Source organism: Mesonia mobilis DSM 19841 (assembly GCF_000423405.1).
GTDB classification, from domain to species: Bacteria; Bacteroidota; Bacteroidia; order Flavobacteriales; family Flavobacteriaceae; genus Mesonia; species Mesonia mobilis.
In genome coordinates this window covers 57672-173014 of record NZ_AUHX01000001.1, presented here as the reverse complement: position 1 = coordinate 173014, position 115343 = coordinate 57672, and the positions used below count along the sequence as shown (strand labels likewise).

Sequence of the window (115343 nt, the reverse complement as noted above, 5' to 3'; positions counted from 1 at the left end):
TTATGTGATCAAATTATTTTGGTGAATCAAGGAAAGATCTTTCAAAAAACTCCGGAAGAATTAATTAAAAGCAATCTGCTCCAAGAACTTTTCCCGAAAGATTTAGTTGAATTTGACGCTGCCAGTAAAAGTTTTAGGGTTTTGTAGGAAATTAAATTTTGAATTATTCCAAAATGTCACACTGAGCTTGTCGAAGTGTTGATTAACTTCGTTGAATCTTCGATTTCAGCATTACATCATCTTTTTCGTACTTTAATATAATGTGAAATTGCTTGTCAAGCACGGAATGACGGAGCAAGCTATAAGTTCGTTAGAATAAATCTCACCTTTGCTGAAGTAATTTTATGTACATTTGAAAAAAGGCTTTTATGACAGAATATATCATTTTTGGAATCATTGCAGTAGTGATGCTTTTCATAGGGATTTTTATTGGAAAAAGTCTCGGAAAATTAAAGCAACAATCACTACAAAAAAGCTTAGAAAGTGAAGTTTCGAGTTACCAACTTCAGTGGGAAACTTCAGAAAAAAACCTACAAGAAGTTAAAACAGAACGCGATTCGCTTCGGAATGAAAAAGACTTTTTTAAAGACGAACTCACGCGGAAAAATGTAGAATTCGACAACCTTCAGCAACGCAACCAAGAGCAAAAACAAGAAGTTGAACAGTTGCAAGAAAAATTTCAGAAAGAGTTTGAGAATTTAGCCCATAAAATTTTCGATCAGAATTCAGAAAAATTCTCGAATCAGAATAAAGAGAATATTCAGCATATTTTGAATCCGCTTCAGGAAAAAATTAAAGTTTTTGAAGAAAAAGTAGAAAAAAACAGCTTGAATTCGGTGAAGATCAATGCTGAATTAAGTAAACAGCTACAATTTTTAAATGAGCAAAATCTAAAAATCAGCGAAGAAGCGACCAACCTCACTAAAGCTTTAAAAGGTGATACCAAAATGCAGGGAAATTGGGGTGAAATGGTCTTAGAACGCGTGTTAGAACGAAGCGGTTTACAGAAAAACAGTGAGTATTTTGTTCAGCAAAATTTTAGAACAGAAGAAGGAAAACGTGTGATGCCCGATGTAATTATTGAACTTCCGGGCGATAAAAAAATGATTATCGACTCAAAAGTTTCACTTAATGCTTACGAACGTTATGTAAACGAAACTGAAGAAACGCAGAAACCACTTCATCTTAAAAATCATCTTATCGCGGTTAAAAATCGTGTAGAAGAGTTGAGTAAGAAAAATTACCATCAGTTATACGATATGGAAAGTCCCGATTTTGTGTTGTTATTTATTCCGATTGAAGCGGCATTTGCAGTGGCTTCTAACGAATATCCGCAACTTTACGGCGATGCTTTCGATAAAAATATTATTTTGGTAACGCCAACTACTTTATTGGCGGTTTTAAAAACCATCGATAGTATGTGGCAAAATGAAAAGCAGAAACAAAATGCTATTGAAATTGCTACCCAAGCCGGAGCTTTATACGATTCGTTTGTGAATTTAACAGAAGAATTTAAAAAAGTGGGCAATCAAATTGGCACCGTTCAAAACAGTTACGATAAAGCGATGAAAAAGCTTACCGGAAAAGGAAATCTGGTAAGACGCGTAGAAAAATTAAAACAACTTGGCGCCAAAGCCAGTAAACAAATAGACCCGAAATTAATCGACCAATCTATTAACGAAATTGATTCATGAAAAAAATATTAGCTTACGTTTTATTAGGTATTGCAGCGCTTGCCATCGCCTATTATGCATTTATATATTTTGTGCCTTATAGTCAAGGTACTCGCGCAGGAGAATTGATAAAATTTAGTAATCGTGGTGTGATGGTAAAAACCTGGGAAGGACAGATAAGCCAAGGAATTAGCGGTGCTCAGATTTTTAGTTTTTCGGTGTTAGATCAAGATGATGAAGTGATCGAAAAATTAAAAGAATATCAAGGTGAATACGTAAAACTTACCTACATCGAACGTTTTGGAACTTTTATTTTTTGGGGAGATACCAAGTATTTTGTGACCGATGTTGAACTTTCGCAATCTCCACATTTTAGGAGGTAGTGAGTCGATTGTAGATTTTAGGTCGTAGGTTGTAGGTTGTAGGTTGTAGAATATAGAAAAATTGGAGTCTTTTTTAATGGAAAACTAATTTTATAGATTTTGTTCGTAATGCTAAGTTTTCACTTCGATAAGCTCAGTGCGACCAATAAAATCTTGATCATACGATTTTAATTTTCTATCTATATTTTTCTTATTTCAGCTTTCAAACTTCTATTTTTACCTTGCGCAAGGGATTGCAGCAGCATCCTTTTTTTGCTTTCGTAAATGGCAAAAAAAGATATAGCGAAAAGCCCGACCCGCTAGGGTTGCGCCCAAAAACCAACTAAAACTAATTATGAGTAAAGAATTTAAACACGTTTCTGAATCTGAAGTGGTCATTTCTGAATTGATGCTTCCCTCCCATTCTAATTTCAACGGAAAAATTCACGGAGGTTATATTTTATCGTTATTAGATCAAATCGCGTTTGCTTGTGCTTCGAAACATAGCGGACAATATTGCGTAACAGCCAGCGTCGATACCGTCGATTTTTTAAGACCTATCGAAATTGGTGAGTTGGTGACGATGAAGGCTTCGGTAAATTATGTGGGAACCAGCTCGATGGTGATCGGGATTCGTGTGGAAGCAGAAAATATACAAACCGGCGAAAGTAAACACTGTAACTCGTCTTACATTACGATGGTTGCCAAAGATAAAAACGGAAATAGTATGAAGGTTCCCGGCTTAATTTTATCACGTCGTAAAAGTGTACTTCGCTTTTTAAAAAGTATGAAACGTACGCAACTAAAGCGTAAACGTGATGAAGAATTTCATCATATCGATTTCTCGTCTGCAGAATTTCAAAACGATCTTCAGCAATATCGCGTACAGGTAGAATTGAACGATTAAAAGTTAAATCTCTGCAAAATCAAGGGTTTACAAGCAATTAAAGTTGTTTTTTTGTCTAAAAATAAATTTAATTATGAAAAGCAAACTTTTACTTTTAGTCACCTTTATTTCTTTAGCGAGTTGTTCGCCAAATATCGTAAACACCTGGAATATTGATAAATATGAAGTGATAAACGATAAGGGTCAAAATACAACTTCGCAAAATATCGGGACCATCACTTTTAAGAAAAACGGAAAAGGAACTAAGGATATTAACTACAATGTTTTTCAGAATGATTATTCCGATAAGTCTGAATTTAATTACGAATTACACGAAGATTATATCGTAATTAAAAGCGCTAAGAAGAATGATAAATCTGCGTTAAACAAAACCTGGATCATCGTGAGCGACAAATCTAAAACTCAGGTTTGGAAATCGACCGATGGGAACGAAAGCGTTCAGGTACTTGAATTGAGTAGATAAGTTTAAAGATTTTATATAAAAAAAGCTCCGATTAGTAATTTAGTCGGAGCTTTTTTTATGGCGTAACCTTACAGGTCGGGCTCTTCATTATATCTTTTTTTGCCATTTATCAAAGCAAAAAAAGGATGCCATTTCGATCCCTTACGCACCCAAATAAAATCCGTAATCTAAGAAAACGACTAACATCAAGATCCAACCGATGATGAGTGAAAGTCCGCCGAGTGGAGTTATCGGACCTAAAATTTTAATTTTCTTGCCTCTGCTGGAAGAAATACATAAACCGTAAATACTAAACGAAAAGAGAATTACTCCGGCGATCACAAAAAATACCATAAAATGTTCGATCGTATTTACCAAGGGAAAATTTAAACCGATCACCAACAGGAGAATGGCGTGATACATTTGGTATTTTACGCCGGTTTCAAAACTTGATAATTGCTCTTCAGTAAAAGTTTTTTTTAAAGCATGGGCGCCAAAAGCACCTAAAACAATGGCTAAAATCCCGAAAACAGCTCCGGAAATTAGGGTAATTTCTTTGATCATTATTTAAATAATTTGATAAGTTGAAAAGACTTCATTAAGTGATAAAGTCCCGGTAAAATAATAGCGCCACCAATAAGTAATGCAATCCCTAACACTTGAATTACACTATCTGGAGCAACACCATCTAAAATACTAATTTCTTGTGTTGAAGTAATTATAACATCAGGAAAATGTGCTAACATCGCCGCAGAAACAATTAATAAAACTTGTACTCCGGCTAAAATTCTTGCCCAAGCTTTTCGCTTTAATTTAATCATCTTCCAAAGTGGAATTAATACAATCCCGGAAATGGCAACGGCAACGATCGAATATTTGTTTTCTATAAAATCGATCACAAAATCAATCTCATTAAAATAACCATAAGCTAAAATCACTAAACCTATGAAAACTAAAATAATGGTAGAGTAACTTGCTTTTTTTCGGTATAAGTTTAATTCATCTTCATCATCTGCCTCGCCAATTAAAAAATTAGAAGCGATAAACGCACAAAGCGCGATATAAAAAACACCGATCAATACCGAAAAAACATTGAACCAACCGTCGATATAAATTTCTTTAAAACTAAGGTTAGGATTTTCAGAAAATAAATTAATGTTCCCTCCTACTAAACCACCAAAGATCACTCCCAAAAACAGCGGACTCAAGATACTTCCTAATTTAAATAACGCATTATAAGAACCTTGCGAACGCCCTTTTACGGCATCGTAATGTCTAAAAATAAAGGCTAGACCACGAATTGTAATTCCCAATAACATCAAGGTAATCGGGATATGTAAATACACTACAAAAATGTTGAAATACTGCGGAAATCCTATCCATAAGATCACGATTAAAATAATGATCCAAATGTGATTGGCTTCCCAAATGGGTCCCATCACACGATAAATGGTTTGCTTGGTTTTCTCTTGATTTTTAGGAGAAGAAAATAATTCGATAATTCCGCCGCCAAAATCTGCTCCTGCTAGTAATACATAGAGAAACAACGAGAAAAATAGAAAGAATAAAACTACGGTTAACATACTAAGCTTCGTTTTGGTTCAATACTTTAATTTGTCTTGCCAATAGCCAACTCACTACGCAGGTAAGTACAATATACATCCCGGTATAGGTAATTAAACTATAGAAAATTCCCGGCATTGGCGTGACCGCATCTTTGGTTTTCATTACTTGATAAATGATCCAAGGTTGGCGGCCAACTTCTGTAACGATCCAACCGGCTTCTAAAGCAATATAACCCAAAGGCGCCATTAAGGTAAATAGCAACCAGAATTTACGATGATTTTGCCACTTTTTCCACTTTAAACTTAAAAGATAAAACAAGCCAACGATCGCTAACAATGTACCGATGCCCACCATAATTTGAAAAGCGTAATGAACGATCGCTACCGGAGGTTGTTCATCTTCGGGAAAGTCATTCAAACCTTTTACTTCCGCATCAAAATCGCCAAAAGCCAAAAACGAAAGTGCTTTTGGGATTTCAATTTTATGAGTTACTTCTTGCTTTTCTTCATCTACAATTCCGCCGATATAAAGCGGAGCGCCTTTTTCTGTTTCGTAGTGTGCTTCTAAAGCAGCAAGTTTTGCTGGTTGTCGTTCTGCTACATCTTTTGCTGAAATATCTCCGCTAATGGGTTGTAACAATGCTGCAACTGCGGCAAAAATAATGGCTATGCGGAATGCTTTTTTGTGTAATTCTACATTTCTTCCTTTATAAACTTGATAGGCATGAATTCCCGCAACGGCAAAACCGGTCGCTACAAAAGCTGCCAGCGTCATATGTAAAGCTTGCGTAAACCAAGCGCCATTCAACATCGCTTCTATTGGGTTGATATCTGAAAATACTCCGTTTTCATAGGTAAAACCTGAAGGTGAATTCATCCAACCATTAGCGGCAACGACCAAAATACCCGACATCACTCCCGAAATACCGATAATAACTCCGGTAAACCAGTGGAATTTTTCGGGTAACTTTTTCCAACCGTATAAATAAAAACCAAGTGCGATCGCTTCTACAAAAAAGGCGGCTCCTTCTAACGAGAACGGCATCCCGATAATAGGTCCGGCGTGTTTCATAAATTCCGGCCAGAGTAAACCTAATTCAAATGAAAGTGCAGTCCCGGAAACCGCTCCGGTAACAAAGAAAATTGCTACGCCACGTTGCCAAGCTTTGGTAAGTTTTAAGTAAATTTCTTTTCGAGTTTTTAACCATTTATAGTGCGAGATCACCATAAAAAAAGGCATCACCATCCCAATACAGGCAAATACAATGTGGAAAATGAGTGTGATTGCCATTTGAAGTCTTGCGGCCTCTAGATTTTCCATAGAAAAAGCGAAGTTTAGTTCTCCTACAAATTTACTTCATCCTAATTTAAATAGCGTGACTTTGGTTACCTAGTTTTAAGGTTTAACACTTTTTAATTTCAGATAAAAATTATGAAAATTCACTGGTTAAATTATCGCTTTCTTAGACGATATTTGAATTTATCATCTTTATAAACGATAAGTTATATTATCGTCTTTAAAAACGATATTTGTATTTATCGTGTTTTTAAACGATATTTGAAATATGACAAGTGTAATTACAGGAGATATTATTAATTCGCAATCGGTTAATTTACCGGAAGCTTACTTAGAACAGATGCGTGCGACGCTTCAGGTTTTGGGTAAAGAGCAAAAAGATTGGGAAATTTTTAGAGGCGATAGCTTTCAAGTAGAAATAAAATCGCCGCTAGAAGTTTTTTGGCAATGTGTGTACATCAAAGCCGCTTTAAAAACAATGAAAGAACTCGATGCCAGAATGGCGATCGGTTTGGGTGAAAAAAGCTATGACGCAGCAACAATTTCTGAAGCTAACGGAAGTGCTTTTATTAGATCGGGCGAAGTGTTTGAAAAATTGAAACGCGAAAAAACCAATCTACTCATCAATACCGGAAACTTAAAACTCGACGAAGAACTGAATGTATATTTTCAGTTAGCGCTTTTAACGATGGATCATTGGACGCCAAATTCAGCTGAAATTGTTAAATTGAGTTTAGAAAATCCGGGAATGAATCAGCAACAATTGGGAGAATTAATCGGCATCAAACAAAACACGGTAAGTGAACGCCAAAAACGTGCAGGATTAAGTCAGTTAACCGATTTCAACAAAATTTTTCAACAGAAAATAAAGTCGATATTATGATGCTATTACTCCAACTTATTTTAGCGCATTTGGTGGGCGATTTTCTGTTGCAACCTTATTCTTGGGTAAAAGAAAAAGAAAGTAAAAAATTAGCTTCGAATAAACTCTACTTTCACGTCGGGATTCATTTACTGCTGAATTTTCTTTTCCTATGGAATCTAAAACTTTGGTACGTTCCATTAACTATTGCCGTGACTCATTTGACCATCGACGCTTGGAAGCTTAGTTTTCAAAATGAAAAAAATCGACGTTTGCTTTTTTTTCTCGATCAGCTATTTCATTTCAGTATAATTTTCGGATTGTATTTTTTAATCGAGCGGGAGAATATTCATTTTAACCTCTCGCCTATTTTGCTGTGTTACCTTACCGGAGCCTTCTTTTTGACCATGCCGGCATCGATTATGATAAAAACCTTAATTTCTATTTACAAGCCCAATACCGAGATCGAAAAAGACGAATCGCTCGAAAACGCCGGAAAATACATCGGGATCTTAGAACGTTTACTCGTATTTGTTTTTATTGCGTCGCAGCATTGGGAGGGCGTTGGTTTTCTAATTGCCGCCAAGTCAATTTTCAGGTTTAGCGACCTCACCGAATCTAAAGACCGTAAGCTCACTGAGTACATTCTCATTGGTACGTTACTCAGTTTTGGGCTCGCCATTGTCGTGGCACTTTTGTGTAATTATAGTTTATCATATCTTTAAAATTTAGGGCGTTCCCCTATCGGGTCGGGTTTTCGGCAGTCGCTTTTTCAAATTCCTGCGTAGGCAGGAATTTCAAAAGAGCTCCAACAAAGCCTCAACCCCTAACGCAAAACCTCAACTAACAAATGAAAACAGAAAAAGAAAAAATGCTGGCAGGAGAATATTTTAATCCGCTAGATAAAGAATTAAGTAAAGAACGTTTAGCTGCCAGAAAATTATTGCACGAGCTCAATCATAACCCGCCGGAAAATCTTCAGCAGCAAAAAGAAATTACCCGAAAATTATTACCTAATGCTCATAAAGCAACTTTTATTCAACCTCCGTTTTATTGTGATTATGGTTATAATATTAGAACAGGTAAAGGCGTATTTTTCAATTTTAATTGTACACTTTTAGATCTAGCCGTGATAGAAATTGGCGAACAAACCATGTTTGGCCCGAATGTGCAAATTTATACCGCCGTGCATCCTACCAATGCAGAAAAGCGAGCCACACATATTGAAAAAGGTAAACCTATACATATTGGTAAAAACGTTTGGATTGGTGGCAATGTAACCATTTGCCCCGGTGTAAAAATTGGAGATAAAAGTGTTATCGGTGCCGGCAGTGTGGTGACAAAAAATATTCCCGCCAATGTGATGGCCGCCGGAAACCCGTGTAAAGTGATTAAAGAATTAGGGTAATTAAAACTCTTTGATCATTTCTTTTCGGTGGTTTATTCCCCAATCGGCAATAACATCGGTAAGTTGTTTTAATGATCTTCCGTAGTCAGAAATTTCATAACTCACGCTTACCGGTTTCGTGTCTAACACTTTACGGTGAATGAGGTTATTGATCTCTAGATCTTTTAATTCACGACTTAGCATTTTACCCGATATTCCTTCAACTTCTCTTAAAATTTCAGAATAACGCATGGATTGGTAGCATAAACAAGCAATAATAGAAACCTTCCATTTACCGCTCAACACATCCATCGTGTCGTGTATGGCTCTAATTTTTTCTGAACAAGTGATTAATGCCGATTTTTTTTCTACTACCTCCATAAATATTGTGGTTACCCGAATGTCACTATTACTTTTTGTCACAAAGTTACTCAACTAAAGCAGTACTCCTTAACTTTGTCAAAAAATTTTTTGAAATATGAGTTTACTTAATGATTTACAGTGGCGTTACGCTACCAAAAAAATGAACGGCAAAAAAGTGCCGCAAGATAAATTAGATTACATTTTAGAAGCGGCTCGTTTAGCTCCTTCTTCATCGGGTTTACAGCCTTATAAAATTATCGTGATTTCTGATGAAGCTCTATTAACTAAGATCAAAGATCTAGCGTGGAACCAAAACCAGATTATCGATTGTTCGCATTTATTAGTTTTTGCCGCTTGGGATAAATATACCGAAGAGCGCATCACCGAAGTATTTAATTATACGATGGATGAGCGTGATTTGCCTCACAGCACCATGGATGATTATAAAAATAATCTTTGGGGAATGTATTCTCAATTAAGTGAAGAGTGGCACGCGCATCACGCCTCTAAACAAAGTTATATTTCATTTTCGATGGCAATTGCTGCTGCTGCAGAGCAAAAAGTTGATGCTACTCCGATGGAAGGTTTTCTACCTGAAAAATTAGATGAGCTTTTAAAATTAAAAGGTTCTGGTTATAAAAGTACGTTGTTATTGCCTTTAGGTTATCGTGAAAATGAAAACGATTGGCTGGTAAATATGAAAAAAATACGTACTCCTAAAGAAGAGTTTATTACAGAAATGACCATCGATGATGCCGCAAATCTGGAAACCGAACCAATGGATAAAACAATTAGCGATCCTAAAAAATAATTGCTGATTTCATTTTTCAATTTAATAATAGAATAAAAAAAGCCTTATCGAAATGATAAGGCTTTTTTACGCATTGTATTATATAAAAATGTTTTATTATTGATTTCACTTAGAAGAATGTATACATTTGAAGAATAAGCGAATTATATGAAAAAAGAATTATATAACCAATTATTAGAGTTATCACCCCAACTAAAAAAAGAGTTCTTACCAAGTATCTCTATAGATTGCGTAGTTTTTGGATTTCACGACGCAAGTCTAAAAGTTTTATTACTTAAACTAAATGGTAGTAAAGAATGGGGTTTACCCGGTGGTTACCTTCATAAAGATGAAGATTTAAATGAAGCTGCTAATCGAATATTAAAAGATAGAACAGGAGCACAAGATATTTACCTAAATCAATTTAAAACTTTCGGTAAAAGAAATAGATCTGAAGCTTTTTTCAAAGATTTTCCGGACGATCTTTGGCATAAACAACGTTATGTTTCTATTGCTCATTATGCGCTAATAGATTATTCAACCGTTAATCCTGTTGTCGATACTTTTTCTGAAGCTTGCGAATGGAAAGATATAAATGATCTACCAGAATTTATGATGGATCACGAAGATATTTTTAATGCGGCGCTACTTCAACTTCGAAGAGATTTAAATTATAAACCGGTGGGTTATAATCTTCTTCCTGAAAAATTTACCATGCCCGAGTTACAGAAACTCTATGAAATTATTTTAGATAAAAAATTAAACCGTGGTAACTTTTACCGAAAAATGACGCGTTACGCAATTCTAGAAAAATTGAATGAAACTCGTAAAGGTGGCGCTCATAAAGCACCGGACTTATATAAGTTTGATGAAGAAAAATATAAAGCTGCTCTTGCAAACGGATTGCAAGAAAGCTGGTAATAATTAAGAGGTTGTTACCTCAACCTCTTCTCTCTTATTTAGATTTATTTACTATTTAAAATGAAATATCCCATTGTACTCGAAAACGCCATTCGTTTTCGACATTGGCTTGCGGAGTTTCATAATCGAAGTTTGAAACTTCCATCGAGAGTTTATTCTTGTGTTGTTTAAAAAACCAATTAAATGCCAGCGAAACTTCATCTAAATTATAATCTGACACTTCACTTGGGTCGTAATGAGCGAATCTTGCTGCCATCTCTAAAGGTTCTGGCCACCAATTAATCGATTGGTGCGCTAAATAACCGGCTTGTAAATAATACCCCGTTAAATTACTTTTTTGGTTGTTATTAAAATGATCTACTATTTCTTTGGTATGAAATTCTGATTGCCAACTTAAGCCTTTATACATCAACGCTGTTTCTAAGTTTACTTGGTTCATACGGTATTGACCTGGTTGTTGCTCTTCAAAACCGGCAAGAACACCACCTCCGGCGCTCGAAAAACGCGTAAAAGCACTCCTATTGGTAACTCCGGCAACCGCAATAATCGCAGCCGGTTTTTGGTGTATTTCAAAATCTACACTTTTAAAGCCTAAGGCTTCACCTAGAAAATTCCATTGTAATCTTCCAAAGTACATTAAATTTTTATCGTCGTTATCACGAGCTCCGCGTCCGGTTCCTGTAAAAACTCCAGCCCAATAACTAAAATCTAAAGCGCCTTTATCTCTTAATCGACCATATAACTCAACTCCTTGTTGACGATCTACTGTAAAGTTTCTATTTAAAATTGAACGATCTACTAGTTGTTGACCGCCACTACTTATTCTTCTTTCTCTTGAAAATTCTACTTTCCATTGACCTAATTTTAGGTTTAACCATTCCCATTTTTCGATCATCACACGAAAATCGAGTAAATTAGATCGACCTAATTCATACTCCCAATAATATTTTAACCAAGGTTTGTAAGCATGACCTCCTACTTTTAGTCGAGATCTATTAATTTTGAATACGCTATTTTGTTGGCCATTAAAATCGTTAAAGGTAACTGGATCATTATCACTCGGTGTAGCAAATCTAAATTGAAGTCTACTCTGTATTTGCAAAAGGTATTTGTTGTCTGGCGCTCGAAGCTCAATACCCTTAGAACCGTAATCGATTTTCCAATTTTCTTCTACTATTACAGAATCTTTTTCTTGCTGTGCTCTACTTTTTTGAGAAAATAAAAGCAAAACACATGCTAATAAAAATAGTACCGAAAATTGCCCTTTCATAAATTTTGATGATTTATTTTAGGCTTACAAAAATAAAAATATAATCTAATTAAGTTACCTTTTATTAACTATTTACCAACGTTTACTTAACTTTAAATTTTTCATCTTCCATAAAAAAACCACACTGCATTACACAGCGTGGCTTCTCTCAATTAACCCAACAAATTAAACTCAATGTTACTGCCAACCGCCGCCAAGCGCTTGGTAGATATTCACTAAAGCATTCATCTGTTTCTTTTTAGTTTCTATTAATTCGAATTTAGATTCTAAAGCATCACGTTGTGTGAGCAAAACCTCCATATAATCTGCACGTGCATTTCTAAATAAACCATTAGAAATATCGATAGACTTGGTTAAAGCTTCTACTTGATGCGCAACAAGATCATAACTTTTTTCGAGATTATTAATTCTAGAAACCTTATTAGCAACTTCGATATATGCATTTAAAACGGTACGTTCATAATTATATACAGCTTGAACTTGCATTGCATTCGCACTATTGTAATCTGCTTTTATGGCATTTCTGTTGATTAAAGGCGCCGTAATATCTCCTGCTAAACTGTAGAGTAATGATTGCGGAGTTTTTAAGAGGTATTTCGCATTAAAAGCCTGATAACCTAAGCTTGCTGAAATGCCTAAAGATGGATAAAATCTCGCTTTCGCTACTTTTATATCTAACTCGGCAGCTTTTAAGTCTAATTCAGCCTGTTTTATATCTGGACGATTATCTAACATTGCTGAAGGAATACCGGTTTGAATATGCTTAGGAACCAAGTCTGTAAAAGCCGCAGAATTTCTCTCTATAGGTTGCGGGTAACGCCCTACCAAAAAGTTAATTCTATTTTCTGTTTCTACAATTTGCTGTTGAATATCAAATTGCAAGCTTTTTGTTTTCGCAACTTCAGCCTCAAAACGTTGTACAGCTAATTCTGTAGCTCTCGCGGCTTGTTTCTGCAATTTCACGATGCGAAGCGCATTGCTCTGAATATTGATATTTTGATGAATAATTTCTAATTGGTTATCTAGTGCTAATAATTCATAATAAGAATTGGCTATTTCTGCAATTAGATGGGTCACCATAAAATTTTTCCCTTCTACAGAAGATAAATATCGAAATACACTGGCTTTTTTCGCATTATGAAGTTTATTCCAAACATCGACTTCCCAAGTGGCGTAAGCACCTATTTGGTAATCGGGTAACGGATCTGGAAATGCTTCATTTTCTCTAATAATCAAGTTTTCTTCAACAGCACCATCACGTGTATATTTAGCAGCTTTTTCGATTCCGCCGCCGGCTTGTAAACCTATATATGGTAAATATTCTCCTTTTCTGGCGCGTACCTCATTCTGAGAAATTTGTATTTCCTGTAAAGTAATGTTTAGCTCTTGATTGTTTTCTAGTCCGACTTCAATCAAATTATTTAAATACGGATCGGTAAAAAACTCTTTCCAATTAATTTGCGCACTACTCATCGTGTCTTTTTGAGTACCCGCAAAAGCAGGAAGTGTATCCTGCGAATTATGAAAATTCGCAGGCACTTCTTTATTTGCTGTTTTCTTTACTAATGAAGGAACACAAGCTGTAAACATAAGTAGTACTAAACTTATGCTGAAGCTGTTTATTATTCTTTGTTTTCTATATCTATTCATCATACTCAAAATCTTCAGTTAATGGAGTTTCCTCTTCGAATTTAATTAGCGATTTTCCTTCGGCGAGACTGCCAAAAATGTAGTACAAACCGGGAACAATAATTACCCCGAAAACAGTACCGAAAAGCATTCCGCCTAAAGCTGAAGCTCCTAAAGTTCTATTTCCAACAGCTCCGGCTCCGGTAGCAACAATCAATGGAATTAAACCTGCGATAAAAGCAAAAGACGTCATTAAAATTGGTCGAAAACGTACTTTTGCACCTTCGATAGCTGCTTGTAAAATGCTTAAGCCTTCTTTGTGTTTCAGCACTGCAAACTCGACGATTAATACCGCATTTTTACCCAATAAACCGACTAACATAATCAAGCCTATTTGAGCATAAATATCGTTTTGTAAGCCCATTAATTTGAGTAGCATAAACGAGCCGAATACTCCGACCGGTAAAGAAAAAATAACGGTTAACGGAATAATGAAACTTTCGTATTGTGCGGCTAAAACAAAATAAACAAATACCAAGACGATCAAGAAAATATAGATCGATTCGTTACCACGTTGCGCTTCATCGTAAGAAAGACCTTCCCAAGCGATATCGTAGTTTTTAGGTAAAGTTTCTTCCGCTACTTCTCGAATAGCCTGTATCGCATCTGCCGTGGTATAACCTTCAGCAGGTAAACCGCGAATAGAGGCTGAATTATACATATTGAAACGCGTGATCTCGTTAGGACCTTGCATTTTTTTCAGTTTCATAAATGCTGAATAAGGAACCATTTCACCGTGTTCATTTTTTACATACATATTCAGTACATCTGAAGGTAATCGTCTAAATTTAGGGTCTGATTGTACATAAACTTTAAAGAAACGGTTGAATTTAATAAAACCTTGTTCGTACGTACTCCCGATTAGAATATTCAGATTTTCCATCGCATCGCCGATTGAAACTCCTTTCTGCATCGCTAACTCGTTATTAAATTCGAGTTCGTATTGCGGATAATTAGCAGCAAAGAAGGTAAATAAACCTTTAAGCTCGGGACGCTTTCTAAGATCTTCCATAAATTCTTGATTGATCTTATCGAAATCCTGATAATCGGTTTCGGTATTTTCATCTAACAAACGCATTGAAAAACCTCCTGAAGAACCAAACCCAGGAATTGCCGGCGGCTCGAAAAACTCGATAATGGCTCCTAAATCTTTCGATTTTTCTTCGAGCTCTTCCATAATTTCGGTTACCGTGTGTTCTCGATCTGACCATTTTTTAAGGTTTATTAAACACGTACCGGCATTAGAACCACGACCTTCGGTCATAATCTCGTAACCTGCCAAAGAAGAAACCGACTCGATACCTTCAACCTCTTCACAGATGGCTTGTAGTTTTTTAGAAACTTCGTTGGTACGTTCTAAAGTTGCTCCCGGTGGCGTTTGAATAATCGCATAAATAGTTCCTTGATCTTCACTGGGTACGAAACCTGAAGGCAAGACTTGACTTTCTAAATAAATACCGGCGCAGAAGGCAATTAAAATTCCGAAAGTAAGCCATCTTCTACTCACAATTCGCTTCAACACATTTACGTATTTACCGGTAAGTTTATCGAAACCACTATTAAACTTATCTAGGCCTTTGGTCAAGAGGTTTTGTTTTTTCTCTTTTCCGTGATTATTCTTCAGCAACATTGCACACAGTACCGGTGTAAGGGTTAAAGCAATTATGGCTGAAATTACTATTGAACTTGCCATTGTGATCGAGAACTGTCTATAAAACGTTCCTACCGGTCCAGACATAAATGAAATTGGCAAAAACACCGAAACCATGACCATGGTAATTGCGATAATGGCTCCACCAATTTCACCTAGCACTTGTTTTACTGCTAAATATGGGGAAATGTCTGGATGCTCTTCGAATTTTGCGTGAACCGCTTCTACCACCACAATCGCATCATCGACCACAATACCAATGGCTAACACTAAAGCAAATAGTGTGACCAAGTTAATTGAAATACCAAAAAACTGAATCACAAAAAACGCTCCGATCAAAGAAACCGGAACCGCCAAAATAGGAATTAAGGTGGATCGCCAATCGCCTAAGAAAATAAATACTACAATTGCCACTAAAAAGAATGCATCTCGAAGCGTATGCACCACTTGTTCGATGGAAGCGTCTAAAAACTGAGAAACGTCGTAGCTAAGTTTATAATCCATCCCGGGTGGGAAGTCTTCTCGCATATCTTCTAACTTGGCTTTTACTTCATCGATCACATCGCTTGCATTACTACCGTAACTTTGTTTTAAAACGATAGCTGCGGAAGGATGACCATCTAAATTGGAGTAAATATCGAAAAATTCGCTTCCCAACTCTACTCGACCAATATCTTTTAAATGTAAACTCTCGCCATCGGCATTTGCTCGAATAATAATGTTCTCGTATTGCTCCGGTTCGTTATACCTTCCTTTGTAAGTTAAAACATATTCTAAAGATTGTGCTTCGATACCCGAACTACGACCTAAACGTCCCGGGCGTCCTACAATACTTTGCTTTTGCATAGCTTCCATCACTTCATCTACAGAAACCTCGTAAGCTCTCATTCTATCGGGGTTTAACCAAACACGCATCGCATATTTACGACTCCCTAAAATATTTGATTTAGCAATACCTTTAATCCGGTTAATTTCAGGGATCATTTTTACATTGGCATAATTGTATAGATACTTTTCATCCATACTTTTACTTTTTGAATAGAGGTTAACGTACATTAACATACTCGGTTGGATTGGCGTAATGGTAACTCCTTCTCGTTGAACTAACTCGGGGAGCAATGGCATTACTTTATCGACCCTGGTTTTCACTCGGACGACCGCATCGTTAGGATCTGTTCCCGGTTCAAAAATTACTCGTAACGTAGCTTCACCGGCACTGGTAGCATCGGTAGCAATATACCGCATTCCTTGTACTCCGTTAATGGAGTTCTCTAAGGTAATTAGGGTTGATTTTACTAAAACATCGGCACTTGCTCCCGGATATGCCACGAAAATATTTACCGTGGTTGGAGCAATCTGCGGAAATTGTGATATTGGCAATTGTTTGATTGCCAGCGACCCCATAAAAACTATTATTATTGGAATAACGATAGCAAATACAGGTCTGTGTATAAATCGTTTAAACATGATTTTTAAATTTTAAGTTGAATTATTCTGCGTATAATTCTAAATGTGCGATCACCTCTTCAGGCTCTTCAAAATCAAACTTTATGTGATCGCCATCTCTTACTTTTCTAATTCCTTCGAGTAGAATTTTATCATCTACGGTTAAACCGTCACTAATTAGATAAACATGTGGTAATTCAGCTTGTACACTAATTTCTCTAGCTTCTATTTTACCTTCTTCATTTACCACATAAGCATAATGCTTGCTCAATACCTCGAAGGTTGCTTTCTGCGGAATGAGTAATGCGTTTTTATAAGGAATTTTAGTAAGAATACTTCCGGTTTCTCCGTGTCTCAACAGTCCGTCCGGATTAGGGAAGTTTGCTCTAAAAGCGATGTTACCGGTTTCGTTATTAAATTCACCTTCAATAGTTTCTACAACTCCTTTTTGGTTATAGATTTTATTGTTTGCCATTAATAATTCTACCTCTTTCTTTTCTTCTGAATTTTTATTCGACTTGTAATCTAAGTATTCAGCTTCAGGAACATTGTAATACACCCACATTTCACTATTATCTGAAAGTGTAGTTAGCAAATCTCCTTCATCTACTAAGCTTCCCAACTTTAGGTGTAAACGGTCTACAATACCATCAAACGGTGCACGAATGGTAGTAAATTCTAAATGAACATTTGCCAGGGCTAATTCTGCATTTGCTTTATCGTAATGTGCTTTTGCCATCGCTAATTCGTTTTTGGCCACTACATTACTATCGGCTAATACTTTTGTATTTTCATATTCTATTCTAGCAAAATCTGCTTCAGCTTTTGCTTTTTGCTGCTCTGCTTCGTAAAGTTTAGGCATGATTCTAAACATTAACTGCCCTTTCTTTACAAAATCACCTTCATCTACATAAATATCTTGCAAATAACCGCGCTCTTGTGCTCGAATTTCTATATTTCTTATCGAACGCACCTGCGCCACATATTCGTTACTAATTAAGGTGTCTTTTCTAATCGGGCTACTCACTAAGTATTTCGATTCTAACTCTTCGTGGTGTTTTTTAGATTCACAGCTTGTTAAAACAATGGTACACAAGCTCATGAACATGAGAATTCTCCTCATCATGATTTACTTTAATTTAAAATGTTATTGGAAATTGAGAATAAGAATGAAGATCATCACGAAAGAAAACTGCGATCTTTAAACAATCGAGTTTTGTTCGTTAATTACTTCAGTCTAAAAGTTGAGAAAAGGTAAACCCAAATAAGCTGAAAAAGCCGGGTTTACTTAAAGTAAAAAATCATAACCTATATACGCAAAGTCTTATGTATAACGGGGTATGACTTGTTAGATTGGAAAATTGCTCGTGACTAGAAAAGCAATCGTGGTTTTGTTCTGAAAAATGATAATCAAGCAGAAAAGCATACAATAAAGAAGCTAATTTATGCTGTACTTGATCTGTAATTTTTTTTGAGGAAGAAATATCTTCTTCAAATTCTTCTTCGGTAACACGCTCTTCATATTCTTTGCGATGTTTTTCTGAGTCTGAAGAGCTTGAAGTAATAAACGCTAGATGATCATCGTCTGTTTGCGTTTTTGCTTCTTGCGTTAATTCATTTAAAGTAGTATCAAATAAATTAACAGAAAGTGCTGAAGTATTTGCATAGAGGTTAGCTACTCCTAATAAAAGAATAGTTAAAGACAATATATATTTTGAAAATGTCTTTCTCATTACGAATGCAAAATTAGAGCAGCGGTTTTATATAACCAAACTTTTTGTGCTATAAAAAAAGGCCTGAAAATTAAATATTTCAGGCCATTCATAAGTATTATCTAGTTAAGTACATTTTACGTCTTGCGTAAAGCTCGTAAAAATCGTCGTCTTTTAAATCTTTGATAAATAAGATACTTTCTCCTGTACTCTTCATCTCTGGTCCTAATTGTTTATTTACTTTCGGGAATTTGTTAAAAGAGAATACCGGTTGTTTGATCGCATAACCCTCTAATTGCGGATTAAATTCGAAATCTTTGATCTTTTTATCGCCTAACATCACCTTAGTTGCATAATTTACATAAGGCTCACCATAAGCTTTTGCAATAAACGGAACAGTTCTCGATGCTCTTGGATTGGCTTCGATAATGTAAACTTTGTCGTCTTTAATTGCAAACTGAATGTTGATTAAACCAACCGTATCTAATGCTAACGCAATTTTACGCGTATGATCTTTTATTTGCTGAAGTACTAAATCTCCTAAATTAAACGGAGGAAGCAACGCATTTGAATCTCCCGAGTGAATACCACAAGGTTCAATATGCTCCATAATACCAATAATATAAACATCTTCTCCATCGCAGATCGCATCTGCTTCAGCTTCGATTGCGCCATCTAAATAATGGTCTAACAGTAATTTATTGTTTGGTATTTTTCTTAATAAATCTACGACGTGCGCTTCTAATTCTTTTTTATTGATCACGATCTTCATTCCTTGACCTCCTAATACGTAAGAAGGACGCACTAAAATTGGGAAATCTAACTCATCTGCTAAAGCTAAGGCTTCATCTGCAGTTTCTGCCGTACCAAAATCTGGGTAAGGAATGTTATTGTCTTGTAATAATTTAGAGAAACTACCACGATCTTCAGCTAAATCTAAAGCTTGGTAGCTGGTTCCCATAATTTTAATTCCGTAGCGGTCTAATTTTTCAGCTAATTTAAGGGCAGTTTGCCCACCTAACTGAACGATCACACCTTCCGGATTTTCGTGTTTAATGATATCGTAAATATGCTCCCAGAAAACCGGCTCGAAATAAAGTTTATCTGCTACATCAAAATCGGTAGACACCGTTTCTGGATTACAGTTGATCATAATGGTTTCGTAACCCGCTTCAGAAGCTGCTAAAACTCCGTGAACACAACAGTAATCAAACTCGATCCCTTGACCAATTCGGTTAGGACCAGAACCTAAAACTACGATCTTTTTACGGTCTGAAACTTCACTTTCGTTTTCTACATATTTTGTACCATCGGCAGTTTCAACTTCACTTTCAAAAGTTGAATAATAATAAGGTGTTTGAGCTTCAAACTCTGCCGCACACGTATCTACTAATTTATAAACGCGATTAATATTTAATTCTTCACGTTTTTTATGAACTTCACTCTCTAAGCACTTCAGCATAAAAGCGATCTGGCGATCACCATAACCTTTTTGTTTTGCTTCGAGTAAAATTTCTTTATTAATGGTATCGATCGTATATTTAGAAGAAATTTCTTTCTCTAAGTGGTAAAGCTCTTCATATTGTTTTAAGAACCACATATCGATCTTCGTGATCTCGTGAATTCTACTTAACGGAATACCTAATTGTATTGCATCATAAATCACAAATACGCGATCCCAGCTAGCGTGAGTTAATTTATCGATAATGGTATCGTAATCGGTGTAACCTTTACCATCTGCGCCTAAACCATTACGCTTAATCTCTAAAGATTGTGTAGCTTTATGAAGCGCTTCTTGGAAAGAACGGCCAATACCCATTACTTCTCCTACCGCTTTCATCTGTAAACCTAAGGTTCTGTCTGATCCTTCAAATTTATCGAAGTTCCAACGTGGTATTTTTACAATTACGTAATCTAATGTTGGTTCGAATAATGCTGAAGTAGTTTTGGTAATCTGGTTATCTAATTCATCTAAGGTATAACCTAATGCTAATTTTGAAGCGATTTTTGCGATAGGATATCCTGTTGCTTTTGATGCTAATGCTGAAGAACGAGATACACGCGGATTAATTTCGATAGCGATAATGTCTTCTTTATCGTCTGGGCTTACCGCAAATTGCACGTTACAACCTCCTGAGAAATCACCGATACTACGCATCATTTTAATGGCCATATCACGCATTTTCTGGAAAGTGGTATCACTAAGCGTCATTGCCGGCGCTACAGTGATCGAATCTCCTGTATGAATACCCATTGGGTCCATATTCTCAATGGTACAAATAATAACCACATTATCATTTTTATCGCGAAGAAGTTCTAGCTCATATTCTTTCCAACCCATCATCGCCTTATCGATCATCACTTCGTGAATTGGCGAAACTTCTAGACCTCTAGTTAACATCTCGTCGAAGTCTTCTTCTTTGTAAACAATTCCGGCTCCTGCGCCTCCCAGGGTGTAAGAAGCTCTAATTACTAGCGGAAAACCAAATTCTTGTGCAATCTCTTTTCCTCTTAAAAAAGAAGTTGCTGTTGCTTGTGGAGCCATTGGAACATCTATTTTGCCCATTAACTCTCTAAATTGTTCTCTATCTTCAGTAATATTAATTGCATTAATATCTACCCCGATAAGCTTCACATTAAAATCTTCCCAAATACCTTTTTCATCTGCCTCGATACAAAGATTTAATGCGGTTTGCCCACCCATCGTTGGTAAAACAGCATCGATTTGCGGATGCTCTTTTAAAATTTCGATAATCGATTTGGTGGTGAGGGGTTTTAAATAGACATGATCTGCCATCGACGGATCTGTCATAATTGTTGCGGGGTTAGAATTAATAAGAATAGTTTCTATCCCGTCTTCTCGCAGAGAACGTAGGGCTTGTGTACCAGAATAATCAAATTCACAAGCTTGACCAATAATAATTGGTCCCGATCCAATAATTAAAATACTTTTGAGGTCTTTGTTTTTAGGCATCTGAAAAAATATATTAGTTTGGGTTACAAAGTTAAGATACGAATAGGTATAAAAAAAGGCGTTACGATAAGTAACACCTTAATATTTTAAATCACTAATAAATCATATTAGTGTTTGTGTCTGTTTTCTGAAGATACAGAAAGTTTCTTTCTTCCTTTTGCTCTTCTACGTGCAAGCACTTTTCTTCCGTTAACGCTACTCATGCGCTCTCTAAATCCGTGCTTATTTTTTCTTTTTCTCTTTGAGGGTTGAAACGTTCTTTTCATTTTAAAATATCTTTAAATCTTCTTAAGTATCTTCGTTGTTTTGTATAAGAGAATCTCTTTTTTAAAACTGCGGGCAAATATACAATATCTTTTAACTCTTCCAAACGGATTTTTAAATAATTTTCTAATTGTTTTTTTTACCTTTGCGGCTCCAAAAAAATTACACACATGTTCAACAAAAATATAAAATTAGTTTTAGCTGCAGCAACCATAGGTTATGCTATTTATCAATTTATTGAAAACAATATAGGTAATGGTATTTTACTTATTTTATTAGCGGCAGTTTTTATCTTTTTATACTTTAAGAATGAATTAATTTTATTGGCCTTCCTTAGATTGAGAAAACAAGATTTTCCCGGAGCTAAAAAATGGTTAGATAAAATTTCTAATCCGGAGTCTGCCTTGGTACAAAAACAACAAGGTTACTACTACTACCTTCATGGACTTATGGTTTCTCAAACCAATATCACTCAAGCTGAAAAATACTTTAAGAAAGCAATTAAACTTGGTTTATCGATGAGTCAAGATTTAGCCATGGCAAAGCTTAATTTGGCAGGTATTGCGATGACTAAACGACGTAAACGTGAAGCGCAATTATTACTTAAAGAAGCTAAAACGCTTGATAAACACGGTATGCTCAACGAACAAATTAGAATGATGAAACAGCAGATGAAGAAAATCTAACGCTGTTAAGAAATCTTCAATTTAAGCTGAAGAAATTTATTCTTTTGCCAATTTTTCAAAATAATAGATAAATTTTAATATCTTTATATTAGTATTTTTGATTTTTTGGCGTATGAATAAATTAATACCCATAATCTTTTTTTGTTTCTCTCTGTTTTCTGTTAACGCTCAAGACGATAAAACTTATTTTTCTGAAGCCGTTGGTTTACACATCAAAGGCTATAAGAAAAAAATAAGTAAAGCGTATCGTTATGAGGATGTGAACCGAGCAAACTTCCTATTTGACTCCCTAGTTAACCACTGTTTAAAAGGTTCCTATATCGATAACTTCAGTATTAATTGTTTGGGCAAAAATAAAAATTGCTTTAACGATTATGAGAAACCGATATTTTTATTAACCTATGCTTCGTGGTGTGTTCCCGGTAAAGGAGAAATACCGGCCTTAAACGAGCTTTCCAGAAAATACGAAGATCAAATAGATTTTATTGTTTTGTTTTGGAATAAAAAAAGTGAAGTAAGAAAAGTAGCTCGTGAATATGATAATTCTATCGATATTGTTTATGTAGATGAATTAGAAAATCGCGATGCCTATATTGTAAAAACCATGAAACATTCGCTAGGTTTCCCAACTACATTTTTTATAGGTTCTGATAAGCAAATCGTAGATATTAGTAGAACCGTGATTTTACCATACAATTCTTCATACGAAAAATCGTACACGCTTAATTATCAAAATGTTTCTGAAGGAGTTTCGCAAATTTTAGAACACGAAGAAGAAATTCTAAATAAAATAGAATTCAACATTAAGTAATGTTATAATAATGGCGCCCAAAGCCTGCTAAACGATTCTTTTACTTTCTCCCAAAAGGCGCGATCTTCCCAGTCTTCTATATCTACCTTATCACAATGTTCAACGTCTTCTTCAAAAATTTCTTTCATTTTTTTGCTAATTCCTTCATCGTAGAAAATTGCCGTAATCTCGAAGTTAATTTCAAAACTACGATAATCCATATTTGAAGTTCCTATGGTTGAAAGTAAACCATCGACCACCATTGTTTTGGCGTGAACCATACCTTTACAATAATGGTAAACTTTTATGCCCGACTCTAATAATTCTTGTATGTAAGAATTTGTAGCGTATTTTGCAGCCCAAGAATCTCCTTCTTTCGGAATTAAAATTTCTATATCGACTCCTCTCCTACTTGCGGTTTTCAGCGCTGTAAGCATTTGATCGTTTGGTATAAAATAAGGTGTGGTAATTCTTATGTAATCTTCGGCTCCGTTGATGGCTGTAAAAATAGCTTCCATAATGTGCGGATAGTCTGAATCTGGACCACTCGCAGCAATTTGCACAGGAATATCTCCACATTTTTCTTCAACTTTCGGGAAAAAATCGTCGGTAATTTCGATTTCTTGTTCAGAAACAAAATTCCAATTCAATAAAAAATGAGATTGAATCGATTTTACAACATTTCCTTTTAACCTAGAATGTGTATCTCGCCAATAGCCGGTGTCGTTAGGATTTACATATTCATCTGAAACATTTACTCCGCCAACGTAACCAATAATCCCATCGATCACTACGATCTTTCGATGATTTCTATAATTGAGTTTTCGGGTTAAATTAGGAAACCAAACCGGCATAAACGGGAAAATCTCTATCCCGGCTTCTTTCATTCGTTTGATGGATTTATTGGTAATACCACTCGCTACATAATCATAGTTTACCCGAACATCAATACCGTCTTTTGCTCTTTTAATAAGTGCTTCGATAAATTTAGAACCAATTTTATCGTCGTTAAACATGTAATATTCAACGTGAATATGGTTTTTAGCTTCTTCTAGATCTTTAAAAAGAGATTCAAATTTCTTTTCACCATTAATAAGGATTTTTACATCGTTACCGAAGATGAGTGGTTTTTTTTGATTATTCTGAAGCAGTTTCACAACGTTAACCTTATTATGAAGAAAATCTGATTGATAATTCTCTAACCGATAATCATTCAGCATTAATTTCTTTTCCCATTTTTTAACTGTTTCATTATAAAACACCTTTTTACGTTTAAACATTTTATCTTTTCGGTATTCTTGACCAAAAAAGTAGTAAATCAAAAGGCCTAAAAACGGCAAAACGACCAGTGCCAAAATATAAGACACGGTCGTTATGGGATTTCTATTATTCAGTATGATAAATATTGCCGTACCAATGGCAATTACATAGTTGATAATAATTAAGGTTAAAAAAATATTATTCTGTATAAATTCTAACATTATGGTTGGTAAGTGTAAACTCCTTTTTCCGGAATTTTAATTTCGTACAACTTACGAGATTTATTGTTAAGATGTGCTTCTCTTAACCAAGGATTATGAATTTTTAATATTTTATAATTAATACCGAAGTCTTTAGCAAAACGCGCAAAGTCTGTAACGGCGGTATCTACTTCAACATTTTGAGTAGAAATTGGTTGGTATAGGTGTTTTTCTTCAAAATTGAAACCGTACTTCTCTGGATTGCTTAAAATTTCTTTTAAAGCCAAAATTCTAAACACATACCTACCGGTTTCTTCTCCTAAAAGTAAGTCGTAATAATCGTTTACATCTTGACGTTCTTGTTGTTTGCTAATCCCATAATTTCCTGCGTTGTAAGCTGCTGCTGCGAGTGTCCACGAACCAAAACGTTCTTTAGATTCCTGTAAATATTCGCAAGCTGCTTGGGTTGCTTTTTCAATATGGTAACGTTCGTCTACATTATCGTTAACTTCTAAACCGTGTTCTTCTGCAGTCGCTTCCATTAACTGCCAAAAACCCGTTGCGCCGGCCGGTGAAACGATTTGTGTTAGTCCGCTTTCTGCAATTGCCAAATATTTAAAATCGTCCGGGATTCCGTTTTTCTTTAAAATTGGCTCGATGATCGGGAAGTATTTATGCGCTCTTTTAATGAGCAATAATCCGTTAGATTGCCAATAGGTATTTACCAACAATTCACGATCCATACGTTCGTGAATATCGGGATTTTCAACAGGAACTGCTTCTCCTGCAAAATTTATATTTTCAGGTAGCGATAAGGCATAAACGTTATAATCTTTAGTTGCTTTATCGTTTTCTTCTTTTGTCGTACTTATGGCGTTAGAACCTTCAGTTTGTATTGAGCTTACCGCCTGAATACCTAAACCTGCAATCGCCACTACACCAATAATCATTAATCCGTTCTTTATTTTCTTCATCTTCACAATTTTCAATAATTAATTTTCTACTAATTCTCCTTTTTCAATTAAAGAAGGTAAATGTTTATTAAACCATCTAAAACGGTTAATAATCATAATATGTGTACCACCTTCAATAACTATGCAATTTTTAATGTTTTTTATAGGAAATACCAAATCTGCACCGCCATGAATATGAATAGTACCTTCTAAAGGTTCTTCTTGATCCCAGCAAACCATTTTTTGTATTGCCCAATCTAAATACTGTTTATCGCTCACCGAAAGGTATTGCTTGTATAAATGTGCGCGCTTTCGGGTAAATTCTCCTACCGGTAACTTTTCTAGATCGCCTATTCTACCGGCTAAACTGGTCGGTAAAATTTTATATAAACCGGTTGTACGGGCTAACTTCATTCTTGCCGGTAACTCGTGTTTCGATTTTACGGTAGAAACTAAAATTAATCGCTTTACCGAAATTAGTTTAGCCATTTCTTGCACGATCACTCCACCAAAAGAAACGCCAATAAGTACAGGATCGGTATGCACAACATCTTCTAACATTCTAGTAATGTAAGAATGCATACTTTCATTATGGTAAGGTATTTTCCATTTTAACCAATGTATCACATATTTTTCGGGCAGGTTAATGTATTCAAAAATACTAGGATTAGCCGCCATTCCCGGCATAAAGTAAACATGTGTTTTGGGTTCTAGATCATCCATTTTAACAGCGATATAACAGTAAAACTGGTATTAAAAAACTAACTTTACTTCAAAAATAACAGTTCTTTCTGTATTTGATCTTATAAAATTTTTAAAATGAAAAAAGTTTTTCATCCTGCTTCAACAAGAGGATCTTCAGACTTCGGATGGTTAAAAGCCAATTACTCGTTTAGTTTCGCAAATTACTTCAACCCAAATCGCTTACAATTTGGCGCTTTGCGGGTTTTAAATGATGATTTTATTGACGGCGGAATGGGTTTTGGAACGCATCCTCATCAAAATATGGAAATTATCACTATTCCGTTAGCGGGAGCGCTTCAGCATAAAGATTCTATGGGCAACGAAGGTATTATTCACGAAGGTGAAGTACAAGTAATGAGTGCCGGAAGCGGAGTACAACACAGCGAATTTAATGGTAGCAAAACCGAAATGGCAAATACCTTACAAATTTGGGTGTTTACAGAAACTGAAAATGTAGAACCTCGTTACGACCAGAAAAAATACACGCCTGAAGATCGCCATAATAAATTGCTTACCGTTGTTTCACCTAAAGATGATAATGATGGCAATGCGCTTTGGGTTCATCAACAAACCTATTTTAATTTAGGAAACATCGATGCCGGTAAAAAAGTGAATTACCAAGTACATCGGGAAAACCACGGAATGTATATTTTCTTGATCTCCGGTAAAGTGAAAATTGATGATCAAACGCTTGAAAAAAGAGATGCGCTAGGTATTTGGGAAGCAAATGGTACAGAAATTGAAGTATTAGAAGATGCACGCATACTTTTAATTGAAGTGCCGATGGAATAATTAAAAACGAATGCTATGGAAGATTTTGAAATTAAAAACAACGACTTTTTAAGACAGTTTGAAGCTGAAATTGATGGCGATCTCATCAAGTTAGAATATTCTGAACAGGAACGTAAAATTTTTCTTTCGAAATTAGAAATATCAGAAAAACTTCAAGAGCAAGGTTATCAAGAAAAATTTCTAACCAAGATCTTTGATTATATTGAAGAAAAAGGAAGAATTAGAATTGTGCCCACGAGTAAAGAAGTAAAAAAATTCTTTCGGGCTAACAAATCGAAATATTCGGATTTATTACCGGTTGGGATGAATATTTAAAATGAAAGTCTTTCTAAACGATATTTTTGAATACCATCATTTTTATAATCAAAAGTTGATTGCTGAATTTGGAACTCACCAAGAAAAAATTCCGCAGTCAACTTTTAATTTGTTTTGTCATTGCCTCAATGCTCATCAAATTTGGAATGCTCGAATTTTAGCGGAAGAAAAATTGGAGGTTCATCAACTTCACCATTTAAAAGATTTGCCTCAATTAATTGAGGCAACTCACGCTAAAACGCTTCAGATCATTAATGAGTTTGATTTAGCTCAACTAATCACCTATCAAAATTCAAAAGGAAAAGACTTCAGCAATTCGGTAAGAGATATTCTTTTTCATATTGCCAATCATTACACGCATCACAAAGGGCAAATTATTGCCGACTTCCGAAGAAATAAAATAGAACCTTTAGTTACCGATTATATTTTTTATAAACGTAATGATTAAGCGTCATCATTCCGCTCACCACATGGAATCTTATTTAAAATAACAGGTAGAAACTCGTATGATGAGACCCTGATTCAATTTAAGTTGATGTTAATTGAAACTATAAATAACTAAACCGCCACGTTCGAATTCGATTCTACTAAATCAAAACGAACTAAGCCGTCTTCATCAATCTCAGTTAAAGTTACTTCGTGTAAAGTATTTACAAATTCCGGATTCCATGGCATTTTCACTTTCACGTAATTCTGTGTAAATCCGTGAATATAGCCTTCTTTATTTTCACCTTCAAAAAGTACGGTAAGTGTATTCCCTAGCTGACTTTCATAAAATGCTCTTCGCTTCTTAGCTGAAAGACCACGTAACATTTTACTACGCTTTTTTCTCACCTTTAACGGTACGACATCTTCCATTTCTGCCGCAAGTGTATTATCTCTTTCAGAATATGTAAAGACGTGTAAATAAGAAATATCAAGATCGTTCAAGAAATTATAAGTTTCTAAAAACAACTCGTCGGTTTCACCGGGAAAACCAACAATTACATCAACACCAATACAAGCGTTCGGCATTGTTTCTTTAATTTGCTCCACACGATCTACATATAATTCTCTACGGTAACGACGACGCATTAAGCCTAACAATTTGTTGCTTCCGCTCTGTAAAGGAATATGAAAATGCGGCACAAACGTATTGCTTTGCGCAACAAAATCGATGGTTTCGTTTTTTAATAAATTCGGTTCAATGGAAGAAATTCGTAAACGCTCGATCCCTTCTACTTCATCTAAAGCTTTTACCAATTCCAAAAAAGTATGCTCGTGCTTTTTATTGCCAAACTCCCCTTTTCCATAATCGCCAATATTTACACCGGTCAATACAATTTCTTTAATGTCTTGATCAGAAATTTCTTTGGCGTTCTTCAGCACATTTTCTAAGGTATCGCTTCGAGAGATTCCACGTGCTAAAGGAATGGTACAATACGTACATTTATAATCACAACCATCTTGCACTTTTAAAAATGCGCGCGTTCGATCACCAATCGAATAAGAACCAACATAAAAATCGGCTTCGTCAATCTCACACGAATGGATTTGAGCTGTGCGAGTTTCAGCTGGCTGACTCAGTAATTCATTTAAATAACTGGTAATGTTGAATTTTTCGGTAGCTCCTAATACCAAATCAACCCCTTCAACATCGGCCAACTCTTCCGGTTTTAATTGCGCATAACAACCAATGGCGATCACAAAGGCGTTTTCATTAAGTTTCTGGGCTTGCTTCACGATAGTTTTAAAACGCTTATCGGCATTTTCGGTAACACTACACGTATTGATCACATAAATTTCTGCTTTTTCGGTAAACTCTACACGATTAAAACCTTCATTTTCGAATGAACGGGCAATCGTTGAAGTTTCAGAAAAATTAAGCTTACAACCCAGCGTGTAAAATGCTACATTTTTATTTGTATCTATCATAACAGCTCCTTTCCTAATCTTTTAGTATTATTGTGATGAATAACTTAGGCGATAAGCCTTGTTACTCCTTACAAAAACGCGTGCAAATATAGTAATGAATTATGAGTTTTGCAGCAGGATTTCTATTTTTTGAAAGTTTGTGTTGTTTCGAAACTTAAATTATAATATAGTGAATTACAGTTTTTTAAAAAAGCGTCATTCTGAGCTTGACTCAGAATCACATCCGTTTAATACGTAATCAATATGATGAGACCCTGAAATAAATTCAGGGTGACGATAATTTTCAAATAATAAAACTTAATAAATTAAAACTTCGTGCTTCTAACTTCCCGCTTCCATACCAATAAAATATTCGTTTTAGTATTTACTTTATTTCTAATTTCCTGCCAAAACACAAGTAATTACGATCGAGATCATTTGGTTTTTCGCTACAATGAACACGCAAATATCACCTCTTTAGATCCTGCTTTTGCTAAAGACCAACGAAATATTTGGCCGTGCCATCAGCTATACAACAGCTTGGTTCAATTAGATGACAGCTTAAATATTCAACCTGATTTAGCTGAAAGCTGGACGATTTCTGAAGACGCTAAAACCTATATATTTTCTCTGCGGAAGAAAGTCTATTTTCACAAACACGAAATTTTCGGGAAAGACTCGACCAGAATTGTAACCGCAAAAGATGTGGTTTATAGCTTGAAGCGTTTAACAGACGTAAATTTGGCTTCTCCGGGAAGTTGGGTGATGCAAAATGTGAAAACCATTTCTGCTGAAAATGATTCTACCGTGAAAATTCAGCTTCAACAACCGTTTCCTGCCTTTTTAGGCTTGCTATCGATGAAGTTTTGCTCAGTCATTCCCACTGAAATGGAAAGGCTTGATTTTAGAAAAGATCCAATCGGTACCGGTCCGTTTAAATTTAAACGTTGGGAAGCTAATGAAAAACTGGTTTTTAGAAAGAATAATCTTTATTTTGAAAAAGATGAAAACGGTGAACAACTCCCCTATTTGGAAGCTGTCGCCACCACTTTTTTACCCGACAAGCAAAGTGAATTTTTACAATTTGCGCAAGGAAATATCGATTTTCTAAGCGGTTTAGATCCTTCTTATAAAGATGAATTACTTTCTTCGGTTGGACAACTGAAAGAAAAATACGCTAATCGAGTTGAAATGCTTTCAGCACCTTATTTAAATACCGAATATTTAGGAATTTACTTGGATAGCGAAACACCAGAAATTAACGCTCGCCAATTACGCCAAGCCATCAATTATGGTTTTAATCGCGAAACGATGATTACCTATTTACGAAACGGAATTGGAACGCCGGCAGAAAACGGATTTATCCCAAAAGGTTTACCCGGTTTTGCTAAAGAAAAATATTATGAATACAATCCGCAAAAAGCGAAAGAACTTTTAGCCGCTTACCAAAAAGAAACCGGCGATACTTCTCCGGAAGTGACTATAAGCACTAACTCTTCCTATTTAGATCTAGTAGAATATATTCAGCGAGAATTGCAGAAAATCGGGATACAAGTAAATATTGATGTGATGCCACCTTCTACCCTTCGGCAGCAACGCTCGGCGGGAAAATTAGACATTTTTAGAGCGAGTTGGATCGCCGATTACCCCGATGCTGAAAATTATTTATCGCTATTTTATTCGGAAAACTTCTCGCCCAACGGACCTAATTACACGCATTTTAAATCGGCTACTTTTGATAGTTTATACGAAAAAGCCATCAATACTTCTGAAGCAAAAAATAGAATCTCTCTCTACCAACAAATGGATTCGATCGTAATGAAAGAAGCTGCTGTTGTGCCTTTATATTACGATCAGGTAGTTCGCTTTACACAGAAAAACGTAAAAGATTTAGGCATTAACCCTATCAATTTATTGGATTTAAAACGAGTGAAGAAGGTTAAAGATTAATCTTTATTATTTACTTTTAAATATTGACTTATATTTAAAAGCTGTAATTTCATCACATATGTCAAATAGTAATAAAATAGCTGTTTTCAAACCTTCTAATCATAATAATGAGTTTGAGGTTATTTTAGACCAAAACAATGACACTATTTGGGCTACAGAACAACAAATTGCAGAAATATTTGATAGAGATAGAACTGTTATTGGTAGACATATTAAAAATATATTTAAAGAAGAAGAATTAAATAAAGAATCAGTTCGTGCAAAAATTGCACATACTGCAAAAGATGGAAAAAGTTACCAAGTTAATCATTATAATTTAGACGTAATCATCTCGATTGGATATCGAGTTAAATCAAATATTGCTACAGAGTTTAGGAAATGGGCAACACAAAAATTAAAAGAATATTTACTTAATGGATATGTTCTAAATAAAAAACTATTAACCCAAAAAACTAAACAAATATCGCTTTTAGAAAATCAAATTAATACTTTAAACGACGTAATACTCCAAAAAGAAACAAATCTAACTGATGGTTTTTTAAATATTGTCAGTCTTTACTCAAAATCTTTTGAATTACTGAATAAATATGATTCTGAAAATCTAAAAACAGATTATTTAAATAAAGAAATTATTTATGTAATAAACTATCAAGATGTTAAAGATGCTATTCTAGTTTTAAAAAAAGAGCTTATAAAAAAAGGAGAGGCTACTGAATTATTTGGAAATGAAAAAGACAAATCTTTTAAAGGGATTTTAGGAAGTATTTCTCAAACAGTTTTTGGCGAATTGGCTTACCCTACGGTTGAAGAACAAGCCGCGCAACTTCTATATTCAATTATAAAAGGTCATGCATTTAGTGATGGTAATAAAAGAATTGGTTCTTTCATTTTTGTATGGTTTTTAGAGCAAAATAATTTTAGCTTAAAGTTCAATAAAGAACGAAAAATTAATGATAATACTTTAGTAGCATTGGCTTTAGCTGTAGCACAGAGTGTTCCAGATCAAAGAGAATTAATTATAAAACTAATTATCAATCTTATAAAGAAATATTAGTTTACAAGCTTCTCATTTTGCGTTAGGGATTGCAACGGAAATACTTTTTACGAGAAACGAGTAAAAAGATTGTAGTGTAAAGCCCGACCCGTTAGGGTAACGCCCAGAAACAATCCTATCGATTAATTCCCATTTTATTGATCCAGCGTACGTAAGCTTGTCGGTTATTATTGTGTTGGCGTAAGGTTTTCGCAAATTTATGATAACCTGGTTTTTCGGGATTTGCCACGAAATAATAATAGTCGTGATCTTCGTAATTTAACACCGCATCGATCGCAGAAATATCTGGCATGGCAATTGGTCCCGGCGGCAACCCTGCATATTTATAAGTATTGTAAGGAGAATCGGTTTCTAGATCTTTGTATAATACGCGTTTGATCACGGTATCAAAATCGTTATTTTTCTTCTTAACAGCATAAATTACGGTAGGGTCGGCGTCAAGTTTAATTCCGCGGTTATAACGATTCATATAAACACCAGCCACACGTCTACGCTCATCAACTTTGGCCGTTTCTTTTTGGACGATGGCAGCTAACGTATAAACTTCGTTGGGCGTTAGATCGATCTTTTCTGCTTTTGCCTTTCGTTTTTCGTTCCAGAAACGTTGGTATTCTTTAAGCATTCGGTTTCTAAAAATTTCTGCGGAAGTATTCCAATACAATTGATATTGATTGGGAATGTACATCGCCAAAGCAGTCTCGGGCTTAAAATTATTTTCGGCTAAAAAAGTTGAATCTTTCATCGTTTCTATTAACGAAAGACTATCGGCTTCGATCTGCATAGCAATTCTGCCGGCAAGATCTTCTAAACGTTCTTGATTGTTAAAAACCAAAGAAACTGGTTGATTTTGGCTTCGTAACGTATTGATCATTTCGTTGTTATTCATCCCTTTTTTCAGAATGAATCTTCCCGGTTTTAGATTGTTGGCGTAACCTTTTTTTCTGGCGATCGCATCAAAACTTTCGATATCTTTTACTAGCGGACGCAGTTGTTGAATAACATCTCGATATTCTTCATCGGTTTCAACAAAAACTTCTTCTGTTGCTGAAGTAAACTTGGTATTGGGAGAAAAAATTGAGTCATAAATAAAATAACTAAATATCCCCAAAGCCACCACTCCTAAAAGTGAAATGATTAATATTATTTTTTTAATATACATTATTCAATAATTGATATAAAAATTCGTCTTTATAAGTTCCGTTTACGAGATTCCAGTCTTTTTTTACACCAATTTTTTCAAAACCTCGCTGTGTAAAAAGTTTCTGACTTTTTAAATTATCTGCCGCCACATTTGCAAAAACCTGATGTAGTTTTAGACGCTCGAAAGCATAATCGCAAAGTAATTGCAAAGCTTCTGCACCAAAACCTTTGCCCCTATTTTCTTGATCTACAATTAAAATACCGATCGCCGCTCTGCGATGTTGTGGGTCAAAATCGAAAATATCGATCAAGCCTAAACTCTCACCTTCTTTACTTTCGATCACTAAGCGCAATTGCTTTACTTCATAAATATCGCGATGCGCATTCTCTAAATATTGCTGAATTAAAAACCGCGAATAAGGCATTTGCGTTGAGCTTAACTCCCACAGATCTTCGTTATTTTCGATATCGTAAATAAAATCGAGATCTTCCGGTTCTAGCGGACGTAAGTTAATATGTTTTCCCGATAATGTTAGCATTCGATTACACCTTCAAAAACCTGTTCTGCCGGTCCGCTTAACCAAACATCGGTAAATTGATTTCCGTTTTGTTTGAAACTGATCTCTAAATTTCCGCCGGGTGTTTGTATTTTTACCGGTAAACTATTGTATTTTTTAGCGTAAGTTGAAGCGATAGCCACAGCTGTAACTCCGGTTCCGCAAGAAAGCGTTTCATCTTCCACGCCACGTTCGTAGGTTCTTACCTGAAGAATTTCATCTTGTGGTTCTACAAAATTCACATTGGTTCCTTCAGCTTTATAAACTTCATTATAACGAATGGCAGCACCTTCTTTTTTCACGTCTAGCTGCTGAATTTCAGGCGTAAAAACGATATGGTGTGGCGAGCCGGTATCTAAAAAATATTCGGTTCCTAATTCTTTTACTTCAGCAACATCTTGCATTTGTAAATGAATTTTATCGGCTTCAATTTTAGCGTGATGTTTACCATCGATCGCTGTAAAAATCGCGGTTTTTTCAACAATATTTAAAAACTCCGCAAAACGAACTAAGCATCTTCCGCCGTTACCACACATCGTACTTTGGTTTCCGTCGCTGTTAAAATAGACCATTTTAAAATCGTCTTCAGGATCTTCAGAATTTTCTAAAAGTATAAGTCCGTCAGCTCCTATGCCAAATTTTCGGTCACATAAACGCTGAATTACTTTGGTATCATTTTTGAAAATTCCTTCTCGGTTATCGATCATCACAAAATCGTTACCCGTTCCTTGATATTTATAAAATTTTACGGTCATTTTTTCGTTTTAAAAGTGCGCAAATATACAATATTCACTTTGAAATTGTGGTGCCGTTAAAAAACAGTTAAGCCAATAATATGAAGAAACAAAAGTTTATAATTTTAGAATTAAAACCAACAACCCTATGAAAAAGTTATCCAGTTTATTACTTGTTTCGATCTTGGGTGGAGCAATAACCCTAGGAAGCTACAAGCTTTTTATTGAAGATGAAAGTCTTAACCCAATTTTAGAAACACAAGAAGAGAACCAAAAAGAAGCCGCAACCTTTATTTCTAATAAATATAGTAAAGTTAATGCAGTAGAAACCGATTTTACCGAAGCTGCCGATAAAACCGTACACGCAGTGGTTCACGTTAAAAATGTAGCGATTGGCAGACAACCTAGAACTCTTCGTGAATATATGAGCGGTATGCGCGGTGGTAGAGCCATACAAGGTGCCGGTTCTGGTGTAATTATTACTCCTGATGGTTATATTGTTACCAATAATCACGTGATCGATGGCGCTAGTGAATTAGAAGTGACTTTAAATAATAACCTTACTTATAAAGCTGAAGTGATTGGCACCGATCCACAATCTGATATTGCTCTGATAAAAGTTGAAGCACAAGATTTAGATTATATTCCGTTTGCCGATAGCGATAATGTAAAAATTGGAGATTGGGCTTTGGCTGTGGGGAATCCTTTCAACTTAACTTCTACCGTAACGGCAGGAATTATTAGTGCTAAAGGAAGAGATTTAAATGAAGGAGACTCTAAAATGCAATCGTTTATACAAACCGATGCAGCCATCAACCCAGGAAATAGCGGTGGAGCTTTGGTAAATACGAACGGAGAATTAATAGGAATTAACACAGCTATTACTTCGCAAACCGGAAGTTATATTGGTTATGGTTTTGCCGTACCGAGTAATAATGCGAAAAAAATCGTGGAAGATATTTTAGAATATGGCGATGTACAACAAGCTATTTTAGGTATTACCGGCGGAACTTTGAATCCGGAAGCTGCAAAGCAAAATGATCTTGCAATTTCTCAAGGAGTTTACATAAATTCTGTAGCAGAAGGAGCGGAAAAAGCCGGACTAAAACGTGGAGATCTTATTACCGAGATCGATGGAGTAAATATTAGAAAGTTTTCAGATTTAACTTCCTACATTAGAACTAAAAGACCGGGGAATACGGTAAATATTAATTACTTTAGAGATGGTGAAGAGCGAGAAGCAAACGTAAAACTAACGAAGTACGAAACTTACAATCTAGATATCGCCGGCGTCGAAATTACCAATGCCGATCAAGATTATTTGAATAATTTTAAAATTGATCATGGAGTTAGAATCGTTAGACCACTCTCCCAACGCATCGAAATTCCGCAAGACAAATACATTATTGTCGAGATCGATAATAAAGAAATTAAAAATATAGACGATGTTAAAAAAATAATGAATAACAAGTCTGAAAACGAAAACACTAAGATTACGTTTAGAAATCAAAACGGACAACAAGAAAGTTACACGTTTAGAAACTAAACCTTGAATTATTCATAAAAAATCCTCTTGAAACACTAAGAGGATTTTTTTATTTTTTTGTTACGAAAACGTTTGAAATATGTATTTTTGCCTCGACTTAAAATTTTTTATTCACAAACACAACACAGAAAAATGAGTCAGAACGAGGCATACGAAAAAGAACTTGCTTTCCAAGCAGACCGTAGAAAAGCAACGGTAGAGTTCATTAAAATTGTTAGCGATTTATGGTACGATAAATCGATAGAATTAGTTCTTTTTAGAAATCAGCTTATCGATAAAAACGTGAGCGAGATTTTAAACCTTCATGAATATGCTGCAAAATTTGTACAGAAACCAATATCTATTTTCGATTCTGTAGAAATTGCAAAAGCAATTCAGACCTTAGACCTTCCACCGGCAAAATTAGACATTGGTAAACTTACTTACGAGTACCAATTAGAAGATGCAAAACACAATGCAACTGCATTTGTTTCAACTAAACTTTCCAAAGCAAAATCTTACAAAAACATCGATCCTAAAGATGTCGTTTTATATGGTTTTGGACGTATTGGTCGTTTGTTGGCTAGAGAATTAATGACGAAAACCGGTAAAGGAAGCCAGTTAAGACTTCGCGCGATCGTTACCCGTGGTAAAGTAGATGCTACAGTTTTAGAAAAAAGAGCATCACTTTTACAAAGTGATTCTGTACATAGCGACTTTTCGGGTACAGTAAGTATCGATGAAAAGAAAAATGCATTGATCATTAATGGTACTACTGTTCATATTATTTCTGCCAATCAACCGGAAGATATCGATTATACCAAATACGGCATCAACGATGCTTTAATTATTGATAACACCGGAGCTTTTAGAGATGAAGAAGCTTTAAAGCGACATTTAAAAGCAAAAGGTGCGAGTAAAGTTTTATTAACTGCGCCGGGTAAAGGAATTCCAAATATTGTTCACGGAGTTAATCATAAAGACTACGATCCCGATAAAGTTTCAATTTTTTCAGCAGCATCTTGTACCACTAACGCGATCACACCTATTTTAAAAGCTGTTGAAGATTCTTTAGGAGTACAACATGGACATTTAGAAACAATTCACGCATATACCAACGATCAAAATTTGGTCGATAATATGCACAGCAAATACCGTAGAGGTCGCGCTGCTGCATTAAATATGGTAATTACAGAAACCGGAGCCGGTAAAGCGGTAGCAAAAGCATTACCTGTTTTAGAAGGTAAATTAACTTCTAACGCCATTCGTGTTCCTGTACCTAATGGTTCTTTAGCGATTTTGAATTTAAACCTGAAAAAATCTATTTCTGTTAGCGGTTTAAATACCATTATTAAAAAATATGCTTTAGAAGGAAATTTGGTTGAACAAATTAAATACTCGATCGATAACGAGTTGGTATCTTCAGATATTATTGGTTCTTCTGCACCTTCAATTTACGATAGTAACGCAACGATCGTTACCGAAGATGGTAAAAATGCGATCTTATATATATGGTATGATAACGAATATGGTTACAGCCATCAAGTAATTCGTCTGGCTAAATATATTGCCAAAGTAAGACGGTTCACTTATTATTAATAGGTAAAAACCGTCGTCTTAAAAACCTACTGCTTGCCCGGTAGGTTTTTTTTATTTTCATTATAAAACTTAAATGCTTTAATTATCTTTGAAGCTTTATTTAAATCGAAAGATGTTTTTACAATAAAGTGGAATAACAAAAGTTATTTAAGCTGAAAAAACAAGCAATGATGAAACTTAAACCATTTTTTTTATTTCTAACTTTTTTACTTACCGTAAATTTAGTCATAGCACAAGAAGAAGCCGAGCAAGAAGATAATTCGATTAACAGTCAGTTTAACGAAGTGATCGATGGTTCTAATAATTACCAAGATTACAAGGTTGTAAAACAATACAAACTTACTCAACTTCAAAAAAATACCGTACAAAGAATAGAATCTTTAAATGAAGAAATTGCAGCTTCAAACAAAACTATCGAAGAGCAAAAATTAAAGATCGAAAATTTAAAAGCTGAATTAAATAATACCCAGAATAATCTAAACCAAGTTACTGAAGAAAAAGATCAAATTTCTTTCTTCGGAATTGCCACCGATAAAGGCACTTACCAAACCATAATGTGGGTAATTGTTTTTGCTTTAGTTTTAATTTTGGTATTCTTTATTTATAAATACAAACAAAGCAATGTTTTAACGAAAGAGGCTAAGAAAAATTTAGCTGAAAATGAAGCTGAATTTGACGAATACCGTAAAAAATCTTTAGAAAAACAACAAAAACTCGGTAGACAGCTACAAGACGAAAAAAACAAACAAAACAAGAATAAACTCTAAGGTTCGTTTATGCGCATCGATATTATTACGGTTGTACCCGATATACTAAGAAGTCCGTTTGAAGCTTCAATTTTACAACGAGCGATCGATAAAGGTTTAGTTGAAGTACATCTTCATAATTTACGAGATTACACCACCGATAATTACAAACAGATCGACGATTACCAGTTTGGCGGCGGCGCAGGAATGGTGATGATGATCGAACCTATCGATAAATGCATTACTCAATTAAAAGAAGAGCGTGATTACGACGAAGTTATTTATATGACTCCCGATGGTGAAACGCTCAACCAGAAAATTGCGAATCAAATTTCACTTCAAGGAAATATCATTATTCTTTGTGGTCATTATAAAGGTGTCGACCAGCGTGTTCGAGATCATTTTATCACACGAGAAATATCGGTTGGAGATTTTGTACTTTCGGGTGGTGAGTTAGGCGCGGCGATACTTTGTGATGCCGTGATAAGATTAATACCGGGCGTTTTAGGTAATGAGACTTCTGCCCTAACCGACTCTTTTCAGGATAATTTATTAGCGCCACCAATTTACACAAGACCCGCCGAATATAAAGGCTGGAAAGTTCCAGAAATCTTAACCAGTGGTAACTTCCCGAAGATCGAAGCTTGGCGAGAAGAGCAAGCTTACCAACGTACCCAAGAACGTAGACCAGATCTTTTAAAAGATTAAGTTTTAGCTTGCCGGTTTAAAAATAATTATTAATTTTGCACTCGTTTCTATATCAACCTCTGGCGATAGTCGCGAATGTTGGTTTAGTTTTATCTTTAAATCTATTTAAATAATGGAATCGTTAATTAAATTTGTACAAGACGAATTCGTAACAAAAAAAGAATTCCCAAAGTTTAATGCGGGAGACACAATTACGGTTTACTACGAAATTAAAGAGGGTGCTAAAACTCGTACTCAGTTCTTTAGAGGTGTAGTTATTCAAATTAAAGGTGAAGGATCTTCTCAAACTTTTACTATCCGTAAGATGAGTGGTACTGTTGGTGTTGAGCGTATTTTCCCAATCAACTTACCAGCACTTCAAAAAGTTGAAATTAATAAAAGAGGTAAAGTTCGTCAATCTAGAATTTACTACTTTAGAGAGCTTACCGGTAAAAAAGCGAGAATTAAAGAACGTCGTTTCAAATAATTCAGCATTTTTTAGAACATATTTAAAACCTTCAGTTTTCACTGGAGGTTTTTTTATGAACAAAAGTTAATAAACTCTGTTTATAAACGGTTAAAAATTAATTACTTATAAAAATTTGATTTCAAAATAAATATTTCTTAATTTTATAGTAGAAGAAATGAGGAAACGACAAAAGGAATTTCCTATTTCAATAAAACATATCTTATCTAATTTTCAGATAAGTCACGATGATGATAGAGTTATACATTTAAATCTATCTCTTCGAAAAGCCATTTCATTATCTCGCTATAACGGAATGGCTTTTAAATTTTTAAAATCTTATCTAATTTCTATTTTCTTAACAGTTTTCTAATTAAATATATACCCAAAAAAAGCCTCTAATTGCTTATATTTGTGATTCTCACGTTTAAATCTATAATTCGTTCTTAGGTAGATTTAAAAAAACGATTTATTAACCAAGGATTTCACGAAAAAATCCGTAAAAACTAAATAATACAATTCAAATGGCAGAACAACCAAGAATTATTTATACAAAAACAGACGAAGCTCCGTTTTTAGCAACTCACTCTTTATTACCAATTATAGAATCTTTCACTCAATCTTCAGGGATTAATGTTGAAACTAAAGACATCTCTTTAGCCGGAAGAATTTTAGCAGTTTTCCCGGAAGTTTTAACCGAAGATCAAAAAGTTGCAGATGCCTTAGCAGAATTAGGAGAATTAGCAAAAACTCCAGAGGCTAACATCATTAAATTACCAAACATTAGTGCTTCTATTCCGCAGTTAAAAGCAGCGATCACAGAATTACAAGCACAAGGTTATAAATTACCAAACTACCCAGATGAGCCTAAGACAGATGAAGAAGAGGCTATAAAAAAGAAATATGATACGGTAAAAGGTAGTGCTGTAAACCCTGTACTTAGAGAAGGAAATTCTGATCGTAGAGCACCAAAAGCAGTTAAAAATTTCGCTAAGAAAAATCCGCACCGTATGGGAGCTTGGAGTTCAGACTCTAAGTCTCACGTATCAACGATGGAAGCTAATGATTTTCGTGCAAACGAGAAATCGTTAACCATCGCTAAAGAAGGTGATGTTAAAATTCAGCTTAAAACAAAAGACGGCGAAACAAAAGTATTAAAAGAAAAAGTACACGTACTTGAAGGTGAAGTGATCGATGGTACGTTTATGAGTACAAAAGCTTTAGTAAAGTTTTTAAAAGAACAAATTGCTGAAGCTAAAGAACAAGGCGTTCTTTTCTCTCTTCATATGAAGGCTACAATGATGAAAGTTTCTGACCCTATTATTTTTGGTCACGCAGTAAAAGCTTTTTTCGGAGATGTTTTTGAAAAATACGGAACAGAATTAAAAGAAGCCGGTGCAGATCCTAACAGTGGTTTAGGTGATGTATTAAGTGCGATCGAAAAGCTTCCCGCAGATAAAAAGTCTGCCATTGAAGCCGATATTCAAAAAGATTTAGAAAACGGTCCCGATATCGCGATGGTAAATTCTGATAAAGGAATTACCAATCTTCACGTACCAAGTGATGTAATTATCGATGCGTCTATGCCGGCGATGATTAGAACTTCAGGACAAATGTGGAACAAGAATAACGAAACTCAAGATACCAAAGCGGTCATTCCAGATAGTAGTTACGCTCCACTTTACCAAGCAACCATCGAGTTCTGTAAAGAAAACGGTGCTTTTGATCCTACCACGATGGGAACAGTTCCTAACGTTGGGTTAATGGCTCAAAAAGCGGAAGAATACGGTTCTCACGATAAAACTTTTGAAATTTCTGCAGACGGAACTGTTCAAGTTGTCGATTCTGAAGGAAAAGCTTTAATTGAGCATGAAGTTGAAGCTGGCGATATCTGGAGAATGTGTCAGGTAAAAGATGCTCCAATTCAAGATTGGGTAAAATTAGCAGTAAATAGAGCTAAAGATACCGGTTGGCCGGCCGTTTTCTGGTTAGATGAAGATAGAGCTCACGATGCAGAATTAATCAAAAAAGTAAACACGTACTTAAAAGATCACGATACTGAAGGTTTAGAGATTCACATTATGTCTCCGGCAAAAGCAACTACGTTTACCTTAGCTCGCGTGAAAGCTGGAGAAAATACAATTTCTGTGACTGGTAACGTATTACGTGATTATTTAACAGACCTCTTCCCTATTTTAGAATTAGGAACCAGTGCAAAAATGCTATCGATCGTTCCGTTAATGAATGGTGGTGGTTTATTTGAAACCGGTGCCGGAGGTTCTGCTCCAAAACACGTACAGCAATTTGTAGAAGAAGGTCACTTACGTTGGGATTCTTTAGGTGAATTTTTAGCGCTTGCCGTTTCTTTAGAACATTTAGGCAAGAAATACGACAATGCAAAAGCTTTAGTTTTAGCAGATGCTTTAGATGAAGCGACCGATAAATTCTTAGATAACAAAAAGTCACCATCACGTAAAGTTAATGAGTTAGATAACCGTGGTAGTCACTTTTATTTAGCAATGTATTGGGCAGAAGCTTTAGCTAATCAAGATAAAGATGCAGACTTAAAAGCTGAATTTTCTGAAATTGCATCTGCGATGAAAGAAAATGAAGACAAAATTGTAAGCGAATTAAACGCTGCACAAGGAAGTCCGGTAAATATTGATGGTTATTACAAACCAGACGAAGCACTTGTTTATAAAGAAATGAGAGCGAGTGAAACCTTAAATAACATCATCAATAAGTAATAATCTAATTACATATTTTCACGAAAAAAGCCACGCAAATTGCGTGGCTTTTTTTATAAAGTATATCCAAATCATCACTAATGATATATTTAGATAAATTCTTAAAATATTATTACTAAAACTTAACAAAAAGTTAAAATTTTTATAAATAAATGCTTTTAAACTGTTAAATTTTCACTTTAACACATGTTATTTAATTGTTTTTCACCTACTTCAAAAAGGCTAATTCAAATAAATAAATATGAGAACAAAATTTAAAGTGTTTTGCACACTGCTCAGTGTGCTATTTTCACAACTGCTTTTAGCGCAGGAAAGTGAAATTACAGGAACAGTGACAGACAACAATAATTTACCCTTACCCGGAGTAAATGTTGTGATTAAAGACACCTCGACCGGTACTCAAACCGATTTCGATGGTAATTATTCAATACAAGCGCAAACAGGAGATGTGCTTGTGTTTTCTTATGTAGGGTTAAAAACAGTAGAATACCCGGTGACCAACAATACCACAATTGATGTAGTATTAGAACCAGATTCTGCAGAGTTAGATGAAGTTGTAGTAACTGCATTAGGTATAGAAAGAGAAAAAAAATCTCTTGGTTACGCTACACAAGAAGTTGATGGCTCTGAAGTTTCTGATGTTCCAACAACTAACTTTGCCAATGCGCTTTCAGGAAAAGTTGCGGGATTAAGAATAAATCCTTCTGGTACACTAGGAGGTTCGACAAATACCGTAATTAGGGGTAATGCATCATTAACAGGTAATAATCAAGCTTTATATGTAATTGATGGAACCCCTATTGACAATTCAAATAATAACACTTCTAGCCAAATGTCTGGTGCAGGTGGGTATGATTACGGTAATGCTGCCACAGATATTAATCCTGAAGATATTAAATCTATTAATGTATTAAAGGGTGCAGCAGCTACTGCCTTATATGGTGCAAGAGCTTCAAATGGAGTTATAATTATTGAAACAAAAAAAGGGCAGAAAAATACTGATATAGGTGTTACCATTAGTTCTACACTAATGGCATCACAGGTTAATGAAAATACTTTACCAGTATATCAAAAAAAATATGGTGCTGGTTATGGCCCATATTATGACTCTGATGATGGGTATTTCGGCTTATCAGATATTGATGGTGATGGTATTCCAGATAGAACCACTCCTTTTACAGAAGATGCTTCTTATGGTGGTGCATTTGACGGTCAACCTATCTTTCAGTGGAATTCAATTTATCCACAATTAGATACCTATCAACAAGCAACTCCGTGGCGTGCTGCTGAAAATGATCCTAATTCAATTTGGGAAGGTGGTACAACAGCAATTAATAGTGTTGCATTAAGTGGTGGTACAGATAAAAGTACGTATAGACTAAGCGTTACAAATTTCTTACAAGATGGTAACTTACCGAACAGTGAGATTAAAAGAAATACTGTAAAGTTTAGTGGGTCTCATGATTTTACTGATAAGTTTTCTGCAAACACGAATATCTCATATACCAAAACAGATGGTAGAGGTAGATATGGTACGGGTTATGATTCAGACAATATTATGCAAGCTTTCAGACAATGGTGGCAGGTAAATGTCGATTTAGAAGAACAAAAGCAAGCATACCTTTCTACTAGAGAAAATATTACTTGGAATCCTAACGGACCTAATAATTTGAGTCCTATATATTCTGACAATCCTTATTGGACTAGATATGAAAACTACGAAACCGATACGAGAAATAGATATTTCGGTAACATTAATCTGAATTACGAATTTAACGATGTATTTAGCGTTCTAGGTCGTTTTACATTTGATACTTATGATGAATTAAGAGAGGAAAGAAGAAATGTTGGTAGTTCTGGCGTATCCGGTTATTCTAGATTTAATAATAGAGTTTCAGAATACAATTATGATATAATTCTTAATTTCAATAAAGACTTAACCGACAACATTAATCTAGATGGTAATGCAGGTTGGAATTTAAGAAGAAATAGCATGAATTATATTGATGCTTCCACGAATGGAGGTTTAGCTATCCCAGGATTATACGACCTAAGTAATACTAATAATCCTCTAGAAGCGCCAGATGAGTATGATGCAAAAAATATGCTATTTGGTTTATACGCAAGAGCTGGTTTAGGTTTTGATGATACTTATTTTGTTGAAGGAACAATTAGAAGAGACAAATCATCAACCTTACCTACAGATAATAATGTCTTTTATTACCCATCAATTTCAACAAGTATATTAGTCTCTAATTTAGTTGAAACAGATTGGTTATCATTTGCCAAGTTTAGAGCTAATTATGCTGAAGTTGGTAACGACACAGACCCTTACAGACTAATAAATACCTATAACGTAAGTTTACCATTTAATGCTAGTGGTAATGCTTCAAACCCTGCAACGCTAAATAATCCTAATTTAAGACCAGAAAGATCTAAAAATTACGAATTAGGTTTAGAGGCAAATTTCTTAAACAATCGATTAGGCTTTGATTTTTCATATTATAATAATAGAACTGAAGATCAAATTACTCCTGTACCAACTTCCGATGCAACAGGATATTCTGCTAGAATTTTAAATGCAGGTACTATCGAAAATAAAGGTATTGAAGTATTGTTTAGAGCAACTCCAATAAAAACTGAAGATTTCAATTGGAATTTATCGGTAAATTGGGCTAGAAACCGTAGTGAGGTTGTTGAACTCACCGATGGAATTGAAAATCTAGAACTTGCAAGTTTACAAGGAGGGGTTTCTATCAATGCGGCACCAGGACAACCTTATGGAGCTATTAGAGGTTCTGATTATGTATATAATGAGAATGGCCAGAAAATTGTTGGTAGCAACGGGTATTATTTAACATCAGATACCAATAATGAAATCATTGGTAATATTCAACCAGATTGGATTGGTGGTGTTCAAAATTCATTTACTTACAAGAATGTAAGCTTATCATTTTTGATTGACGTTCAACAAGGTGGTGATATATTCTCACTAGATACTTGGTATGGTTTCGCAACAGGTTTGTATGATAGAACTGTGGGGACTAACGACTTAGGAAACCCTCTAAGAGCTCCAGTAACAAGTGGTCCTGATAGTGGGGGTAGAATATTACCTGGTGTTACTGAAGATGGAGCACCAAATACAACTAGAGCATCTTTTAATACTTATGCAAATCCTTACGGTTATGCTAGAGATGCTAATAAAGGGCATATTTATGATGCATCTTTTGTTAAACTTAGAGAAGTTAGTTTAAGATATGATTTTTCGAAAAAAATTCTTGAAAACACATTCTTAAGTAGTGCCTCAGTTTCTGTAATTGGTAGAAATTTATGGATCATTCACAAGAATATTCCATATTCAGATCCTGAAGCAGGATTAAGTTCTGGTAATATACAAGGTTATCAATCTGGTGCTTATCCTTCTTTTAGAGAAATTGGAGCAAGTTTAAGACTTAAATTTTAAATAAAATAATATGAAAAAATATATAATCGCAATATTGTTTATAGCAGTGTTTTTCTCCTGCTCAGACGATCAATTCGAAAGTTTAAATACAGATCCTAAAAATCCGCAAGATGTAGCTGCAGATTTTCTTTTCACCTCTTCCACTCAGGCATTAGGTGATCAAATGGCTACGCCTAATGTAAATCTTAATATTTTTAGATTTATATCTCAATACTGGACGGCTACAACTTATCTAGATGAGCCTAATTATAACATTGTCAATAGAAATATCCCTTCAAATCATTGGGCAAGAATTTATCAAAATGTATTATTCGATTTAGAAGATGCAAAAAATAATGTTCAAGAAGGTCAAGTTATAAGTGATGGTCCGCTAAGCGAAGAAGATGCAGCAGCTAGAATTGCTCAAATTGAAGTTTTACAAGTGTATGCTTGGCAAGTTTTAGTAGATACTTTTGGAGATATACCTTATGAAAGTGCTCTTCAAGGAAGTCAAAACCCATTACCTGAATATTCAGAAGCTGAAATGATCTATCAAGATTTGATCAATAGGTTAATTGAAGCTGATGACGCATTAGCTAATGGACAAGGGTTTACAGACGCAGATGTAATATATGAGGGAAATATGAATAACTGGAGAAAATTTTCAAATTCTGTATTGCTTAGATTGGCTATGAGAATTTCAGAATCTAACCCTACCCTATCTCAAGATGCTGCAAATACAGCAATTGATAATGGAGTTATGACGGCAAATTCAGACAATGCATTAATTTATTATCAATCTTCGCCTCCAAATACAAATCCTTTATGGGTAGATTTAGTTCAAAGTGGTAGATCTGATTATGTTACTGCAAATACTATTGTAGATAAATTGAATGAATTAGAAGACCCTAGAAGACCTTTCTATTTTGACGATAACTTAGATAACGGTTATACCGGTGGTACTTACGGTGGAAGTAGCCCTTATGCCTCTTTTACTCATGTTGGTGAAACATTTTTAGATCCAGCACACGAAGGAATTCTTTTAGATTATGCTGAAGTAGAATTTTATTTAGCCGAAGCTGCACAAAGAGGCTATTCTTCTGTTAGTGATGCTGAAAGCCATTATAATGCAGCAATTACAGCATCAATAAATTATTGGGGAGGCTCTGATGATGATGCATCAGATTATTTGTCTCAAACTGAAGTAGCTTATGATTCAACAAATTGGGAAGAACTACTAGGTACGCAATTTTGGATTGCGATGTACGATAACCCTTATCAAGGTTGGAATGTTTGGAGAAAATTTGATGCTCCCGAATTTAATCTACCTGAATCATCTGGAAATCCAGTTCCTTTAAGATACACCTACCCTATAACAGAACAAAATCTAAATACAACGAATTATAACAATGCTGCAAACGCTATAGGAGGTGACACTCAACAAACAGCGTTATTTTGGGATGTTGAATAAAGTGAAAGTGTATAATTAACAAAAGAAATTTCCACTAAACTTTGTCTTTTGTTAATTGAAACCCAGACTTAAAAGTCTGGGTTTTTTTATATTCGCAGATTTTAATAAAAATATTACTTATTAGGCTTTCTACTCATTTTAAAGACCAACTCTCCTCCTTCCATCAATTCTTTAAAAGTAATTATACCGTTTGCAATTACCTTTCCGTTTAAAGTCACAGACTTTACATATACATTCTTTTCACTTTGGTTCTTTGCTTCGATATGTAGTTGCTTTCCGTTAGGTAGTTTTACATCTGCTTTATATATTTTAGGACTACCCAGCATAAATTGACCGGAAGCCGGCGCCATCGGGTAAAAACCTATACTATTGAAAATATACCAAGCACTCATTTGACCGAAATCATCATTACCACCTAAACCTGCCGGAGATGGATTATACATTTCGTTTAAAATTAAACGGATTTTTTCTTGAGCTTTCCAAGCTTGATCCATATAATTATAATAATATAAAATATGGTGAGATGGCTCATTCCCATGTACATAGTTTGCAATAATACCATCTCGAGAAATATCTTCGGTATGTTCAAAATATTTATCGGGCAATTCCATCGTAAATAAAGAATCTAAATGTTGTGAGAATTTTTTTTCACCACCCATTAATTGAATCATTTCTTTGGGTTCGTGAGGTACGTAAAGACTATAATTCCAACTATTGCCTTCTATAAAACCACGCTGACTAGTATTTAGAGGATCAAAATCTTGTAGAAAACTTCCATCACTCAATTTTGCTCGCATAAAGCCGATTGATCGATCATAAACATTTCTCCAATTTTCTGAACGCTTTTTAGTTTGATCAAATTTTCTCCAAAAACCGGTATAAGTTTGTTTTCCATTCTTTTGATGACCATAATTTTTGATGGGCTTATTAAAACTCATTGAGAAATAGACGGTTCGAGTTCGTGCCCAACCATTAGTTTGTCGAAAACCGGTTACCAAAGTGTCGTTTTCAACACGTACAAATGTCCACACATTTTTACCATCATAATTATAAATTCGGTGAGTGAGATCGAAAATTAAGTGATTTTATCCTTCAGCATTAAACGTATATTGATGTATCACAACTCTTTCTGAAGCTGTAAATTCTGCATTAATATTATAATCTTTTAATTCTACTTGTAATATCCGGCTTCTGCATTTTCATTTTTATGAGAAAATCGAGAACGATAACCTGCATCAGGATTAGAAGCTGTATTCGGGTTAAGTTGAAGTTTTCCGGTAGTTGGCATTAGTAAAAAATCTCCTAGATCTGAATGTCCCGTCCCACTAAAATGTGTATGACTAAAACCTACAATGGTAGGATCGTCGTATTGATAGCCGGCACAATATTTATAAACATCGGGATTGTATTTTCCGTTTACAGCAAAAGGAATGGTATCTGTATCAGGACTTAATTGCACCATCCCAAACGGAGCGGTGGCACCGGGATAGGTGTGTCCCATTTTTGCAGTACCAATTAAAGGATCTACAAATTTCACCAAATCTTTTTCTTGCGCTTGGCTATGAACGAATGCCATAACTAAAGCGATGAAAAATGAGTTTTTAAGAAAGCATTTCATAAATGATCTAATTCTGAATTTTATAAATTATGATTTAAAATTTTATTTATTAGAAAGTGAATATGGATAGGCTTCTTTTGAAGTTCCTCGAGTTTTATTGGGAACCGATTGCATTTTAAAATCTAATTGAACTCCTTTCATTAATTCAAAATGATTCAACCAATTTTTAGTATAAACTTCGCCATTCATTTCAAGTTGATCAACATATTTATTTTCTTCTGAATTTTCTTCAGCATCGATAACAATATCATTTCCGTTTTCTAAATGAATCGTCATCTTTTTGAAATAAGGTGTTCCTAAAACGTACTGTTCTGTTGCGGGACAAACCGGGTAAAAACCCATTGCGCTAAATACGTACCAAGCAGAGGTTTGGCCATTATCTTCATCACCGCAATAACCATCGGGTTTCGCAGCGTATAACCTATTCATCGTCTCTCGAATCCAATACTGAGTTTTCCAAGGCTGCCCGGCATAATTGTATAAATAAATCATATGCTGAATAGGCTGATTTCCGTGCGCATATTGTCCCATATTTGCAATTTGCATCTCTCGTATCTCATGAATAACTCCACCGTAATAACTATCGTCAAACACGGGTGGCATGCTAAATACAGCATCTAATTTTTTAGTGAAATTTTCTTTTCCACCCATTAAGTCTGATAAACCTTGAATATCGTGAAAAACCGACCAAGTGTAATGCCAGCTGTTTCCTTCTGTAAAAGCGTCGCCCCACTTAAACGGATTAAACGGAGATTGAAAAGTACCATCTTCATTTTTACCACGCATTAATCCTGTTTTTTCATCAAAAAGTTTCTGATAGTTTAAGCTTCTTTTTTTATAAAGTTTGATCTCTTTTGTAGGCCGATTTAATTTTTTAGCTAATTGATAGATCGCAAAATCATCATAAGCGTATTCTAAAGTTCTTGCAGCACTTTCGTTTATACCTACATTGTAAGGTACATAGCCTAATTTCGTATAATATGGCGCTCCGGCTCTACCGACGGCAGTCATTGGCCCTTCATTATTCGCTCCGTTAAGCAAAGCTTTATAAAGTTTATCGATATCATAACCACGAAGTCCTTTTACATATGCATCGGCAACCACAGAAGCAGAATTATTTCCTACCATAATATTGGCATAACCGGGGCTAGACCATTCGGGTAACCAACCACCTTCTTTATAATCATTGACCAAACCTGCTTGCATTTCTTCATTGATCGAAGGATAAACCAAATTTAGAAAAGGATATAGCGCTCGAAATGTGTCCCAAAATCCTGTGCCGGCAAACATATAACCTTCTTCAATTTTACCATTATACGGACTCCAATGCACAATTTCATCTGCACCATTGATTTCATAGAGTTTATTGGGGAAGAAAAGTGTTCGATACAAACAAGAGTAAAAAGTTCGCTTTTTATCGATATCATTAGATTCAATTTCTATTCGACTTAATTTTTCATTCCACTCTTCTCGAGCTTTACGTTTGGTATCTTCAAAAGTATCTGTTCCTAATTCTCTTTCAAGATTTAATTCAGCTTGTTCTAAACTTATAAATGAAGAAGCAACTTTCACATGAACATCCTCTCCTTTTTTCGTTTTAAAACCTACAACAGCTCCTGTATGATTAGCATCTTGCGAAAGTTTTTCACTTAATGTATCGTTATAAAAAGTCTTTTTTAAATGAAATGGACGATCAAAAATCAGAACAAAATGATTTTTAAAATTTTTTAAATCTCCTCGGGCATAATTTTCAGTGTAGCCGATAATTTTATTTTCTGAAGGAATAATTTTCACAAAAGACCCTTTATCTAAAGCATCTAAAACCACATAAGCGCTATCGGTTTCAGGAAATATAAACTTAAATTGCGCAGCACGCTCAGTTGGAGTTAAGGCAGCGGTCACATTGTGATCTGCCAAATAAACTTGATAAAAATAAGGTGTTGCAACTTCAGATTTATGAGAAAACCAACTTGCGCGTTCACTTTGTTTAAATTTAAGTTTTCCAGTAATTGGCATAATACTAAACTTCCCATAATCATTCATCCAAGGGGAAGGTTGATGGGTTTGTTTAAAACCATTAATTTTATCTGCTGAATATTGATAAGCCCAACCGTGATTCATCGGTCCGGTTTGCGGTGTCCAAAGATTCATTCCCCAAGGAAGACCAACCGCAGGATAAGTGTTCCCGTTAGAAAGGCTTACTTTAGAATCTGTTCCCATTAATGGGTTTACATAGTCTACCGGTTCTTGTGCTATAAGTAAAGAAGTAACTAGAAAAAAGAATAGAAAATGTTTCATAATTTCAAATTTCAGTAAATTTAGCAAAACGTTTTAGTTAAAAGTTCAAACATAAAAAAAGCGATGCATTTGCATCGCTTTTAAATTAAATTTCCTTAGTGATTATCCTTCTGTATCACCAGTTTGCTTCTTCATCATAATTGCTTGAAGCTGTTGCTGAAGTTCTTGATTAGTTTGAATTGCAGCCGCAACTTCTTGATATCTCTGCATGGTTAAACCTTTCTTTTTAATTAAAGCTTCCATTTCAGATTGTAATTTTGGCTGCATTGCCTGAATTTCTGCCATCACTTGCTTGTGTGCAGTTAATTCTTTTTCAGTGGCTTCAACTTCTGTATTAGGATCCATTTGCGCTTTTTGAATCTTCTGAAATTTTTCAACATCTAATCCAGACTCTTCAATCATTGCTACCATTTCTTGCTGAGCTTTTTGGTTTTCCATCTGTACTGCTTGATAAGCATCTGCAAATTTATTTAAATCTTGATCGGTAACTTTTTTAGCTTCTGTTTGAGCAGACATACTAATCGTCCCAAGGGTTGCTAAAAATAAAAATAGGTTTAGTTTTACTGATTTTAACATAATTTTTCTTTAAGTTTTACTTCTTTTTCAGTTTGTAAAAATAACTTTCTATGATAATAACAAATATCTTTGAAAAATTCCTACACCCTAATTTTCTCAAATGTAATGCCATTAATTTGGAATGCCAAGAAAATCAAGCATCTTAACGTTGTTTAATGATTTAAAAAATCTTTTAAATTCTCTAAAACTTTGAGCGACAAACGTTCTTGAGTTTCTTGAGACCACCCCGCACTTTTTTCTGAAATAATGACATTTGATCGTTTTTTGACGGTTGAAGGGAGTGAGTTTGTGGCATCTCCATCAAAAATTGCGTAATTATTACTCAACTCTAACCAGTTTTTAAAAGATTTTTCTTCAAACGGAAAGCCTAAGGAGGTATTGATTAAAAGTTTATGATCACCGAATTGTTTGAATTCTTTTTCTTTTAAAATCTCTGTATTTTTTGGAAGATGAATAGAGATTATTTCGCAAGTATCTAATAAATTCTTTAATTCTAGATATTGAAGTTTTTCATGTTCTAATTCTTTTTTACGAGTTCTGCTGAAATAAAAAACCTCAACATTTAAAGCTTCTAAAGCTTTGGCTAATAATTGACCGGTTGTTCCTAAACCTACGATTCCAAATTTTCGACCACTTAATTCTACCGGTTGTTCCTTCCATTGGTGTTTCCCGAAGCCGTGTAAAAGCTGAATGACTTCAGAAATTACAAATTCAATTACGCCGGTGTCGCCATAATCGAATATTCCAGTGACCTTTATATTTTTTTGTTTAGCATAGTTGACCGCTACATTGGCAGATTCATCATTAAATAACGAACAAGCCAAACCAATGTATTTTAAATTTTTAGAGTTATCTATTATTTCTTCTGAAATTTCTGTTCGCCAAGAAACAATAATTGCTTCCGCCTCCTCTACTCTATTTTTAACTTCATCTTCTGTAGGTTCATCGTGATAAACTTCAACCTCATCCGCATAATTTTTCAATTCTTCTAAAGCAGATGTATTCATCTTCGTTTCATCAACAACGACAATTTTTTTAAATTTTTCCATAGCAGGAAAATAAAAAACCGATGAGGAACAACTCACCGGTTTTGGAAAATTTTAGGTTTCATCTATTCTGAAATTGCATTATTACACTTCGACAAGCTCATTGTGACATTTTAATTTCAGTTAAAAAAATATCTGAATGAGATGCTGAAATCAAAGATTCAACGTTAGTTAATCAAGTTCAGCATGACGTTCTGATTTTAATCTATAAAGGAATATTTCCGTGTTTTCTTTGAGGACGTAATACTTTTTTATGTTCTAACATACTGAAACCTTTTAACAGCTTTCTTCTCGTATCGCGTGGCATAATTACTTCATCTATAAATCCACGTTTAGCAGCTTCAAACGGAGTAGCAAACAACTCAGCGTATTCGGCTTCTTTTTCAGCTAATTTTGCTTCACTATCATCGGCTTCACTAATTTCTTTTCTAAAAATAATTTCGCTGGCTCCTTTAGCTCCCATTACCGCAATTTCTGCACTTGGCCAAGCAAAATTTAAATCGGCTCCAATGTGTTTTGAGTTCATCACATCGTAAGCACCTCCGTATGCTTTACGCGTAATTACAGTAACTTTTGGCACGGTTGCTTCACTTAAAGCGTAGAGTAATTTTGCTCCGTGAAGGATAATTCCGTTCCACTCTTGGTCGGTTCCCGGCAAGAATCCCGGAACATCTACCAATACCAATAACGGAATATTAAAACAATCACAAAAACGCGTAAATCGTGCAGCTTTTTTCGAAGAATCTACATCTAAAACACCTGCCAAACTCATCGGTTGGTTGGCAACGATGCCAATACTTCTTCCGCCTAAACGAGCGAAACCAACAATAATATTTTCAGCATAATCTTTATGAATTTCAAAGAAAGAATCTTCATCGATAATTCCGTTAATCACCTCATGCATATCGTAAGGTTTATTGGAACTATCTGGAATTAATTCATCTAATTTCGGGCGAAGCTCATCGCCTAATTCATAAGGCAATTTTTCTGGCGCTTGCTGATTGTTTTGTGGCATATAGCCAATCATTTTTTTGATATCTTCTAAACAAGCAATATCGTTAATGGCAACGCGATGCGTAACTCCAGATTTGGTGGAATGTGTGCTTGCGCCACCTAATTCTTCTGAAGTTACTTCTTCATTTGTTACCGTTTTCACTACGTTTGGACCGGTCACGAACATATAACTCGTGTCTTGTACCATTAACGTAAAATCGGTCATTGCCGGAGAATAAACAGCTCCACCGGCACAAGGCCCCATAATTGCGGAAATCTGTGGAATGACTCCGGAAGATTTTACATTTCGATGAAAAATATCAGCATAACCCCCTAAAGATCGAACACCTTCTTGAATTCTCGCTCCACCAGAATCGTTTAAACCGATCATTGGTGCGCCGACTTTCACCGCTAAATCCATTACTTTACAGATTTTTTCGGCATGCGTTTCTGAAAGTGAACCACCGAAAACCGTAAAATCTTGTGCGAAAACGTAAACTAATCTTCCATTAATGGTTCCGTAGCCGGTGATGACTCCGTCGCCATAGATTTTCTGTTTGTCCATCCCGAATTCTGTAGTTCGGTGTGTAACAAGAATCCCGATTTCTTCAAAAGAACCTTCATCTAACAAATAATCTACCCGTTCTCTAGCGGTTAATTTTTTCTTTTCGTGTTGTTTGGCAATTCGCTTCTCGCCACCACCTAAATGGGCGTTTTTGATTTTTTCTTGAAGCTGATCTATATTTTTTTGACTCATTTGATTTTAGAATTCAGAATTATTTTAATCTCCTGCAAGATCTTCGAGACCTTGTAGGTCTATAAATTATATTCTTAAGTTTTTCAATATTTATAATTCTTTTTTCATCTGTTCATACCTACAAGGTTTTAGAAACCTTGCAGGAAGTTAAACGCTTAGATTATTCCGTTATCGGTAAACGTAATTGTTGCTGATCTTTTAAATATTGTCTTAATGCTATGATTGCTGCCAATTTTGATTCTTCTTCAGTTTTGGCGTGAAGCTTTTCAGCTGAATAATATTTCTTTACAAAATGGGTATCAAAATTTCCGCTGCGGAATGCTTCGTGCTCACAAACAAACTTCCCAAAAGGCAAGGTGGTTGAAACACCTTCAATTTGATAAGCATCGATCGCTTCGATCATTAATTGAATGGCTTCTTCTCTACTTTTACCGTAAGTCACCAATTTTGCTAACATCGGGTCGTAATAAATTGGCACATCCATTCCTTCTTCAAACCCATTATCGAGGCGAATATTTTCACCCTCAGGAATTACGTATTTTTCTAAATTCCCGACGCTTGGTAAGAAATCGTCTAACGGATCTTCAGCATAAACCCTTAATTCTAAGGCGTGACCAGTGATGGTTAAATCTTCTTGTGTAAAACTTAAAGCTTCACCTCGAGCAACTTTAATTTGCTCTTCTACTAAATCTATTCCTGTAATTAATTCGGTTACGGGATGTTCTACTTGCAAACGCGTATTCATTTCTAAGAAATAAAAATTTCTACGTTCATCAAATAAAAATTCAACCGTTCCCGCGCCCACATAATCGCAAGCTTTGGCAACACGAACGGCAGCTTCTCCCATTTCTTTTCGTAAAGCTTCATCTAACACTACCGACGGAGCTTCTTCAACTACTTTTTGGTGACGCCGTTGTACGCTACATTCTCTTTCAAAAAGATGTACGGTATTGCCATGTTCATCGGCTAACACCTGAATTTCAATATGGCGTGGTGAAGCCACATATTTTTCAATAAAAACAGAACCATCGCCGAAAGCAGATTCTGCTTCGCTAATGGCACGCTTCATTTGTTCTTCTAACACCTCTTCACTTTCAACCACGCGCATTCCTTTACCACCACCACCGGCAGAAGCTTTGATAAGAATAGGAAAACCGATTTCTTTAGCGATTTTCTTGGCTTTTTCGGTATCGGTAATGGCTTCATCTATACCGGGAACCATAGGAATGTCGTAAGCTTTCACCGCATCTTTTGCTGCGAGCTTGCTTCCCATTATCTCGATGGCGTGAGGTTTTGGACCTATAAATTTAATGCCACTATCGGTTACCGCTTTTGCAAATTGGGCATTTTCACTTAAAAATCCGTAACCGGGATGAATCCCATCGACATCAAGTTTTTTTGCGGTTTCTATAATTTTATCGCCTAATAAATAAGATTGATTTGACGGAGCTTCTCCTATACAAACGGCTTCGTCTGCAAATTTTACGTGTGGCGCATTTCTATCTGCGGTTGAATAGATCGCTACGGTTTTGATGCCCATTTTTTGAGCAGACTTCATTACCCGTAAAGCAATTTCTCCGCGATTGGCAACTAATATTTTTTTCATTAGTAATTGTAGTTTTTCTTCTCTTTCATCTTAGAATTTTTTTAATCTACATGCTGAGGATGAGATGCTGGGTCAAGCCCAGAATGACGAAAGAGTTATTATTCCATTTCAATTAAAAGTTGATTTTTCTCTACGGTTTGTCCTTTTTCGATACTTATCGATTTGATGACCGCATCTCTTGGCGCAGTTAAGGCATTTTCCATTTTCATGGCTTCTAATACTAAAAGGTAATCACCTTCTTTCACCTCATCTCCTTCTTTTACATTAACTTCAAGAATTAAACCAGGCATCGGCGCTTTAATATCGTTTACCATTTGAGCATTACCCAAAGACAATCCCATTTCTTCGATCAATAAATCGAGCTCGTTAGCGATATCGACTTCGTAAGTATTTGAATTGATCTTAACAGTATACTTTCTATTTAGAAAATCGCTTTGAACAACTTCTGCTTTGAAAGATTTGTTTTCTTTTAATACATGGTACTTTTTATCGGAAAGTGGTTGTGCATCAAGATTTTGAATTTCATTTAAATCAAACTCTAACTCAACATCTCCGTTTACTTTAACTTTATAGTTTTTATCCATATTGATAAATAAATAGACTTATTTTTGATGATTTGTAAATATATAAAAATCTAAACTGATATTTTTTGAGAATTCAATTTTGTTGGTAATTTTCTATAGGTAATAAATTAAAATAAATCCTAAAAAATTTCAAACTCCGTATTACGCGGTAATTTCAACTTCTAAATTAAAAATAAAGTCAAAAGCCTATGAAGAAATGGCTAGTAAAATGTTTAGACTAACTCAAGAACAACAAGGTTTTCTAGGAATTGAAAGTGCTCGGGAAAATCTTGGGATTACCGTATCTTATTAGAAATATTTAGAAAGTATTAAAACTTGGAAAGAAAATGCAGCACACCAAATAGCTCAAGAATTAGGTAGAAATAAATGGTATGCTGCTTATAAAGTTAGAATTGCCAAAATAGAAAGGCAATATGAGTTTTAATGCGGTAATTTCTTCCGAAGTAAACCGTAAAGAAAAGTACCTAAAATAGCTCCGGCAATAACAATTAAAATTGAAATATAGCCGACTCCGGCTAATGTATACATTGGTCCCGGACAAGCGCCTGCTAAACCCCAACCTAAGCCAAAAATGATTCCGCCTAAAAGGTATCTTGAAATCCCTTTTTCTTTGGGTTGAAGTGATAGTTCTGAGCCATCGATAGCTTTGTAATTTTTTTTCTTTAGAAATTGAACACCGATCATACCGATAGCAACGGCAGATCCCATAATGCCATACATATGGAAACTAGCAAAGTTGAACATCTCATAAATTCTGAACCACGAAGCAGCTTCAGATTTGTACATAATGATCCCGAAAATCGTTCCGAGAAATAAATAAAGTATTGTTTTCATGTTGATAAATATTTTGATGACCTCTCGACTCCGCTCGAGGTGACATTTTCAAACTGATTTTAAAAAATTAACGGGTAAAATAAATGTACCATTACTAAACCACCAATAAAGAAACCGACAATCGCTATTAACGATGGTAATTGTAGATTACTTAATCCCGAGATACCGTGACCAGAAGTACAACCACCGGCATAACGTGCACCAAAGCCAACTAATAAACCACCACCTAATAAAATGAGTATGTTTTTAAGGTTTAGATTTTCTAAAGCAAAAATCTCTGTGGGTAAATAAGCTTCTCCTACGCTGTTGATTCCGTATTCTTGTAGTTGCGGAAGTAAACTTTCATTGATTTGCACTGTATTATCTGAAAGGTAATTAGCGGCGATAAAACCACCAATTGCGGCACCGATCATAATCGTTAAATTCCATCGTTGAGCTTTCCAATCGAAATTGAAAAAGTCGGCCACTTTGCCTCCACCGCCAATTGAGCATAACGATCTTAGGTTAGAAGACATTCCAAATTGTTTCCCGATAATTAAGAGCGATAACATAAAAATCGCGATTGCGGGTCCGCCGATATACCACGGCCAAGGTTCTAAAATCCAATTCATAGTCATAAAATTTTTTACAAATATGCTCGATTAGTATGAACAAATCTGTAACTCAAGTTACTTAATACTTTTTTAGTAAAAGTTGTTAAGCTTATTCAAATTCACAAAACCTTAATAACGAGAAGATTATTCTATAGATATCTTAGTTGTAAGAAACCAATAAAATAAATCGTTATGAGAAAATGGATAATTTTAGGTGTCGTAACCTTACTAGCAATATTTGTTGGTCAGGCACAAGAAAATTTTGATAAACTACCTATGAATGCGCAAAAGATCGTTAAAGACTATTATGCAGGACATCAGGTTGAAAAAATTGATGCAGATCCTAATTCTGGAGATGAGAGCTATCAGGTAAAATTTAAAAACGGAACCAAAATCGATTTTAATGAAAATGGGAATGCCACCGAAATTTCAGGTGAAGAAAAAATACCTTCAGCACTTATCCCGGAAAAGATGAGATTATTTTTAGAAAACAGATATGGTGACGATTATGTAACCGATTGGAAAATGGATGACGATGGGCACCAAATTGAAATGAAAAGTGGCGCTGAACTTGTTTTTGATCTTGACGGAAACTTTTTGAAAAATAAAAATATATAATGCTTAACCTGCTTTATATCGAAAAAGCCAAGCAAAATTGAATTGCTTGGCTTTTTCTTTTTATACAAAGGGTAAATTTGAATTTTCGATTACATAAAATCTTTAATAGCATCGCTTAGATCGAGAACGCTCACCTTATCTATCTCACGATCTAAAATGCTGCTTCCGGCAGCACTTCTGTAACCGGCAGCACAATGCACTACGATTGGTTTATCGGTAGGAACTTCGTTTGCTCGCTCTCTCAATTCGTGTAACGGTATGTTGATTGAACTTTTAAACGGTTTATTTTCTTGAACCTCAGGTTCGTTTCTAATATCTACGATGGTGTAATTTTCCTGATTATTTTTAAATTCTTCCACATCTACTTTTTCAGAAGAACTTAAATCTCCGGCTAGAGTAATTATTGCTTTTAATTGCTTTTCATAACCGATTTTAGCCATTCTCGCTAAAGCAGTCTCTATCATTTCTACAGAAGGAACTACTAAATAAAAAGCTTCTTCCGGCTGGACGATGGCTCCTAACCAGGTTTCTAATTTTTGTGGTTCACGAATTCCTTGAATATTAAAACTTCCCTTTAAATGATTTGCTTTAAACTCTTCTTCAGCGCTAATATCGACAATTACCGCGCCTGATTCCACTTCATTTACATTTAGTAAAACAGGGACTTCACCAATACTTTTTAAGTAATTATCCGGTCCTTTTTTATTGGTATCTACATCGAAACCAAAATAATGCGGAATCATCGGTTGATCTTTTAAGATCTCTTCTACAAACTCTTCTTCGGTTTGTTCTTTAAACGCCCAATTACCCATTCGCTCATTCCCTAATGTTGAAGATGAAGCATCGCTCATATTTTTCCCACAAAGCGATCCGGCTCCGTGTGCTGGATAAACCAAGGTTTCATCGGGTAAATGCGTGAATTTATCTTTGATCGTATGGTACATTTGTTTGGCTAATTCTTCGCGCTTTGCTTGCATATTTCCTGCTTTTTCACGCAAATCTGGGCGACCAACATTCCCAATGAACAACGTATCGCCGGTAAACATTGCTTTGTCATTACCTTCTTCAGCTAAAACTGTAATACTATCTGGAGAATGCCCGGGAGAATTAATGGCAGAAAATTTTACACTTCCTAACATAAAACTATCGCCGTCATCAAAAGTTTGGTGAGGATAATCGGCTCCTAACAATTCACTTACATAAATCGTTGCACCGGTTTCTTTATGAATTTGGTAATGACTACTGATAAAATCTGCGTGCGGATGTGTTTCAAAAACTGCTACAATTTTAGCATTGTTTTCTTCAGCAAATTGATAATACGGCATCGGATTTCTTGCAGGATCTACCACTGCCATTTTTCCTTCGGAAACGATCGCATAGCTGTAATGCGCTAAAGCTTTATCGTTAAATTGTTTTATATTCATCTCTAAAGATTTTATATTTTACTTCTGTGTTGTTTTTTGTTGATGCTGAAACGGATACATCAACTGTTCTTGAAAACTTTTCGGGAAATCTTCATCTCCTTCAAAGCCTAATTCTATATTTTTTCCGTTTTTGGGAATATAAGCCGTTCCGAACAAATAATCCCAAATACTTAAACTTAATCCGTAATTCATTCCGTAAGGTCGGTCTTTTGGCAATTCTTTTGAATGATGCCAAATGTGCATTTTCGGGTTGTTGAGAATATAACCTAACCAACCGTAACTCCACCCTAAATTGGCGTGATTTAAATGCCCTATAAATACCGAGAACATATGCACGACAAAAAATTGCTCGATACCAAAACCGATCATCGCCAACGGAACATATTGCACAGTTTTATACACAATAGTTTCCATAAAATGAAAGCGAAACTGCGCGGCAAAACCCATTTGTTTTACGCTATGATGTACTTTATGAAACTTCCACAGCCAAGGTTGTTTGTGTAATTGTCGATGAACATTCCATTGAATAAAATCTGCCACCATGAACATAATTAGCAACTGCGCCCAAACGGGAAAATTTTGCACTTCGATCGCAACTATATTTTTGATACCGAAGAGCGATAGAAAATCGTTAAATAATTCTACCCCAACATTCGAGATCGCATTGTAACCTACTAAAGAAAAAAGAAAAAAATTAAACAGAATATAAAAACTATCTAACCAAAAGCCTTTTCTAAAAATAGGCTGATTTTTTCGCCAAGGAATAAATATTTCTAACGCCCAAACCAATAACGATAAACCAATGAGCCAGTAGAAATAGTTTGTCCAAGACGGATTGGTTATTTCACTCACTAAATAGTTGAAATAACCGGTAAACGAATCGCTTATTATTTTTAAATATTTCTCTAACATTTTGCTATCAATCGGTAACAAAAATACACATTATCTTCACTTTTATAAGTAACCGGTGTTACATTGAAAATTTCTTGTGATTTCAACTTAAAAATCAAAGCTTCTTTTTGGCGAACATTCTTACTACAGAACCTTTGCCTACGTGCTTTTCACCTTCATTGAGACTGGTTTCTACTTCTTGAAGTTCTAAGAAATCATAATTGATGAATGACTCTTTAAATTCTTCCACAGAAAATAAAAGCTCAGCGTTTTTTGGTCCACCAATGTTGGGATATTTCTTTTGATAATTGGGATGATCTTGACCAAAACCTTCAGCAATTAAAAATCCGCCAGTTTTTAAAAGTCGATCGATCTTTTTGAAATAAGACGCTCTTTTGGTAGTTTCAACGTGAGCATAAATTAAGGCTATCGCATCAAAAGAATTTTCCTTATAAGGAATTTCAAGAAAATCTTGTGTGGAATAGTTAATTCCTACATTAGAATCTTCAGCATATTCAAGTGCTTTTTCTTTTGCTATATTGCTAATATCGAAAGCTTCAACTTGCCAATTATTTTTAGCCGCAAAAACAGCGTTTCTCCCCTCGCCTTCGGCAACGAATAAAATTTTACCGGAAGGTAATTCTTTCAACTTTTCAGCTAAATAGACATTCGGAGATTTTCCGTAGATATATTCTTTGGTATTAAATTTTTCGTTCCAAAATTCTTTCATCTTACATCATCATTTCTTTATAAAAAATATAGATTCCCATCACTAACACCAACCAACCGAAAGCTTTTTTAAGTTTAGCACCATCGATAAATTTATTCAGGTAAATCCCTATAAAAATTCCGACGATAGCAAATGCTGAAAAAGAAAGCAGAAAAGTCCAATCGATCTCGATTTGCAAAGCATCACCTAAAAAGCCAATTAGCGAATTAAGTGCAATGATGAATAAAGAAGTGGCTGCTGCTTTTTTAATAGGAAGTTTTGCCAGAAATATTAAAATTGGGACAATAATAAAACCACCACCGGCGCCAACTAAACCAGTGACGATTCCGGTAAAAACGCCTAATAAAATCAGGCTGAAATAATTTGTTGTTTTGGGTTTGTCTGTTCCGGTTTCTATAACTTTCTTCTTTTTATCTAACATCATCGAGAAAGAAGCGGCTAACATTAATATGGCGAAAAACACCATAATAGCAACGTCTTTGGTAAATAATATGGATTGATTTTGAAAAATGACTTCAGGTATAGCGGGAATAATGAATTTTCTAGTTGAAAATACCGCAAATACCGCCGGAATGGCAAAAATGAGCGAAGTTCCAAAACTTACTAAACCTTTTTGCAGGTTTTTAATGGCACCGAACATCGAGGAAATACCGACTACAAATAAAGAATAACCGGTAGCCAACACCGGATCGATCCCTAATAAATATACAAATACCGGAACAGTTAAAATGGAACCACCGCCGCCGGTAAGCCCTAAAACGATCCCGATAATTAATGCTGCTATAAACCCTAAAATGCTAATTAACATTTGCTATTTTTTCAATTCTGTAAACAAAACTAGATAAAAGAAAAGTTAGCTAGCGTGATAAAAGTTACACAGCTAATAATTTAATTGAATTTCGATGTAATTCGATAGCGTGCTGGTTTTCTAATTTTTTTAATAAACGAGAGATCACTACGCGCGATGAATTGAGATCGCGTGCAATTTCTTGATGCGTAATTTCTATAAGATTACTTTTAAAAAGCTTTTTTTTATGCTGAAGGTATTTTATAAGTCGATCGTCTAATTTTGAAAAAGCAATGTTATCGATAGATTGAAGAACTTCCATTAATCGATGATGGTAACTATCGAACACAAAATTTCGCCAGCTTTTGAATTTAGAAGACCATTCTTCCATTTTTTGAACAGGAATCATCAATAAAGTGGCATTGGTTTCTGCTACTGCTTTAATTTCACTTTTTTTACTGCCAATACAGCAAGCTAAGGTCATTGCACAGGTATCGCCTTTTTCTAAGAAGTACAGTAAGAGCTCGTCACCGTTTTCATCTTCTCGTAGAATCTTAATCGCTCCGGTTAAAATTAACGGCATCGATCTGATGTAATCGCCAACATTAATGAGTTCTTCACCGGCTTTAACTTCTTTAAAAATGGCAACTTTATTGATCTCTTCTACTAATTCAGGCTGAAATAAACCGCCGTAATTTTGCTGAAGCTCTACTGAATGCATACACAAAGAGTTTATTTTTCTACTTGAGAAACTTCTTCCGAAGATACCATTTTTTCTTGTTTGTTGCCCCACATGTTCATCGCGTAATTTAACACATCGGCAACTTCTTGGTCAGATAATCCCATTGGCGTCATTACATTGTCGTAGGTTTTACCATTTACGATAATTTCTCCGCTTAATCCGTATTTAACTGCGTGAATACTTTCTTCCCGTTTCTTAGTGAACCAATCTGATTTTCGAAGCGGCGGATATGAGTTTGGGATTCCGTTACCAGTCGCTAAGTGACATTGCGCACAATTTTTGCTGTAGACAGATTTCCCTCTAGCCATACTTTCTTGAAGCGGCGTTTTTTTTGTTTCAACTTTTGATGCTTCTGGAGCTGTATCGTTATTTGATGTTTTTTCGTTTTTACAAGCTACCAATAATATAGTGGTAAGTGAGATATAAAGTAGTTTTTTCATGGTGAGTTTTGTTATTTTAAAACCTTGGAAATGATTTTATCGTATAAATTTTCAGAATTAATTAGAAATTTGAACTATGATAAATCTATTTTAACATTACTTTTAGATTATTGTTATTTTGATATATTTGCAACTCATTTAAAGTTTCTCTATGAAAAGGTTAATACAATCGCTATTGTTGCTCACAATTAGCATAGGGTTTTCCCAAAAAGAATCTCAATTTATCAAGAAGGATATTGAGAAATATCATAAAAACGGTTATACATTTAAGGCGTATGATATATTTTCAAATTCAGAAAAAAAGCTAGATGAAGAACTAGAAAGGTCTGTTAGAGAAGCATCACTTTTCAACTTGAATAAAAATGTAATTCAAAACATCTATCAAGAAAAACCTCTTTTAATTAGCTTATCTATCCCATTTAAAGGTAATATTATTGAAGTCGAATTATATCGTAAAAATGCATTAGATAAAGATTTTGATGCTTACGATCATAATAAGAATAAACTAGATTATAAAGAAGGTGTATTTTATAGAGGTATCGTTAAAAATGCTCAAAAGTCTATTGCGTCTTTTTCATTTTTTAATAATAGTGTTTATGGAATTGCTTCTACATTAGAGTTAGGTAACATTAATATCGGAAAACTTAAAAACAGTGAAGATTACATAGCTTTCGCAGAACACGACCTAACCGGAACAAATCCTTTTGATTGTGGATTGGATGTAATAGAAAAAAATGTAACAGAGAACACAGATCAAAATTTTGACACCAATTTATCATCTACGTCAAAGTGCGTTAAAATTTATTATGAAGTAGGCCACGAACCGTATTTACAGAATAATTCTGATTACGCTCAAACTATAAACTGGGTATCTGCACTCCATAATAATATTGCAACGCTTTATGCTAATGACGGTATAAATATTTCTTTAAGCGAAGTTATGATTTGGACCCAACCAGATCCCTACATCTACGATTATTCAAATAATTTAGCATACTTCGCAAGTAGTACCTCTAATTTTAACGGAGATCTTGCTCATCTTGTTAACCAGCCATCTACAACAAGTGTAGCTTACTTAAATACACTATGCACAAATAATAATTATGCATATTCTGCTGTAAATCAATATTATAACCAAATACCTATTTACTCCTGGTCGGTTGGTGCATCGACCCATGAACTTGGTCATTCGTTCGGTTCAGAGCATACTCACGCTTGTGTATGGAACGGTAATAATACTGCTATTGATGGTTGTGGTCCAAATGCCGGATATAGCGAAGGATGTAATGGACCTACTCCTTCTAATGGTGGTACAATTATGAGCTACTGCCACTTAACTAGCGTAGGTGTTAATTTAGCTAATGGTTTTGGCCCTCAACCTGGCCAACTTATTAGAAATAATATTGATAGCAAAAGTTGTTTAAATGCATCTTGTGCAAATGCGTGTTTGAGTTACATAGAAAATGTTACCTTCAGCAATTCAAGCATCAGTAGTACAGATTTAAATATAATTGATAATTATTCAACAGAATGGTCATACGGAGTTATTGAGCATAATGGTAATTTTACAATCAATAATACCATAATAACTAACAATTCTACTGTAAGCCTAAATAATCTTATACCAAACCAATACTACGATATATATGTTGCTAGTTTATGTTCAGCTAATGAAATAAGTAGTTACAAAAAATATATCTACTTAAGTGACTGGGATTACTGTGGTAATGAAAAATTTACTGATACAGGTAAAACCTCTAACTATGGAAATGATGAGTATCTTATTAAAACATTCTATCCTCAAAATAACGGAGACTACTTAACACTTACTTTTAATAGTTTTGATACCGAATATGATTACGATTTTATGACAATTTATGATGGAACTTCAATCAACGCTCCAATTTTCCCTAATGCTGAAAATCTATCTGGTAACTTAACACTCCCTCCTTATACTGCTACAAACCCTGACGGAGCGATTACCATAAGATTCGCTTCAGATAGATCTGTAACTGAAAGCGGTTGGGAAGCAGAAATTACTTGTAACAGTAGCCTATCTGCAGATAACTTCACCAAAAGCTCGATAAAACTTTATCCTAACCCGGCTAACTCTTATTTCAATATTTCTTCGGAAGAATTGATTTCTAGCATAACGGTTTACGATCTAGCTGGAAGAAGAGTGTTTGAAAACCAAAATATCAAACAGACTCAAACTCAGGTCAACGTTCAAAACTTAACTACCGGAGCATATTTTGTAAAAGTAAATGTGAATGGAGCTACACAAACATTCAAAATTATCAAGGAATAAGCTTACCGAAAGCAACAAAGCTTTAAAGCTTAAAAACCTGCTCAATAAGCAGGTTTTTTTATTCTAATATATTTTCTTAGTTATTATAAATAAATAACTTTCTACATACATAGTAATAATTCTATAATTCTATTCAAATAAATGAAATAAGTCTGGCTAACAATCATTAATACAAACAAAGGTATGATGTATAACAATACTCTAATTCTGAAATAAAAATGAATATATTGACTTTATTATATAAATCTTTCATTAAATTTTAAAAACAATTATTTCCTAAGCCTATACAAAATTAGACACAAAAAAACCCTTAGAAATAAATCTAAAGGTTTCACTATATCTTGAAAAGTTAAGAAACTAGTTCTTCTTAAACTTCGCGTATTTATTCTTAAACTTGTCAATACGACCAGCTGAATCGATAAGTTTTGTCTTACCTGTGTAAAAAGGATGAGAAGTTCTAGAAATCTCCAATTTTACTAATGGATACTCTGTTCCTTCAACATCAATAGTTTCTTTTGTATTAACCGTTGACTTAGTAATAAAGATCTCATCGTTAGACATATCTTTAAAAGCTACTAGTCTATAATTTTCTGGATGGATTCCTTGTTTCATCTTCTTTAGCTTTAAACCTTATAATTTTCGAAGTGCAAATTTATACAAAATATCTTTTCTCACAACACTTCTACCAATAATTTTTACAATAATAAAAGTTTTTTTATTCGCAATGTAACCTTTTTCTATATTTGTGTACTAACTAGCCAAACTTCAATCTTTCAAAATTATGCAAAATTCTCCTTCTTTCAAATCGACCGCAAGTACTTACGGACTTACTTTAGGTATAATTTTAGTCTTATTTTTTATCTTGATTTATACCTTTAATCTAGAATTAATTACTAAATGGTGGTTAAAACTTGTTGAATTTTTTCTCATCATCGTCATCGCTCTTGTAGGAATGAGTAAATGTAAAAAAGCATTCAACGGAACTTTCACTTATAAATATTCGTTTACCTCATACTTTATTATCATTGTAATTGGTCTTAGTATTTACACGTTAAGCAGTTATTTACTTTTTAATTTTATAGATCCAGATGCTGCTCAATATGTTTTAGATGAAACCATTAGAATGTCGAGAAATATGATGGAAGGTTTTGGCGCTCCTGAGTCTGAAATTGATAAAGCTATCGCTAAAATGGAATCTGAAAATCAATTTTCACTATCAAATCAAATAATGGGCTTAGCGATTACCTTAATTTTTTATAGCGTTATCGGACTTTTACTAGCCTTAATTTTTAGAGAAAAAGACACAACAGCTGCCTAATTATGCAACTATCCATCGTTATCCCACTTCTTAACGAAGAAAAATCTTTACCGGAGCTTTACAATTGGATCATCGAAGTAATGCAAGCCAATAAATATAGCTATGAAATTATTTTCATCGACGATGGAAGTACCGATCATAGCTGGAAAATTATTAAGCAACTTTCTGAAACGAATCCTGCAGTAAAAGCCATTCATTTCAAAAAGAATTACGGTAAGTCTCAAGCTTTACACGCCGGCTTTTTAGCGGCAAAAGGTGAAGTAGTTATTACGATGGATGCAGATTTACAAGATAATCCGGAAGAAATTCCGGATTTATATAATCTTATTCAGAAAGAAAATTTCGATCTGGTTTCCGGGTGGAAGCGTAAACGCTACGACAACGTCATCACTAAAAATCTACCTTCTAAATTGTTCAATTTGGCAGCACGCAAAGTTTCCGGATTACAATTGCACGATTTTAATTGCGGGCTCAAAGCTTACCACAAAGATGTTATTAAACAAGTTGAAGTGTATGGTGAAATGCATCGTTACATTCCGCTACTCGCAAAAAATGCAGGATTTCATCGCATTGCCGAAAAAGAAGTAAAACACCAAGCTAGAAAATATGGCGAAACTAAATTTGGTTCAGAACGTTTCTTGCACGGTTTACTCGATTTAATTACTATTTGGTTTTTATCAAAATTCGGTAAAAACCCCATGCATCTTTTCGGTGGTTTGGGTATTTTAATGTTTTTTGTCGGTTTTCTATCGGCGCTTTACATTGGTGTTTCAAAATTATACCACCTCTACAATCACGTTCCCGATATTTTGGTCACACAAAATCCTTGGTTTTATATTGCGTTAACCGTCATGGTTTTAGGTACTTTGCTATTTTTAGCAGGTTTTATTGCTGAACTTATTTTGCGCTCACAACACAAAACCGAACGTTATAAAGTTAGCAAAACCTTAAATCAATAGGCATCCGTCTTTTTTTCGCTATTTTTGTGAATAGCGACTAACTCAAAAAATACAATGGAAGAAATTTTATCTAAAGCCAAATATTGGCTATCTGATGTTTTTGACGAAAATACTCGTAAAAACACACAGCATTTAATAGAGAACGATAAAAAAGAATTAGAAGATAGCTTTTATAAAGATTTAGCTTTTGGTACCGGTGGAATGCGCGGAATTATGGGTATTGGCACCAACCGAATTAATAAATATACCTTAGGAAAAAATACACAAGGACTTTCTAATTACTTAAAAGAGAAATTTTCTGATCAAGAAATAAAAGTAGCGATTGCTTACGATTGCAGAAATAACAGTAAAGAGCTCGCTCAAATTGTTGCCAATGTTTTTTCTGCTAACGGAATAAAAGTTTTCATCTTTTCAGATCTAAGACCAACACCAGAGCTTAGTTTTGCTGTAAAACATTTAGATTGCCAATGTGGTATCGTGTTAACCGCAAGTCACAATCCGCCGGAGTATAATGGTTACAAAGTGTATTGGGAAGATGGTGGCCAGTTAGTGCCACCACAAGACAAAGAAATTGTCGATATTATTAACGCATTAGAATACAGTGAGATTAAATTTGAAGCTAATGAAGATCTTATTGAATATATAGATCAAGAAGTAGATCAAGCTTTTGTAGAAGCTTCATTGAAAAATGTAGATTTTGGAGTTTCTAAAAAAGCAAAAGAAAACTTTAAAATTGTTTTTACAAGTTTACACGGAACTTCAATTACTTTAATTCCGCAGGTATTAGAAAAAGCAGGATTTAGCAATGTGTTTATTGTAGAAGATCAAGCTGAACCTAACGGAAACTTTCCAACGGTAAAATCTCCCAACCCGGAAGAGCCTGATGCTTTAAAAATGGCATTAAAACTTGCTGATGAAGAGCAAGCAGATATGGTAATTGGTACAGATCCCGACAGTGACCGTTTAGGCATCGCTGTTCGTGATGATAACGGAGAAATGGTTTTATTAAACGGAAACCAAACCATGATCTTAATGACCGATTTTCTGCTGAAAGAATACAAAGCGAAAAACGGTTTTAATAATGATGAATTTATTGCTTCAACCGTAGTTTCAACACCAATGATGAGCAAATTAGCAGATCATTACGGTGTAGAATGCAAATTGGGATTAACCGGTTTTAAGTGGATCGCTAAAATGATTAAAGACTATCCGCAGCAAAGTTTTGTAGGCGGTGGCGAAGAAAGTTTCGGTTATATGGTGGGCGATTTTGTGCGTGATAAAGATGCGGTAACCTCTACTCTACTCGCTTGTACAATTGGTGCGCAAGCAAAAGATAAGAATAGTTCGTTTTACCAAGAATTATTAAATCTTTACGTTGAACACGGTTTATTTCAGGAGAAATTAATTTCGTTGGTGAAGAAAGGAATTTCCGGAGCTGAAGAAATTAAAACAATGATGACCAATTTACGTGAAAATCCGCCAAGAGAATTCAACAATACTAAAGTGGTTTTATTTGAAGATTACCAAACCGGCAAAGCGCAAGATTTTAACGCAAATTCAACCAAAGAATTAGATTTCCCAAAATCGAATGTGTTGATTTTCTACCTAGAAGACGGTACAAAAATTGCTGCAAGACCTAGCGGAACAGAACCTAAAATTAAGTTCTACGTAAGTGTGAATGGCGAATTAGATTCAACTGAAAACTATAAAAAAACCAAAGAACAGCTCGAAAATAAAATTGATTCGGTACTTTCGCACTTTGATTTTTAAGTGTCAATTTTAAATGAAATACATTAAAAAGATTTATCCTTTTGTACTTCCGTATAAGAAGTATGCCTTTTTAAACATATTTGCCAATATATTTTATGCATTGTTCAGCACCTTATCAATGGTCGCGTTAATACCAATGCTTAAAGTGATGTTTGGTGAAGGAAAACCGATTACAGAAACTCCCAAATTTGAAGGTTTACTTCATTTGGGAGATTTTTTTAACAACTACTCTAATTATTACATCACGACAACTTCCGCAGAAAAAGGAGAAGTTTATACACTTACCATTTTAGTTGTTCTTATCATTAGTTTATTCTTATTAAAAAACCTTTTCAATTATATGGGCTTATTTTACATTGCCTATTTAAGAAACGGAGTTTTAAAAGATTTACGAGATAAGCTTTATAAAAAGATCGTAGAATTACCTATTTCTTTTTATTCTGAAAAGAGAAAAGGAGATATTATTGCCAGAATGACTTCTGATGTGCAAGAGGTTCAAAACTCTTTTTTAGCGGTTTTAGAATTGATCGTAAAAGAACCTTTAACCATCATTTTCACTATTGTGATGATGGTAGTTATAAGTCCGCAATTAACTTTGTTTGTTTTTATTTTCATACCAATTTCAGGATATATTATTTCTTTAATCGGGAAACAATTGAAGAAAAAATCTGATAAAGTTCAACAAGAAAACGGTCATATTCTTTCAAATTTAGAAGAAACCCTTTCCGGCTTAAAAATTATCAAAGCTTTTAATGCTGAAGGAAGGTTTACAAAGTTTTTTCAACAATCAACCCAAAGACATTTTCATTTTTCTAACGATTTGATGCATCGTAAAAATTTAGCTTCTCCGGTAAGTGAATTTTTAGGAATTATCGTGATCGCCATTTTATTACTTTATGGCGGCAGAATGGTGATTTTAGACGGTTCTTTAGACGGAGCTTCATTTATTGCTTATATGGGATTAGCGTATAATATTCTAACACCAGCCAAAGCGATTAGTAAAGCTTCTTACGGAGTTAAAAAAGGTAATGCTGCTGCAGAACGTGTATTAAGTGTTTTAGAAACCAAAAACCCGATTCACAATAAAGAAAACGCAATTAAAAAAGAAAATTTTGAAAACGGGATTTCTATTAAAAACATCTCTTTTCGCTATGACGATTATGATGTCTTAAAAAACTTCAGCATCGAAGTTCCTAAAGGTAAAACCATTGCTTTGGTTGGTCAATCTGGTAGTGGTAAATCGACGATTGCCAACCTAGTGACTCGCTTTTACGATATCGAACGTGGTGAAATTTTAATCGATAACACCAATATTAAAGACATTAATAAAGAAAGTCTGCGAAATTTGATGGGAATGGTAACGCAAGATGCTATTTTGTTTAACGACACCATCAAAAACAACATTTTGATGGCAAAAGAAAACGCTACCGACCAAGAAATTATCGAAGCTTTAAAAATTGCAAATGCCTGGGAGTTTGTTTCAGACTTGCCCAAAGGTATCGATACCAATATTGGCGATAGTGGTAACAAGTTAAGTGGTGGTCAAAAACAACGAATTTCGATTGCTCGTGCAGTTCTTAAAAATCCGCCGATCATGATTTTAGATGAAGCCACTTCTGCCCTAGATACCGAAAGTGAAAAACTTGTGCAAAAAGCCTTAGAAAATATGATGAAGAACAGAACTTCTATCGTTATTGCGCATCGACTTTCTACCATTCAAAATGCAGACAATATTATCGTGATGCAACGCGGTGAAATTGTCGAACAAGGTAAACACAACGAATTACTCACCCTAAACGGAACTTATAAAAACTTAGTTGAAATGCAATCTTTTGAGTAGTTGCAAATTTGTAACTTATGGCAACCCGGCAAGAAGAAGATATACTGGTAGCACAACTTCAAAAAGGAGAACGCAAAGAAGAAGCATTCTCTAAGCTGGTCGCGCTTTACAAAGAACGTTTATATTGGCATGTGAGAAATATGGTTAAAAACCACGAAGATGCCAACGATGTGTTACAAAACACATTTATTAAAATTTTTAGATACATTCATAATTTTAAAGGCGATAGTAAGTTATACAGTTGGATGTATCGCATTGCTACTAACGAGAGCATTACTTTTATTAATAAAAAAGCCAAACGACTGCAACTTTCGAGTCAAGAAATGCAAGATTATTTAGTGAATAATCTAGAAAGTGATGTTTATTTTGAAGGCGATAAAATTCAGTTAGCTCTGCACAAAGCTTTAGCAAAATTACCGGAAAAGCAGCGACAGGTTTTTAATATGAAATATTTTCAAGATTTAAAATACAAAGAGATCGCAGAAATTTTAGAGGTTTCTGAAGGCGCTTGTAAATCCAACTACCATCACGCGACTAAGAAAATTGAAGAATATTTAAAAGAGGCTTAAACCTTTTGTTGAAAATGAAGTCTTAACTAAACATGAAAGAGAAAAGAAACATACCAAAACAAACCGGCTTTAAAGTTCCCGATAATTATTTCGAGGACTTCAAGGTCGATTTTTCTCGTAATGAAGTTGAAAATTCTTCCACTTTAGAAACTATAAAATCTTCCGGTTTTAAAACTCCGGAAAATTATTTAGAAGATTTTAAAGTCGAAATTCCTTCAGCAGAAAAGAAAACTTCCAAAGTCATTTCTATTAACAGAAATAAAGTATTTACATTTATTTCTACCGCTGCTGCTGTTGCTTTATTTATTCTTTTCATCTATAAAGAAGACACCATCGTACCGGAAGCTTCAGAGTTAAGCAGATTAGCGATCGAAGATTATTTAGAGCAAAATGAATTCGATTTTGAGAACGAAATAGATTATAAAAACAATGCGAATCTTAGCGATTTTCATTCACAATTAAATACAGTTGATAACGAAGCTATTTTAGAGTATTTAAGTAATAATACCGATATGACTTCTTTTCTCAACGATGAATAAATTATGAAAAAGTATATTTTTTACCTCGCTTTTTTCTTGATCTCTACCCTAAGTTTTGGGCAAGAGACAGAAGATGAAAAAATAGAGTCTTTAAAAACCGCTTTTATTACCGAAGCACTTTCATTAACGCCGGAAGAAGCACAAGCTTTTTGGCCTATCTACAATTTATTTGAAGATAAAAAAGAAGCTTTATATGATGCTAAATGGTGTGAAGTTAAAAATGGTTTAGATACCATTGAAGAAATAGGCGAAGCGAAAGCAGAACAATTGCTGGCTACTTACATGAAAATGAAAGAGGAGCGTTTAAAATTAAGACAGGAGTTTGTTGCTGAACTTGAAAAATTAATGTCTTCTAAAAAGATTTTAATGCTCAAAAAAGCAGAACACGATTTTCATAAAATGTTACTCGAGAAGTACAAAAAATAGGTTTCAGCTTTTATTCTTCTGCCGGAGTTTTCTCCATAAAAGTAAGCTTACTAATTCTATTATTACCGGCAGCATAAGCCACAAATTCGTTTACAAAAGCGATCGTATAAAAAGGTTCGTCGCTAAGCTGTTTCCAGGTTTGGCCATAATCGGCGCTGTAAGCAATACCTTCAAAACCAATGGCAACGATTTCTTTTCCGCCAGAATTTGGTACAAATTTCACACAACTGCGGTAACCCGGTTTTCTGTTTTTAGCGATCACTTCCCAAGTCTCGCCACCATCGTTAGTAAAAATTTTATTATTAAAATTATATTCTGGTCTGGTATAATCGCCCCCAAAAGCGATCCCTATATTTTGATTGTAAAAATCTAAACTATAAGCTCCGGTAGTTGGTTTTCCCTTGGCTATGGGTAAATTGTAAACTTCCCAAGTTTTCCCTTTATTTTTAGAACTGTAAATACGAGATTGTTCTCCGCCTGAAACGAACCAAACTTTATCGCCAACAATAGAAATATTCGAGTTACTTGCCGCAAAAGCCGCTTCTCCCTTTAAAGCTTTTGGTAATTGAGAACAAGGTAATTTTTTCCAGGTTTCACCACCATCGTTGGTAATTATTACAGACATACAATCATCGGTAGGATCGCCGATGGCAATACCTTCTTCATTATTCCAAAAAGCCATGGCATCATAAAAAACTTTTTCATTTTTTTCTTCGTAGACCAACTTCCGCTTCCCGAAATAATTCACTTTATAAAGTTGTGCAGGGCTTCCGGCAGAAAGTATAAAGTCAGATTCTTCGGTACTTCCAATAGCTCTAAATTCGGTTTCGGTATCTTGCGCTCCTATTCTTCCTAAGAAAGCAACGGAATGATCTGCGGTATTTAAATAACCAAATTGCCCTTGAGAACCGGCATAAAAAATATGATTAGGAGTTACATTTAGCGCACGTATACTAACCGATTTATTAAAAATATCTTCTACCGTAACCGAGCTAAACTCGTGTGCTACATTTTCTTGCTGAGCTACATTTACACAAGCCGTAAGAAATAGTAAATATAGAAGTGCGCTAAATCTTTTCATAAATAGATTTTTTTCAAATATAACATTATTCGCATATTAAATTACGTAACTTCGCGCCCTAAAAATTTATAAAGATGCGATTGCACAGAAACTTGGTTTTTGCAGTTATAGACACTTTAAATGCGATATTTAATGAGAACAAATATGCAGATAAAGAAATTGCCAAAGCATTAAAAAGAGATAAACGTTGGGGTTCTAGAGACCGTAGTTTTATTGCTGAAACTACTTACGATATTGTTCGTTGGAAAAGACTTTATGCTGAAATTGCCGATGTAAAGCAACCTTTCTCACGACCTAATCTTTTTAGATTATTTGCCGTTTGGGCCACTTTAAGAGGAATTGAGCTTCCGGATTGGAAACAATTAGAAGAAACACCAACACGTAGAATTAAAGGAAGATTCGACGAACTTAACCAAACCAGAAAATACAGAGAATCGATCCCAGATTGGTTAGATGAATTAGGGGTTGAAGAGTTAGGTGAAGAAAAATGGACCAAAGAACTTGCGGCTCTTAACCAACAAGCGCCGGTAGTTTTACGAGCAAACACGCTTAAAAACAATAAAAAATCACTTCAGCAATCATTATTCGAAGAGCATATTGAAACACACACCATTAAAGGGTATACCGATGCTTTAGAATTAGATGAAAGAGCCAATGTATTTTCAACACAAGCCTTTAAAAACGGACTTTTTGAAGTACAAGATGCCTCTTCACAATTAGTGGCAGAATTTCTTGAAGTTGAACCGGGAATGCGCGTGGTCGATACGTGTGCAGGTGCCGGCGGAAAATCGCTTCATCTTGCCGCTTTAATGGAAAATAAAGGGCAAATTATTGCATTAGATATTTACGAGAATAAACTTAAAGAATTAAAACGTCGCGCTAAACGCGCCAAAGCTCACAATATCGATACCAGAACTATCGATACGACTAAAGTTGTTAAAAAACTTTACGGTACGGCAGATCGTGTACTTATCGATGCGCCTTGTAGCGGTTTAGGAGTATTAAGTAGAAATCCTGATGCCAAATGGAAATTGCAACCCGAGTTTATCGATAACATTCGTAAAACACAGGCAGAGATTTTAGACCGTTATTCAAAAATCGTTAAAGAAAATGGTAAAATGGTTTATGCGACTTGCTCGATTTTACCTTCAGAAAATCAAAAACAGGTAGAAGCTTTTCTTCAACGTGAAGAAGGAAAAGATTTTAGACTGCTCAATCAAAAAATTGTTTTAGCACACGAAAGTGGTTACGACGGTTTTTACATGGCTTTATTAGAAAAAACAAAATCATAAAATGAAAAAGAGTTTACTTTTATTCGCATTAACTATTTGCGCATTCGTAGTAAAAGCACAAGTTCCTGCAGGTTATTATAATTCTGCCCAAGGTTTAACCGGTTATACGTTGAAGTCTGAGTTAAGCACGATCATCACTAATGGTCATACTGCACAAAGCTACGGTGCGCTTTGGACTGTATATTATACCTCAGATGTAGATAATTATTACGAAAACGACGGAACAGTTTTAGATATCTATTCTGAAAAACCTAATGCTACAGACGCATATAATTATACCTTAGGAAGTGATCAATGCGGAAATTATCAAAATGAAAGCGACTGTTACAATCGTGAGCATTCATTTCCAAAAAGTTGGTTTAATGATGCTTCACCAATGGTAACTGATATGCATCATATTTTTCCTACCGATGGAAAAGTAAATAGCGAACGTAGTAATTTCCCTTATGGTGAAGTTGGTAATGCTTCTTGGACATCTACAAACGGAACTAAAAAAGGGAATAACAATTATAACTTCCCAAATGCATATAACGGAACTGTTTTTGAACCTATTGATGAGTTTAAAGGAGATCTTGCACGTGTATATTTTTATATGGCAACACGCTATGAAAATCAAATTTCAGGTTGGGAAACCTCTAATGCCGGAAGCGATGCTACGCTAAATGGAACTTCAAACCAAGTTTTTGAAGATTGGATGTTAGCGATGCTAATCGATTGGCACAATGCAGATCCGGTTTCTCAAAAAGAGATCGATAGAAATAATGCGGCTTATACATTTCAAGGAAATAGAAATCCGTATGTCGACAATCCGCAATACGTAGCACAAGTTTGGGGAACGCCAGATACGCAAGCGCCTACTGCTCCAACGAACTTAAACTACAATAGCTTAACCGATTCTTCAGTAAATTTAAACTGGAATGCAGCTACCGATAATGTTGGCGTTGTTTCTTATCTAATTGAACAAGACGGTGTTGAAGTTGCTACAATTTCAGCTACAAATACCACTTATTTAGTAAGTAACTTAAGCCCGGAAACCACTTACGATTTTGAGGTTTTTGCTTTAGATGCCTACGGAAATATTTCAAGTGCGAGTAATCTGGTAACAGTAACCACTCTCGAAGCTGCTGAAGTAATTTTCTCTGAAGATTTTAACGATTGCCAAAACGTACAGTTTACGCCAGTAAGTGAATTAAGTACACAAGATTGGCAATGCCAAATTGAATTTGGCGAAGATAATACTGGATGTTTTCAAATGAATTCTTATTCGCAAGGAAATCAAGTACCTAGTATCGATTGGTTAATTACCACCAATAGCATCGACTTAGCTAATTATACGCAAGAAAGTCTAAGCTTTTATACGGTTGCAGCTTACGGTAATTCAGAATTACAATTATTATATTCTACAGACTATAATGCTGCAAACGCTCCTTCAAATGCAACTTGGACGGCTGTTCCTAATCTAACGATACCGCAACATCCATCAGGTAATGCTAACGAGATTGTTTTCGAATTTAACGATATCGACATTAGTTCAATAAGCGGCAATGTATATTTCGCTTTTAAATACGACACTTCTAACGGTGAGCAAGCTACACGTTGGACGGTAGATAGTTTTTTAATTGAAGGAGAACAAAATTTATCCACTTCAACAGAGCAACAATTAGCATTCAGTATTTACCCGAATCCATCACAAGGTAGATTTAATATTTCTTTACCTTCAAAAGCTGAATTCTCGTATGCGATCTACGATCTAAACGGAAGATTACTTCAGAAAAAAGAAAAATCTACTACTCAAATTTCTGTTGAAAATTTAGCTAGCGGACTTTATTTGCTCCGAGTTTCTTCAGCAGGAAAAACCGCGACAAAGAAATTAATTATCGAATAAAAGTTATTAACGATAACTAGTGAAAAAGCGACAAAATTTTGTCGCTTTTTTTATATCTTAAATTCATCATAAAAAGTTAAATTTGCGTTTTTAAAACACAACGCAAATAACCCAATTATGATTCTTTTCTTCGGGAACCCAACAGCTACCGTTTATGCGGTACAAGTTCAACAAAACTTAACTTCAGAAGACATACAAAAACTCAACTGGCTTTTTGGCAACACTTCTCAAATCGATCAAGAAACTGTAGAAGGAGATTTTGTAGGTCCGCGTGCAGCAATGGTCACTCCTTGGAGTACCAATGCGGTAGAGATTACCCAAAATATGGGCATCGACGGTATTATTCGAATTGAAGAATTTTATAATGTTGCTGAAGATTTTACAGATTTTGACCCGATGTTATCGCAAAAATATCCGGAGCTTCATCAAGATATTTACGATATTCATCTTCAGCCTGAAAAAGTTATTGAAATTGAAGATATTGAAGCTTACAACCAACAAGAAGGTTTAGCTTTAAATAAAGAAGAAGTGAATTATTTAGAACAACTTTCTGAAAAATTGGGCAGAAAGTTAACCGATTCTGAAGTATTTGGTTTCTCACAAGTAAATTCTGAGCACTGTCGCCACAAAATTTTTAATGGAACCTTTGTGATCGATGGCGAAGAAAAACCAAGTTCACTTTTTAAACTCATTAAAAAAACTTCCGAAGAAAACCCGAACGATATCGTTTCGGCTTATAAAGATAATGTTGCGTTTATCAACGGACCAAAAGTCGAGCAATTTGCTCCAAAATCTGCCGATAAACCAGATTTTTATCAGAATACAGAATTTGATTCGGTTATTTCTTTAAAAGCAGAAACGCACAACTTCCCGACTACTGTTGAACCATTTAACGGAGCAGCAACCGGTAGTGGTGGTGAAATTAGAGACCGTTTAGCAGGTGGGCAAGGTTCTTTACCGTTGGCAGGAACTGCGGTTTATATGACTTCTTATAGCCGTTTAGAAGAAAGACCTTGGGAAAAAGCAATGCAGGAGCGCAAATGGTTATACCAAACCCCTATGGATATTTTGATCAAAGCTTCAAACGGAGCTTCAGATTTTGGGAATAAATTTGGGCAACCGCTAATTTCTGGTTCGGTATTAACTTTTGAACATTCTGAAGATAACCGCGATTTAGGTTACGATAAAGTAATTATGTTAGCCGGTGGTATTGGTTACGGTAAAAAAGACCAAGCTATAAAAGCTACTCCGCAAACCGATGATTCTATCGTTATTTTAGGAGGTGAAAACTATAGAATTGGGATGGGTGGCGCCGCGGTTTCTTCAGCAGATACAGGAGAATTTAGCAGTGGTATCGAATTAAACGCGATTCAACGTTCAAACCCTGAAATGCAAAAACGTGCGGCCAACGCTATTCGCGGAATGGTTGAAGCCGATAAAAACCCAATTATTTCGATTCACGATCACGGAGCCGGCGGACATTTAAACTGTTTAAGTGAATTGGTTGAAGATACCGGTGGAAAAATTAATTTAGATAAACTTCCGGTAGGCGATCCTACCCTTTCTGCTAAAGAAATTATCGGTAACGAATCTCAAGAACGTATGGGATTAGTGATTAGCCAAGAGCAAATTGCTACCTTAAAGCGTGTTGCAGAGCGTGAACGTTCACCAATGTACGAAGTAGGTAAAGTAACCGGCGATCATCAATTTACGTTTAAAAGCGAAACTACTGGAGAAAAACCAATGGATTTAGCGCTTTCAGATATGTTTGGAAGTTCACCAAAAACCATTATGAATGATAAAAAAGTAGATCGTAATTATGCCGATCTAGCTTACGATAATTCTAAAATATACGATTACGTAGCGCAAGTTTTACAACTAGAAGCGGTTGCCAGTAAAGATTGGTTAACCAACAAAGTAGACCGTTGTGTTTCTGGTCGAGTTGCCAAACAACAAACTGCCGGTCCGTTGCAATTATCGCTTAATAATGTTGGCGTAATGGCGCTCGATTATAAAGGTAAAGAAGGAGTTGCCACTTCAATTGGGCACTCTCCTATTTCTGCTTTAGTAGATCCTGTAGCGGGTTCTAAAAATTCGGTTGCTGAAGCTTTAACCAATATGGTTTGGGCTCCGCTAAAAGACGGTTTAAAATCGGTTTCGCTTTCTGCCAACTGGATGTGGCCTTGTAATAATGAAGGTGAAGATGCCCGTTTATATGATGCTGTTGAAGGTTTATCGAACTTTGCAGTTGCTTTAGGCGTAAACGTTCCTACAGGAAAAGATTCGCTTTCGATGAAGCAAAAATACCCTGATAAAGAAGTGATCGCTCCGGGAACAGTAATTGTTTCTGCAGGAGCTAACTGTAATGATATCAATAAAATTGTTGAACCGGTATTTCAGCAAGAAGGAGGCGCGGTTTATTACATCAATTTCTCTCAAGATAAATTTAAATTAGGAGGTTCTTCTTTTGCGCAGATTCTAAACAGGATCGGTAGCGAAGTACCTACGATTAAGAATGATGAAAAATTTGCGACTTCATTTAATACCATTCAGCAACTTATTAAAGATGATTTAATTCTTGCCGGTCACGATGTGGCTTCCGGCGGATTAATTACTACACTTCTAGAAATGTGTTTTGCCGATACCAATTTAGGAGCAGAATTAGACCTTTCTAAGTTGAATGAAGAAGATTCAGCTAAAGTATTATTCAACGAAAACAGTGGTATTGTTTTTCAGGCGAAAGACAATTCCGTAGAAAATATTTTAAAAGAAAATGGTGTTGAATTCTTTAAACTTGGTTTAGTTACTAAAACTGCCGAATTAAAGATCGTAAACTATAGTGACAACTTTATTTTTGATATTGAACAATACCGTGATACTTGGTTTAAAACTTCTTATTTATTAGACCAAAAGCAAAGCGGAAAAACCAAAGCAACCGAGCGTTACAACAACTATAAGCAACAACCGCTTTCCTATAAATTCCCGGAAGATTTCACAGGAAAACTCCCAAAAATCGATACCGGAAAAGCTAAAATTAAAGCAGCTATTATTCGCGAAAAAGGGTCGAACTCAGAGCGCGAAATGGCTCGTGCAATGCATTTAGCAGGTTTTGATGTAAAAGATGTACATATGACCGATTTAATTACCGGTCGCGAAACTTTAGAAGATATTCAGTTTATCGCTGCCGTTGGTGGTTTCTCTAATTCTGATGTGTTAGGAAGTGCAAAAGGTTGGGCAGGAGCTTTTCTTTATAATGAAAAAGCAAATACCGCTTTAAAAAATTTCTTTGATAGAGAAGATACGCTATCGTTAGGAGTTTGTAACGGTTGCCAATTATTTGTTGAGTTAGGTTTAATAAATCCTGATCATCAAGAAAAGCCGAAAATGCTACATAACGATTCGCATAAATTTGAATGTAATTTTACTTCCGTAGAAATTCAGGAAAACAATTCTGTAATGCTTTCAAGTTTAGCAGGTAGTAAATTAGGAATTTGGGCAGCGCACGGTGAAGGTAAATTCAGTTTTCCATACGCAGAAGAGAAATATAATATTGTAGGTAAATATGGTTACAATGCGTATCCGGCCAACCCGAACGGATCAGATTTTAATACCGCCATGCTTACCGACGATTCTGGTCGACATTTAGTAATGATGCCGCACTTAGAGCGTTCGACATTCAGCTGGAACTGGGCTTATTACCCAAAAGACAGAAAAGATGATCAAGTAACTCCTTGGTTAGATGCTTTTGTAAATGCTAGAAAATGGCTTGAGAAATAGAAATTAATACATTTTTATAATTCTTAAAAGCTGAATCTTTTTTCCAAGGTTCAGCTTTTTTTATGGATGATTTATAATATTTAAATTCATTTTTGAAAATTAATTACCTTCTACACTAGGCAATTAGACAATTTTTAAGATGTTTTTTTATATATTTAATATTAAATAAGCAGTTTATTTTATATTTTGCAGTATATAAATTGACATCTTCCTATGACTGAAATTAAAAGATTATTCGATTTTCCATATTATCAGTTAGAAAAATTCAACCTAAATCAAGCCTTAGTTACCAAATATAACGGCGAATGGATTGGAACTTCTACTGAAGAATATATTGCTAAAGCCAACAAAATTAGTCGGGCTTTACTAAGAATGGGCGTTAATCCTAACGACAAGATCGCGCTTATTTCTACTTCCAACAGAACGGAATGGAATATTATGGATATTGGTATCTTACAAATCGGTGCGCAAGATGTTCCTATTTACCCTACTATTTCTGAAGAAGAATATGCTTATGTGCTTAATCATAGCGAATCTAAATATTGCTTCGTTTCAGATGAAGAGGTCTTAGCCAAAGTGAATAAAATTAAAGACCAAGTTCCTAGTTTACAAGAAGTTTATTCTTTCGACCAAATTATGAACACCAAAAACTGGTCAGAGTTATTAGAATTAGGCGAAGATGAAAGTAATCAAGGTGAAGTAGATCGCATCAAAGACTCAATTTCCGAAGACGATTTAGCAACCATTATTTACACCTCAGGAACTACAGGAAGACCAAAAGGTGTGATGTTATCACATAAAAATATTACAAGTAACGCGATTAACAGTGCAACACGCTTGCCTTTAGATAAAGGAAGTAATGTAGCCATTAGTTTTCTACCGGTTTGCCATATTTACGAGCGTATGTTGCTCTATATGTATCAATACGCCGGAGTAAGTATTTATTTTGCTGAATCGATCGATAAAATCAGTGATAATTTAAAAGAAGTTCGCCCACATGTGATGTCGGCCGTTCCCCGTCTTTTAGAAAAAGTTTACGACAAGATTATTGCAAAAGGCTCCGATTTATCAGGAATTAAACATAAGCTTTTCTATTGGGCAGTAGAATTAGGATTAGAATGGGAACCTTATGAAAGAAATGGTTGGTGGTACGAATTCAAACTAAAAATTGCTCGCAAACTTATCTTTAGTAAATGGCAAGAAGCTTTAGGAGGTAGATTAAAAGTAATCGCTTCAGGAAGTGCTGCTTTACAACCTAGATTAGCCCGAGTTTTTAATGCCGCAGGAATTGGTGTTATGGAAGGTTATGGTTTAACAGAAACTTCTCCGGTTATTGCTGTAAACGATATGAGAAATAATGGTTTCAAAATAGGAACCGTTGGTAAAGCTTTACCAGAAAGCAATGTTAAAATTGCTGAAGACGGTGAAATAATGATCCAAGGTCCACAAGTAATGATCGGATATTATAAAGATGAAGAAAAAACGAAAGAAGTTTTAACCGAAGACAAGTATTTCCACACCGGAGATATAGGTGAAGTAGATAGCGAAGGTTTCTTAAAAATTACCGATCGTAAAAAAGAAATGTTCAAAACTTCAGGAGGTAAATACGTGGCTCCACAAATTATAGAAAACGCTATAAAACAATCACGATTTATTGAACAAATTATGGTGATTGGTGAAGGTCAAAAAATGCCGGCGGCACTTATTCAACCTAATTTTGAATTCATACAAGAATGGGCAAAACGTAAAAAAATTAATTTAGGTTCTACCAACGAAGAGATTATTAAAAATCGTGATGTAAATGATCGAATTCAAGAAGAGGTAGATTTTTATAACGAACGCTTTGGTAAGTGGGAACGCATCAAGCAATTTAGACTAACGCCAGATGTTTGGCTGGTAGAAAGCGGTCACCTCACGCCTACCATGAAAATGAAACGAAAAGTGATCAAAGAAAAATATCAAGATCTTTACAACGATATTTACGAAGTTCACTAGAATCATATTAAGTTATTGTTAAACTCCTCATTATCGAGGAGTTTTTTTATGAATATGATTAATTTCAAAGAAATATTTTTCAACTTTATTATGCGTGCATAATATTTTTTTATTATATTTGAAAGGTATAATAAAGATATGAGAGAAAAGACGATAGATTATGTACTTCGAGCTACGTGGATCGCTGTAGCGAAAATGTATAATGAAGAAGCTGGCAAGCAAGGAAGCACAATGGCAACCGGGTTTGCCCTTTTAAATATAGACCCCGAAGAAGGAACACCATCAACCTCTTTAGGTCCTAAAATGGGAATGGAAGCCACAAGCTTATCCCGAACACTAAAATCTATGCAAGAAAAAGGATTAATAGAACGAAAAAAAAATCCTGAAGATGGTAGAAGTGTATTAATAACACTTACAGAATACGGCCGAGAAATGAGAGCTTTTTCAAAAGGAGTTGTCCTTAAGTTTGATGAAGCCGTTAAAGAATCGGTACCGGAAAAAGATATAAAAACATTCATAGATGTGGCCAACACAATTATGGAACTAATCAATAACAAAAAAATTTATAAATCTGAAACCTCAGCAAAGTAATGAATAGAACAATCAATAAAGTTGCTGTCATTGGTTCTGGGATTATGGGTAGCGGTATTGCCTGCCACTTCGCCAATATTGGCGTCGAGGTATTACTGCTCGACATCATTCCACGAGAACTCAATGAAAAAGAACAAAAAAGGGGGCTTACTTTAGAAGATAAAGAAGTGCGTAATCGTATCGTTAACGATTCATTGCAAAATTCTTTAAAATCGAAGCCCTCTCCTATTTACCATAAAGATTTTGCCAAGCGCATAAGTACCGGAAACTTAGAAGATGACATTGCTAAAGTTTCTGAAGTAGATTGGATCATCGAAGTGGTCGTAGAACGACTCGATATTAAAAAACAGGTTTTTGAAAAACTCGAAAAACATAGAAAACCGGGAACATTAATTACTTCGAATACTTCCGGAATTCCTATCAAATTTATGAACGAAGGTAGAAGTGAAGATTTCCAGAAACATTTCTGCGGAACGCACTTTTTCAATCCCCCAAGATATTTACGCTTATTCGAAATTATTCCGGGACCAGATACTTCAGATGAAGTCTTGAATTTTCTGAATGATTACGGAAAAAAATTTCTGGGTAAAAAATCGGTTATCGCTAAAGATACGCCGGCTTTTATCGGAAACCGCGTTGGGATCTTCAGTATTATGAGTTTGTTCCATATGGTAAAAGATATGGATATGACGATTGAAGAAGTTGATAAACTTACCGGTCCGGTGATTGGTCGTCAAAAGTCGGCTACCTTCCGTACCGTAGATGTGGTTGGTTTAGATACCTTGGTACACGTTGCTAACGGCTTGTACGAAAACGTTCCCGACGATGAAGCTCACGAGCTGTTTAAACTTCCAGATTTTATCCAAACAATGATGGATAATAAATGGCTGGGAAGCAAAACCGGACAAGGGTTTTATAAGAAAGTAAAAAAGGAAGACGGTTCCAGCGAGATCAAATCTTTAGATCTCGATAAAATGGAATTCCGTGATCGCAAAAGCGCGAAATTCGGAGTTTTAGAACAAACCAAAACTATCGATAAACTTAGCGATCGTTATAAGGTGCTTATTAAAGATGAAGGAAAAGCCGGTAAATTTTATCGCAAAAACTTCTCGGCACTTTTCGCTTATGCGTCAAATAGAATTCCTGAAATCACTGATGAACTTTACAAGATTGACGATGCGATGCAAGCCGGTTTTGGATGGGAGCACGGCCCGTTTCAGGTTTGGGATGCGATTGGTGTGGAAAAAGGAATTGAAATGATGAAAGCTGAAGGTTACGAACCTGCAGCCTGGGTTTCAGAAATGGTAGACGCCGGTATCACTTCATTTTATTCAGTAAAAGAAGGAAATACTTATTATTATGAAATTCCGAAGAAAGAACACGTAAAAGTTCCAGGGCAAGACTCTTATATCATTTTAGATAATATTCGCGAATCTAAGGCTGTATTCCAAAACAGCGGAGTTGTTGTTGAAGATTTAGGCGATGGAATATTGAATCTGGAATTCCGAAGTAAGATGAATTCGATTGGCGGGGATGTTCTCGACGGAATCAATAAAGCGATCGATCTTGCTGAAAAAGAATACCGCGGATTGGTAGTTTCTAACGACGGAAAAAACTTCTCTGTAGGCGCCAATATCGGGATGATCTTTATGATGGCGGTCGAGCAAGAATACGACGAGCTGAATATGGCGATCAAATATTTCCAGGATACGATGATGCGTATGCGCTACTCCTCTATTCCAACGGTTGCTGCGCCGCATAATATGGCGCTTGGTGGTGGTTGCGAACTTTCACTTCACGCCGATAAAGTGGTGGCTCACGCTGAAACTTATATTGGTCTAGTTGAATTTGGAGTTGGGGTAATTCCCGGCGGTGGTGGTTCTAAAGAATTAACTTTAAGAGCAGCTGATACTTACCAAAAAGATGATGTAGAACTGAATCGTTTACGTGAAAATTTCCTAACAATCGGGATGGCAAAAGTATCTACTTCTGCTTACGAAGCTTACGATACCAATATTCTTCAAAAAGGTAAAGATATCGTAGTGGTGAATCGTGATAATCAATTAGCCATTGCCAAGAAACACGCAATGTTAATGGCAGATAATGGGTACACGAAACCAATTATGAGAAAAGATATTAAAGTTCTTGGAAAACAGGCTTTAGGTGCTTTTTATGTAGGAACAGACCAGATGAATGCCGGAAAATACATTAGTGATCACGATAAGAAAATCGCCAACAAATTGGCTTACGTAATGGCCGGTGGAGATCTTTCTGAAGCGTCTTACGTTAGCGAGCAATACTTATTAGACCTGGAACGTGAAGCTTTCTTAAGCCTTTGCGGAGAACGAAAAACCTTAGAACGCCTTCAGCATATGTTACAGAAGGGGAAACCGCTTAGGAATTAAAATTTGGTAATTAAAGACTCTAGAGAATAGATATTAGACGGCTAGACCAGTTCAATATGGCTCGACATAATTTTCAGAAATTAAAAGTTTGGCAAGACGGAATTAATCTTGTTAGCGAAAATTACAGGTTAACAAGGACATTTCCTAATTTTGAAAAATTCAATCTTGTTAGTCAGATGAATAGATGCGCCGTATCGATTCCATCGAATATTGCTGAAGGATCTAGTAAAAGTTCAGATAAACATTTTAAGCAATTTTTAGAAACGAGTTTAGGCTCTGCTTTCGAGTGGGAAACCCAATTAATTGTTGCATATAATGAAAGTTATCTTGATGAAAATTCTTTTAAAGACCTAGAAGATAAAATTCATCAATTACAAAAAATGTTAGGAAAACTAATTGATAATCTAAAATAGAAAAGTCTAGGCTCTAGGCTCTAGCTTCTAAATTCTAAAATAAAACAAATGAGTAAGACAGCATATATAGTAAAAGCATATAGAACCGCCGTGGGGAAAGCACCTCGAGGTGTGTTCAGATTTAAAAGACCAGATGAACTGGCAGCGGAAACCATCGAATATATGATGGATAAACTTCCGGAATTCGACAAAACACGTATTGACGATGTGATCGTTGGGAATGCAATGCCTGAAGCTGAGCAAGGTTTAAACGTTGGGCGTTTAATTTCTTTAATGGGATTAAAGACCGAAGACGTACCGGGAATGACGGTGAATCGTTATTGCGCTTCAGGATTGGAAACCATTGCGATCGCTTCAGCAAAAATCCAAAGTGGAATGGCCGATTGTATCATTGCCGGTGGTGCAGAAAGTATGAGCTACATCCCGATGGGTGGTTATAAACCGGTACCAGACTATAAATTGGCGAAAGAAGGCCACGAAGATTATTACTGGGGAATGGGATTAACGGCGGAAGCGGTTGCCAATCAGTATAAAGTTTCTCGTGAAGATCAAGATGAGTTTGCTTACAACTCGCATCAAAAGGCAATCAAAGCGCAGGCAGAAGATCGTTTTCAAGATCAGATTGTTCCAATCACGATCGACCAAACTTATGTGGATGCTGACGGAAAAAAGAAAACCAAAAGCTATACGGTAAATAAAGATGAAGGTCCACGTAAAGATACTTCTGAAGCAGTGTTGAATAAACTCCGCCCTGTTTTTGCTGAAGGCGGAAGCGTAACTGCCGGAAACTCTTCACAAATGAGTGACGGCGCTGCTTTTGTAATGGTAATGAGTGAAGAAATGGTAAAAGAACTTAATCTTGAACCAATTGCCAGAATGGTAAGCTATACAGCAGTTGGTGTTGAACCTAGAATTATGGGAATCGGGCCGGTTAAAGCTATTCCGAAAGCAATAAAACAAGCCGGATTAAAACAAGACGATATTTCATTAATCGAGTTAAACGAAGCTTTCGCTTCACAGTCGCTAGCCGTGATTCGCGAATTAGGATTAAATCAAGATCTGGTGAACGTCAATGGTGGCGCTATTTCAATGGGACATCCACTGGGTTGTACCGGAGCGAAATTATCGGTTCAGATCTTTGATGAAATGCGCAAACGCAACCTGAACAATAAATATGCGATGGTAACAATGTGCGTAGGAACCGGGCAAGGCGCTGCGGGGGTTTATGAGGTATTTTAGTTATGAATTTTGAATGCTGAATGTTGAATTAGAAATGGGAGAACTTTGAAAACAGAAAATATAATTATCGATAAAACTTTCAATTTCTCTCTGAGTATTATTTCCCTATTCAAAAAATTACAGGAAAATAAAGAGTTTATTATTTCGAAACAGCTTTTAAAATCAGCAACAAGTATTGGCGCCAATGTTGAAGAAGCCACGGCAGCTCAATCGAAAAGAGATTTTATAAATAAGATGTCTATTGCTTCAAAAGAAGCTAGAGAAACTAAATATTGGTTACGATTACTGAATGATTCTGAGCTCACAACTCTCGATGTTTTAGATGAAATAAAGGAAGTAAACCATATCATCAATATCATTACAAAAATCATAATTACAGCAAAAAATAATGTCTAACAATACTGAATTATAAGCATTCAACATTTATAATTCAAAATTCAAAATAATAAAAATGGCAAATAAAGAAATATTACGCGGTGGTCAATTCTTAGTGAAAGAAACAAATTGCGAAGACATTTTTACTCCTGAAGATTTTAACGAGGAGCAAAAGATGATGCGTGATTCTGTGCAGGAATTTGTAGATCGTGAGATCATTCCGCATAAAGAAAGATTCGAGAAAAAAGACTACGCGCTTACCGAAGAAATTATGCAAAAAGCCGGGGAACTTGGTTTTCTTGGTGTTGCTGTACCAGAGGAATATGACGGACTAGGAATGGGATTTGTTTCCACAATGTTGGTTTGTGATTATATTTCTGGGGCTACCGGCTCAATCGCAACTGCTTTTGGAGCACATACCGGGATTGGAACGATGCCGATTACACTTTACGGAACTGAAGAACAAAAGAAAAAATATGTTCCGAAGTTAGCCACCGGAGAATGGTTTGGTGCGTATTGTTTGACTGAACCGGGTGCAGGTAGTGACGCAAATTCAGGAAAAACCAAAGCCGTACTTTCTGAAGATGGAAAACACTACAGTATTAGCGGACAAAAAATGTGGATCTCTAACGCCGGTTTTGCGAATGTATTCATCGTTTTTGCTCGTATAGAAGATGATAAGAACATCACCGGATTTATCGTAGAAAACGATAAAGAAAACGGAATTTCTTTCGGGGAAGAAGAAAAGAAATTAGGAATCCACTCCTCTTCTACTCGCCAGGTTTTCTTTAATGACACTAAAGTTCCGGTAGAAAATATGTTGGCTGGTCGCGGCGAAGGTTTCAAAATTGCGATGAATGCCTTAAACGTTGGCCGAATCAAGTTAGCGGCTGCTTGTTTAGATGCGCAACGTCGCGTAACAGCAAATGCAGTTCAGTATGCTAATGAGAGAGTTCAGTTTAAAACGCCAATTGCACAATTTGGTGCGATCAAGCAAAAGTTAGCAGAAATGGCAACTTCAGCTTATGTTGGAGAGTCTGCTTCATACCGTGCAGCTAAAAATATCGAAGACCGAATTAATATTCGTTTAGAAAGCGGAAATTCACATTCTGAAGCCGAATTAAAAGGTGTTGAAGAATATGCGATAGAATGTTCTATTTTGAAAGTAGCTTGTTCAGAAGATATTCAGAATTGCTCTGATGAAGGAATTCAGGTGTTTGGCGGAATGGGATTCTCGGCCGATACTCCAATGGAAGCAGCGTGGAGAGATGCTCGTATTTCCAGAATTTACGAAGGAACCAACGAGATTAACCGAATGCTTTCTGTAGGTATGTTGGTGAAAAAAGCGATGAAAGGTCACGTAGATCTTTTAGGACCTGCACAAGCTGTAGCCAACGAGTTAACTAGTATTCCATCTTTCGATAAGCCGGATTATTCTGAATTGTTTGCAGAAGAAAAAGAAATTATCAAGAAGCTGAAAAAAGTCTTTTTGATGGTTGCCGGAAGCGCCGTTCAGAAATTCGGACCTCAGCTGGAAGAACATCAGCAATTATTATTGGCTGCTTCAGATATTCTAATCGAAGTTTATATGGCAGAATCGGCTATTTTAAGAACTGAAAAGAATGCGAAACGTTTTGGCGAAGATTCACAAAAAGAGCAAATCGCAATGTCGCAACTTTATCTTTATAATGCTGTTGAAATTATTAATGCAAAAGCTAAAGAAGGAATAATTTCTTTCGCTGAAGGGGATGAATTAAGAATGATGCTAATGGGATTAAAGCGTTTTACGAAATACGACAACTTCCCGAATGTGGTCAAATTAAGAACTGAAATTGCTGATAAATTAATCGCAGAAAATAAGTATTGTTTTTAAGTTGAGGTTTAGTTAAGTTTGATTTTTAAATTGAAAAAGAGCTGCCAATTGGCAGCTCTTTTTATTATTTAATATTAATGATTCCATCGAATCCCGTGAGTTTTCATTGGAAGTTTATAAACCGCATCGGAAGCGGTAATAAACAAAATATCTTCATTGGCTCCACCAAAAGTAACATTACCTGTCCATTCTTTATCAATTTGAATATGATCTATTTTATTGCCTTCTTTATCAAAAACAACAACTCCATCGCCGGTAACGTATAGATTTCCTTCATTATCTAAGGTCATTCCGTCAGAGCCCATATCAGCAAAAAGCTCTTTATCGGTTAGTGTACCATTATCCTGTATTTGATACTTATACACTTTTTCTTTTGAAACATCTGAAACATATAAAACTTGATCTTTAGAAGAACCAATAATTCCGTTTGGAAGTACAAAACCTTCTGCCACGGGTGTTACGGTTTTATGATCGGGACTCAGGTAATACACTTTTCTTTTCTCCATCTCAGGAGATTTTCTTTCCCAGTATTCTCTTTGATAGTAAGGATCTGTAAAATAAAAACCACCCTTTTCATCCATCCATAAATCATTAGGACCATTAAATGCTTTGTTTTCGTGACCGTCTAAAACAACGCTTACTTCTTTATCTGGACTTATCTTCCATAACTGAAAATTTTCATCGGCACAGGTCCATAAATTTTGATCATCGTCAAAATACATTCCGTTAGAACGACCTGCATCTTTCATATAAACTGAAATGGAATTACTTTTTGCGTCCCACTTTAAAATTTGATTATTAGGCTGATCGGTAAAATATACATTTCCCTCCTTATCAGAAGCCGGGCCTTCGGTAAATATAAATTCATCAGAAATTAGTTCCGGTTTTGCTCCATCTTTCACAGGAGATGTATGTTTTTCACAACTCACCGTAAGCAGATGAAGGCTGCATACGCTAAGAATTAAAAGGTATTTTTTCATTTTCATTCAATTTTAAAAAATTTTAAGCTTCAAATTTACTCATTAAAAAAAGAAAAGCTTTTTATTGAAGCAATAAAAAAATTAAAAAAGAAGCGTTTTTTCTTTTTAACAAAACACTAATAAAATCTATGCAAAAAAGCCAGTAACTTGTGGCTTATGGCAAAAAACTATTCAACCTTTACCTATTTCTTATTCATTTTCATTTTGAGTTCTGGTGTTTTATACGCTCAAAAAACTCAAGATTCAACCTCGCAAAAAACGAATACTTCGCTTCCTAGTAAAAATCCCACTGTCGAAGATTACGGAAGTTTTAAAAGCAATCCTATTAAAGAATATAATGAAGCTTATTATATTTTAGATAGATTGAATAATAGTATAGGTTTACCGCCAAACGAATATAATTTTCAAACTCCACAATCGGTTTTAGAGCACTTTGTTCGAAAAGCTAGAAATAACGAATACAAGGAAGCAGCTTATGCGCTAAATCTTAATTTATATCCTGATAATATTTCTGAAGAAGATGCCGCGATTCTTGCTGAAAAATTATATTTCGTACTTAACCAACGTGTAAATATTAATTGGGATGAACTTCCCGATCGTCCCGATGGTCAAATCGATATTCAAACCACCACTAACCAAGCTGTAGCCGGTAACCCGAGAAGAAGCATTGTTTTTGGTGAAGTAGATATGGACGGACGCGGAATTGTATTTCGAGTACAACGAGTGAAATACAAAGATTATGGTGCCTTTTGGCTTATTTCTCAAAACACGGTAGAAAATATTGATGCACTTTATGCAACCTACGGTCCGCGAAAACTAGACCGAATGATGCCGGATTGGGCAAGAATTAAAATTCTAAAAATGCCGGTTTGGAAGTTTGTTGGAGCGTTAATTATTCTTGTGATCTGTTATTTTATAGGAAAATTTGTCGCCTATTTTCTTCGAAAACTATTCTTAAAATCAGATAAAAAATGGATCAATCATATTGCCAATAAATTAGCGACACCTGCCGGATTTGCCGTGGGCGTGTTAGCTTTTTATTTACTTTTAAATCATCTTATATCATTTGCAGGAGCTTTTGCCAGTACACTTTATGCTATTTTATTGGTGATTGTTATTGGATCTGTCACTTGGTTTTTTATGCGAATGATTGATTATTTTATGCTTTACGTAGCAGAAAATAAGATCGGCGATACTTCTGTTGAAGAAAATACGGAGGCACGTAGAATGCTTACCTATATTTCTGTAGCTAGAAGAATTGTAACTTTTTTGGTGATTATTATTGGAGCGTCGGTGATCCTCTCCCAGTTTAGATCCTTAGAAAAACTGGGCATTTCACTTCTGGCATCTGCCGGAGTTGCCACTGTAATTTTAGGTATTGCCGCACAAAGTACCTTAGGAAATATAATTGCAGGTATTCAAATTGCTCTTACCAAACCAGCAAGAATTGGCGATACCGTTGTTTTTGAAGATGAATGGGGTTATGTTGAAGATATTCGCTTTACCTATATGGTGGTGAGAACCTGGGATTGGCGTCGATTGGTTATACCGTTGAAACAGGTGATTTCTGAAACTTTTGAAAACTGGTCGATTACCTCGGCACATCAAATACGGCCAATCGTTTTGTATGCCGATTATAAAATCGATGTGAAGAAAATTCGGAAAAAATTCAAAGAACTTTTAGAGTCGAATGAAAATTGGGATAAAAATCATCCGCCGGTGGTTCAGGTAGTAGACACTACTGAAAAAGCAATTAAAATTAGATGTTTGTGCAGCTCAAAAGATGCTTCTTCAACTTGGGATTTGCATTGTGAACTCCGTGAAGAACTCGTTAATTTTATTGGCAATTTAGAAAGCGAAATTCATTTACCTACTACCAGAGTTCGGGTGCAAGAGTTTCCTTCCGAAGAAAATAAGTCTAACGCTCAAGAAGAATAAATTGTAATTATGGCCCTTATTGCAGAAAATATAAATATAGATCAACAAAGCCTTCGCTATCTTATATATGGAGTTGTAGGTATTATCGTTACATTTTGGATCGCTTTTTATGCCATAAAAAAACTAGGAAAAGACCCAAGAAATATTCTTCCGGTAAACTTTGCAAAACGCATTCAAATTCCGCTATTACTATTTTTAGTAGCGATCGTTTTATGGATCGGGAATGCTTCAAATTCTTTACCAAATGAAAGTTACGAATACGCAAGTAGGCACTTAATAATTGTACTGCTGGTAATTTCAATCACTTGGTTTTTAATTTTACTACTGAAAGTTTTTAAGCGACGACTTTTAAGTAAATACGATGTTTCTACAGAAAATAACTTAAAAGCTAGAAAAGTTTATACGCAATTCGCAATTCTTGAAAACATCATCATTTTTATTTTAGTTATTCTTTCGATCGGTATCATTTTAATGAGCTTTGAAAGTATTCGGAATATTGGGGTGAGTTTGCTTACTTCTGCCGGTATTGCGGGAATTATCGTGGGTTTAGCAGCTCAAAAAGCTATTGCAACTCTATTAGCAGGAATACAAATTGCGATTACCCAACCTATTCGTTTAGACGATGCAGTTATTGTGGAAGGCGAATGGGGCTGGATCGAAGAAATTGCACTTACCTATGTGGTAGTGAGAATTTGGGATAAACGCCGCTTAGTTGTTCCTTCAACCTATTTTATTGAAAATACATTTCAGAATTGGACGCGCACTACTTCAGATATTATGGGAACGGTTTTTTTATATACCGATTACGATATTTCTGTAGATGATTTACGTGCTGAACTTACCCGATTATTAGAAGGTTCGCCACTTTGGGATGGTAAAGTAAATGTATTGCAGGTGACCAATGCTACCGAAAAATCGATGGAGTTGCGTGCGTTGGTTAGTTCTAAAAATTCGCCTACCAATTGGGATTTACGTGTTTATATTCGAGAGAAGATGATAAAATTCATTAAAGAAAACTACCCGAAAAGCCTTCCAAGAACTCGAGTGGTTCTCGAAAATAATGACGCTTCGGATAGTAATACTAAGGTTGAAAATTCATCTAAAAATGATGAATAAACTCTATTAATTCTTCTTCTTCCGTTATTCCTCCGGAAAAATTAGTTGCGGTTTCAATTAAGGCTAAGTGTGAATAAGCTTGCGGAAAGTTACCGAGTAAACGCTTGGTTTCAAAATCGATATCTTCACTAAACAAACCTAAGTGATTGCTGTAAGAAAGTAGTTTATTGAAAAGTTTAATGGCTTTTTCCTTCTTCCCTATTTTGAATAAACTATTGATAAACCAGAAACTACAAATGGTAAATGAAGAGCTAGGCTCGCCAAAATCATCTTTATTCTTGTAACGATACATTAAACCATCTTTTAGTAATTCGCGTTCGGTAGCTTCAACGGTTTTAATATAGCGAGGATCTTGCGCTTCTATAAATCCGTAATCTTCCATCAATAAGGTTGAAGCATCCAGATCTTTAGAACCGTAAAATTGCGTATAAGCTTGTACTTCTTCGTTCCAAGCGTTTTCGTAAATATCGTTGAAGATCTCGGTTCGCAATTCTTTCCAATGTTTTAGATTGGCGGTTTTATGAATTAGTTCTCCGATTTTAATCGCGCGATCTACGGCTACCCAACATAAAAGTTTAGAAAACGTAAAATGGCGATCTTCTGTTCTTAATTCCCAAATTCCTTTATCGGGAGCTTTCCAGTTTTCTTCCACCGTGTGAACAGTTCCGCAGGTAATCGTCCATAATTCTTCAATGTTCTCTAAAGTATTTTCAAACCGAACAAATTGCTGGTAGATCACTTCCATTAAAATTCCGAAGATATCATTCTGCTTTTGTAAATACGCAGCATTCCCTGTTCTTACCGGTTTAGAATCTTCGTAACCGGCTAAATGATCTAAAATATGCTCGGTTAAATTTCGCTCCCCGTTAATGCCATACATAATTTGCATTTTGTCACCTTTATCGGGAATAATATCGATGATAAATTGAAGAAACTTTTGTGCCGATTTTACGTGCCCTAATTCTGAAACAACTTTAATTACCATCGAAGCATCACGAATCCAACAGAAACGATAATCCCAGTTTCTCACTTCGCCAATGGTTTCTGGTAACGAGGTTGTTGCGGCAGCTAAAACAGCTCCACTTTTCTCGTAAGTCAGCATTTTTAGCGTTAACGCACTTCGTAGAATTTCGGTATTATAATAACGGTAAGAAGTGGTTTTTTCACTCCAATTTAACCAATATGTATAGGTTCGCTGATATTGTAAAAAAGCGCGATCTAAAGTCTGACTCAAGATTTTTTCGTGATAACTCATCACAAAAAACGCGTGATCTTTTAGCGTGATTTCCTTTTCTTCTAAAATATCTTCATAATCGAGATTCGAATACAAATAAACCGAATCGTACTTCCCTTCTATCGTATGACTTTTAATGTAACCATCTTTTACACGTCGAATGGTTTCTTCTTTGGCAAAAGCAGGTCTTGGTCGGTATTGAACTTTAAATTTTGGAGCTCCAGAAAGTAAAACTACACATCTAACAATTTCGGCAGGTGCGTGAGATGTGCCGTCTTCTTTAAAATAGCGAGGCATAAAATCTCTAATTTCAAAAGAACCTTCTTCAGCTTTAAACCGAGTTACGATAATATTAGTTTTGGGTAGATATTCTTGCTGAATTTCATAAGCTTCAGAAGTAATTAAATCGAAGTTTCCACCGTTCTCATTATCAAGTAATTTAGCAAAAATCGCATCAGAATCGAAGTTGGGCAAACAGCACCAATCTATAGAACCCGATTTAGAAACCAACGCAGAACTTTTACAATTTCCTATTATTCCGTAATCTAAATTTTTCATTAAAGTTTTAGTGTATTTAAGGTCGTTTGAATATAAAGCTGTAAATTAAAAAAATAAAAACAACCAACACTAAACTTTAACCAATGAAAAACAAAACTATTATTGTTTCTAACCGTTTACCACTTCAAATTTCTATTGAAAATAATCAAGATGTAACAGTTTCTCCAAGTGTGGGAGGCCTTGCAACAGGAATGAAATCGGTACACCAGGAAGGTGATAGTCTTTGGATTGGATGGTCGGGTCTTACCGAAGAAGAAGTAAACCCAGAAATTCAAACTCAAATTAACAATGCTGCAGAAAAAGAGAAATGCCTAGCTATTAATTTAACCGAAAAAGAACTCGACGATTATTATTATGGTTTTAGTAACCGAACCATTTGGCCGCTGTTTCATTATTTTATGGAATACACCAAATTTGATGAAGAACAATGGAAAGGTTACAAACAAGTAAATGAAAAGTTTGCTGAAAAGATTATTGAAAACTTAAACGACGGCGACACGGTTTGGGTACACGATTATCAATTATTATTGGTTCCGGGGATTATTAAAGCAAGTAAACCGAATGTGACTGTTGGTTTTTTCTTACATATTCCATTCCCATCCTACGAAGTTTTTAGAACACTTCCTTGGCGTGAATCTTTATTAAAAGGAATGTTAGGCGCAGATTTATTAGGTTTTCATACCTACGATTACGAACGCCATTTCTTAAGTTCGGTAAGCCGTATTTTACGCCACGAAACTCAGTTTAACGAAATTACGCTGAAAAATAGAATTGTAAAAGTTGACTCGTTCCCGATGGGAATTGATTATGAAAAATTTGAACAAGCGGCTTTAGAACACTTTGAAAAAACACAAGATCAAAAATCTGAACTTCAAGTTCGCTTAGATCAACATTTAGATACCCAACCGGGTTCTAAGATGATTCTTTCGATCGATCGCTTAGATTATACCAAAGGTATTGCTAACCGTATTCAAGCTTTCGAGCATTTTCTAGAGAAATACCCAGAATTTAAAGAAAAGGTTCGTCTAATTATGTTAGCGGTTCCTTCCCGTTCGAATGTGCCACAATACCAAAAATTAAAGCGAGAGATTGATGAATTGGTCGGTAGAATTAACGGTAAATTTTCAACTGTTAGTTGGACGCCCATTTGGTATTTCTACCGTTCAATGCCTTTCGATAACTTGATCGATCTTTATACTTCTTGTGATATTGCACTATTAACGCCACGTCGCGACGGGATGAATTTGGTTGCCAAAGAATACATTGCCACCAGAACCGATCTATCAGGTGTTTTGATTTTAAGTGAAATGGCCGGTGCCGCGCACGAAATGAATGAAGCTTTGATCATTAACCCAAATAATTACGATCAAATTGCCGATGCGCTGAAACAAGCCTACGAGATGCCACTGAAAGAGCAAAAATCGAGAAATAGAATTATTCAACGTCGTTTAAAACGCTACGGAATTAAGAAATGGGCAGATGAATTTATGAAAGCCCTAGAAGGCACCAAAGTGAATCATATCTCTAAGAAGGCTAAACATGTGAATGAAAAAACTGAACAATATATAGTAGATGAATTTAATCAAGCTTCAAAGAAAATTTTGTTCTTAGATTTCGACGGAACTTTAGTCGATTTTAATGACGATCCAGAATTGGTGGCTCCCGATCCAGAGCTTTATAACACCATCGATAAACTCAACGCTAAAAACTGTGAATTGGTAATTATAAGCGGTCGAGATAAAGATTTCTTACACACACATTTTGGCGATAAAGAAGTCACTCTAATTGCAGAACATGGTTTGTGGTTAAAAGAAAAAAATGGCGATTGGGGCATTACTGAAAATGTAAATAAAAACTGGATGAGTAGTATTCGACCGGTATTTGAATCATTTGTAGATCGCACGCCGGGAACATTTATTGAAGAAAAAAATTACTCACTGGCTTGGCATTATCGTAAATCTGATCCGCAACTTGGTGGTCAAAGAGCAAACGAACTTTCTAGCGTCGTAAAAGATTTAACTTCTAATCACGATTTAAGCGTTTTAAACGGTAATAAGGTTATTGAAATTAAAAATAGCGGCGTTAATAAAGGGCGTGCAGCAACTAAACAACTCAAAGAAAAGTACGACTTCATCTTTGCGATTGGCGACGATTGGACCGATGAATATATGTTTAGAGAATTACCCGATGAAACTTTTACTGTGAAAGTAGGTTTACAAAAAACTGATGCCGATTATTTTGTAGATGATACCGAACAAGTAAAACACTTATTAGAAAAATTTGCTGAATAAAATGAAAATGAAATTCACCCCACTATTCTTTATTGCGTTTCTGTTTTCGCTGAATATTTCAGCGCAAGAAAACACAGAACTTTATGATATTATAGATGAAGTTTCTAGCGAGCGTATAGAAAAAGACATTACCAAATTAGTAAGTTTTGGTACTAGAAATACGTTTAGCGATACCACATCAACCACCAGAGGAATTGGTGCTGCCCGAAGATGGATTAAAGCAGAATTTGATAATATTTCTAACAACTGTAAAAATTGCTTAGAAGTATTTTACCAAAAAGAAATCGTAACACCGGAAGATGGAAGTAGAATTCCGCATAAAGCAGCGGTTGTAAATGTTGTTGCCATTCAACGAGGTACCAAAAATCCAGATCACTATGTAATTATGAGTGGCGATATCGATTCTCGTGCCAGTAGTGCAACAGATTTTACCACCGATGCTCCCGGAGCAAATGATAACGCTAGCGGAATGGCCGGCACCATCGAAGCCGCAAGAGTGCTTTCTAACTATAAATTTGAAAACAGTATTGTTTACGTTGGATTGTCGGGTGAAGAACAAGGACTTTTTGGCGGTAAAGGTTTAGCTGAATATGCTAAAAAAAACAATTGGAATATAATTGGCGTACTCAATAATGATATGATCGGAAATATTGAAGGTGTCGATGGAGTGATTGATAATCGAAGTTTCAGAATTTTTTCTGAACCGATTCCGCCCACAGAAACTGAGCGTGAACGTAAAATGCGTAGGTATTATGGTGGTGAAGTTGATGGTATTTCTAGACAATTAGCCAGGTATATTCATAAAACAACCAAGGAGTATTTACCAGAGATGAATCCGATGCTTATTTATCGATTAGATCGTTTTGGTCGTGGCGGTCATCACAAACCCTTCAACGATTTGGGTTTTGCCGGCGTAAGAATTATGGAAGCACACGAAAACTACAACCGTCAACATCAAGATATACGAACCGAAAATGGTATTGAATATGGCGATGTTCTCGAAGGCGTTAATTTTAAATATGCTGAAAAATTAACCGAAGTAAATGCAATTAATTTAGCAAGTTTAGCTTGGGCTCCATTAGCTCCAGAAGAGGTTGCAATTGGTGGCGTAGTAGAACCTTCAACTAAATTAAAATGGAAAAAATCTAACAATCCCAATATTAAAGGTTATAAAATTTACTGGCGAGATACCACTTCACCTACTTGGGATTATTCAAGATATGTAGGCGATGTTTCAGAAGTAAACTTAGAAGGGATCGTGATCGATAACTATTATTTTGGAGTTGTTGCCGTTGGTAAAAATGGTTTTGAAAGCTTAGTGAGCTTCCCAAAAAGTGTATTTTAATTCAACTGTTAAAACTTTAAGGAAAGTTCGAAAAGTTTAAATGAAGCTTAACTATAAATATTTCAGCACATTTCATCTTCTGCTTAAATTTATATCAAGTTTAATTTTAAAACCAAAAACAGAATGAAAACAGGAAAAATGTTGATCGGAATCGCCTCAGGAATGTTAGCAGGAGCGGCAGCTGGAATTTTATTAGCGCCAAAAAAAGGTGCAGATACTCGTAAAGATATTGCAGATACCAGCAATGATTATGTAAAAGGAGCTAAAGGAAAGTTAGATACTGTAAAGAATTCTATCGAGCATAAACTAGAGGCTTTAAAAGCTAGAAAAAAGGCTGCAACGGCAGAAACTAAAGGTGAAGAAATTGGTTATAAAGCCAAAGCAGAACTTCATCAAGCAGCAAGCTAAAATATATCTTATAAAAGTTTAAAAAGGGTTTGAGTATTTCAAACCCTTTTTTATTTTTAGCAACTTATTGCAAACCCTAATAGTTGAGTTTACAAAAACACAAATATTTTAAAAAGTTTACCTTCTATTTAGCTTTATTACTTCTAAATATAAGTGTCGACGCTCCTATTTCAAATAATATTACTTACCGCGAAAACTTAAATTATAACAAGCAAGAAAGTATTGTTGAGATTATCGTTGAAAAAGTTTTTGGTGAAGAAGATGCTTTTGAAGAGTTTGAAGACTTTGAAAATAATTCGATCAACAAAAAGGATTTCAAATTAGATTTCCACGCTTATATTTCTTCTTCAAATTATTTCAGTATTGAAGTTCAGAAAGAACAAATCTTCACAAATTATAGTTTCAGTTTAAAGTCTATTTTCCCGGAAGTCACCTCTCCTCCTCCACAAGTTTAATGATTGAATTTTAAAAAATATTAGAAACCTCAATAATTAAACTATAAATAAAAATGAAATACAACTTTTTTAAGATTGTAGGTTTAGTGCTATGCCTAAATCTATATCAATATTCCTATGCCCAAAATGTAGAAACTGAAGACGAAGAAAATCTACCCGATAAGGTAACTCACGCCGAACCGCTTTACATCGATCTCATTCGAGATTTAGGAGCTCGAAAAGGTGAACGAGAATGGAATGTTGGTCTCGGACTTACCGATCGATCTGATTTTGACGAATATATAACACTAGTAGAATATGAATGGGCGCCGATAGATCGTTTAGGTTTAGAAGTAGAATTACCTTTTTCTTTCTACTCGCCTAACCAAGGGAGTTACGCGCCGGCAAATAACCTAAACAGTATAAAAATGGCAGCGCAATACAGTTTTTTTGTTTCTAAAAAACATGAGATGTCGATGGCGTTTGGGTACATTCAAGAATTTACGTTAACCGATTTTGAAAATTATGGTGACGGAAAATTATTTACCGGTAATGTTTACAATCCGTTTTTTATTGCGGCTAAACGTTTAGGAGCTAATTTTCATTCGTTATTATATACGGGTCCTGTTTTTGAACATCATTTTGAAACTAATGCTATTGAAACCCATTGGCAAATTAACTCGAACGTTCATTATATGATTCCCGGTTCTAGAAATTTTATCGGAGTCGAATTTAATAAAGAAGTTCACGAACACGATTTTGAAATGACCATTAGACCGCAAATGCGTGTAGAAGTTACCGATCAACTTCTTATTGGTATTGTCACAGGTATTCCTATTAGTAAAGAAAATGAACGCTTTAGTTCTTTTCTGCGATTAATTTATGAGCCTTAATTCTAACCAAAAAAAGGGAGAACAAATTGTTCTCCCTTTTTTATTAGCCTAAATGTTCTTTGGTATGTTGCATGGCTTGTTGGCTTTCTCTAAAATAGCAAACCTTTACGCCCATACTTTCTATATTCTTCAGTATTTTTTTAATCTCTTTTTTCTTCTTCTTTTTAGTTTGCCTAATGTAAACTGTACTAATATTTTCAGGAAAAATTTTAGTGATGTCTTGATAGATATAAGCGTCTTTTTGAGAATCGTCGCCTAATAATACAAATCGTAACTCAGGATAAAATTCAACTAAATGCTTTATTTTATAAAATTTATGGTTGTGATCACCACCTCCGCTGAAAAGGAAATCGGCAATCCCAGTTTTAATATCTTTTAGTTTAAGAACCGCTTTAGGCAATTCATTTAAATCTGCAAACTGACTAATAAAGTTATACAAATTCCACTCGCTACTACTTACATAGAAAAAAGCATTATTGGTAGATTTGTCTTCTCTACCTAATCGATTTAAAAATTTGTAATGATCTACAGATTCATCAAAAACCGTACGCTTATTAATATTTTTAGTGAGCATCACATACACTTTTTTAAAAATATTCCCTGAATGAGAAATTAAAAAAGTATCATCAATATCACTAATTACGCCGTATTCTCCCGGATAAGGTTTTACAAACTCTCCTTTTTCTACACGAATATTCCCTTCTACTTTCGCAGCTACTTCAAACTCGTGCCAACCGCTTCCAATTTCTTCGTGATAAGGAATGGTTAGTCGAAAATGACCATCATCTAAAGTCTTCGACGCAATTTCTTTTCCTTTAAATTTAAAAATCACTTCAGCATTAGCAATCGTTTTAATTCTAAACATTCTAATTACTGCCCAAGCGTGTTTATACCAACGTTTATCTAAATCGAAAACATCGGGAGCGTGTTTTTTAAACAAATGCCCCATCACTACGATTTCTCGTTCGTTGGCGTAGCTTCGATAAATTTTTAAGTCTAGTTTCATAAATTATGGTAAGTATAACACAATTTGATTTGAAAAATATCTATTTTTCAAAACTTTAAAACTTTAGTATGCAATTTCTATTCATTATAAATCCTATAAGCGGTAATGAAGATAAAAGCCATTTACTAAGAATGGTAAAAGCTGAATTAAAAACCGACGATAAGCTCACGATTTTTAAAACTACGGGGGAAAATGATACTGAAAAAATTCAGCAACAATTAAAAAAAGAAAATTTTGATCGTGTTTTAGTTGCTGGTGGCGACGGAACCATAAAACTTGCTGCTGAAGCGATGGGAGAAAACGCTTTACCTATTGGTATTTTACCGGCCGGTTCTGCCAACGGATTGGCAAGCGATCTAGATTTACCGGAACAACCTAAAAAGTTTATCCCGATAGCTTTGTACGGCAAAACCAGAAAGATCGATGCAATAAATATTAATGACGAGTTAGGATTGCACATTAGCGATTTTGGGTTGAATGCTGAATTAATTAAGGAATACGAAAGCAGCTCGCTACGTGGTAAATTAGGTTATGCCATTAATAGTATCACTACACTTTTTCAGAGTAAAGGTCCGTATGAGTTTGAAATTTCAACAGAAAAAGAATCATTTACTAAAAAAGGAATTATGCTGGCTTTAGCCAATAGTAAAAAATTTGGTACCGGCGCCGTGGTTAACCCAAAAGGTAAAATTGATGATGGCATTTTTGAAGTTTTACTCTTTAAGAAATTAGATCTATTTGAAATTTTAAAGACCTTGAACGAAGGCAAAGAACTTTCTTCAGACTTTGTAGAAAGCTTCCCGGTAAAAGAAGTAAAAATTAAAACTCAGCAAAAAGTAGATTTTCAAATTGATGGTGAATATTGCAAAGCTATAAGTGAAGTAAACGCTAAGATTTTACCCAATAAACTCGAGATAGCCGTACGATTGGGCTAATTTGCGACAAATCATTAGAAACATATTTATTTCTGTTAAGCTTAACATAAAATATTTTATAGAAATTGTGTAGGCTTTAAATTTGAACAAAACAATTTAAACCAAATTTTTATGAAAAAAGTAAGCTTAATGCTAGCTTCTGCGATGGTAATTTTCGCTACCTCTTGTAAAGAAAACAAGAAAGAAGCTGAAAACGATACTGAAAATACTGAAATGACAGAAGAAACTTCTGAAATGGAAGAAGAAGTTGAAGAAATTACAATCTCTCCGTTAGAAGATTCTCCTGCTTATGAAACTTCAAGCTTAAAACTAAACGCTCCTACCGAAGATATGGTAGCAGATGGTAGCCAAGTACAATTTGATTTTGAAGTAGCAAACTACGAATTAGGAGTACAAACAGAAGGTGCTAAAGAAAAAATGTTAGCTAACTCTGGTAAAGGGCAACATATTCATTTTATTTTAGACAACGATCCTTATTCTGCTCACTACGAGCCAAGTTTCACTAAAGATCTTGAACCTGGTAATCACCTATTAGTTGCATTTTTATCGCGTTCTTACCACGAGTCTGTAAAGAATGACAATTCATTTGTAGCAAAAAAATTAACCGTTGGTGATGCACAAGACGATGAGTTAGCAAACTTAGATCTTACGAAGCCACATTTAATTTACAGCAGACCAAAAGGAACATATTCTGGAGAAGGAACCGATAAAGTAATGTTAGACTTCTTCTTATTAAATACAGATTTATCTGCAGATGGTAACAAAGTAAGAGCTACAGTAAACGGTCAAGAATTTATGATCGATACTTGGGAGCCTAAAGTTATGGAAGGTTTACCAATGGGAGAAAATACTATTAAACTAGAACTTTTAGATGCTGAAGGAAATTTAGTTGAAAGTCCGTTTAACCCGGTAACAAGAACAGTAACTTTAGAAAAATAATTCTGGAGTTTCTATAAAATTTTGATAAAGCTGCCTTCGGGCGGCTTTTTTTATATGATATAATCAATTAATTTTTATACATTTATAAGAACAACTAACCAACTTTTTATGCAAGAGCAACCCGACGGACTTATAGCCGAACTTCAAGCTAAAAATCCTAAAGCTTTCGAACGTATTTACGAGCGCTATTCAGAAAGTACTTTTGGCGTTATTAATAGTATAGTTCACGATAAACATACTTCAGAAGAAATCTTACAAGATGTATTTATTAAAATCTGGAATAATGCAGAATCTTATAACTCTTCAAAAGGAAGATTTTTTACCTGGGTATTGAATATTGCTAGAAATGCGGCCATCGATAAAACAAGATCTAAAGCATATAAAAACAAAAAGAAAAACTTAACCGCAGAATATTTCGTAGATATCATTGAAGAAAAAACAAACCTATCTAGCAAAGTAGATGCGATTGGAATTAAAAAATACATCAAGGCTTTAAAACCCTACTGTAAGAAAATAATCAACTTACTTTACTTTCAAGGATTCACGCAGGCAGAAGCTTCGGAAGAGCTTGATATGCCTCTGGGAACCATCAAGACCAGAAACAGAAATTGTATGAACAAATTACGTGAGATCTTAACAACATAAGCGATGAATTTAAATGAATATATATCTTCTGGTATCTTAGAATTATACGTTTACGGGGCGTTACCCGAAGAAGAAAGTATTGAAGTTACCAAAGAATTAAAAAAGCATCCTGAAATTTTAAAGGAGGTTGAAGAAATTGAAGATGCATTAACGCAACTTTCAACAGCTGCCGCTCCTTATAATCCGGAAGCTTTACTGAGTTCTATTCAGCAGAAAATTTCAGATAAAAATCATTCGGGAGTTATTGATCATCCTGCGAAACAGAAGAAAAATAACTTGGTGCTTTACATTAGTTGGGCAGCATCAATTGCGTTGTTAATAGGTTTAATTTCAGTAATTAATCAACGTAACGAGTTGCGTGATAACATTAACTCGATAAGTGCTACCAATGCTCAATTAGAAGAGCAAATAGATGAAGCACAAAATGATGCTGAAAAAACAAAACAACTCTTAGAAGTATTTAGAGACAAAGATATTATTACAGTTCCTTTAGATGGGCAACAAGTTGCTCCGGAAGCTTACGCGGCTATACATTGGGATGTAGAAACCAATCAAGTTTATGTAGATGCTAAAGAACTACCAACGCCGCCAGAAGGTAAAGAATACCAGGTTTGGTCGTTAACTTTAGAACCGCTAACCCCAACCAGTATTGGTTTACTTTCTAACTTTAATGAAGATGATAACAAGATCTTTATCTTAGAAAACCCTAATTCTTCACAAGCTTTTGGGATAACCTTAGAGCCTAAAGGAGGAAGCGAAACACCAACGATGGAACAACTTTATACTTTGGGTGTCGTAAAAAACTCTTAATATAACTAACCTAAGTATCTTAGTAAATTGCGTTATTCTTTAAAATGAATAACGCAATTTTTTTGCCTGTACTTTATGTATGTTTTCCGTAGTTCCGGACTTGATCCGGAATCTCATACTAATTTGAAAATAAATTATTTAGGATGAAACCCTGAATCCAGTTCAGGGTATAGACAACTTATTATAAAATATAACAGATATTCAAAATTGAAAAATCAAAAAAGCCTCTTCAGTGATACTGAACAGGCTTTTTAACAACTAACAAAAAACTTGAAAAAACCATTATCGAGTAAAGGTTAAAAAATAAATTTCATAGCAATTTTCCCCTTTAAACTCTTGTTGAAGCTGAATCAATTTCAACTTCACTAATAATTACGAGTAAAAAGCAATTGCGGTTTTTATTTTTTCAAATTTTAACATTTCTATTTTTTTTCAGCTAAAGAATTAAATAATTTTACATCATCTTTTAATTCTTTTAAACTATGAATCCCTCTTCCGGTGGTTGGATTAATAAACACTTCACGCATCTTCAACAACACGTTTTAGATCAACATTTTACTGAAGAACATTTTTACCTTCAACTGCAACAAACGGGATTTATTTATGCGCATAGCACCAAAACCTTAAGCTACTCGCATCCGTTAAAATTTAAATGGACGCTAGAAGAGAAAACCAAAATCAATTTATTTGATGCTTTGGCGTATGTTTATTTTTCAACGTTTCCAAAGGCTACGAAAATTGATTTTATTGAAGAAACGGTAAAATTTTATGAGTTATTAGAAAAGGAGTCGATCTGGAAAATTAAATTCTCTTTTTTTAAATCTAAACCTGAAGAAACCTTAGAGAAAATACTTCAGCATCGTATTCAGATCAATGAGTCTTACATTCAGAAAAACTTTAGTCATTTAATTACCAATGCGCTACTTTTTATCGATGTATTGGCATTTCGAGAATATTTAACGCATAAAAAGCACCCTAAAACTTATTTAACCGAGTTGGAGAGTTTAATTACCAATGTGGTGATTTTGGCTTTTCAGAAAAAAACGATTAAAGATAATTACGAAAATTTAGTGATCAAGCTTTTAGAAAGTTCGTTGCGTTATCATAAAATTCAACCTCAACCTAAAAGTTTTGACGAATTAAATTTTGAAGGTTTTTCAGTACATTTCGAGAAAAAGTATATTCTAGATCTCGCTTCGATCACTATTTACAGTGATGAAGAGATTGAAAAGAAAGAATATGCTTTTATTGAAAAATTAGGAAATGAGTTAGGTTTTAGTACCGATGAAGTAGATGAAAATATTGCGCAAATGCTTCAGTTTTTAAAAGAGCACAAAAGCGAAATTTCTTATTTTAATTACAGCAATTCGATTCAGCATTTTTACAAAAACACCAATAGAATGGTAAAAGTGTTGATTATGCGAAACAAAAACCGATTACTGAAAGAGATTTTAGAAAGTAAAGAGTTGGTGGTTTTATTAAGTAAATCGACCCACAAAGATCTATCGGAAGAAGAAAAACATAAGGTAAAAGAACAGTTGTTAGACATTTGCAAAACCATCCCGTCGTTGGCTATTTTTATTTTACCCGGCGGTAGCGTTTTACTGCCTATTCTCATTAAATTTATTCCGCAGCTTCTGCCCTCTTCTTTTAATGAAAATAGAATAGAGAAACCTTAATTTGCCAACCATTCTTTAAAATCTTTTACGCGTTCACGCGCTACGATAATTTCTTGCTCGTCAAAATGATTCAGCTTCACTTTTAAACGACTGTTGGTGTAACTTACCATATCTTCGATAGCGTTAATGTTCACAAAAAACTTTCGGCTTACGCGATAAAACTTTTCGGGATTAAGTTCTGCTTCCAGATTTTCTAAAGTAGTTTCCAGCAAATAACTTCGGTTATCTTTGGTGTGTAAATACGTGCCTTTATTTTCGCTATAAAAACATTCAATTTGATCGACAGGAAACATTTTTAAATGTTGACCGACCTTTACCGTAAAGCGTTTTTTATAGGTTTTTGTAGCATTTTCTGAACCTAAAAGTTTCTTTAGTTCACTTAAATTTGCAGTAAGCTCATTATTATTGGCAAACTTAGAACGGTACTTTTTTAGTGCGGTTTCTAATTCTTCTTCATCAATAGGCTTCAACAAATAATCAACGCTATTCAGTTTAAAAGCTTTTAAGGCGTATTCATCGTAAGCGGTGGTAAAAATGATAGCGCTTTCAACTTCAATCTCTTCAAAAATTTCGAATGAAAGCCCGTCGCTTAACTGAATATCCAAAAAAATTAGATCGGGTTGCTCATTTTCTAAAAGCCACTGTATCGAGTCGTTAACCGAATGCAATAATTGCTCTACAGGAACATTTAATTTTTCGAGCATTCGCTCTAAACGTCGTGCTGATGGTTTTTCATCTTCAATAATAATTGTTCTCATCTCTTTACTATTCCCAACGTTGTTGCTTGTTTTCTTCTTCTTCTAAAAACTGCTGAATTTTTCGTTCTTCCCATTCTTTACTAAATCCGGGATTTATTCTAAACGCGTGCGCTGCATTAAAAAGCAAACCAATTCCCCAACCGGCAAGCGACCATAACATCCACGGATAAGTATCGAAACCGTTTCTAAAATTTAGGTACGCCAATAAACCGTTGATCACAATATAAATAAATAGGTGAACGTAAAAATCTCTTAAATCTTTTACTCGCTTTTTGGCTTCAAAATAACGTTTTTCTTTGTTAGTCATTTCCATAATTTCCAATTTTTTAGTTGAATTTGTGATCGTCTTCATTCATATATTGCTTGATTTTTCGCTCTTCCCAATCTTTAGAAAAGAACGGATTTTTATCGAAAGCTTCCATATATTGAAACACTAAACCTATTCCCCAGCCTGCCGCAGCAAACAAAAACCAAGGGAAACCAAAGCCCATCGTGAACCAGTTGATAAAAGCCAGAAACGGAATGATGATTACATAAGAGGTTAAACTGGCATAAAACTCTTTTTGCTTTTTCACCATTTCTCTGGCGCGATCTAATTTTTGATAATCTTGCATGTTTGTATTCATTTTTGGTTGTTTTATAATTGAACTTAATTGTTTGGTGAGTATCGGTAACTTCACCTGAAATGTTGTTTTATCTTTTTCGATCGCCACTTTTCTAGACGTAAGCAGATCGTAACGTTGCTGAATGTTTATTAAACCGTAACCAGAACTTTTACCGATCACATTTTTAGATTGCAGGTTATTTTTCACCACCAAACATCCATTTTCTTCTACTATTGAAATATGTAGCGGATTTTCTTCGGAAACAATGTTGTGTTTTACCGCGTTCTCTAACAACAATTGTAGCGATAACGGAACTATTTTAGCTTCCGGATTGCTAATTTCTTCAGGGAAAGTGAACACAATACTATTTTCAAACCTCATCTTCAATAAACCAATGTAGCGTTTGGCAAAAGCCAGCTCGTCTTCTACATTTACCAACTCTTTATTTTTTTGTTCTAACACATAACGATAAACTTTAGAAAGTGAAGTCGTGAATTTTTGTGCCTGATCGGGATTTTCTTCAATTAAAGAAGTGAGTACATTTAAACTGTTGAACAAAAAATGAGGATCTAACTGATTTTTAAGTGCATCAAATTTAGCTGAAGCCGTGCCGGCAATCAATTTCTGTTCGGTTACTTTATTTTCTTGAATCGCTTTATAAAAATAAAAAGCGTGCAGAAAAAGACTCACAATAAGCGATAACAGAAAAGGAAATAGATATTGACTAATCGATTCGTTCGCTACAAATTCTGAAAACGTGTATACACTTTCTATTACGACTAAGTGAATAGCTCTACAGATCGCAAAAGCAATAAGTGTGACAATGGTCGAACCGGCAACGCCAATCACAAATCTCTTTTTACTTTCGGTTTTCCAATCATATTTATTTTCTAACCAAACAAAATATGCGAAGTTGAAAAGAGTAATGATAAAAGAATAAGAAAATTGTACGATCACTTTTTTCCAATGCAGAGAAGCTGTGTTAAAACCGTTAAATACAAATTCTAAAAGAACGATCACAGCAGTGACAACAAAGGCAATTCGAAATAATATTTTAAAATGTTTCGCTTTCATTTAACTATTAATTACAGAACAAATATCTTTTAAAAGTAGGCTAGATAAAAATACAGTTGACCCAATTGTAAAATTTAAAGTACGAAATGTAAATGCAACTCAATTTACTTCACTTTTACCAAATACCGAATATTAAATCTATGTTTCAATAATGTTAGCTAGGTATTTAAAAACTGCAAATACACCTTAAAAGTAAAACTTAGTTAATTATTAGTTGAAGTCTTTCCGCGATTCAAAAACTAATTTTACGTGCAATTAAAACTAACATTTAGACTTATGAAAAAATTTTACTTAAGTGCACTTTTTGCACTTATCTCTTTAACAACTTTTGCTCAAGAAGCACTGATTACCGGTTATGTAGATTCGCCTTGTTCTGGAGCAGATGGTAGAGTTGTAGAAATTTATGTAAATGGTACCATCGATTTTACCGGATGGAATTTAGTTAGACAAGCTAATGGCGGTGGTTATACTTCTAACATCGATATTAGTAACTTCGGAACGATTACCGACGATTTTGCTTACATTACCAACGACCAAATTATTTTTGAAACAGAATTTGGTACACAAACTAACCTTATCGAAAACGGATCTATTACTTCTAATGGTGATGATGCTTTTCAGTTAATTGATGATAATGCAACTGTTATCGATCGCTTTGGTGAAGATGGCGTAGATGGTTCTAACACCGCTTGGGAACATACCGATTCTTACTATTTAAGAAATAGCGGAGAAGCTGCAAATGCAGGAAACTTCGATGCTAATAATTGGACTTTCGGAGCATTAGATGCGTTAGATAACGAAGGGACTTGTAACGGTGGAACTCCACTTAACCAATTAGTAGCTTTGGGTAGTTTTACACCGTCACAACCCTTACAAGAAGTTAATTTTGATGAAGCTTATGTAAGTGTGAACGAAGATGCAGGTTCAATTACTTTAACGGTTGAAATTTCTGATGTTCCTGCTTCAGATGCTACAGTAGATGTCTCTATTTTAACGGCAGAAAGTACTGCGATCGCTAACCAACATTATACGTATGCCGGAGAAACTTTAACTTTCACTTCAACAGGAAGTACTTCTCAAACCATTACGATCACCATTCCTAACAACACAGATGCTGAACCAGATACGCTTTTAGCTTTAGAATTAACTAACGTAACAAATGCTGAATTAGGTGAAGACGTGGTAAGCGTTGTTTATATTTTAGATGATGAATTGAATGCGCCAACAGCAGCAGAAAATTTAGGAATTACTTTTGGTGCAAGCTATGCGATCGAAGGAAATAATCCGGGATCAGAAATCGTAGCACACGATGCCAATACAGAACGTTTATTTGTGATGAACAGCGGAAATGCTTCCGTAGAAATTTTAGATTTCAGCAATCCTTTAGCTATTTCATCTATTTCAACCATCGATCTTTCAGCTTACGGAGCATCGGGAACAAGTGTTGCTTACCATAACAATGTAGTTGCTGCAACGGCGGTTCCTTCAGATAAAACTTTAAACGGAACAGTTGTTTTTATGGATACCGACGGAGTTGTACTTTCTACGGTAAACGTTGGCGCTTTACCAGATATGATTACATTTTCTCCTGATGGCACTAAATTATTAGTAGCCAATGAAGGTGAACCAAATTCAGATTATTCAGTAGATCCTGAAGGTACTATTTCTGTGATTGATCTTACCGGTGGTGTTGCCAATCTTACTCAAGCTAATGTTACTAGCTTAAACTTTAATGCTTTCGATACCCAAGAAGTACAATTAAAAGCAGACGGAGTTAGAATTTTTGGACCTAACGCAAGTGTTTCTGAAGATCTAGAACCAGAATACATAACCGTAGCTTCAGACAGTGAAACGGCTTGGGTAACTTTACAAGAAAACAATGCTATTGCGGTGATCGATCTAGTGAATCTTCAAATTACCGATATCTGGTCGTTAGGTTATAAAGATCATAGTTTAGCAGAAAATGCATTAGATACTTCTAACGAGCAAGACTTTATTTTTATGGCGAATTGGCCAATTTACGGAATGTACATGCCAGATGCTATTGCAAGTTATACCGTAAACGGAAATACGTATTATGTGACTGCCAATGAAGGTGATGCAAGAGAATACGATACTTTTGAAGAAGAAGTAGATGTAGAAGATCTAATTTTAGATGCAAGTGTTTTCCCGAATCAGTCTTTCTTAGAAATTGAAGAGAACTTAGGAAAATTGACTTTCACCAATACTTTAGGAGATATTGATAACGATGGTGAGTTTGAAGAGCTTTATGCTTTCGGCGGAAGATCTTTCAGCATTTATGATGCTTCAACAGGAACTCAGGTTTATGACAGCGGTTCTGATTTTGAAAGAATTATTGAAGAAGATCCAGTTTACAACGCTATTTTTAACGCTACCGACGATGAAAACGAATTAAAGAATCGTAGTGACAATAAAGGTCCTGAACCAGAAGCTGTGATCGTTCAAGAAATTGACGGTGCTTATTATGCGTTTATCGCTTTAGAACGTGTTGGCGGATTTATGGTTTACGATATTACCAACCCTAACGCTCCGGTGTTCGACGGTTATTACAACAACAGAAGTGTAACTCCGGGAGAAGATGATATTGAAAATTTAGGTGATCTAGCTCCGGAAAGTTTAGTATATGTTGCTCCGGAAGATAATGCTGAAGGAAAAGGTTTAATCGTTGTGGCTAACGAAGTAAGCGCAACAATTAGTGTTTATACTTTAGAAAACAACGTACTTTCTACCGATAATTTTCAAATGAATAAAAACAGTTTTGTGATTTACCCGAACCCTGCAAATTCAGCAAGAGTATTTTTTAACGAACCTACAGACTATACGCTTTTTGATATTCAAGGAAGACAATTACAAAACGCTACACAAGCTACTTACATAAATGTAAGCACATTAACCTCTGGAACTTATTTAGTAAGAAATGCTAAAGGGCAAGTTCAAAAATTAGTAATTAACTAAATTAACCAACCAACAAAACTTAGTTAATGATAACCACGAAAAAAGGGAGCGTTTTGCTCCCTTTTGTAATTTATTAAAAGAATTTCAATTAAAATCTAAACCCGAAACCAAAGCTAAATCTCAAGCCATCTTCTCCTGCAAAAAGATTAAAAGTTCCGTTAACGGCTTCGGCGCTATTTACCCAAATACCACCACCAAAGTCATTATGCCATTGTTCGCTATCTTCACCATCTAGCCAAACGCGACCTACATCGCCACCACCAAAAATACCAAATTCAAATGGTAAAAATGTAGTTTTAAATTCACCTAAGGTATAACGAATATCTGCCGATGTGGCTAAAGAAGATTCACCTATAAAACGTTCGTTACGGTAACCACGTAAACCAGAATCGCCACCAAGATTTGCACCTTGATAAAATTCAAAATCGTCACCGATATTTACGTGAGAATTTAAAGCAGTATGTAAAACCCATCTTCGATTTCTGGAAATAGAATTATAAAATTCGATCGATGGTTTAATGTAAGCATACATATTTTCTGTTTTTCGGGTATTCATTTTACCACCTAAACTCAACTGAAAACGCATACCGTTTGTCGGGTTTAAAACATCATCATAACTTTCGTAACGATACGTACCATCTACTCCTACAAAATATTGACGGTTAAAAACTTCTGGATCATCAAAATACTGATCGACAAATCTTCCTCCGGTTTCTTCAACTTCAACAGATTCATAAGAAATATGGTAACCAAAATAACTCCCAAACGGACTTTGTCTAACCAATCCTACCTGAGCTCCTATTTTACTAATCTTTACACGGTTAAAATCGAAATCTTCATCGTCATCGCGGTTAGCATTTCGGGTAGAGTTACCTAAACCAAAAAAGTTTTGCGCAAAATTAGGACTGGTAAACCAACCTCCTGCACTTAAACTATATTTACCTACAATTCTTGCAAATCTTGCATTATAATGAATATCGAAACCATTAGTTGCAAAATAATAACCTGCTCTTAAACGGTGTTGCGAGGTGTAAGGATCTCTTTTAAAACCATAATGAGAAAATACGTTTTGAATGCCTAATTTTAAACCGTCATCAGGATTATAACCTATCCCCGGAAGAATCACATTGGTAGAATATATTTTTTTATTCTTATTGTAAATATTCTGCTCGTAGTTATCTGAAAGTCTAATTTTTGCATTTTGCGCATTATCGAGTGTATTAGGTTTAGACTTATGATCGTAAATTTTAAGTTTATTAGGGTTTTCTATGTTATAAATATCATTGTTTTGTCCACCAATTAAGCGTAAGAATATATTTCCGCTATTACTTTCTCCTGTTACGGTAAAAACATCATCATCATCTAAACCATAAATCCAAATTTCTTTAGTGTCTTTCTTATTGTAGGTTTTATCAATAAATAAGTATTTACGCTTTCCTTTAATATTTCTAAAAATTTTGATATTGGTTTTCCCTTCAGGTAAACGAGTAACATCGATATAATCGTCTTTATCTGTTGCCGTTACAATGGCTAACTTATCTAAATGCTTGGCGTAACGCTCTGCTATAGCTACTATATTTTCTCGGCGTGCTTTAAGTAATTCTTTGATGCGTTCTGTAGATTCATCTTCTCTAACTTCTTTGGGTAGATCGTTGAATGCTTCTTGAATTACCTCGTCGGTAATATGTTCTTGTAAATACTTAGCTTCTGCCAACCAAGTTTCTTTGCCTTCATTTTGAATAATTGATCGATCTAAACCAATGGCTGCGGTATTAAACCAAGTAACGTCATCAATATCTTCACCGTATTTTCCGAATTGTTTTGCGAAACCGGCAAGTCCTTTTAAAGTTCCGAAGAAAGCTCCATCAAAATTTGAAAAAACTTGATCCCGATCTCTTGGAATGGGTTTAAAAATGTGTTTCCCATCTTCGGTTTCAAACTCTGCCCAACGCCATTGGTCGTTGTGACGATCCCAATCGCCAATAAGCATATCAAAAACTCTTGCACGTATGTAAGCTGCTTCATCAATGCTATATTTTTCATCTCTACGCATACGATCAAACATTCCTTCTGTACTTTGAATGTCGTGGTTTGGGCTACCAAAAAAATCGGCATCCATCCAATCTTCTTCAGGTCGCTCGACGATCATATAAATATTACCACCATAAGCTTCATTGTATTTTCCTAAAGCTTTTTGTTGT

98 protein-coding genes and 1 pseudogene (2 of these 99 cut by a window edge) are annotated in these 115343 nt (G+C 35.1%); 57 read left to right on the top strand and 42 right to left on the bottom strand.

What is annotated here, in order from left to right:
* The 5 genes from G551_RS0100725 to G551_RS0100705 all read left to right on the top strand — a co-directional run.
* Positions 1–147: the 3' portion of an ABC transporter ATP-binding protein gene (locus G551_RS0100725; protein ID WP_027883765.1), read on the top strand. The gene continues 636 nt to the left of window position 1, outside the view; 147 of the gene's 783 nt are visible here — the last part of the coding sequence; its start codon lies beyond the left edge, outside the window; it ends in the stop codon at positions 145–147.
* A gap of 221 nt (positions 148–368) precedes the next feature.
* Positions 369–1694, top strand: coding sequence for a DNA recombination protein RmuC (rmuC, locus tag G551_RS0100720; protein WP_027883764.1), 1326 nt, complete (start codon positions 369–371; stop codon positions 1692–1694).
* Positions 1691–2056 carry a hypothetical protein gene (locus G551_RS0100715; protein ID WP_027883763.1) on the top strand — a complete coding sequence of 122 codons (366 nt, stop codon included), beginning with the start codon at positions 1691–1693 and terminating at the stop codon, positions 2054–2056. The genes rmuC and G551_RS0100715 overlap by 4 nt, the downstream gene beginning before the upstream one ends.
* A 334-nt stretch (positions 2057–2390) precedes the next feature.
* Positions 2391–2942 carry an acyl-CoA thioesterase gene (locus G551_RS0100710; protein ID WP_027883762.1) on the top strand — a complete coding sequence of 184 codons (552 nt, stop codon included), beginning with the start codon at positions 2391–2393 and terminating at the stop codon, positions 2940–2942.
* A gap of 73 nt (positions 2943–3015) precedes the next feature.
* Positions 3016–3405, top strand: a complete 390-nt coding sequence (locus G551_RS0100705) for a hypothetical protein (RefSeq protein WP_027883761.1) — start codon at positions 3016–3018, stop codon at positions 3403–3405.
* A gap of 141 nt (positions 3406–3546) precedes the next feature.
* Here the strand turns inward: G551_RS0100705 and G551_RS0100700 are convergent, their stop codons facing one another.
* From G551_RS0100700 to G551_RS0100690, 3 genes are read right to left on the bottom strand one after another with little or no spacing between them, the layout of a single operon-like run.
* Positions 3547–3948: a DUF423 domain-containing protein gene (locus tag G551_RS0100700; RefSeq protein WP_027883760.1), complete on the bottom strand. Its 402-nt coding sequence runs from the start codon at positions 3946–3948 to the stop codon at positions 3547–3549.
* Complete coding sequence (locus tag G551_RS0100695; RefSeq protein WP_027883759.1) at positions 3948–4967, bottom strand: cytochrome d ubiquinol oxidase subunit II; 1020 nt, start codon at positions 4965–4967, stop codon at positions 3948–3950. The genes G551_RS0100700 and G551_RS0100695 overlap by 1 nt, the downstream gene beginning before the upstream one ends.
* Position 4968: 1 nt before the next feature.
* Positions 4969–6270 carry a cytochrome ubiquinol oxidase subunit I gene (locus G551_RS0100690; RefSeq protein ID WP_027883758.1) on the bottom strand — a complete coding sequence of 434 codons (1302 nt, stop codon included), beginning with the start codon at positions 6268–6270 and terminating at the stop codon, positions 4969–4971.
* Between the two features lie 244 nt (positions 6271–6514).
* On the opposite strand from G551_RS0100690, the gene G551_RS0100685 reads away from it, so the two are divergent.
* From G551_RS0100685 to G551_RS0100675, 3 genes are all read left to right on the top strand, one after another.
* Positions 6515–7129 carry a hypothetical protein gene (locus G551_RS0100685; protein WP_027883757.1) on the top strand — a complete coding sequence of 205 codons (615 nt, stop codon included), beginning with the start codon at positions 6515–6517 and terminating at the stop codon, positions 7127–7129.
* Complete coding sequence (locus G551_RS0100680; RefSeq protein WP_036243034.1) at positions 7126–7833, top strand: DUF3307 domain-containing protein; 708 nt, start codon at positions 7126–7128, stop codon at positions 7831–7833. The genes G551_RS0100685 and G551_RS0100680 overlap by 4 nt, the downstream gene beginning before the upstream one ends.
* Positions 7834–7958: 125 nt before the next feature.
* Positions 7959–8516: a sugar O-acetyltransferase gene (locus G551_RS0100675; RefSeq protein ID WP_027883755.1), complete on the top strand. Its 558-nt coding sequence runs from the start codon at positions 7959–7961 to the stop codon at positions 8514–8516.
* Here the strand turns inward: G551_RS0100675 and G551_RS0100670 are convergent, their stop codons facing one another.
* The gene (locus G551_RS0100670) at positions 8517–8876 is read right to left on the bottom strand and encodes a winged helix-turn-helix transcriptional regulator (protein ID WP_027883754.1); all 360 of its coding nucleotides are present in this window, start codon (positions 8874–8876) and stop codon (positions 8517–8519) included.
* 97 nt (positions 8877–8973) lie between these two features.
* Between G551_RS0100670 and G551_RS0100665 the strand changes: the two genes are divergently transcribed.
* The gene (locus G551_RS0100665) at positions 8974–9669 is read left to right on the top strand and encodes an NAD(P)H-dependent oxidoreductase (RefSeq protein ID WP_027883753.1); all 696 of its coding nucleotides are present in this window, start codon (positions 8974–8976) and stop codon (positions 9667–9669) included.
* Between the two features lie 147 nt (positions 9670–9816).
* A complete protein-coding gene (locus tag G551_RS0100660; RefSeq protein WP_027883752.1) occupies positions 9817–10569 on the top strand; it encodes an NUDIX hydrolase in 753 nt (250 codons plus the stop codon).
* A gap of 55 nt (positions 10570–10624) precedes the next feature.
* Here the strand turns inward: G551_RS0100660 and G551_RS0100655 are convergent, their stop codons facing one another.
* The 7 genes from G551_RS0100655 to rpmH form a co-directional block, all read right to left on the bottom strand.
* On the bottom strand, positions 10625–11839 hold the full coding sequence (locus G551_RS0100655) for an OprO/OprP family phosphate-selective porin (RefSeq protein WP_027883751.1): 1215 nt from the start codon (positions 11837–11839) through the stop codon (positions 10625–10627).
* Positions 11840–12016: 177 nt separating this feature from the next.
* Positions 12017–13429, bottom strand: a complete 1413-nt coding sequence (locus tag G551_RS0100650) for a TolC family protein (RefSeq protein WP_229797292.1) — start codon at positions 13427–13429, stop codon at positions 12017–12019.
* A 52-nt stretch (positions 13430–13481) separates the two neighbouring features.
* On the bottom strand, positions 13482–16646 hold the full coding sequence (locus G551_RS0100645) for an efflux RND transporter permease subunit (RefSeq protein WP_027883749.1): 3165 nt from the start codon (positions 16644–16646) through the stop codon (positions 13482–13484).
* A 22-nt stretch (positions 16647–16668) separates the two neighbouring features.
* Positions 16669–17748, bottom strand: a complete 1080-nt coding sequence (locus tag G551_RS0100640; RefSeq protein ID WP_027883748.1) for an efflux RND transporter periplasmic adaptor subunit — start codon at positions 17746–17748, stop codon at positions 16669–16671.
* 178 nt (positions 17749–17926) lie between these two features.
* Entirely contained in the window at positions 17927–18358 is a 432-nt protein-coding gene (locus tag G551_RS0100635) for a hypothetical protein (protein WP_156876726.1), read from the bottom strand.
* Between the two features lie 97 nt (positions 18359–18455).
* Entirely contained in the window at positions 18456–21311 is a 2856-nt protein-coding gene (gene carB / locus G551_RS0100630; RefSeq protein WP_027883746.1) for a carbamoyl-phosphate synthase large subunit, read from the bottom strand.
* A 107-nt stretch (positions 21312–21418) separates the two neighbouring features.
* Positions 21419–21577, bottom strand: a complete 159-nt coding sequence (gene rpmH / locus G551_RS0100625) for a 50S ribosomal protein L34 (RefSeq protein WP_027883745.1) — start codon at positions 21575–21577, stop codon at positions 21419–21421.
* A gap of 168 nt (positions 21578–21745) precedes the next feature.
* Here rpmH and G551_RS0100620 point away from each other — a divergent pair, with 168 nt between their 5' ends.
* Positions 21746–22261 (top strand): tetratricopeptide repeat protein, encoded by a 516-nt coding sequence (locus tag G551_RS0100620; protein ID WP_027883744.1) that lies wholly within the window; start codon positions 21746–21748, stop codon positions 22259–22261.
* Between the two features lie 112 nt (positions 22262–22373).
* Positions 22374–23072 carry a TlpA family protein disulfide reductase gene (locus G551_RS0100615; protein WP_027883743.1) on the top strand — a complete coding sequence of 233 codons (699 nt, stop codon included), beginning with the start codon at positions 22374–22376 and terminating at the stop codon, positions 23070–23072.
* 2 nt (positions 23073–23074) lie between these two features.
* On the opposite strand, the gene cls is transcribed toward G551_RS0100615, so the two are convergent.
* The 3 genes from cls to G551_RS0100600 are packed head-to-tail and all read right to left on the bottom strand — an operon-like array spanning position 23075 to position 26187.
* Positions 23075–24532, bottom strand: coding sequence for a cardiolipin synthase (cls, locus tag G551_RS0100610; protein WP_027883742.1), 1458 nt, complete (start codon positions 24530–24532; stop codon positions 23075–23077).
* Positions 24532–25485, bottom strand: a complete 954-nt coding sequence (locus G551_RS0100605) for a lytic transglycosylase domain-containing protein (protein ID WP_027883741.1) — start codon at positions 25483–25485, stop codon at positions 24532–24534. The genes cls and G551_RS0100605 overlap by 1 nt, the downstream gene beginning before the upstream one ends.
* A gap of 18 nt (positions 25486–25503) precedes the next feature.
* Positions 25504–26187, bottom strand: a complete 684-nt coding sequence (locus tag G551_RS0100600; RefSeq protein WP_027883740.1) for an alpha/beta fold hydrolase — start codon at positions 26185–26187, stop codon at positions 25504–25506.
* Positions 26188–26283: 96 nt separating this feature from the next.
* Here G551_RS0100600 and G551_RS0100595 point away from each other — a divergent pair, with 96 nt between their 5' ends.
* Genes G551_RS0100595 through G551_RS0100585 form a run of 3 tightly spaced genes read left to right on the top strand, consistent with a single transcriptional unit; the run spans position 26284 to position 27763 of the window.
* Positions 26284–27000, top strand: coding sequence for a pirin family protein (locus G551_RS0100595; protein WP_027883739.1), 717 nt, complete (start codon positions 26284–26286; stop codon positions 26998–27000).
* A gap of 15 nt (positions 27001–27015) precedes the next feature.
* Complete coding sequence (locus G551_RS0100590; protein WP_027883738.1) at positions 27016–27315, top strand: GNAT family N-acetyltransferase; 300 nt, start codon at positions 27016–27018, stop codon at positions 27313–27315.
* Between the two features lies 1 nt (position 27316).
* Entirely contained in the window at positions 27317–27763 is a 447-nt protein-coding gene (locus G551_RS0100585; RefSeq protein ID WP_027883737.1) for a DinB family protein, read from the top strand.
* 110 nt (positions 27764–27873) lie between these two features.
* Here the strand turns inward: G551_RS0100585 and mtaB are convergent, their stop codons facing one another.
* The gene (gene mtaB, locus G551_RS0100580; protein WP_027883736.1) at positions 27874–29229 is read right to left on the bottom strand and encodes a tRNA (N(6)-L-threonylcarbamoyladenosine(37)-C(2))-methylthiotransferase MtaB; all 1356 of its coding nucleotides are present in this window, start codon (positions 29227–29229) and stop codon (positions 27874–27876) included.
* 315 nt (positions 29230–29544) lie between these two features.
* On the opposite strand from mtaB, the gene G551_RS0100575 reads away from it, so the two are divergent.
* Complete coding sequence (locus G551_RS0100575) at positions 29545–31158, top strand: ABC transporter substrate-binding protein (protein ID WP_051191156.1); 1614 nt, start codon at positions 29545–29547, stop codon at positions 31156–31158.
* 58 nt (positions 31159–31216) lie between these two features.
* The gene (gene rhuM, locus G551_RS0100570; protein ID WP_027883734.1) at positions 31217–32212 is read left to right on the top strand and encodes a virulence protein RhuM/Fic/DOC family protein; all 996 of its coding nucleotides are present in this window, start codon (positions 31217–31219) and stop codon (positions 32210–32212) included.
* Positions 32213–32327: 115 nt separating this feature from the next.
* Here rhuM and mltG read toward each other — a convergent pair whose 3' ends face one another.
* From mltG to dapF, 3 genes are read right to left on the bottom strand one after another with little or no spacing between them, the layout of a single operon-like run.
* Positions 32328–33371: an endolytic transglycosylase MltG gene (mltG, locus tag G551_RS0100565; protein ID WP_027883733.1), complete on the bottom strand. Its 1044-nt coding sequence runs from the start codon at positions 33369–33371 to the stop codon at positions 32328–32330.
* Positions 33361–33891, bottom strand: coding sequence for a GNAT family N-acetyltransferase (locus tag G551_RS0100560; RefSeq protein WP_027883732.1), 531 nt, complete (start codon positions 33889–33891; stop codon positions 33361–33363). The genes mltG and G551_RS0100560 overlap by 11 nt, the downstream gene beginning before the upstream one ends.
* On the bottom strand, positions 33885–34664 hold the full coding sequence (gene dapF / locus G551_RS0100555) for a diaminopimelate epimerase (RefSeq protein ID WP_027883731.1): 780 nt from the start codon (positions 34662–34664) through the stop codon (positions 33885–33887). The genes G551_RS0100560 and dapF overlap by 7 nt, the downstream gene beginning before the upstream one ends.
* Before the next feature lie 127 nt (positions 34665–34791).
* On the opposite strand from dapF, the gene G551_RS0100550 reads away from it, so the two are divergent.
* The 8 genes from G551_RS0100550 to G551_RS0100515 all read left to right on the top strand — a co-directional run bounded on the left by G551_RS0100550 (position 34792) and on the right by G551_RS0100515 (position 47326).
* Positions 34792–36189: a S1C family serine protease gene (locus G551_RS0100550; protein ID WP_027883730.1), complete on the top strand. Its 1398-nt coding sequence runs from the start codon at positions 34792–34794 to the stop codon at positions 36187–36189.
* Between the two features lie 132 nt (positions 36190–36321).
* A complete protein-coding gene (locus G551_RS0100545) occupies positions 36322–37767 on the top strand; it encodes a glyceraldehyde-3-phosphate dehydrogenase (protein WP_027883729.1) in 1446 nt (481 codons plus the stop codon).
* Between the two features lie 167 nt (positions 37768–37934).
* Positions 37935–38534: a hypothetical protein gene (locus tag G551_RS0100540; RefSeq protein ID WP_027883728.1), complete on the top strand. Its 600-nt coding sequence runs from the start codon at positions 37935–37937 to the stop codon at positions 38532–38534.
* A gap of 9 nt (positions 38535–38543) precedes the next feature.
* Entirely contained in the window at positions 38544–39221 is a 678-nt protein-coding gene (gene trmD, locus G551_RS0100535) for a tRNA (guanosine(37)-N1)-methyltransferase TrmD (protein ID WP_027883727.1), read from the top strand.
* A gap of 112 nt (positions 39222–39333) precedes the next feature.
* The gene (gene rplS / locus G551_RS0100530; protein WP_027883726.1) at positions 39334–39687 is read left to right on the top strand and encodes a 50S ribosomal protein L19; all 354 of its coding nucleotides are present in this window, start codon (positions 39334–39336) and stop codon (positions 39685–39687) included.
* Positions 39688–40190: 503 nt separating this feature from the next.
* On the top strand, positions 40191–42413 hold the full coding sequence (locus tag G551_RS0100525) for an NADP-dependent isocitrate dehydrogenase (RefSeq protein WP_027883725.1): 2223 nt from the start codon (positions 40191–40193) through the stop codon (positions 42411–42413).
* Between the two features lie 241 nt (positions 42414–42654).
* Positions 42655–45876 carry a SusC/RagA family TonB-linked outer membrane protein gene (locus G551_RS0100520; RefSeq protein ID WP_027883724.1) on the top strand — a complete coding sequence of 1074 codons (3222 nt, stop codon included), beginning with the start codon at positions 42655–42657 and terminating at the stop codon, positions 45874–45876.
* 10 nt (positions 45877–45886) lie between these two features.
* On the top strand, positions 45887–47326 hold the full coding sequence (locus tag G551_RS0100515) for a SusD/RagB family nutrient-binding outer membrane lipoprotein (protein ID WP_027883723.1): 1440 nt from the start codon (positions 45887–45889) through the stop codon (positions 47324–47326).
* A gap of 113 nt (positions 47327–47439) precedes the next feature.
* On the opposite strand, the pseudogene G551_RS16330 reads toward G551_RS0100515, so the two are convergent.
* The 9 genes and pseudogenes from G551_RS16330 to G551_RS0100470 form a co-directional block, all read right to left on the bottom strand.
* Positions 47440–48902: pseudogene (locus G551_RS16330) on the bottom strand (GH92 family glycosyl hydrolase).
* Between the two features lie 84 nt (positions 48903–48986).
* Positions 48987–51242, bottom strand: coding sequence for a GH92 family glycosyl hydrolase (locus G551_RS0100505; protein WP_036243026.1), 2256 nt, complete (start codon positions 51240–51242; stop codon positions 48987–48989).
* A 102-nt stretch (positions 51243–51344) separates the two neighbouring features.
* The gene (locus tag G551_RS0100500; RefSeq protein WP_027883721.1) at positions 51345–51818 is read right to left on the bottom strand and encodes a DUF4168 domain-containing protein; all 474 of its coding nucleotides are present in this window, start codon (positions 51816–51818) and stop codon (positions 51345–51347) included.
* Positions 51819–51970: 152 nt separating this feature from the next.
* A complete protein-coding gene (locus tag G551_RS0100495; protein WP_027883720.1) occupies positions 51971–52867 on the bottom strand; it encodes an NAD(P)-dependent oxidoreductase in 897 nt (298 codons plus the stop codon).
* 202 nt (positions 52868–53069) lie between these two features.
* The gene (locus G551_RS0100490) at positions 53070–54614 is read right to left on the bottom strand and encodes an acyl-CoA carboxylase subunit beta (protein ID WP_027883719.1); all 1545 of its coding nucleotides are present in this window, start codon (positions 54612–54614) and stop codon (positions 53070–53072) included.
* A 160-nt stretch (positions 54615–54774) separates the two neighbouring features.
* The gene (gene accC / locus G551_RS0100485) at positions 54775–56220 is read right to left on the bottom strand and encodes an acetyl-CoA carboxylase biotin carboxylase subunit (RefSeq protein ID WP_027883718.1); all 1446 of its coding nucleotides are present in this window, start codon (positions 56218–56220) and stop codon (positions 54775–54777) included.
* A 98-nt stretch (positions 56221–56318) separates the two neighbouring features.
* Positions 56319–56804 carry a biotin/lipoyl-containing protein gene (locus G551_RS0100480; protein ID WP_027883717.1) on the bottom strand — a complete coding sequence of 162 codons (486 nt, stop codon included), beginning with the start codon at positions 56802–56804 and terminating at the stop codon, positions 56319–56321.
* Positions 56805–57224: 420 nt separating this feature from the next.
* Positions 57225–57638, bottom strand: coding sequence for a DUF6691 family protein (locus G551_RS0100475; protein ID WP_027883716.1), 414 nt, complete (start codon positions 57636–57638; stop codon positions 57225–57227).
* Positions 57639–57697: 59 nt separating this feature from the next.
* A complete protein-coding gene (locus tag G551_RS0100470) occupies positions 57698–58249 on the bottom strand; it encodes a YeeE/YedE thiosulfate transporter family protein (RefSeq protein WP_027883715.1) in 552 nt (183 codons plus the stop codon).
* A gap of 174 nt (positions 58250–58423) precedes the next feature.
* Here G551_RS0100470 and G551_RS0100465 point away from each other — a divergent pair, with 174 nt between their 5' ends.
* Positions 58424–58849, top strand: coding sequence for a PepSY-like domain-containing protein (locus G551_RS0100465; protein ID WP_027883714.1), 426 nt, complete (start codon positions 58424–58426; stop codon positions 58847–58849).
* An 89-nt stretch (positions 58850–58938) separates the two neighbouring features.
* Here G551_RS0100465 and G551_RS0100460 read toward each other — a convergent pair whose 3' ends face one another.
* From G551_RS0100460 to G551_RS0100435, 6 genes are all read right to left on the bottom strand, one after another.
* On the bottom strand, positions 58939–60273 hold the full coding sequence (locus G551_RS0100460; RefSeq protein ID WP_027883713.1) for an MBL fold metallo-hydrolase: 1335 nt from the start codon (positions 60271–60273) through the stop codon (positions 58939–58941).
* An 18-nt stretch (positions 60274–60291) separates the two neighbouring features.
* Complete coding sequence (locus G551_RS0100455; RefSeq protein WP_036243023.1) at positions 60292–61185, bottom strand: sterol desaturase family protein; 894 nt, start codon at positions 61183–61185, stop codon at positions 60292–60294.
* A 94-nt stretch (positions 61186–61279) separates the two neighbouring features.
* Entirely contained in the window at positions 61280–61894 is a 615-nt protein-coding gene (locus G551_RS0100450; RefSeq protein WP_027883711.1) for a class I SAM-dependent methyltransferase, read from the bottom strand.
* 1 nt (position 61895) lies between these two features.
* Positions 61896–62702: a sulfite exporter TauE/SafE family protein gene (locus G551_RS0100445; RefSeq protein ID WP_027883710.1), complete on the bottom strand. Its 807-nt coding sequence runs from the start codon at positions 62700–62702 to the stop codon at positions 61896–61898.
* Between the two features lie 64 nt (positions 62703–62766).
* Positions 62767–63402 carry a Crp/Fnr family transcriptional regulator gene (locus G551_RS0100440; RefSeq protein ID WP_027883709.1) on the bottom strand — a complete coding sequence of 212 codons (636 nt, stop codon included), beginning with the start codon at positions 63400–63402 and terminating at the stop codon, positions 62767–62769.
* An 11-nt stretch (positions 63403–63413) separates the two neighbouring features.
* Positions 63414–63863: a c-type cytochrome gene (locus G551_RS0100435; protein ID WP_027883708.1), complete on the bottom strand. Its 450-nt coding sequence runs from the start codon at positions 63861–63863 to the stop codon at positions 63414–63416.
* Positions 63864–64014: 151 nt separating this feature from the next.
* Here G551_RS0100435 and G551_RS0100430 point away from each other — a divergent pair, with 151 nt between their 5' ends.
* Complete coding sequence (locus tag G551_RS0100430; RefSeq protein ID WP_027883707.1) at positions 64015–66171, top strand: T9SS type A sorting domain-containing protein; 2157 nt, start codon at positions 64015–64017, stop codon at positions 66169–66171.
* Between the two features lie 357 nt (positions 66172–66528).
* Here G551_RS0100430 and G551_RS0100425 read toward each other — a convergent pair whose 3' ends face one another.
* Positions 66529–66783, bottom strand: a complete 255-nt coding sequence (locus tag G551_RS0100425) for a type B 50S ribosomal protein L31 (RefSeq protein WP_027883706.1) — start codon at positions 66781–66783, stop codon at positions 66529–66531.
* Between the two features lie 169 nt (positions 66784–66952).
* Here G551_RS0100425 and G551_RS0100420 point away from each other — a divergent pair, with 169 nt between their 5' ends.
* From G551_RS0100420 to G551_RS0100390, 7 genes are read left to right on the top strand one after another with little or no spacing between them, the layout of a single operon-like run.
* The gene (locus G551_RS0100420) at positions 66953–67489 is read left to right on the top strand and encodes a DUF4199 domain-containing protein (protein ID WP_036243020.1); all 537 of its coding nucleotides are present in this window, start codon (positions 66953–66955) and stop codon (positions 67487–67489) included.
* Positions 67490–67491: 2 nt separating this feature from the next.
* Positions 67492–68448 (top strand): glycosyltransferase family 2 protein, encoded by a 957-nt coding sequence (locus G551_RS0100415; protein ID WP_027883704.1) that lies wholly within the window; start codon positions 67492–67494, stop codon positions 68446–68448.
* Between the two features lie 54 nt (positions 68449–68502).
* On the top strand, positions 68503–70218 hold the full coding sequence (locus G551_RS0100410) for a phospho-sugar mutase (RefSeq protein ID WP_036243019.1): 1716 nt from the start codon (positions 68503–68505) through the stop codon (positions 70216–70218).
* Between the two features lie 13 nt (positions 70219–70231).
* Complete coding sequence (locus G551_RS0100405) at positions 70232–72058, top strand: ABC transporter ATP-binding protein (protein ID WP_027883702.1); 1827 nt, start codon at positions 70232–70234, stop codon at positions 72056–72058.
* Positions 72059–72075: 17 nt separating this feature from the next.
* Positions 72076–72627, top strand: a complete 552-nt coding sequence (locus tag G551_RS0100400) for an RNA polymerase sigma factor (RefSeq protein ID WP_027883701.1) — start codon at positions 72076–72078, stop codon at positions 72625–72627.
* 32 nt (positions 72628–72659) lie between these two features.
* On the top strand, positions 72660–73166 hold the full coding sequence (locus G551_RS0100395) for a hypothetical protein (RefSeq protein ID WP_027883700.1): 507 nt from the start codon (positions 72660–72662) through the stop codon (positions 73164–73166).
* Positions 73167–73169: 3 nt separating this feature from the next.
* Positions 73170–73592, top strand: coding sequence for a hypothetical protein (locus G551_RS0100390; RefSeq protein WP_027883699.1), 423 nt, complete (start codon positions 73170–73172; stop codon positions 73590–73592).
* A gap of 10 nt (positions 73593–73602) precedes the next feature.
* On the opposite strand, the gene G551_RS0100385 is transcribed toward G551_RS0100390, so the two are convergent.
* Entirely contained in the window at positions 73603–74673 is a 1071-nt protein-coding gene (locus G551_RS0100385) for a sialidase family protein (protein WP_027883698.1), read from the bottom strand.
* Between the two features lie 74 nt (positions 74674–74747).
* On the opposite strand from G551_RS0100385, the gene G551_RS0100380 reads away from it, so the two are divergent.
* From G551_RS0100380 to G551_RS0100335, 10 genes are all read left to right on the top strand, one after another.
* Positions 74748–75965 (top strand): RsmB/NOP family class I SAM-dependent RNA methyltransferase, encoded by a 1218-nt coding sequence (locus tag G551_RS0100380; RefSeq protein WP_027883697.1) that lies wholly within the window; start codon positions 74748–74750, stop codon positions 75963–75965.
* 1 nt (position 75966) lies between these two features.
* Positions 75967–77850, top strand: coding sequence for an endonuclease (locus G551_RS0100375; protein ID WP_027883696.1), 1884 nt, complete (start codon positions 75967–75969; stop codon positions 77848–77850).
* A gap of 117 nt (positions 77851–77967) precedes the next feature.
* On the top strand, positions 77968–81627 hold the full coding sequence (gene purL / locus G551_RS0100370; protein WP_027883695.1) for a phosphoribosylformylglycinamidine synthase: 3660 nt from the start codon (positions 77968–77970) through the stop codon (positions 81625–81627).
* Between the two features lie 213 nt (positions 81628–81840).
* Complete coding sequence (locus tag G551_RS0100365; RefSeq protein ID WP_027883694.1) at positions 81841–83622, top strand: AMP-dependent synthetase/ligase; 1782 nt, start codon at positions 81841–81843, stop codon at positions 83620–83622.
* 138 nt (positions 83623–83760) lie between these two features.
* The gene (locus G551_RS0100360) at positions 83761–84213 is read left to right on the top strand and encodes a MarR family winged helix-turn-helix transcriptional regulator (RefSeq protein ID WP_027883693.1); all 453 of its coding nucleotides are present in this window, start codon (positions 83761–83763) and stop codon (positions 84211–84213) included.
* Positions 84213–86618: a 3-hydroxyacyl-CoA dehydrogenase/enoyl-CoA hydratase family protein gene (locus G551_RS0100355; RefSeq protein WP_027883692.1), complete on the top strand. Its 2406-nt coding sequence runs from the start codon at positions 84213–84215 to the stop codon at positions 86616–86618. The genes G551_RS0100360 and G551_RS0100355 overlap by 1 nt, the downstream gene beginning before the upstream one ends.
* A gap of 56 nt (positions 86619–86674) precedes the next feature.
* Positions 86675–87031 (top strand): four helix bundle protein, encoded by a 357-nt coding sequence (locus tag G551_RS0100350; protein ID WP_027883691.1) that lies wholly within the window; start codon positions 86675–86677, stop codon positions 87029–87031.
* Positions 87032–87079: 48 nt separating this feature from the next.
* Entirely contained in the window at positions 87080–88270 is a 1191-nt protein-coding gene (locus tag G551_RS0100345; RefSeq protein WP_027883690.1) for an acetyl-CoA C-acyltransferase, read from the top strand.
* Positions 88271–88315: 45 nt separating this feature from the next.
* Positions 88316–88666, top strand: a complete 351-nt coding sequence (locus G551_RS0100340) for a four helix bundle protein (RefSeq protein WP_027883689.1) — start codon at positions 88316–88318, stop codon at positions 88664–88666.
* A gap of 55 nt (positions 88667–88721) precedes the next feature.
* Complete coding sequence (locus G551_RS0100335; protein WP_027883688.1) at positions 88722–90518, top strand: acyl-CoA dehydrogenase family protein; 1797 nt, start codon at positions 88722–88724, stop codon at positions 90516–90518.
* A gap of 74 nt (positions 90519–90592) precedes the next feature.
* Here the strand turns inward: G551_RS0100335 and G551_RS0100330 are convergent, their stop codons facing one another.
* Entirely contained in the window at positions 90593–91498 is a 906-nt protein-coding gene (locus tag G551_RS0100330; RefSeq protein ID WP_229797293.1) for an SMP-30/gluconolactonase/LRE family protein, read from the bottom strand.
* A gap of 156 nt (positions 91499–91654) precedes the next feature.
* On the opposite strand from G551_RS0100330, the gene G551_RS0100325 reads away from it, so the two are divergent.
* Both G551_RS0100325 and G551_RS0100320 read left to right on the top strand, forming a co-directional pair.
* Positions 91655–93436, top strand: coding sequence for a mechanosensitive ion channel domain-containing protein (locus G551_RS0100325; protein WP_036243015.1), 1782 nt, complete (start codon positions 91655–91657; stop codon positions 93434–93436).
* Between the two features lie 9 nt (positions 93437–93445).
* Entirely contained in the window at positions 93446–94552 is a 1107-nt protein-coding gene (locus tag G551_RS0100320) for a mechanosensitive ion channel family protein (RefSeq protein ID WP_036243013.1), read from the top strand.
* Here G551_RS0100320 and G551_RS0100315 read toward each other — a convergent pair.
* Entirely contained in the window at positions 94536–96344 is a 1809-nt protein-coding gene (locus G551_RS0100315; RefSeq protein WP_027883684.1) for a glycoside hydrolase family 15 protein, read from the bottom strand. The genes G551_RS0100320 and G551_RS0100315 overlap by 17 nt on opposite strands.
* Positions 96345–96427: 83 nt before the next feature.
* On the opposite strand from G551_RS0100315, the gene G551_RS0100310 reads away from it, so the two are divergent.
* The 5 genes from G551_RS0100310 to G551_RS0100290 all read left to right on the top strand — a co-directional run bounded on the left by G551_RS0100310 (position 96428) and on the right by G551_RS0100290 (position 101715).
* Positions 96428–98635, top strand: a complete 2208-nt coding sequence (locus G551_RS0100310; protein WP_027883683.1) for a bifunctional alpha,alpha-trehalose-phosphate synthase (UDP-forming)/trehalose-phosphatase — start codon at positions 96428–96430, stop codon at positions 98633–98635.
* A gap of 1 nt (position 98636) precedes the next feature.
* On the top strand, positions 98637–99980 hold the full coding sequence (locus tag G551_RS0100305) for a M28 family peptidase (RefSeq protein WP_027883682.1): 1344 nt from the start codon (positions 98637–98639) through the stop codon (positions 99978–99980).
* A gap of 123 nt (positions 99981–100103) precedes the next feature.
* Positions 100104–100388 carry a YtxH domain-containing protein gene (locus tag G551_RS0100300; RefSeq protein WP_036243011.1) on the top strand — a complete coding sequence of 95 codons (285 nt, stop codon included), beginning with the start codon at positions 100104–100106 and terminating at the stop codon, positions 100386–100388.
* Positions 100389–100471: 83 nt separating this feature from the next.
* Positions 100472–100843: a hypothetical protein gene (locus G551_RS16070; protein ID WP_051191146.1), complete on the top strand. Its 372-nt coding sequence runs from the start codon at positions 100472–100474 to the stop codon at positions 100841–100843.
* 53 nt (positions 100844–100896) lie between these two features.
* Complete coding sequence (locus G551_RS0100290; RefSeq protein ID WP_027883680.1) at positions 100897–101715, top strand: HAEPLYID family protein; 819 nt, start codon at positions 100897–100899, stop codon at positions 101713–101715.
* A gap of 43 nt (positions 101716–101758) precedes the next feature.
* Here the strand turns inward: G551_RS0100290 and G551_RS0100285 are convergent, their stop codons facing one another.
* Positions 101759–102721, bottom strand: a complete 963-nt coding sequence (locus G551_RS0100285; protein WP_027883679.1) for an App1 family protein — start codon at positions 102719–102721, stop codon at positions 101759–101761.
* Positions 102722–102789: 68 nt separating this feature from the next.
* Here G551_RS0100285 and G551_RS0100280 point away from each other — a divergent pair, with 68 nt between their 5' ends.
* The 5 genes from G551_RS0100280 (at position 102790) to G551_RS0100260 (ending at position 107729) form a co-directional block, all read left to right on the top strand.
* Positions 102790–103656, top strand: coding sequence for a diacylglycerol/lipid kinase family protein (locus G551_RS0100280; RefSeq protein WP_027883678.1), 867 nt, complete (start codon positions 102790–102792; stop codon positions 103654–103656).
* A gap of 111 nt (positions 103657–103767) precedes the next feature.
* Positions 103768–104595, top strand: a complete 828-nt coding sequence (locus tag G551_RS0100275; RefSeq protein WP_027883677.1) for a hypothetical protein — start codon at positions 103768–103770, stop codon at positions 104593–104595.
* A gap of 108 nt (positions 104596–104703) precedes the next feature.
* Positions 104704–105240 carry an RNA polymerase sigma factor gene (locus tag G551_RS0100270; RefSeq protein WP_027883676.1) on the top strand — a complete coding sequence of 179 codons (537 nt, stop codon included), beginning with the start codon at positions 104704–104706 and terminating at the stop codon, positions 105238–105240.
* A 3-nt stretch (positions 105241–105243) separates the two neighbouring features.
* Positions 105244–106050: an anti-sigma factor gene (locus tag G551_RS0100265; RefSeq protein WP_027883675.1), complete on the top strand. Its 807-nt coding sequence runs from the start codon at positions 105244–105246 to the stop codon at positions 106048–106050.
* A gap of 482 nt (positions 106051–106532) precedes the next feature.
* Entirely contained in the window at positions 106533–107729 is a 1197-nt protein-coding gene (locus G551_RS0100260) for an LETM1-related biofilm-associated protein (RefSeq protein WP_027883674.1), read from the top strand.
* Here the strand turns inward: G551_RS0100260 and G551_RS0100255 are convergent.
* From G551_RS0100255 to G551_RS0100245, 3 genes are read right to left on the bottom strand one after another with little or no spacing between them, the layout of a single operon-like run.
* Positions 107726–108487: a LytR/AlgR family response regulator transcription factor gene (locus tag G551_RS0100255; RefSeq protein ID WP_027883673.1), complete on the bottom strand. Its 762-nt coding sequence runs from the start codon at positions 108485–108487 to the stop codon at positions 107726–107728. The two genes, G551_RS0100260 and G551_RS0100255, sit on opposite strands and share 4 nt — an antisense overlap.
* Before the next feature lie 7 nt (positions 108488–108494).
* On the bottom strand, positions 108495–108839 hold the full coding sequence (locus G551_RS0100250) for a 2TM domain-containing protein (RefSeq protein WP_229797294.1): 345 nt from the start codon (positions 108837–108839) through the stop codon (positions 108495–108497).
* The gene (locus tag G551_RS0100245) at positions 108814–109782 is read right to left on the bottom strand and encodes a 2TM domain-containing protein (RefSeq protein WP_373294435.1); all 969 of its coding nucleotides are present in this window, start codon (positions 109780–109782) and stop codon (positions 108814–108816) included. Before G551_RS0100245 ends, G551_RS0100250 begins: the two co-directional genes overlap by 26 nt.
* Positions 109783–110442: 660 nt before the next feature.
* Between G551_RS0100245 and G551_RS16065 the strand changes: the two genes are divergently transcribed.
* Positions 110443–113142, top strand: coding sequence for a choice-of-anchor I family protein (locus G551_RS16065; RefSeq protein ID WP_051191144.1), 2700 nt, complete (start codon positions 110443–110445; stop codon positions 113140–113142).
* Between the two features lie 88 nt (positions 113143–113230).
* Here the strand turns inward: G551_RS16065 and G551_RS0100235 are convergent, their stop codons facing one another.
* Positions 113231–115343: the 3' portion of a metallophosphoesterase gene (locus G551_RS0100235; protein ID WP_027883670.1), read on the bottom strand. Its footprint extends 1619 nt past the window's final position; 2113 of the gene's 3732 nt are visible here — the last part of the coding sequence; its start codon lies beyond the right edge, outside the window — the gene reads right to left on this strand; the stop codon is at positions 113231–113233.

What these genes read in the sequence shown, in the direction of transcription:
- rmuC (WP_027883764.1), top strand. Translation starts at nt 369, where the DNA reads ATGACAGAATATATCATTTTTGGAATCATTGCAGTAGTGATGCTTTTC.
- G551_RS0100715 (WP_027883763.1), top strand. Translation starts at nt 1,691, where the DNA reads ATGAAAAAAATATTAGCTTACGTTTTATTAGGTATTGCAGCGCTTGCC.
- G551_RS0100710 (WP_027883762.1), top strand. Translation starts at nt 2,391, where the DNA reads ATGAGTAAAGAATTTAAACACGTTTCTGAATCTGAAGTGGTCATTTCT.
- G551_RS0100705 (WP_027883761.1), top strand. Translation starts at nt 3,016, where the DNA reads ATGAAAAGCAAACTTTTACTTTTAGTCACCTTTATTTCTTTAGCGAGT.
- G551_RS0100700 (WP_027883760.1), bottom strand. Translation starts at nt 3,948, where the DNA reads ATGATCAAAGAAATTACCCTAATTTCCGGAGCTGTTTTCGGGATTTTA.
- G551_RS0100695 (WP_027883759.1), bottom strand. Translation starts at nt 4,967, where the DNA reads ATGTTAACCGTAGTTTTATTCTTTCTATTTTTCTCGTTGTTTCTCTAT.
- G551_RS0100690 (WP_027883758.1), bottom strand. Translation starts at nt 6,270, where the DNA reads ATGGAAAATCTAGAGGCCGCAAGACTTCAAATGGCAATCACACTCATT.
- G551_RS0100685 (WP_027883757.1), top strand. Translation starts at nt 6,515, where the DNA reads ATGACAAGTGTAATTACAGGAGATATTATTAATTCGCAATCGGTTAAT.
- G551_RS0100680 (WP_036243034.1), top strand. Translation starts at nt 7,126, where the DNA reads ATGATGCTATTACTCCAACTTATTTTAGCGCATTTGGTGGGCGATTTT.
- G551_RS0100675 (WP_027883755.1), top strand. Translation starts at nt 7,959, where the DNA reads ATGAAAACAGAAAAAGAAAAAATGCTGGCAGGAGAATATTTTAATCCG.
- G551_RS0100670 (WP_027883754.1), bottom strand. Translation starts at nt 8,876, where the DNA reads ATGGAGGTAGTAGAAAAAAAATCGGCATTAATCACTTGTTCAGAAAAA.
- G551_RS0100665 (WP_027883753.1), top strand. Translation starts at nt 8,974, where the DNA reads ATGAGTTTACTTAATGATTTACAGTGGCGTTACGCTACCAAAAAAATG.
- G551_RS0100660 (WP_027883752.1), top strand. Translation starts at nt 9,817, where the DNA reads ATGAAAAAAGAATTATATAACCAATTATTAGAGTTATCACCCCAACTA.
- G551_RS0100655 (WP_027883751.1), bottom strand. Translation starts at nt 11,839, where the DNA reads ATGAAAGGGCAATTTTCGGTACTATTTTTATTAGCATGTGTTTTGCTT.
- G551_RS0100650 (WP_229797292.1), bottom strand. Translation starts at nt 13,429, where the DNA reads ATGTTTACAGCTTGTGTTCCTTCATTAGTAAAGAAAACAGCAAATAAA.
- G551_RS0100645 (WP_027883749.1), bottom strand. Translation starts at nt 16,646, where the DNA reads ATGTTTAAACGATTTATACACAGACCTGTATTTGCTATCGTTATTCCA.
- G551_RS0100640 (WP_027883748.1), bottom strand. Translation starts at nt 17,748, where the DNA reads ATGAGGAGAATTCTCATGTTCATGAGCTTGTGTACCATTGTTTTAACA.
- G551_RS0100635 (WP_156876726.1), bottom strand. Translation starts at nt 18,358, where the DNA reads ATGAGAAAGACATTTTCAAAATATATATTGTCTTTAACTATTCTTTTA.
- carB (WP_027883746.1), bottom strand. Translation starts at nt 21,311, where the DNA reads ATGCCTAAAAACAAAGACCTCAAAAGTATTTTAATTATTGGATCGGGA.
- rpmH (WP_027883745.1), bottom strand. Translation starts at nt 21,577, where the DNA reads ATGAAAAGAACGTTTCAACCCTCAAAGAGAAAAAGAAAAAATAAGCAC.
- G551_RS0100620 (WP_027883744.1), top strand. Translation starts at nt 21,746, where the DNA reads ATGTTCAACAAAAATATAAAATTAGTTTTAGCTGCAGCAACCATAGGT.
- G551_RS0100615 (WP_027883743.1), top strand. Translation starts at nt 22,374, where the DNA reads ATGAATAAATTAATACCCATAATCTTTTTTTGTTTCTCTCTGTTTTCT.
- cls (WP_027883742.1), bottom strand. Translation starts at nt 24,532, where the DNA reads ATGTTAGAATTTATACAGAATAATATTTTTTTAACCTTAATTATTATC.
- G551_RS0100605 (WP_027883741.1), bottom strand. Translation starts at nt 25,485, where the DNA reads ATGAAGAAAATAAAGAACGGATTAATGATTATTGGTGTAGTGGCGATT.
- G551_RS0100600 (WP_027883740.1), bottom strand. Translation starts at nt 26,187, where the DNA reads ATGGATGATCTAGAACCCAAAACACATGTTTACTTTATGCCGGGAATG.
- G551_RS0100595 (WP_027883739.1), top strand. Translation starts at nt 26,284, where the DNA reads ATGAAAAAAGTTTTTCATCCTGCTTCAACAAGAGGATCTTCAGACTTC.
- G551_RS0100590 (WP_027883738.1), top strand. Translation starts at nt 27,016, where the DNA reads ATGGAAGATTTTGAAATTAAAAACAACGACTTTTTAAGACAGTTTGAA.
- G551_RS0100585 (WP_027883737.1), top strand. Translation starts at nt 27,317, where the DNA reads ATGAAAGTCTTTCTAAACGATATTTTTGAATACCATCATTTTTATAAT.
- mtaB (WP_027883736.1), bottom strand. Translation starts at nt 29,229, where the DNA reads ATGATAGATACAAATAAAAATGTAGCATTTTACACGCTGGGTTGTAAG.
- rhuM (WP_027883734.1), top strand. Translation starts at nt 31,217, where the DNA reads ATGTCAAATAGTAATAAAATAGCTGTTTTCAAACCTTCTAATCATAAT.
- mltG (WP_027883733.1), bottom strand. Translation starts at nt 33,371, where the DNA reads ATGTATATTAAAAAAATAATATTAATCATTTCACTTTTAGGAGTGGTG.
- G551_RS0100560 (WP_027883732.1), bottom strand. Translation starts at nt 33,891, where the DNA reads ATGCTAACATTATCGGGAAAACATATTAACTTACGTCCGCTAGAACCG.
- dapF (WP_027883731.1), bottom strand. Translation starts at nt 34,664, where the DNA reads ATGACCGTAAAATTTTATAAATATCAAGGAACGGGTAACGATTTTGTG.
- G551_RS0100550 (WP_027883730.1), top strand. Translation starts at nt 34,792, where the DNA reads ATGAAAAAGTTATCCAGTTTATTACTTGTTTCGATCTTGGGTGGAGCA.
- G551_RS0100545 (WP_027883729.1), top strand. Translation starts at nt 36,322, where the DNA reads ATGAGTCAGAACGAGGCATACGAAAAAGAACTTGCTTTCCAAGCAGAC.
- G551_RS0100540 (WP_027883728.1), top strand. Translation starts at nt 37,935, where the DNA reads ATGATGAAACTTAAACCATTTTTTTTATTTCTAACTTTTTTACTTACC.
- trmD (WP_027883727.1), top strand. Translation starts at nt 38,544, where the DNA reads ATGCGCATCGATATTATTACGGTTGTACCCGATATACTAAGAAGTCCG.
- rplS (WP_027883726.1), top strand. Translation starts at nt 39,334, where the DNA reads ATGGAATCGTTAATTAAATTTGTACAAGACGAATTCGTAACAAAAAAA.
- G551_RS0100525 (WP_027883725.1), top strand. Translation starts at nt 40,191, where the DNA reads ATGGCAGAACAACCAAGAATTATTTATACAAAAACAGACGAAGCTCCG.
- G551_RS0100520 (WP_027883724.1), top strand. Translation starts at nt 42,655, where the DNA reads ATGAGAACAAAATTTAAAGTGTTTTGCACACTGCTCAGTGTGCTATTT.
- G551_RS0100515 (WP_027883723.1), top strand. Translation starts at nt 45,887, where the DNA reads ATGAAAAAATATATAATCGCAATATTGTTTATAGCAGTGTTTTTCTCC.
- G551_RS0100505 (WP_036243026.1), bottom strand. Translation starts at nt 51,242, where the DNA reads ATGAAACATTTTCTATTCTTTTTTCTAGTTACTTCTTTACTTATAGCA.
- G551_RS0100500 (WP_027883721.1), bottom strand. Translation starts at nt 51,818, where the DNA reads ATGTTAAAATCAGTAAAACTAAACCTATTTTTATTTTTAGCAACCCTT.
- G551_RS0100495 (WP_027883720.1), bottom strand. Translation starts at nt 52,867, where the DNA reads ATGGAAAAATTTAAAAAAATTGTCGTTGTTGATGAAACGAAGATGAAT.
- G551_RS0100490 (WP_027883719.1), bottom strand. Translation starts at nt 54,614, where the DNA reads ATGAGTCAAAAAAATATAGATCAGCTTCAAGAAAAAATCAAAAACGCC.
- accC (WP_027883718.1), bottom strand. Translation starts at nt 56,220, where the DNA reads ATGAAAAAAATATTAGTTGCCAATCGCGGAGAAATTGCTTTACGGGTA.
- G551_RS0100480 (WP_027883717.1), bottom strand. Translation starts at nt 56,804, where the DNA reads ATGGATAAAAACTATAAAGTTAAAGTAAACGGAGATGTTGAGTTAGAG.
- G551_RS0100475 (WP_027883716.1), bottom strand. Translation starts at nt 57,638, where the DNA reads ATGAAAACAATACTTTATTTATTTCTCGGAACGATTTTCGGGATCATT.
- G551_RS0100470 (WP_027883715.1), bottom strand. Translation starts at nt 58,249, where the DNA reads ATGAATTGGATTTTAGAACCTTGGCCGTGGTATATCGGCGGACCCGCA.
- G551_RS0100465 (WP_027883714.1), top strand. Translation starts at nt 58,424, where the DNA reads ATGAGAAAATGGATAATTTTAGGTGTCGTAACCTTACTAGCAATATTT.
- G551_RS0100460 (WP_027883713.1), bottom strand. Translation starts at nt 60,273, where the DNA reads ATGAATATAAAACAATTTAACGATAAAGCTTTAGCGCATTACAGCTAT.
- G551_RS0100455 (WP_036243023.1), bottom strand. Translation starts at nt 61,185, where the DNA reads ATGTTAGAGAAATATTTAAAAATAATAAGCGATTCGTTTACCGGTTAT.
- G551_RS0100450 (WP_027883711.1), bottom strand. Translation starts at nt 61,894, where the DNA reads ATGAAAGAATTTTGGAACGAAAAATTTAATACCAAAGAATATATCTAC.
- G551_RS0100445 (WP_027883710.1), bottom strand. Translation starts at nt 62,702, where the DNA reads ATGTTAATTAGCATTTTAGGGTTTATAGCAGCATTAATTATCGGGATC.
- G551_RS0100440 (WP_027883709.1), bottom strand. Translation starts at nt 63,402, where the DNA reads ATGCATTCAGTAGAGCTTCAGCAAAATTACGGCGGTTTATTTCAGCCT.
- G551_RS0100435 (WP_027883708.1), bottom strand. Translation starts at nt 63,863, where the DNA reads ATGAAAAAACTACTTTATATCTCACTTACCACTATATTATTGGTAGCT.
- G551_RS0100430 (WP_027883707.1), top strand. Translation starts at nt 64,015, where the DNA reads ATGAAAAGGTTAATACAATCGCTATTGTTGCTCACAATTAGCATAGGG.
- G551_RS0100425 (WP_027883706.1), bottom strand. Translation starts at nt 66,783, where the DNA reads ATGAAACAAGGAATCCATCCAGAAAATTATAGACTAGTAGCTTTTAAA.
- G551_RS0100420 (WP_036243020.1), top strand. Translation starts at nt 66,953, where the DNA reads ATGCAAAATTCTCCTTCTTTCAAATCGACCGCAAGTACTTACGGACTT.
- G551_RS0100415 (WP_027883704.1), top strand. Translation starts at nt 67,492, where the DNA reads ATGCAACTATCCATCGTTATCCCACTTCTTAACGAAGAAAAATCTTTA.
- G551_RS0100410 (WP_036243019.1), top strand. Translation starts at nt 68,503, where the DNA reads ATGGAAGAAATTTTATCTAAAGCCAAATATTGGCTATCTGATGTTTTT.
- G551_RS0100405 (WP_027883702.1), top strand. Translation starts at nt 70,232, where the DNA reads ATGAAATACATTAAAAAGATTTATCCTTTTGTACTTCCGTATAAGAAG.
- G551_RS0100400 (WP_027883701.1), top strand. Translation starts at nt 72,076, where the DNA reads ATGGCAACCCGGCAAGAAGAAGATATACTGGTAGCACAACTTCAAAAA.
- G551_RS0100395 (WP_027883700.1), top strand. Translation starts at nt 72,660, where the DNA reads ATGAAAGAGAAAAGAAACATACCAAAACAAACCGGCTTTAAAGTTCCC.
- G551_RS0100390 (WP_027883699.1), top strand. Translation starts at nt 73,170, where the DNA reads ATGAAAAAGTATATTTTTTACCTCGCTTTTTTCTTGATCTCTACCCTA.
- G551_RS0100385 (WP_027883698.1), bottom strand. Translation starts at nt 74,673, where the DNA reads ATGAAAAGATTTAGCGCACTTCTATATTTACTATTTCTTACGGCTTGT.
- G551_RS0100380 (WP_027883697.1), top strand. Translation starts at nt 74,748, where the DNA reads ATGCGATTGCACAGAAACTTGGTTTTTGCAGTTATAGACACTTTAAAT.
- G551_RS0100375 (WP_027883696.1), top strand. Translation starts at nt 75,967, where the DNA reads ATGAAAAAGAGTTTACTTTTATTCGCATTAACTATTTGCGCATTCGTA.
- purL (WP_027883695.1), top strand. Translation starts at nt 77,968, where the DNA reads ATGATTCTTTTCTTCGGGAACCCAACAGCTACCGTTTATGCGGTACAA.
- G551_RS0100365 (WP_027883694.1), top strand. Translation starts at nt 81,841, where the DNA reads ATGACTGAAATTAAAAGATTATTCGATTTTCCATATTATCAGTTAGAA.
- G551_RS0100360 (WP_027883693.1), top strand. Translation starts at nt 83,761, where the DNA reads ATGAGAGAAAAGACGATAGATTATGTACTTCGAGCTACGTGGATCGCT.
- G551_RS0100355 (WP_027883692.1), top strand. Translation starts at nt 84,213, where the DNA reads ATGAATAGAACAATCAATAAAGTTGCTGTCATTGGTTCTGGGATTATG.
- G551_RS0100350 (WP_027883691.1), top strand. Translation starts at nt 86,675, where the DNA reads ATGGCTCGACATAATTTTCAGAAATTAAAAGTTTGGCAAGACGGAATT.
- G551_RS0100345 (WP_027883690.1), top strand. Translation starts at nt 87,080, where the DNA reads ATGAGTAAGACAGCATATATAGTAAAAGCATATAGAACCGCCGTGGGG.
- G551_RS0100335 (WP_027883688.1), top strand. Translation starts at nt 88,722, where the DNA reads ATGGCAAATAAAGAAATATTACGCGGTGGTCAATTCTTAGTGAAAGAA.
- G551_RS0100330 (WP_229797293.1), bottom strand. Translation starts at nt 91,498, where the DNA reads ATGAAAAAATACCTTTTAATTCTTAGCGTATGCAGCCTTCATCTGCTT.
- G551_RS0100325 (WP_036243015.1), top strand. Translation starts at nt 91,655, where the DNA reads ATGGCAAAAAACTATTCAACCTTTACCTATTTCTTATTCATTTTCATT.
- G551_RS0100320 (WP_036243013.1), top strand. Translation starts at nt 93,446, where the DNA reads ATGGCCCTTATTGCAGAAAATATAAATATAGATCAACAAAGCCTTCGC.
- G551_RS0100315 (WP_027883684.1), bottom strand. Translation starts at nt 96,344, where the DNA reads ATGAAAAATTTAGATTACGGAATAATAGGAAATTGTAAAAGTTCTGCG.
- G551_RS0100310 (WP_027883683.1), top strand. Translation starts at nt 96,428, where the DNA reads ATGAAAAACAAAACTATTATTGTTTCTAACCGTTTACCACTTCAAATT.
- G551_RS0100305 (WP_027883682.1), top strand. Translation starts at nt 98,637, where the DNA reads ATGAAAATGAAATTCACCCCACTATTCTTTATTGCGTTTCTGTTTTCG.
- G551_RS0100300 (WP_036243011.1), top strand. Translation starts at nt 100,104, where the DNA reads ATGAAAACAGGAAAAATGTTGATCGGAATCGCCTCAGGAATGTTAGCA.
- G551_RS0100290 (WP_027883680.1), top strand. Translation starts at nt 100,897, where the DNA reads ATGAAATACAACTTTTTTAAGATTGTAGGTTTAGTGCTATGCCTAAAT.
- G551_RS0100285 (WP_027883679.1), bottom strand. Translation starts at nt 102,721, where the DNA reads ATGAAACTAGACTTAAAAATTTATCGAAGCTACGCCAACGAACGAGAA.
- G551_RS0100280 (WP_027883678.1), top strand. Translation starts at nt 102,790, where the DNA reads ATGCAATTTCTATTCATTATAAATCCTATAAGCGGTAATGAAGATAAA.
- G551_RS0100275 (WP_027883677.1), top strand. Translation starts at nt 103,768, where the DNA reads ATGAAAAAAGTAAGCTTAATGCTAGCTTCTGCGATGGTAATTTTCGCT.
- G551_RS0100270 (WP_027883676.1), top strand. Translation starts at nt 104,704, where the DNA reads ATGCAAGAGCAACCCGACGGACTTATAGCCGAACTTCAAGCTAAAAAT.
- G551_RS0100265 (WP_027883675.1), top strand. Translation starts at nt 105,244, where the DNA reads ATGAATTTAAATGAATATATATCTTCTGGTATCTTAGAATTATACGTT.
- G551_RS0100260 (WP_027883674.1), top strand. Translation starts at nt 106,533, where the DNA reads ATGAATCCCTCTTCCGGTGGTTGGATTAATAAACACTTCACGCATCTT.
- G551_RS0100255 (WP_027883673.1), bottom strand. Translation starts at nt 108,487, where the DNA reads ATGAGAACAATTATTATTGAAGATGAAAAACCATCAGCACGACGTTTA.
- G551_RS0100250 (WP_229797294.1), bottom strand. Translation starts at nt 108,839, where the DNA reads ATGAAGACGATCACAAATTCAACTAAAAAATTGGAAATTATGGAAATG.
- G551_RS16065 (WP_051191144.1), top strand. Translation starts at nt 110,443, where the DNA reads ATGAAAAAATTTTACTTAAGTGCACTTTTTGCACTTATCTCTTTAACA.